This window comes from uncultured Eubacterium sp. (genome assembly GCF_934525195.1).
Lineage (GTDB): Bacteria > Bacillota > Clostridia > Oscillospirales > Acutalibacteraceae > Eubacterium_R.
Genome location: NZ_CAKSZA010000002.1, coordinates 173,015 through 288,357, shown reverse-complemented (window position 1 = coordinate 288,357; position 115,343 = coordinate 173,015). Strand labels below are relative to the sequence as shown.

General features: G+C 39.1%; 103 protein-coding genes, 6 tRNA genes and 1 other annotated feature (2 of these 110 running past the window's edge). Of the genes, 74 read left to right on the top strand and 35 right to left on the bottom strand.

Annotation, left to right across the window (positions count from 1 at the left end):
- The 6 genes from Q0E03_RS03440 to Q0E03_RS03415 form a co-directional block, all read left to right on the top strand.
- A protein-coding gene (locus Q0E03_RS03440; protein ID WP_297129557.1) for an Ig-like domain-containing protein crosses the window boundary here: on the top strand, positions 1–4,790 show its 3' portion. Its footprint begins 133 nt before the window's first position; the window shows 4,790 of its 4,923 coding nt (coding positions 134–4,923); its start codon lies beyond the left edge, outside the window; the stop codon is at positions 4,788–4,790.
- 139 nt (positions 4,791–4,929) lie between these two features.
- Positions 4,930–5,274 (top strand): hydrogenase maturation nickel metallochaperone HypA, encoded by a 345-nt coding sequence (locus Q0E03_RS03435; protein WP_297129555.1) that lies wholly within the window; start codon positions 4,930–4,932, stop codon positions 5,272–5,274.
- Positions 5,275–5,286: 12 nt separating this feature from the next.
- Positions 5,287–6,570, top strand: coding sequence for an amidohydrolase family protein (locus Q0E03_RS03430; RefSeq protein ID WP_297129553.1), 1,284 nt, complete (start codon positions 5,287–5,289; stop codon positions 6,568–6,570).
- Between the two features lie 11 nt (positions 6,571–6,581).
- On the top strand, positions 6,582–7,223 hold the full coding sequence (locus Q0E03_RS03425; protein ID WP_297129551.1) for a GDSL-type esterase/lipase family protein: 642 nt from the start codon (positions 6,582–6,584) through the stop codon (positions 7,221–7,223).
- Positions 7,224–7,407: 184 nt separating this feature from the next.
- A complete protein-coding gene (locus tag Q0E03_RS03420; RefSeq protein ID WP_273338321.1) occupies positions 7,408–8,562 on the top strand; it encodes a sodium ion-translocating decarboxylase subunit beta in 1,155 nt (384 codons plus the stop codon).
- Positions 8,563–8,577: 15 nt separating this feature from the next.
- The gene (locus tag Q0E03_RS03415; protein ID WP_297129549.1) at positions 8,578–8,766 is read left to right on the top strand and encodes a hypothetical protein; all 189 of its coding nucleotides are present in this window, start codon (positions 8,578–8,580) and stop codon (positions 8,764–8,766) included.
- A 64-nt stretch (positions 8,767–8,830) separates the two neighbouring features.
- On the opposite strand, the gene Q0E03_RS03410 is transcribed toward Q0E03_RS03415, so the two are convergent.
- From Q0E03_RS03410 to Q0E03_RS03400, 3 genes are read right to left on the bottom strand one after another with little or no spacing between them, the layout of a single operon-like run.
- The gene (locus Q0E03_RS03410) at positions 8,831–10,315 is read right to left on the bottom strand and encodes an MFS transporter (protein ID WP_297129547.1); all 1,485 of its coding nucleotides are present in this window, start codon (positions 10,313–10,315) and stop codon (positions 8,831–8,833) included.
- Positions 10,316–10,338: 23 nt separating this feature from the next.
- Entirely contained in the window at positions 10,339–11,664 is a 1,326-nt protein-coding gene (locus tag Q0E03_RS03405) for a sulfatase-like hydrolase/transferase (RefSeq protein WP_297129545.1), read from the bottom strand.
- 21 nt (positions 11,665–11,685) lie between these two features.
- On the bottom strand, positions 11,686–12,474 hold the full coding sequence (locus Q0E03_RS03400) for a sulfite exporter TauE/SafE family protein (RefSeq protein ID WP_297129543.1): 789 nt from the start codon (positions 12,472–12,474) through the stop codon (positions 11,686–11,688).
- Positions 12,475–12,555: 81 nt separating this feature from the next.
- Here Q0E03_RS03400 and Q0E03_RS03395 point away from each other — a divergent pair, with 81 nt between their 5' ends.
- The 5 genes from Q0E03_RS03395 to fliB all read left to right on the top strand — a co-directional run bounded on the left by Q0E03_RS03395 (position 12,556) and on the right by fliB (position 18,442).
- Entirely contained in the window at positions 12,556–13,611 is a 1,056-nt protein-coding gene (locus Q0E03_RS03395) for a radical SAM/SPASM domain-containing protein (protein ID WP_297129541.1), read from the top strand.
- 197 nt (positions 13,612–13,808) lie between these two features.
- Positions 13,809–14,183: a hypothetical protein gene (locus Q0E03_RS03390; RefSeq protein ID WP_297129539.1), complete on the top strand. Its 375-nt coding sequence runs from the start codon at positions 13,809–13,811 to the stop codon at positions 14,181–14,183.
- Positions 14,180–16,309, top strand: a complete 2,130-nt coding sequence (locus tag Q0E03_RS03385; RefSeq protein ID WP_297129537.1) for a YhgE/Pip domain-containing protein — start codon at positions 14,180–14,182, stop codon at positions 16,307–16,309. The genes Q0E03_RS03390 and Q0E03_RS03385 overlap by 4 nt, the downstream gene beginning before the upstream one ends.
- Positions 16,310–16,430: 121 nt before the next feature.
- Positions 16,431–17,480 (top strand): AAA family ATPase, encoded by a 1,050-nt coding sequence (locus tag Q0E03_RS03380; protein WP_297129535.1) that lies wholly within the window; start codon positions 16,431–16,433, stop codon positions 17,478–17,480.
- On the top strand, positions 17,477–18,442 hold the full coding sequence (gene fliB, locus Q0E03_RS03375) for a flagellin lysine-N-methylase (protein WP_297129533.1): 966 nt from the start codon (positions 17,477–17,479) through the stop codon (positions 18,440–18,442). The genes Q0E03_RS03380 and fliB overlap by 4 nt, the downstream gene beginning before the upstream one ends.
- Positions 18,443–18,478: 36 nt before the next feature.
- Here the strand turns inward: fliB and Q0E03_RS03370 are convergent, their stop codons facing one another.
- A complete protein-coding gene (locus Q0E03_RS03370) occupies positions 18,479–19,060 on the bottom strand; it encodes a DUF4364 family protein (RefSeq protein ID WP_297129531.1) in 582 nt (193 codons plus the stop codon).
- 132 nt (positions 19,061–19,192) lie between these two features.
- Here Q0E03_RS03370 and Q0E03_RS03365 point away from each other — a divergent pair, with 132 nt between their 5' ends.
- The 12 genes from Q0E03_RS03365 (at position 19,193) to Q0E03_RS03310 (ending at position 29,534) form a co-directional block, all read left to right on the top strand.
- The gene (locus Q0E03_RS03365) at positions 19,193–19,822 is read left to right on the top strand and encodes a class I SAM-dependent methyltransferase (RefSeq protein ID WP_297129530.1); all 630 of its coding nucleotides are present in this window, start codon (positions 19,193–19,195) and stop codon (positions 19,820–19,822) included.
- A complete protein-coding gene (locus Q0E03_RS03360) occupies positions 19,819–20,565 on the top strand; it encodes a Nif3-like dinuclear metal center hexameric protein (RefSeq protein ID WP_297129528.1) in 747 nt (248 codons plus the stop codon). Before Q0E03_RS03365 ends, Q0E03_RS03360 begins: the two co-directional genes overlap by 4 nt.
- Positions 20,566–20,579: 14 nt before the next feature.
- Positions 20,580–22,262 (top strand): NFACT family protein, encoded by a 1,683-nt coding sequence (locus Q0E03_RS03355; RefSeq protein WP_297129526.1) that lies wholly within the window; start codon positions 20,580–20,582, stop codon positions 22,260–22,262.
- Complete coding sequence (gene ispD / locus Q0E03_RS03350; protein ID WP_297129524.1) at positions 22,255–22,929, top strand: 2-C-methyl-D-erythritol 4-phosphate cytidylyltransferase; 675 nt, start codon at positions 22,255–22,257, stop codon at positions 22,927–22,929. Before Q0E03_RS03355 ends, ispD begins: the two co-directional genes overlap by 8 nt.
- A gap of 2 nt (positions 22,930–22,931) precedes the next feature.
- Positions 22,932–23,405 (top strand): 2-C-methyl-D-erythritol 2,4-cyclodiphosphate synthase, encoded by a 474-nt coding sequence (gene ispF / locus Q0E03_RS03345; RefSeq protein WP_297129522.1) that lies wholly within the window; start codon positions 22,932–22,934, stop codon positions 23,403–23,405.
- A gap of 14 nt (positions 23,406–23,419) precedes the next feature.
- Complete coding sequence (locus Q0E03_RS03340) at positions 23,420–23,872, top strand: S24/S26 family peptidase (RefSeq protein WP_297129520.1); 453 nt, start codon at positions 23,420–23,422, stop codon at positions 23,870–23,872.
- A 97-nt stretch (positions 23,873–23,969) separates the two neighbouring features.
- A complete protein-coding gene (locus Q0E03_RS03335) occupies positions 23,970–25,568 on the top strand; it encodes an ABC transporter ATP-binding protein (protein ID WP_297129518.1) in 1,599 nt (532 codons plus the stop codon).
- Positions 25,565–27,262 (top strand): glycoside hydrolase family 2 protein, encoded by a 1,698-nt coding sequence (locus tag Q0E03_RS03330; RefSeq protein WP_297129517.1) that lies wholly within the window; start codon positions 25,565–25,567, stop codon positions 27,260–27,262. The genes Q0E03_RS03335 and Q0E03_RS03330 overlap by 4 nt, the downstream gene beginning before the upstream one ends.
- On the top strand, positions 27,262–27,819 hold the full coding sequence (locus Q0E03_RS03325; protein WP_297129516.1) for a peptidylprolyl isomerase: 558 nt from the start codon (positions 27,262–27,264) through the stop codon (positions 27,817–27,819). Before Q0E03_RS03330 ends, Q0E03_RS03325 begins: the two co-directional genes overlap by 1 nt.
- Positions 27,820–27,826: 7 nt before the next feature.
- The gene (locus tag Q0E03_RS03320) at positions 27,827–28,678 is read left to right on the top strand and encodes a sigma-E processing peptidase SpoIIGA (RefSeq protein WP_297129514.1); all 852 of its coding nucleotides are present in this window, start codon (positions 27,827–27,829) and stop codon (positions 28,676–28,678) included.
- Between the two features lie 9 nt (positions 28,679–28,687).
- Complete coding sequence (locus tag Q0E03_RS03315) at positions 28,688–29,392, top strand: sigma-70 family RNA polymerase sigma factor (protein ID WP_297129512.1); 705 nt, start codon at positions 28,688–28,690, stop codon at positions 29,390–29,392.
- A gap of 57 nt (positions 29,393–29,449) precedes the next feature.
- A tRNA-Leu gene (locus Q0E03_RS03310) sits at positions 29,450–29,534 on the top strand.
- A gap of 65 nt (positions 29,535–29,599) precedes the next feature.
- Here Q0E03_RS03310 and Q0E03_RS03305 read toward each other — a convergent pair.
- Both Q0E03_RS03305 and Q0E03_RS03300 read right to left on the bottom strand, forming a co-directional pair.
- Positions 29,600–30,475, bottom strand: a complete 876-nt coding sequence (locus Q0E03_RS03305) for a TIGR01212 family radical SAM protein (RefSeq protein ID WP_297129510.1) — start codon at positions 30,473–30,475, stop codon at positions 29,600–29,602.
- Positions 30,453–31,220: an inositol monophosphatase family protein gene (locus Q0E03_RS03300; protein ID WP_297129508.1), complete on the bottom strand. Its 768-nt coding sequence runs from the start codon at positions 31,218–31,220 to the stop codon at positions 30,453–30,455. Before Q0E03_RS03300 ends, Q0E03_RS03305 begins: the two co-directional genes overlap by 23 nt.
- A 68-nt stretch (positions 31,221–31,288) precedes the next feature.
- Here Q0E03_RS03300 and Q0E03_RS03295 point away from each other — a divergent pair, with 68 nt between their 5' ends.
- The 8 genes from Q0E03_RS03295 (at position 31,289) to Q0E03_RS03260 (ending at position 40,457) form a co-directional block, all read left to right on the top strand.
- Positions 31,289–32,581, top strand: a complete 1,293-nt coding sequence (locus tag Q0E03_RS03295) for a MurT ligase domain-containing protein (protein WP_297129506.1) — start codon at positions 31,289–31,291, stop codon at positions 32,579–32,581.
- Entirely contained in the window at positions 32,572–33,267 is a 696-nt protein-coding gene (locus tag Q0E03_RS03290) for a type 1 glutamine amidotransferase (protein ID WP_367270221.1), read from the top strand. Before Q0E03_RS03295 ends, Q0E03_RS03290 begins: the two co-directional genes overlap by 10 nt.
- A gap of 43 nt (positions 33,268–33,310) precedes the next feature.
- Positions 33,311–33,522, top strand: a binding site (T-box leader).
- A 37-nt stretch (positions 33,523–33,559) separates the two neighbouring features.
- Positions 33,560–36,265, top strand: coding sequence for a valine--tRNA ligase (locus Q0E03_RS03285; protein WP_297129504.1), 2,706 nt, complete (start codon positions 33,560–33,562; stop codon positions 36,263–36,265).
- Positions 36,262–37,344 carry a folylpolyglutamate synthase/dihydrofolate synthase family protein gene (locus tag Q0E03_RS03280; RefSeq protein ID WP_297129502.1) on the top strand — a complete coding sequence of 361 codons (1,083 nt, stop codon included), beginning with the start codon at positions 36,262–36,264 and terminating at the stop codon, positions 37,342–37,344. The genes Q0E03_RS03285 and Q0E03_RS03280 overlap by 4 nt, the downstream gene beginning before the upstream one ends.
- Before the next feature lie 91 nt (positions 37,345–37,435).
- The gene (locus tag Q0E03_RS03275) at positions 37,436–37,747 is read left to right on the top strand and encodes an anti-sigma factor antagonist (RefSeq protein ID WP_288527784.1); all 312 of its coding nucleotides are present in this window, start codon (positions 37,436–37,438) and stop codon (positions 37,745–37,747) included.
- Between the two features lie 11 nt (positions 37,748–37,758).
- Positions 37,759–38,196 (top strand): anti-sigma F factor, encoded by a 438-nt coding sequence (gene spoIIAB, locus Q0E03_RS03270; RefSeq protein ID WP_297129499.1) that lies wholly within the window; start codon positions 37,759–37,761, stop codon positions 38,194–38,196.
- On the top strand, positions 38,190–38,846 hold the full coding sequence (locus Q0E03_RS03265) for a sigma-70 family RNA polymerase sigma factor (RefSeq protein WP_297129497.1): 657 nt from the start codon (positions 38,190–38,192) through the stop codon (positions 38,844–38,846). The genes spoIIAB and Q0E03_RS03265 overlap by 7 nt, the downstream gene beginning before the upstream one ends.
- A gap of 144 nt (positions 38,847–38,990) precedes the next feature.
- Entirely contained in the window at positions 38,991–40,457 is a 1,467-nt protein-coding gene (locus tag Q0E03_RS03260; protein WP_367270219.1) for an alanine/glycine:cation symporter family protein, read from the top strand.
- A 93-nt stretch (positions 40,458–40,550) separates the two neighbouring features.
- Here the strand turns inward: Q0E03_RS03260 and glmS are convergent, their stop codons facing one another.
- Both glmS and Q0E03_RS03250 read right to left on the bottom strand, forming a co-directional pair.
- Entirely contained in the window at positions 40,551–42,365 is a 1,815-nt protein-coding gene (gene glmS, locus Q0E03_RS03255) for a glutamine--fructose-6-phosphate transaminase (isomerizing) (protein ID WP_297129495.1), read from the bottom strand.
- A 343-nt stretch (positions 42,366–42,708) separates the two neighbouring features.
- The gene (locus tag Q0E03_RS03250; RefSeq protein ID WP_297129493.1) at positions 42,709–43,782 is read right to left on the bottom strand and encodes a Xaa-Pro peptidase family protein; all 1,074 of its coding nucleotides are present in this window, start codon (positions 43,780–43,782) and stop codon (positions 42,709–42,711) included.
- 125 nt (positions 43,783–43,907) lie between these two features.
- Here Q0E03_RS03250 and Q0E03_RS03245 point away from each other — a divergent pair, with 125 nt between their 5' ends.
- From Q0E03_RS03245 to Q0E03_RS03225, 5 genes are all read left to right on the top strand, one after another.
- Positions 43,908–45,395, top strand: a complete 1,488-nt coding sequence (locus Q0E03_RS03245; protein WP_297129491.1) for an alpha-N-arabinofuranosidase — start codon at positions 43,908–43,910, stop codon at positions 45,393–45,395.
- Positions 45,395–45,649 (top strand): DUF6171 family protein, encoded by a 255-nt coding sequence (locus Q0E03_RS03240; protein ID WP_297129489.1) that lies wholly within the window; start codon positions 45,395–45,397, stop codon positions 45,647–45,649. Before Q0E03_RS03245 ends, Q0E03_RS03240 begins: the two co-directional genes overlap by 1 nt.
- 15 nt (positions 45,650–45,664) lie before the next feature.
- Positions 45,665–46,177, top strand: coding sequence for a dUTP diphosphatase (locus Q0E03_RS03235; RefSeq protein WP_297129487.1), 513 nt, complete (start codon positions 45,665–45,667; stop codon positions 46,175–46,177).
- Positions 46,178–46,294: 117 nt separating this feature from the next.
- Entirely contained in the window at positions 46,295–47,686 is a 1,392-nt protein-coding gene (gene trkA, locus Q0E03_RS03230) for a Trk system potassium transporter TrkA (RefSeq protein ID WP_297129485.1), read from the top strand.
- A 12-nt stretch (positions 47,687–47,698) separates the two neighbouring features.
- Positions 47,699–49,174, top strand: coding sequence for a TrkH family potassium uptake protein (locus Q0E03_RS03225; protein WP_297129483.1), 1,476 nt, complete (start codon positions 47,699–47,701; stop codon positions 49,172–49,174).
- Positions 49,175–49,219: 45 nt separating this feature from the next.
- Here Q0E03_RS03225 and Q0E03_RS03220 read toward each other — a convergent pair whose 3' ends face one another.
- A complete protein-coding gene (locus Q0E03_RS03220; protein WP_297129481.1) occupies positions 49,220–49,504 on the bottom strand; it encodes a hypothetical protein in 285 nt (94 codons plus the stop codon).
- A gap of 129 nt (positions 49,505–49,633) precedes the next feature.
- Positions 49,634–50,896, bottom strand: coding sequence for a PLP-dependent aminotransferase family protein (locus tag Q0E03_RS03215; RefSeq protein ID WP_297129479.1), 1,263 nt, complete (start codon positions 50,894–50,896; stop codon positions 49,634–49,636).
- Positions 50,897–51,013: 117 nt separating this feature from the next.
- Here Q0E03_RS03215 and Q0E03_RS03210 point away from each other — a divergent pair, with 117 nt between their 5' ends.
- Positions 51,014–51,628: a TatD family nuclease-associated radical SAM protein gene (locus tag Q0E03_RS03210; protein ID WP_297129477.1), complete on the top strand. Its 615-nt coding sequence runs from the start codon at positions 51,014–51,016 to the stop codon at positions 51,626–51,628.
- Positions 51,629–51,732: 104 nt separating this feature from the next.
- On the opposite strand, the gene Q0E03_RS03205 is transcribed toward Q0E03_RS03210, so the two are convergent.
- From Q0E03_RS03205 to Q0E03_RS03190, 4 genes are all read right to left on the bottom strand, one after another.
- A complete protein-coding gene (locus tag Q0E03_RS03205; RefSeq protein ID WP_297129475.1) occupies positions 51,733–52,455 on the bottom strand; it encodes a hypothetical protein in 723 nt (240 codons plus the stop codon).
- 130 nt (positions 52,456–52,585) lie between these two features.
- Complete coding sequence (locus tag Q0E03_RS03200; RefSeq protein ID WP_288527799.1) at positions 52,586–53,287, bottom strand: hypothetical protein; 702 nt, start codon at positions 53,285–53,287, stop codon at positions 52,586–52,588.
- A gap of 54 nt (positions 53,288–53,341) precedes the next feature.
- Positions 53,342–54,049: a hypothetical protein gene (locus Q0E03_RS03195; protein ID WP_297129473.1), complete on the bottom strand. Its 708-nt coding sequence runs from the start codon at positions 54,047–54,049 to the stop codon at positions 53,342–53,344.
- 65 nt (positions 54,050–54,114) lie between these two features.
- Positions 54,115–54,942, bottom strand: a complete 828-nt coding sequence (locus Q0E03_RS03190; RefSeq protein WP_297129471.1) for a hypothetical protein — start codon at positions 54,940–54,942, stop codon at positions 54,115–54,117.
- A 186-nt stretch (positions 54,943–55,128) separates the two neighbouring features.
- On the opposite strand from Q0E03_RS03190, the gene Q0E03_RS03185 reads away from it, so the two are divergent.
- On the top strand, positions 55,129–57,627 hold the full coding sequence (locus tag Q0E03_RS03185; protein WP_297129469.1) for a glycoside hydrolase family 3 C-terminal domain-containing protein: 2,499 nt from the start codon (positions 55,129–55,131) through the stop codon (positions 57,625–57,627).
- Between the two features lie 54 nt (positions 57,628–57,681).
- Here the strand turns inward: Q0E03_RS03185 and Q0E03_RS03180 are convergent, their stop codons facing one another.
- The gene (locus Q0E03_RS03180) at positions 57,682–58,026 is read right to left on the bottom strand and encodes a hypothetical protein (protein ID WP_297129468.1); all 345 of its coding nucleotides are present in this window, start codon (positions 58,024–58,026) and stop codon (positions 57,682–57,684) included.
- Positions 58,027–58,121: 95 nt separating this feature from the next.
- Here Q0E03_RS03180 and Q0E03_RS03175 point away from each other — a divergent pair.
- Positions 58,122–58,214 (top strand) — tRNA-Ser (locus Q0E03_RS03175).
- Positions 58,215–58,342: 128 nt separating this feature from the next.
- On the opposite strand, the gene Q0E03_RS03170 is transcribed toward Q0E03_RS03175, so the two are convergent.
- From Q0E03_RS03170 to Q0E03_RS03160, 3 genes are read right to left on the bottom strand one after another with little or no spacing between them, the layout of a single operon-like run.
- On the bottom strand, positions 58,343–58,990 hold the full coding sequence (locus tag Q0E03_RS03170) for a TrkA family potassium uptake protein (RefSeq protein ID WP_297129465.1): 648 nt from the start codon (positions 58,988–58,990) through the stop codon (positions 58,343–58,345).
- A gap of 11 nt (positions 58,991–59,001) precedes the next feature.
- Positions 59,002–60,339 (bottom strand): TrkH family potassium uptake protein, encoded by a 1,338-nt coding sequence (locus Q0E03_RS03165; RefSeq protein WP_297129463.1) that lies wholly within the window; start codon positions 60,337–60,339, stop codon positions 59,002–59,004.
- Positions 60,340–60,373: 34 nt separating this feature from the next.
- The gene (locus Q0E03_RS03160; RefSeq protein ID WP_297129461.1) at positions 60,374–61,708 is read right to left on the bottom strand and encodes an exo-alpha-sialidase; all 1,335 of its coding nucleotides are present in this window, start codon (positions 61,706–61,708) and stop codon (positions 60,374–60,376) included.
- A gap of 183 nt (positions 61,709–61,891) precedes the next feature.
- Here Q0E03_RS03160 and uvrB point away from each other — a divergent pair, with 183 nt between their 5' ends.
- From uvrB to Q0E03_RS03140, 4 genes are all read left to right on the top strand, one after another.
- Positions 61,892–63,850 (top strand): excinuclease ABC subunit UvrB, encoded by a 1,959-nt coding sequence (uvrB, locus tag Q0E03_RS03155; RefSeq protein WP_297129459.1) that lies wholly within the window; start codon positions 61,892–61,894, stop codon positions 63,848–63,850.
- Between the two features lie 2 nt (positions 63,851–63,852).
- Positions 63,853–66,672 carry an excinuclease ABC subunit UvrA gene (uvrA, locus tag Q0E03_RS03150; RefSeq protein ID WP_297129457.1) on the top strand — a complete coding sequence of 940 codons (2,820 nt, stop codon included), beginning with the start codon at positions 63,853–63,855 and terminating at the stop codon, positions 66,670–66,672.
- Between the two features lie 107 nt (positions 66,673–66,779).
- The gene (gene upp / locus Q0E03_RS03145; RefSeq protein ID WP_294835492.1) at positions 66,780–67,412 is read left to right on the top strand and encodes a uracil phosphoribosyltransferase; all 633 of its coding nucleotides are present in this window, start codon (positions 66,780–66,782) and stop codon (positions 67,410–67,412) included.
- 36 nt (positions 67,413–67,448) lie between these two features.
- Positions 67,449–68,846 (top strand): uracil-xanthine permease family protein, encoded by a 1,398-nt coding sequence (locus Q0E03_RS03140; RefSeq protein ID WP_297129454.1) that lies wholly within the window; start codon positions 67,449–67,451, stop codon positions 68,844–68,846.
- A 62-nt stretch (positions 68,847–68,908) separates the two neighbouring features.
- On the opposite strand, the gene Q0E03_RS03135 is transcribed toward Q0E03_RS03140, so the two are convergent.
- Together Q0E03_RS03135 and tsaA are read right to left on the bottom strand one after the other, a co-directional pair.
- Positions 68,909–69,643, bottom strand: a complete 735-nt coding sequence (locus Q0E03_RS03135; RefSeq protein ID WP_297129452.1) for a YlmH/Sll1252 family protein — start codon at positions 69,641–69,643, stop codon at positions 68,909–68,911.
- Complete coding sequence (tsaA, locus tag Q0E03_RS03130; RefSeq protein ID WP_297129450.1) at positions 69,633–70,310, bottom strand: tRNA (N6-threonylcarbamoyladenosine(37)-N6)-methyltransferase TrmO; 678 nt, start codon at positions 70,308–70,310, stop codon at positions 69,633–69,635. Before tsaA ends, Q0E03_RS03135 begins: the two co-directional genes overlap by 11 nt.
- A 130-nt stretch (positions 70,311–70,440) precedes the next feature.
- Here tsaA and Q0E03_RS03125 point away from each other — a divergent pair, with 130 nt between their 5' ends.
- Both Q0E03_RS03125 and Q0E03_RS03120 read left to right on the top strand, forming a co-directional pair.
- On the top strand, positions 70,441–71,376 hold the full coding sequence (locus Q0E03_RS03125; protein ID WP_297129448.1) for a hypothetical protein: 936 nt from the start codon (positions 70,441–70,443) through the stop codon (positions 71,374–71,376).
- Positions 71,377–71,429: 53 nt separating this feature from the next.
- Complete coding sequence (locus Q0E03_RS03120) at positions 71,430–72,377, top strand: DMT family transporter (protein ID WP_297129445.1); 948 nt, start codon at positions 71,430–71,432, stop codon at positions 72,375–72,377.
- A gap of 21 nt (positions 72,378–72,398) precedes the next feature.
- On the opposite strand, the gene rnhA is transcribed toward Q0E03_RS03120, so the two are convergent.
- The gene (gene rnhA / locus Q0E03_RS03115) at positions 72,399–72,836 is read right to left on the bottom strand and encodes a ribonuclease HI (RefSeq protein WP_297129442.1); all 438 of its coding nucleotides are present in this window, start codon (positions 72,834–72,836) and stop codon (positions 72,399–72,401) included.
- A gap of 151 nt (positions 72,837–72,987) precedes the next feature.
- On the opposite strand from rnhA, the gene Q0E03_RS03110 reads away from it, so the two are divergent.
- The 6 genes from Q0E03_RS03110 (at position 72,988) to Q0E03_RS03085 (ending at position 80,398) form a co-directional block, all read left to right on the top strand.
- Positions 72,988–74,760 (top strand): ribonuclease J, encoded by a 1,773-nt coding sequence (locus Q0E03_RS03110; protein WP_297129440.1) that lies wholly within the window; start codon positions 72,988–72,990, stop codon positions 74,758–74,760.
- A 12-nt stretch (positions 74,761–74,772) separates the two neighbouring features.
- Positions 74,773–75,216, top strand: coding sequence for a 50S ribosomal protein L9 (gene rplI, locus Q0E03_RS03105; protein WP_297129438.1), 444 nt, complete (start codon positions 74,773–74,775; stop codon positions 75,214–75,216).
- Positions 75,217–75,234: 18 nt separating this feature from the next.
- The gene (gene dnaB, locus Q0E03_RS03100; RefSeq protein ID WP_297129436.1) at positions 75,235–76,602 is read left to right on the top strand and encodes a replicative DNA helicase; all 1,368 of its coding nucleotides are present in this window, start codon (positions 75,235–75,237) and stop codon (positions 76,600–76,602) included.
- Positions 76,577–77,893 (top strand): tRNA lysidine(34) synthetase TilS, encoded by a 1,317-nt coding sequence (tilS, locus tag Q0E03_RS03095; protein ID WP_297129434.1) that lies wholly within the window; start codon positions 76,577–76,579, stop codon positions 77,891–77,893. The genes dnaB and tilS overlap by 26 nt, the downstream gene beginning before the upstream one ends.
- Positions 77,893–79,887: an ATP-dependent zinc metalloprotease FtsH gene (ftsH, locus tag Q0E03_RS03090; protein WP_297129432.1), complete on the top strand. Its 1,995-nt coding sequence runs from the start codon at positions 77,893–77,895 to the stop codon at positions 79,885–79,887. The genes tilS and ftsH overlap by 1 nt, the downstream gene beginning before the upstream one ends.
- An 88-nt stretch (positions 79,888–79,975) precedes the next feature.
- Positions 79,976–80,398 carry a GNAT family N-acetyltransferase gene (locus Q0E03_RS03085; RefSeq protein WP_297129430.1) on the top strand — a complete coding sequence of 141 codons (423 nt, stop codon included), beginning with the start codon at positions 79,976–79,978 and terminating at the stop codon, positions 80,396–80,398.
- A gap of 54 nt (positions 80,399–80,452) precedes the next feature.
- Here the strand turns inward: Q0E03_RS03085 and Q0E03_RS03080 are convergent, their stop codons facing one another.
- Positions 80,453–81,370, bottom strand: coding sequence for a carbohydrate kinase family protein (locus tag Q0E03_RS03080; protein ID WP_297129428.1), 918 nt, complete (start codon positions 81,368–81,370; stop codon positions 80,453–80,455).
- A gap of 160 nt (positions 81,371–81,530) precedes the next feature.
- On the opposite strand from Q0E03_RS03080, the gene Q0E03_RS03075 reads away from it, so the two are divergent.
- The 11 genes from Q0E03_RS03075 (at position 81,531) to Q0E03_RS03025 (ending at position 91,658) form a co-directional block, all read left to right on the top strand.
- Positions 81,531–82,802: a dihydroorotase gene (locus Q0E03_RS03075; RefSeq protein WP_297129425.1), complete on the top strand. Its 1,272-nt coding sequence runs from the start codon at positions 81,531–81,533 to the stop codon at positions 82,800–82,802.
- The gene (gene carA / locus Q0E03_RS03070) at positions 82,789–83,877 is read left to right on the top strand and encodes a glutamine-hydrolyzing carbamoyl-phosphate synthase small subunit (RefSeq protein ID WP_297129423.1); all 1,089 of its coding nucleotides are present in this window, start codon (positions 82,789–82,791) and stop codon (positions 83,875–83,877) included. The genes Q0E03_RS03075 and carA overlap by 14 nt, the downstream gene beginning before the upstream one ends.
- A gap of 1 nt (position 83,878) precedes the next feature.
- A complete protein-coding gene (carB, locus tag Q0E03_RS03065) occupies positions 83,879–87,064 on the top strand; it encodes a carbamoyl-phosphate synthase large subunit (protein ID WP_297129421.1) in 3,186 nt (1,061 codons plus the stop codon).
- Between the two features lie 10 nt (positions 87,065–87,074).
- On the top strand, positions 87,075–87,806 hold the full coding sequence (locus Q0E03_RS03060) for a dihydroorotate dehydrogenase electron transfer subunit (protein WP_297129418.1): 732 nt from the start codon (positions 87,075–87,077) through the stop codon (positions 87,804–87,806).
- A complete protein-coding gene (locus Q0E03_RS03055) occupies positions 87,800–88,711 on the top strand; it encodes a dihydroorotate dehydrogenase (protein WP_297129417.1) in 912 nt (303 codons plus the stop codon). The genes Q0E03_RS03060 and Q0E03_RS03055 overlap by 7 nt, the downstream gene beginning before the upstream one ends.
- A complete protein-coding gene (gene pyrF, locus Q0E03_RS03050) occupies positions 88,711–89,409 on the top strand; it encodes an orotidine-5'-phosphate decarboxylase (protein WP_273430353.1) in 699 nt (232 codons plus the stop codon). The genes Q0E03_RS03055 and pyrF overlap by 1 nt, the downstream gene beginning before the upstream one ends.
- 18 nt (positions 89,410–89,427) lie before the next feature.
- Complete coding sequence (pyrE, locus tag Q0E03_RS03045) at positions 89,428–90,084, top strand: orotate phosphoribosyltransferase (protein ID WP_297129415.1); 657 nt, start codon at positions 89,428–89,430, stop codon at positions 90,082–90,084.
- A 17-nt stretch (positions 90,085–90,101) separates the two neighbouring features.
- Positions 90,102–91,031: an aspartate carbamoyltransferase gene (gene pyrB / locus Q0E03_RS03040; RefSeq protein ID WP_297129414.1), complete on the top strand. Its 930-nt coding sequence runs from the start codon at positions 90,102–90,104 to the stop codon at positions 91,029–91,031.
- A complete protein-coding gene (locus Q0E03_RS03035; RefSeq protein WP_367270223.1) occupies positions 91,018–91,431 on the top strand; it encodes an aspartate carbamoyltransferase regulatory subunit in 414 nt (137 codons plus the stop codon). The genes pyrB and Q0E03_RS03035 overlap by 14 nt, the downstream gene beginning before the upstream one ends.
- Before the next feature lie 69 nt (positions 91,432–91,500).
- A tRNA-Asp gene (locus tag Q0E03_RS03030) sits at positions 91,501–91,577 on the top strand.
- Between the two features lie 5 nt (positions 91,578–91,582).
- A tRNA-Thr gene (locus Q0E03_RS03025) sits at positions 91,583–91,658 on the top strand.
- A gap of 96 nt (positions 91,659–91,754) precedes the next feature.
- Here Q0E03_RS03025 and Q0E03_RS03020 read toward each other — a convergent pair.
- Genes Q0E03_RS03020 through Q0E03_RS03010 form a run of 3 tightly spaced genes read right to left on the bottom strand, consistent with a single transcriptional unit; the run spans position 91,755 to position 94,775 of the window.
- Positions 91,755–93,002 carry an amidohydrolase gene (locus Q0E03_RS03020; protein WP_297129410.1) on the bottom strand — a complete coding sequence of 416 codons (1,248 nt, stop codon included), beginning with the start codon at positions 93,000–93,002 and terminating at the stop codon, positions 91,755–91,757.
- Positions 92,995–93,972 (bottom strand): S-methyl-5-thioribose-1-phosphate isomerase, encoded by a 978-nt coding sequence (gene mtnA / locus Q0E03_RS03015; protein ID WP_297129409.1) that lies wholly within the window; start codon positions 93,970–93,972, stop codon positions 92,995–92,997. The genes Q0E03_RS03020 and mtnA overlap by 8 nt, the downstream gene beginning before the upstream one ends.
- Positions 93,972–94,775: a purine-nucleoside phosphorylase gene (locus Q0E03_RS03010; RefSeq protein WP_297129407.1), complete on the bottom strand. Its 804-nt coding sequence runs from the start codon at positions 94,773–94,775 to the stop codon at positions 93,972–93,974. The genes mtnA and Q0E03_RS03010 overlap by 1 nt, the downstream gene beginning before the upstream one ends.
- 142 nt (positions 94,776–94,917) lie before the next feature.
- Between Q0E03_RS03010 and Q0E03_RS03005 the strand changes: the two genes are divergently transcribed.
- Entirely contained in the window at positions 94,918–96,768 is a 1,851-nt protein-coding gene (locus Q0E03_RS03005; protein ID WP_297129404.1) for a BMP family ABC transporter substrate-binding protein, read from the top strand.
- Positions 96,769–96,823: 55 nt separating this feature from the next.
- Here the strand turns inward: Q0E03_RS03005 and argF are convergent, their stop codons facing one another.
- The 7 genes from argF to Q0E03_RS02970 form a co-directional block, all read right to left on the bottom strand.
- Positions 96,824–97,729: an ornithine carbamoyltransferase gene (gene argF, locus Q0E03_RS03000; RefSeq protein WP_297129401.1), complete on the bottom strand. Its 906-nt coding sequence runs from the start codon at positions 97,727–97,729 to the stop codon at positions 96,824–96,826.
- Complete coding sequence (locus Q0E03_RS02995; RefSeq protein WP_297129398.1) at positions 97,726–98,889, bottom strand: aspartate aminotransferase family protein; 1,164 nt, start codon at positions 98,887–98,889, stop codon at positions 97,726–97,728. The genes argF and Q0E03_RS02995 overlap by 4 nt, the downstream gene beginning before the upstream one ends.
- A gap of 3 nt (positions 98,890–98,892) precedes the next feature.
- Positions 98,893–99,756, bottom strand: a complete 864-nt coding sequence (argB, locus tag Q0E03_RS02990; protein ID WP_297129393.1) for an acetylglutamate kinase — start codon at positions 99,754–99,756, stop codon at positions 98,893–98,895.
- 23 nt (positions 99,757–99,779) lie between these two features.
- Entirely contained in the window at positions 99,780–101,027 is a 1,248-nt protein-coding gene (argJ, locus tag Q0E03_RS02985; RefSeq protein ID WP_297129390.1) for a bifunctional glutamate N-acetyltransferase/amino-acid acetyltransferase ArgJ, read from the bottom strand.
- Positions 101,028–101,029: 2 nt separating this feature from the next.
- Positions 101,030–101,971: an N-acetyl-gamma-glutamyl-phosphate reductase gene (gene argC / locus Q0E03_RS02980; protein WP_297129388.1), complete on the bottom strand. Its 942-nt coding sequence runs from the start codon at positions 101,969–101,971 to the stop codon at positions 101,030–101,032.
- A gap of 182 nt (positions 101,972–102,153) precedes the next feature.
- Complete coding sequence (locus Q0E03_RS02975) at positions 102,154–102,657, bottom strand: DUF6512 family protein (RefSeq protein WP_297129386.1); 504 nt, start codon at positions 102,655–102,657, stop codon at positions 102,154–102,156.
- An 82-nt stretch (positions 102,658–102,739) separates the two neighbouring features.
- Positions 102,740–102,828 (bottom strand) — tRNA-Ser (locus Q0E03_RS02970).
- A 162-nt stretch (positions 102,829–102,990) separates the two neighbouring features.
- On the opposite strand from Q0E03_RS02970, the gene Q0E03_RS02965 reads away from it, so the two are divergent.
- The 4 genes from Q0E03_RS02965 (at position 102,991) to Q0E03_RS02950 (ending at position 107,054) form a co-directional block, all read left to right on the top strand.
- Positions 102,991–103,081, top strand: a tRNA-Ser gene (locus Q0E03_RS02965).
- Positions 103,082–103,296: 215 nt separating this feature from the next.
- Complete coding sequence (locus Q0E03_RS02960; protein ID WP_297129383.1) at positions 103,297–104,004, top strand: ABC transporter ATP-binding protein; 708 nt, start codon at positions 103,297–103,299, stop codon at positions 104,002–104,004.
- Position 104,005: 1 nt separating this feature from the next.
- Positions 104,006–105,721: a COG1361 S-layer family protein gene (locus Q0E03_RS02955; RefSeq protein ID WP_297129380.1), complete on the top strand. Its 1,716-nt coding sequence runs from the start codon at positions 104,006–104,008 to the stop codon at positions 105,719–105,721.
- On the top strand, positions 105,708–107,054 hold the full coding sequence (locus Q0E03_RS02950) for an ABC transporter permease (protein WP_297129377.1): 1,347 nt from the start codon (positions 105,708–105,710) through the stop codon (positions 107,052–107,054). The genes Q0E03_RS02955 and Q0E03_RS02950 overlap by 14 nt, the downstream gene beginning before the upstream one ends.
- A 56-nt stretch (positions 107,055–107,110) precedes the next feature.
- Here the strand turns inward: Q0E03_RS02950 and Q0E03_RS02945 are convergent, their stop codons facing one another.
- From Q0E03_RS02945 to ychF, 3 genes are all read right to left on the bottom strand, one after another.
- The gene (locus tag Q0E03_RS02945; RefSeq protein ID WP_297129375.1) at positions 107,111–107,386 is read right to left on the bottom strand and encodes a zinc-ribbon domain containing protein; all 276 of its coding nucleotides are present in this window, start codon (positions 107,384–107,386) and stop codon (positions 107,111–107,113) included.
- Between the two features lie 40 nt (positions 107,387–107,426).
- Positions 107,427–107,990, bottom strand: coding sequence for a sigma-70 family RNA polymerase sigma factor (locus Q0E03_RS02940; RefSeq protein WP_297129372.1), 564 nt, complete (start codon positions 107,988–107,990; stop codon positions 107,427–107,429).
- A 131-nt stretch (positions 107,991–108,121) separates the two neighbouring features.
- On the bottom strand, positions 108,122–109,216 hold the full coding sequence (ychF, locus tag Q0E03_RS02935; protein WP_297129368.1) for a redox-regulated ATPase YchF: 1,095 nt from the start codon (positions 109,214–109,216) through the stop codon (positions 108,122–108,124).
- 157 nt (positions 109,217–109,373) lie between these two features.
- Here ychF and ilvB point away from each other — a divergent pair, with 157 nt between their 5' ends.
- The 7 genes from ilvB to Q0E03_RS02900 form a co-directional block, all read left to right on the top strand.
- The gene (gene ilvB, locus Q0E03_RS02930; protein WP_297129365.1) at positions 109,374–111,038 is read left to right on the top strand and encodes a biosynthetic-type acetolactate synthase large subunit; all 1,665 of its coding nucleotides are present in this window, start codon (positions 109,374–109,376) and stop codon (positions 111,036–111,038) included.
- Positions 111,039–111,052: 14 nt separating this feature from the next.
- Positions 111,053–111,562 carry an acetolactate synthase small subunit gene (ilvN, locus tag Q0E03_RS02925; RefSeq protein ID WP_078768716.1) on the top strand — a complete coding sequence of 170 codons (510 nt, stop codon included), beginning with the start codon at positions 111,053–111,055 and terminating at the stop codon, positions 111,560–111,562.
- Positions 111,563–111,574: 12 nt separating this feature from the next.
- Complete coding sequence (gene leuC, locus Q0E03_RS02920; protein WP_297129361.1) at positions 111,575–112,834, top strand: 3-isopropylmalate dehydratase large subunit; 1,260 nt, start codon at positions 111,575–111,577, stop codon at positions 112,832–112,834.
- 15 nt (positions 112,835–112,849) lie between these two features.
- Positions 112,850–113,329: a 3-isopropylmalate dehydratase small subunit gene (leuD, locus tag Q0E03_RS02915; RefSeq protein ID WP_297129359.1), complete on the top strand. Its 480-nt coding sequence runs from the start codon at positions 112,850–112,852 to the stop codon at positions 113,327–113,329.
- Positions 113,330–113,339: 10 nt separating this feature from the next.
- Positions 113,340–113,750 carry a hypothetical protein gene (locus Q0E03_RS02910; protein WP_297129357.1) on the top strand — a complete coding sequence of 137 codons (411 nt, stop codon included), beginning with the start codon at positions 113,340–113,342 and terminating at the stop codon, positions 113,748–113,750.
- 118 nt (positions 113,751–113,868) lie between these two features.
- Positions 113,869–114,546 (top strand): response regulator transcription factor, encoded by a 678-nt coding sequence (locus Q0E03_RS02905; protein WP_297129355.1) that lies wholly within the window; start codon positions 113,869–113,871, stop codon positions 114,544–114,546.
- On the top strand, positions 114,539–115,343 hold the 5' portion of the coding sequence (locus Q0E03_RS02900) for a sensor histidine kinase KdpD (protein ID WP_297129352.1). 188 nt of this gene lie beyond the right edge of the window; only the first 805 of its 993 coding nucleotides appear in the window; its start codon is at positions 114,539–114,541; its stop codon lies beyond the right edge, outside the window. The genes Q0E03_RS02905 and Q0E03_RS02900 overlap by 8 nt, the downstream gene beginning before the upstream one ends.

Below are 115,343 nucleotides of genomic sequence, written 5' to 3'. Positions count from 1 at the left end.
TCACCGAATACGATTCTGCACAGTTGGTCGCTCATTCGGAGTCGGAACTTCCGGCAGGCTCGACTGTTGAGTGGGAAAGCAATATGCCTTTGCTTGCGGATGTTGACGAAACAGGCAAGGTAACTGCGTACGATTACTCAAAAGCTGCCGTCATCAAATATTGGCTTGATAATGAGGTTCGCCCAACTCCGCTTATAGGCAATGCAACCGCAGACGCTATTGAAAAGGCTTTTGCAAAGGCGCATATCGACCTTAATGACAGTAACCTCAATACCGACATGGTTGTTGCAATTGTAAAGGGTATTAACCAAACTATGGGCGAAGCTCTTGAAAATATGCTGAATAATATGACAATCACAATTACGGCTCGGCTTGTCAACGAAAGCGGAAAGGTTCTTGCTTCCGACAAGGCAGAGGTTGCGGTTGACCAAAGTTTGGCAGGTAATATATGGCCTACGGGTGTACATATTACAAACAAAAAGACTGTTCCGAAAACTGTTGCTGTCGGCAAGCAGGTGCAAATGTACGGTGCGGTAACTCCTGTTCGACTTAAGCAAAGTGTCAAATGGAGCGTCGGCAAGGCTCTTGATACTGAGTCATGGAAGCATGCAACAATTACCTCCGACGGTCTTGTAACTTTCACTTCTCCGGGTACTGTTTATATTCGTGCAAATCCCGAAAACGCTCTTTATTCTGCGGTTACAGATACTGTTGAGTTCAAAGTCGTATCTCGTGAAGAACTTCCTGTTACCGATTTTGCAATCGGCGGAACTCTTGATATAAAAGAGGGCGAAACCACTCAACTCACTATTGAAAATGTTTCTCCTGCCGGTGCATACACAGGCGATGTAAAATGGGAATGTTCGGATACGTCAGCCGCTGTCATTACTCAAGACGGTGTTGTTACCGCTCTTGATGCTGGTCAAGGCTTGCAGTTATCAAAAACCGTCACAATCACGGCAACAATTGACGGCGTTTCAAAAACAGCGTCGCTAAAAATTAATAGAAATGTTATCGGCGACACAATCAATAGCGTTGAAATCAACGGTTATGAGAACATTGCACTTAACGAAACAAATAAATATACTGCGGATGTAACCCCTGTAAGACTTAACACAAATACAGGCGTTGTGCGTCAGTGGGGATTATATGATTCACAGTCGGGCAAGCTTGTGCTTGCAACGGCAGACACTCCTGCCGATAACGGCTTTGCTTCGATTGATGCAAACGGCAATCTTGTTGCAAGAGAAGTCGGAATAATCAAAATTTATGTTAAGGTTACTTATAATGACACTTCGCTTGAAGCTGAAAAAACGGTATCTTCGGGTGTTCCGATTACAAGCTTTTCTGTTGAAAAGGGCAACGGCTTTACTACAAATTTTTTGGTAGGCAGTAGGGACTCGTTCCTTGAAGAAGGTAAGACAGGTCAGCTTAATATCACAAATATTTTGCCGGCAGATTATGACCCTGATTTGCTCAAAAATGTTGTTTGGAAAAGTTCCGACCCGTCTGTTGCATCCGTTGATGAAAACGGTAAGGTTCTCGGTCTTGATTCAGGCGGACTCACTATTTATAATTCAAAATCAGTTACAATTACTGCGATTATCGGCGGTGTGTCATCTTCTGTGACCTTTAATGTCAGAGGTGCTTCTGTCAATAATCTTGTGAGTGCATCAATTTCGGGTAATGATGTTGTTGTCAAAGACTTTCCGAGAGAGTATTCTGCAATATTTTCTCCGTCAAGAATCAGCACTAAAAATGTTCATTGGGGACTTACATTTGATGACGGAACTCGTCCGTGGAATTCAAGCTGGAGCAGTACATCGGGTAATACCGAAAACAGCGTTGCAACTGTTGATTCAAACGGCAAGGTATACGGAAAATCGGCAGGCACAACAACTCTTTGGGTCTTTGGCAGAGAGGGAACAACTTCATTAAGCGGTTCTTATGTCGAGGCTTCAAAACAAATTCAAGTTGTTGAAATTCAGCCAAAAAATATAGCTGTAACAGCACCTGAAAAATATGATTATATCGAGGGCGAAACGGAACTTGATTTGACCGGATTAAAGGTTTCCGCAACATACGACCGCAATGAATTGGCAAATTATTATTCGGATGCCGAAAGCTATGGCGATTCTATTATCAGCGTTGATGTTGATGATTATGAGATAAGCGGATTTGACCCAACTTTGATTGACAGAGAGCAATATGTACTCGTAACTCTCGTCAGAGCAGGCGAGCAGTTCCGTGCGGTATTTCCTGTTAAGGTGAATTCAAAAGCCGTTGAGTCAATCGATATTACCGCCCCGAAATATGCTTATGTTGAGGGCGTAAAACAGCTTGATTTAAGCGGATTAAAGGTTTATGCGAATTACAGCAACTCGCCTCGTGAAGAAGTTTTTGACTACACGGTTGACGACTCCGCTGTTGATTATTCAAAATTTGATGTAGAGCAAACGGTTAAGGTTGTTTATAATCATTACGGTCGTTCGGTAACAGCAGAATTTCCGATTATCATTTACGGAAAACCTGTCGTTTCGCTTGACACGGCAGATTATGACGGCTCGTGGACAGGCAATGATGTTGTGTTTACTTTGAGCAGTACACACCAATTAGACGGCACAAAATATTACTATAATGTTGACGGTGGCGAATGGAATGAAATTAACGGCGATTCTTTGACTGTTTCTGAAAATACGGACAGCGTATACACATTTAAAGCTATTAACAGTGCGGGAATTGAAAGCGAAATCACACAGCCGTATACGGTTAAAATCGACAAGATTGTTCCGTCATTCACCCTTGCTCAGGATAATACAAACATCACAAATCAGTCGTATTCTGTAAGAATTAATGATTTGAATGTTGGTACTTCAGGTGTCAAAGCGGTTTATCTCAATGGTAGTAAAATTGATAGTCAAGCAGAATTTACCGTTATTGAAAATGGAAATTATACTGTAAAAATCGTGTCAAACAGTTTGCTTGAAAGTGAGCAGAGTATCTCTGTAAACAATATTGATACCCAAAAACCGATTGTTACAGAAATTTCAATTGCTCACAAGGACACAAACGATTTTGCAAGACTGATAAACAAAATTTCCTTTGGTATGTTTTTCAATAAAACTACCGAGTTGACTATCAGCGCCGAGGATGTTGGCGTTGCAGGTGTTGACAGAATTGAATATCGTTTTATTGACGAAAACGGCACGCCACTCAATGATTGGGCAGTATATGATGACAGCAACAAACCGTTGCAGGACAGCGATTTTAAAGGTTATGCTGAGGCAAGAGCGATAGATAGAGCGGGCAATATGTCCGATAGTAAATCGACGGTTGGATATGTCCTTGATGTTGAGCCTCCGACCCAGATTGTTGTCACGGCGGATGCCGACGGTGAAAATTACGAAAGCGACAGTTGGACATCAAAGGACGTCACAATCAAACTTTCATCAACCGCATTTTCGGGCATTTTCAGATATTATTACAGTCTAAACGGTGGAGATTGGGTCGAGATGGACGGCGACACACTTGTTGTAAAAGAACAAGGCGAATGGAATTATAAATTCAAAGCCGTGTCCTATGCTGATAACGAAACGGTGACCGAAAACGATTTTTTTGTAAAAATTGATAAGACCGAGCCTGTTGTTCGTGTTGACTTTGAGGGTACATTTGGCAGATGGACTGCCGACTCCGTCAAGTTCAGTATGAGCATACTCAATCAGGCAATTTCGGGTGTTCATTATTATTTCAGCAAGGACAATGGCAAAAGCTGGATTCCTGCCGAAGAAGGCTCTGTTATAACTATTGATGAAGATGTTGACGCTTCGTATATATTTAAGGCAGTTAACGGTGCAGGTGTTGAGAGTAACTATTCCGACAGCTACCGCATTATGATTGATACCGTTGCTCCGACCCTTGAATATACTCTTGATGAAAACAAGGGTAATGCTTCTTCATATAAGGTTTATTACAAGGTTAACACAGGCCGTTCAGGCTTGAAATCCGTCAGCGTAAACGGCAAGGATGTAACTGCATCCGATTATTTTGAAGTGACAGATAACGGCAGATATGTTGTTGTGATGACTGCAAATAACGGACTCACCACAACCGAGGTTATCAATATTAATAATATTGCGGTTGCCGAAAGACCCGTGCTTTATGTTACACCGTCGGGAACTGTTGGCGGCGAAACTTCACAAATTGTCACATTTACACTTTCTTCACCAAACTGTACTGATGCTGTTTATTACTACAATAATGGTGACGGTTGGATTCAAATTGACGGTGACACATTTGTTGTTGCAAAAGCAGGGGAATACAACTTGACTTTTAAAGCTGTTTGTGCCGGACTTGAAAGTTATCAGAGTCCAACTTATAATGTAAAATTAACAGCTGATTATTATACCGCTGTCTTTAAAACAACGGTTCTTGAAAGTGCGGAAGTTGATAAGGGAACGGCTCCTGTTGGCGGAGTAAATGTGTATGTTGACGATGTGTTTGTTGGAACCACGGATAACGAAGGCAAGCTCAGTTGTTTGATAAAACAGGGCGAACATAACGTTTTCTTTGATAACCAAACATTTAACAGAATGTTGACTGTGGATATGACCGAAGATGTTGAAATTAACATTCCGATGGTGGCACTTGATTTCAACAAGGACGGTTGCATCAATGCAAAAGATTATGCAACGATCAGAGAAATTTCCGATTCTCAGCTTGCTTCACTTTATTATGAAATCTTTATGAATTTCTATAACGAATTTGACAGCACATTTTCTTATAAAAACTAAAAAAACTAACTGAATTATTGCTTCCTCTTTAGATAAGGGGAAGCAATTTTTCTATTATTTGTACATCTATATAAATTTCGGTTGACTTTGTATATCTTTAAAGGTAAAATAATATTAATAAATCTAAGGGAGATAAAATATGCACGAACTCGGAGTAGTATTTTATGTTATTGATGATGTTGAGAGTGTAGCTAAAGAAAATGATGTTGAGCATATTCATTCTGTTACTCTTGAAATCGGCGAGGTTTCAAGCGTCATTCCCGAATATCTTATGGATTGCTGGAAGTGGGCAATAAAAAAACACGATATTCTGATTGATTGCGAATTGATAATTGAAAAGATTGAAGCCGTGACCTATTGCGAAGATTGTCAGACTAATTATCCTACTGTTGAGTTTGGAAAAATTTGTCCTCACTGTGGCAGTGAAAACACTTATTTAATTAAAGGAAACGAATTTAATATCAAAGAAATTGAGGTTTATTAACGGAGGTAAGCTATGAGATATGTATTTAAAAATTGTACGCTTCTTGACGGTACAAAGGATATGAAGCCTCAGCCGAATACTGATGTGGCTGTTGAAAACGGAAAAATTACAGAAATCGGCAAGATTGCCACATGTTCTAATGATGAGGTTATCAACCTTGACGGAAAATATTTGATGCCGGGTCTTATCAATCTGCATGTTCATTTGCCTGCCGGCGGTAAGCCACAAAATAAGCCGATGAATACAACAAAACTCACAAAATTTGCGCTTTCTTCAAGCTTGTCAAAGGCTCTTGTTCTCAAGATGTGCCACGCATATGCAATGCAGGGCTTGATGTCGGGTGTAACAACTGTTCGAGTTGTTGGCGGACTTGATGACCTCGACACAAAGTTGCGTGACAAAATCAATGCCGGCAAACTTGATGGTCCGAGAATGTTTGTTTCAAACTACGCAATCGGTGTGCCTCACGGTCATATGGTTGGTTCTGTCACCCATCCTGCCGCTTCTGTTGAAGAGGCTGTAAAGATGGTTGACGAATTGAAAAGCCAAAATGTTGACTTAATCAAACTTATGATAACAGGCGGTGTTATGGACGCAAAAGTTAAGGGTGAACCTGGCAAACTTATGATGCAGGCTGATATGATTAAAGCTTGTTGTGATGAGGCTCACAAGCTCGGACTCAAGGTTGCTGCCCATGTTCAAAGCCCTGAGGGCGTTCGTTGTGCTGTTGAAAATGGAGTTGATTCCATTGAGCACGGTTCAACTCTCACTCAAAAGGAAATTGACACCTTTAAGAAATACAATGCTGTTTTGGTTTGTACTCTTTCTCCTGCAATGCCTATGGCAAAGTTCAAGCGAGAAACTCTCGGTATCAGCGAGGCTGTTCAGTACAATTCAAATATTGTTTATAACAATATGATTATCGGTTCAAAAACAGCGCTTGAAAACGGTATTACCGTCGGTCTCGGCACAGACACAGGCTGTCCTTATACAACCCACTACAATATGTGGCGTGAACTTCATTATTTTGAAAGAAATGTCGGAGTTTCACCTGAATATGCACTTTACACAGCAACACTCAACAACGCTCAAATTCTCGGTATTGCTGACGAAACAGGTAGTATTGAGGCTGGCAAATGTGCCGATATGCTCATTTCAAATGACAATCCGTTTGATGATTTCAGAGCACTCAGGGAGCCGTATATGGTTGTTTGCCGTGGTAAGATTTTCAAAGAACCAAAAATCAAGAAGTATCCAAAATGTGATGAAGAACTTGATAAATTCTATGATTGTTGAGTTAAATAAATATGATAAAAATTGATAATAACAGCCGAATTCTCTTTTTCGGCGATAGTGTAACCGACATAGATTTTAATCGTCAGTATGACCATTTGCTTCACGGCAAGCAGGTTTATGCACTTAATATCGGCGAGGAAATCAAGAAAAAGTTTCCGAATGCCGAGGTGTTTTATAAGGGAATTGTTGATGACAGAACCTACAACCTTTGCAACAGAATGGACGATGATTGCATTTCGCTAAAACCGAATGTTGTGATTATGCTTGTCGGCGGAAATGATGCGTGGGAGGAGTATTATCCCGAACTGTGCCCACCGCCAAATCAAACTTTGGAATCGAATATGGATGAACTTTTCGGCAGAATGAAAAACGAACTTGATGATGCTCAAATTCTGTATGTTCTTCCGTTTTTGATTGACACGCTCGAGGAGTTTCACCCATTTATCAAAACGCTCAATCGGTTTAGAGAACGACTTAAACTGTCGGCTCTGGCAAATGGAATAGAAATTCTTGATTTGCAACCCGTGCTTGACGAAGCACAAAAAACATTTTCTCCGCAGGAACTTTCAGCCGATTCGTTTCATCCGACAGACCTTTGCCACAAAATTATTTCCGATGAAATATTGAAGCATTTATCTCTTGACACGGAATAGTCTGTGTATTATAATATTTTTCGAAAAAAAGGGAGTAGTTAGCATTTGCAATGCAAGTGTTGCACAGTCCGTCAGTACGGGAAAACCCGGGTTGTGCAGTTCCGTTTTGGTATTAACAAGACTTTTGCCATTTTATGGCAGAAGTCTGTTTTTTTATTTTAATACAACAAAAAAGGAGAATTTTATGGAAGCATTACTATTAAGAACATCTGTTTTGCAGGAATTCGCCAATTTGTTCTCTAATGTCGGAGAAATAAAATGGCAAATGGTTTTGATGTGGGCAGTCGGCGGATTGCTTGTTTATCTTGCAATTGCAAAAGAGATGGAACCAACACTTTTGTTGCCGATGGGCTTCGGCACAATTCTTGTCAATTTGCCGTGGTCGGGTGCAATTACTCAACCCGGTGCAGAGGAAGGACCGATTGACACCCTGTTCAATGCAGGTATTGCCAATGAGCTTTTTCCGCTGTTGCTGTTTATCGGTATCGGTGCAATGATAGATTTCGGTCCGTTGCTTAAAAATCCGTGGCTGATGCTTTTCGGTGCAGCCGCACAGTTTGGTATATTCTTTACATTCTTTGTTGCAAGTTTCTTCTTTGATGTCAACGACGCTGCGTCAATCGCAATTATTGGTGCAGCAGACGGTCCGACATCAATCTTTGTTGCAAATGAGCTTAACTCCAAGTATCTCGGTGCAATTATGGTCGCAGCGTATTCGTATATGGCTCTTGTGCCGATTGTTCAGCCTCCTGTTATCAAGGCTGTCACAACCAAGAAAGAACGCCAAATCCGTATGAAATATTCCGCAGGCGATGTATCAAAAACAACCAAGATTTTGTTCCCGATTGTTGTAACCGTTATTGCGGGTCTTGTTGCTCCAAAGTCGGTTGCCCTTGTCGGCTTCTTGATGTTCGGCAACCTCATCAGAGAATGTGGCGTGCTTAATAATCTTTCGGAAACCGCACAGAATTCATTTGCCAATATCATCACAATTCTTTTGGGCATCACAGTTGCAGGCAGAATGAACTACAAATCTTTCGTTCAGTGGGACACAATCTTGATTCTCGCCCTCGGTTTGGTTGCGTTTGTTTTCGACACAATCGGTGGTGTTATGTTTGCAAAGTTCCTCAATTTGTTCTTGCCAAAGGATAAAAAAATCAACCCTATGATTGGCGCCGCAGGTATTTCCGCTTTCCCAATGAGCGGCAGAGTTGTAAACCAAATGGGACTTAAAGAGGATAATCAAAACTTCTTGCTCATGCAGTCAATCAGCGTAAACGTTTCAGGTCAAATCGCCTCGGTTATCGCAGGTGGCTTAATCCTGACTCTCGTATCTTAATAAGGAGGGAATATAATGCAAAATTTATTTGTTTCTCTTTTAACGGTTTTTACAATGGCAATCCACGCAGATAGCTGGAAAACTTCGCTCCCTGTTGTTTTGTACGGAATGCTCGGTATATTTATTGTTATCGGAGTAATCGTTCTTGTGACTTATTTGCTCAACAAACTAACTTCTAAGAAAAAAGATAACTCTGATGAATAGACTTTATAACATAAAAAAAAACGGAGAGGTTCAATCCTCTCCGTTTTTTTTTATGTAGTTTCTTTTATTGCATCTTAGCTTCACGCTTTGCTTCGAGTTCCTTTTGTGCTTGTTCTTTTACCTTGCCGGTGTAGTCGTTGAAGAACATTGGAATGATTGTAAGCAAGAAGCCAACTGCAGGAACAATCGTTACAAGAGCAACAAGCATTTTTTGTGTGCTCTCTGATTGCTGGAAGAAAATTTGTCTGCCTGCGATGTCAACAAGTGATTTGTCAACAGGCTTAAAGTCTGTACCGTCAAGAATTTGACCGAATACAAATGTTGCAACAGCAGCGTTAACTTTTGAAAGGAATGTTTGGAATGCAAAGCATACACCCTCCTGACGCTCGCCTGTTTTCCATTCAAGATAGTCAACGGCATCTGCGATGAGCGCATATGTAATTACATTGTAAATTCCGAGAGGGAGACCCATAAGGAAGAGGAATATCCACAAAACATAGATGTTAACCTTAGTTACATCCTGTGCCATAACCACATAGCAAAGTGCGTGAACAATCATACCGAAGAGTGCTGAACCGATGTAGATTTGCTTGAGTGAAAGCTTCTTTCTGAGAACAGGGAAGAGAGCCATTGCTGGCACCATACCAACACCGATTGCAACTGTAAGAGTTGTTACGATAGTTCCACGAGGAATCCAAAAATCGTATGCAGCGGCAGCGTCAACATTGTCGATGAGCAACTTCTGTGCACCCGGGAGGAAGTCTTGGAAAATCTGTGTAAAGTCGGTGTAGTTTTGGATGATAATATAGTTGCCGATGTAGTCTGCACATTGGTTAGCAGTAACCATTGTTGAGCCGAGAACAGCAGCAAAAATAACGATGATGAGGAGCTTGTTTTTGCCGAGAACAACGAATGTTTCCTTGAATGACGGAGTGTGATCCATCTTTGGCACTCTTTCTTTTGAAACAAAGAAAATGAGGATAGAAAGTGCACATCCGAGAACGGCAAAGATTACACCCGAAAGGAAGAATCCCTTTGTGTAGCCCATATTGCTCTGATAAAGAATCGGAACAAGAAGTGCCGGCAAAATACCGCCGAATGTTGAACCGAGCCTTGCGGTTGAGATGAATGATGTTCTTTCGCTTTCAAGCGGAGTGATTACAGATGAAAGTCCCCAGAACGGAACATCCTGTACCGTAAATGCCACACCCCAAAGGATGTATGTAACAAGTGCCCATACAAATGCTGCCGTTGAACCTTCTTCAAAAGGTGCGGAGAACAATGCGATTGTTGTCAGTGCAATCGGCACAGGTGAGAACAAAAGATATGGACGCATCTTGCCCCATTTTGACTTTGTTCTGTCAACAATCATACCCATTACAGGGTCGTTGAGTGCGTCAAAAATTCTGCCGATAAGAATAATTGTTGTGCCTTGTTTAAGTGTCAAGCCTGCTCCGTTTTGGAAAAATACGAGAGTAAACATTGACATAAGTGTATATATGCCTGAACGGCCGAACGCACCGACTGTAAAGCAAATGCGCTCTTTCATTGTTAAATATTTTTTCTGCTCCATTAAATCTTCCTCGCTTTAATTGCCGGCATAATAACAGGTTTATCCTCACCGGCATTCATCATTTCGTCAATAAGTTGTTGCTTCAATTCTTCACGAACTTCTGCATAAGCCTTGTTTTTGATAAGATTATGCTTTTCAATCGGGTCTTTTTCCAAATCGTAAAGATAATCTTCAAAATAAACTTTAGCCTTTGCGTGAATATATCCGCAAGGACTTGCATCTCTGATTGAATATTTGTATTTGTCGGTTCTGATGGCTCTTGAGTTTGAAGCCTCGCTGACCTGGATAAATACGTTCTTTCGTGGCGGCTCTTCACCGCTTACTTGCTTTGCAAGGTCGATACCCATATACTGCTTTGGAATATCAATGCCTGCCATAGCCATAAGTGTCGGCGGAATGTCAATGAGTGATGAAAGCCTTGTTTCTCTTTTGCCACCAACAAATTCGCCGCCTTTGATGATGAGCGGGGTATGTGTTGCACTTTCGTGGCAAGAACGCTTGTATTCAAGGTTTCTTGTCTTGAAGTGACTGCCGTGGTCGGAGGTATAAATAATGATTGTGTCATCATAAATGCCCTCGTCCTTGAGCTTTTGCACAAGCCTGCCGACATTGTAGTCAAGTCGGTTGATGGCTGACATATAGTCAGGGTACATTTCTTTGTAGTCGCCCTTCATAAATGTCAAATCATCAGGAAGCGGATAATTTTTGTAGTCGTCTATTGTTTCCTTGAATCCCTCATAGCAATGATGGTCGTTTTGATGATGAGGCTCAAGCTGACTGATGAACATAAAGAAAGGTTTATCTTTATCTCTATTTTCTATGTATTCGGTTGCATAGTTGTTTATGCAGTCTGCTCTGTATCCGGTAAAGTTGATTTTTGTACCGTTTTCATCGAATATAAAACCGTCATATCCGTGTGATGTGAATTCCAAAACATCAGCCCCGCGGAAGTACTGATATTCACCAAGTCGTTCCTTTGGAATAGCAGTTGCTTCACAGTGCATACCAATGCCCGGTAATCTGTCCGATGCCAAATGCCATTTTCCGATGTACGCCGTTTGATAGCCTGCGTTGTTGAAGTAATGTGCAAGGCTCGGAGTACCGTCAGGAAGCGGAATTCCGTTCCAATAACAACCGATTTGAGTTGCATACAAACCTGATTGCAAGCATGCTCTTGCAGGTCCGCAAACAGGCTGACAGGTGAAGTTGTTTTCAAACATAACACCCTCGCTTGCCAACTGCATCAAATTAGGAGTTACCTGGCTGTTAACCGTGTCCCAACGCTGTTGATCGGAAAAATAGAATATAATGTTTTTTTTCTTCATAATTTTCCCCTTTATTTTTGTTTACCGTGCAATAAATCCTGCTATTGCATTGTAGAAGTTCACAAGTGCAACAGCCGATACCATAACGGTAAATATTATTTGTATAACTTTCTCATTAACCTTTTTGTTCATTTTTGCACCTACGATACCGCCGACAGCCGCACACAAAATCGCAACGATAAGTGTAACGACATCAAACTTTGGTATTGTATGTGTAACCCCGAGGGTAACGAGCTTTGAAAGTTGACTGAAAAAGATTGTGCCAACGCTGTAAACGGCAGCCTCTTTTACGGTCATAGAGAAGAACAACACCAAAAATGCAACATTGATAGGGCCTCCGCCTACTCCCAAAAAAGATGCGATAAATCCGAGAGTTAAGCCAACAATAATGATAGGCACAGGCTTTGTGAGTTTGAAACTCTTTGCATTTTTTGTGTTTACATATATAACGGATGCCACGAGCAAAATGCCCAAAGCAAGCCCTTGAATACTTTTTAGGAGCGAGTTGTTGAATAATGTAAGGAAGTAATCAAACAGCTTTGAACCGCAAATACCGCCCACAACAGCACCTATTGAAAGATAAATGATTATACCGAATTCGATTTTTGTCTTTGCTCTGATGTGTTTTATGGTTGAGGTTATGCTCATACTGAACACAGCACAGGCAGAAATGAAGTTGACCACCGCAATTGTGTCGTGACCGATTAAATCAAGTAACGGCTTAATTATTACTCCGCCGCCAAGACCGACGAACGCACCAAAAAATGTGGCGGCAAAAATAACAACCGCATATATTAAACAAAAACCCATTTTATCTCCTTTTCTATTTGCTTTAATTCGTTGACATAAATCCGTCCGATTGATATAATCAAATTAAGGATGGTTGATTTTATGCCAATTTCAGTTATGATAAAGCCGTCATCATCGGCTTGTAATTTAAAATGTGAATACTGCTTTTATACCTCTCTTGCAGAAAAACGAGATGAGGCGTTCAAAGGATATATGAACGAAAAAACAGCAGAAAATGTTATCAAAAGTGCTCTTGAATATGCCGACTCAACAGAAGTGATTTTCACCTTTCAGGGTGGTGAACCTTTGCTTTCGGGCATTGATTTTTTCAATATGTTCGTCAAAAAGGAACAAGAGCTTAACACCAAAGGTTCAAAGATAACAAACTGTATTCAAACCAACGCAACACTCATTGACGAGCAATGGTGCGAATTTTTCAAATCAAACGGTATCTTGGTCGGTGTGTCGCTTGACGGTGACCGTGAGCTCAATTCCTACCGTGTTTATAAGGACGGCAGGGAATCGTTTGATGATGTTATGTCTGCCATCGAATTGCTGAAAAAATACAATGTGCAGTTCAATATTTTGAGCGTGTTGACTTCTCGACTTGCCCAAAATTTCAGAAAATCATATCGCTTTTTCAAAAGTAATGACTTGCACTTTTTGCAGTATATTCCGTGTCTAAAGGAATTTGGCGAGGAAAACAGCGAATACGCAATGTCTGTTGAAGATTATGCAAATTATCTGAAATCGGGATATAAACTATATTTCAACGATATAAGCCGAGGCACGCAGATGTCAATCCGTCAGTTTGATAACTATCGACTTCTTATGCAGGGCAGACCTGCCGAGCAATGCGGAATGAACGGCTTTTGCTCCGAACAATTCGTTGTTGAAGGTGACGGCTCAACTTATCCGTGCGATTTTTATTGCATAAATGAGTGTTACCTCGGTAATATAAATGAGGTTTCGTTCTCAAAAATGCGAGAAAGCGAAATTTTCAAATCTTTTGTAAAATCATCATATGCTGTTGACGAAAAATGCAAAGAATGCCGCTATTTTCGTCTTTGCAGGGGTGGCGGATGCAAGCGAAACAGAGCTTCTTCCGACTACTGCGAGGCATATAAAATGTTTTTTAAAAATATAATCTGTTTTTAAAGCCAATAAATATTATACAGTTTTTTATATATAAAGTCAACGAATATAAAAATTTGTACATAACATTACAATATGTTGATAATTTACAGTTTATTTGTGGCTATACAAGTGTATAATTATCTATTTTGCATATTGACATCGATATTACATATCGTTATAATACATTATACAATTTGTTATTTTGAGGATAATTCATTATGAGCAGAAAGATGAAGCACAGCGAAAAGCTTGCTTATAAATATAAATTCCTGCGTGAAAAGATTATTGAATCGTATCGCAGGGGATGTAAAATTCTTAATATAGTAAAAATCATATTTTCTGTTATATTTGTGATTTTCAGTTTAATTGTGGCATCTGCTATCAGAGATTCAAGCGACAAAACCGTTTGGCTTATTTGGTGGGTTGTTATTATTTTTGTTGCTGTTACGGTGTTCACAATAACCGATTATTGCAAATATCTTGTAAAAGATAAGGTCATACCGTATTTGCTTGACGATGACCAGCTTGAATTTGGCGAATATGACATTTTCAAGGACGATGATGACGAAGAAGAGGAGGACGGCGACGAATGAAAAATATAATCAAAATTTTCAAAAGGGATGTAAAAAAGATATTTACCAATTCAATGGCAATCATTCTTGCTGTCGGTGTTGCTCTTTTGCCAAGCCTTTATGCGTGGTTCAATATTTATGCAAACTGGGACCCTTACGGCAAAACAGGCGCTATGCAAGTTGCTGTTTGTAACGAAGATGAGGGTGCAACATACAAAAAACTTGAAATTGCCATCGGTGACCAAATTTGTGATAACTTAAAGGGTAATGATTCTATTGATTGGCAGTTTGTGTCTAAAAAAGATGCGGTAAAAGGCGTTGAAGCAGGCAAGTATTATGCCGCTATTGAGATTCCGAGCGGATTCAGTAAAAACCTTGCGTCTATTGTTACCGAGGATTACGAACGACCGCAAATCGTTTATTATGCAAACGAAAAGAAAAATGCCATTGCAACTAAAATCACCGATAAGGTTGTTCAAACCGTCCAAACAACGGTAAATGAATCATTTGTAACCACGGTTGTTGATGTGCTCAGCGCCGTTATAGGCTCTGCAATGGAAGCCGACCCTGTGTCGGGCGAAGATAATTTTGACCATCTCAAAAATCAAGTGAATAGTGCAAGAGAAACTATTGGCACAATTTCCGATTCTCTTGTAAGCCTTGAAAAACTTTTGAATATGACCAAAAATATGAATATTGACACCAAGGAGCTTAATTCATTAGTCAACGATACAAACTCAATGATTAATGACACCTCCGACGCCGTAAGGCTCACTCAAGAGGCAATGGGCTCAATGACCGAATCAATCGGCAATATTCTTGACAGCACTTGCGAAACGCTTGATGAAGCGGCAGACACTATTGATAAAATTGCAAACAAGGATTTGTCAAGCGTAACCGCCACAACAAAGCAAGTCGCAGCACAGCTTGACGGCGTAAGAAATGAACTTGACGAAATTTGTAAACTCCTCACAAAGATTAATTCGTCTTTGTCAAAGCCAATCGGCGAGGTTACAGCTCTTATCGCAAGGATCACCAATGTCAGCAAGTCGCTCAAAATTCTTTCTTCAACGCTTGTTAAGGCTTCAAATGTTGACTACGATAAAAATGCTTATAATAATGCTAAAAAGATTCGCAAGGTTTCCGCTTCGCTCAAAAGTGCGGCAAATAACTATGACAAGAATGTTGAACCTGCGTTGACTCAGGCAATTGACAGTCTTATTATAACTCTCGGAGATTTGTCCGATATGCTCGATAATTTCCAAGATAAAGCACCCGAAATCAGCTCTTTTGCCGCAACATTAAAGGATTGTGCGGATACGGGTGACAGCCTTGTAATCTCAATGAATAAGGTGCTCAAAAACACCGATAAAAAGCTTAAAAATCTTGTTAATGTTATTGACAATATCAGGGACAGCGAAATGGTGAATGCCGTTGTAAATCTTACGACTAAAAACGGCGGTGACCTCGGTGAGTTCCTTGCTTGCCCTGTTGAAGTTAAAACCGATAAGGTTTACGGAATTGAAAACTACGGCTCGGCTATGGCACCTTTCTATTCAACTCTTGCAATTTGGGTTGGTGCAATTATGCTTGTTGCCCTTGTAAAAACAAATGTCAAGAAGAAAAAAGAGATTTCACCGTTGCTGAAACCTCACGAGGAATTCTTTGGCAGAAGCCTTTTGTTCCTGTGTATTGCAGTTGTTCAGGGCTTGATTATCTGCCTCGGTGATCTATATTTCTTGAAGATACAGTGCTATCACCCTGTCAAATTCTTGTTTGCAGGTGTGCTCGCCTCGATAGTCTATTCGTTCTTTATATATTCGATTGTGTATACCTTCGGCGATATAGGCAAGGCAATAGGTGTTATTATGCTTGTTGTTCAAATCGGCGGTTCAGGCGGTACATTCCCGATTGATGTAACACCTCGATTCTTCGTGTCAATCAATCCGTACATTCCGTTCACCTTTGTAATTGAAGCTATGCGTGAATGTATCTGCGGAACATACGGCAATAACTATTGGATTTATCTTCTCAAACTTCTTGCTTATGCGGTTGCAGGTCTTATTATCGGTATTCCTGTTAAAGCTATCGTTAAAAAGCCTGTCAAGTTCTTTGAAAAGAAGATTGAAGAAACAGGATTGTTCTAAATTTACAGCTCCTCTTGTATGCACAAGGGGAGTTTTTGTCGTAAATTTTAACTTATTGTGTATATTTTTTCTTTGGGATTGTAAATGTATAAAATTGTGATATAATGTGTTGGGTGATAAAATGGCAAAGATTACAAAAATTGCATTGACCGGAGCGCCTTGTTCGGGCAAAACCTCAATTGTCGAAAGGCTTGCGGCTGATTTTTATACGGAAAACAGAGATGTTCTCATTTGTCCCGAATCGGCATATGAGGTTATAGCAAGCGGTGTCGGTAGGGATGATTACATTGTTTTTGAAACTCTTGTGGCAAAAAAACAGCTTGAAAATGAGGCTGAAATTCTAAAAAAAGCAGAACAAAGCAAAAAAGATGAGGTCGTTGTTATCTATGACCGAGGCGTAACAGATTGCTTCAGTTATGTTGATGATAAGATTGCGCTTGCCGAAAATATTGGTATGAATGTTGTCGATTCTTGGGCAAGATATGATGCGTTGATTGTGTTGGAAATCGCACCCGAAAGTGAGTATTTTTCAACATCTGCACGAATTGAAACTTATAAAGAAGCACTTGAATATCAAAAAAGATTGCTTGATGTGTCTGTCGGACATTCTCATTTGCGCTATGTGAAAAACGAAAGCACATTTGATGAAAAATATTCGGCTTGCAGGGCGGAAATCGAATCGATTTTGAGCGGATATGAAATCGAAAAGAAGTTCCTTATTGAATATCCCGACCTTGCTTCTCTTGAAAAATACAATCCGTTTAAGGCTGAAATTTCGCAGACATACTTGCTTTGTGCAGTCGGTTCACACAGAATAAGAAAAAGAGGCTCAAACGGAACATTCACTTATTTTGAAACTCTCAAAATTCGTGTGACAGGTTCGTGTGCGGAAGAAACCGAAAGCATAATTTCAAAGCAACAGTATGATGAACTTATGAAAAGTGCCGACCCCGATAAAAACACTATAGTCAAGGATAGATATTGCTTTTTGTATGACGGTCAATATTTTGAACTTGATGTTTTCCGCTTTTGGGATGATCGTGCTTTTCTCGAACTTGAACTTAAAAGCGAAAATCAAAGCTTCAAACTTCCGCCTGAAATCAAGGTGATTGAGGATGCTTCGGACGATTTTCACTACAAAAACAGTTATTTGGCAGGATTAAAATTATGAAAATAGTAAAACCGACATTTTATAAGGATTTTAAGTGTATCGCAGGCGCTTGCCCCGATTCCTGTTGTCAGGGATGGGAGGTTGATGCCGATATTGATTCTCTTGAATTTTACAAAACCCTTGATTCTTCACTCGAAATCAAGCAGAGAATAGACCGTGTACTTTCAAAAGACGAATTTGACAACACGATTTTTACTCTTGCACCAAAAAAGCGTTGCCCGTTTTTGAATGACGAAAATCTTTGCGATATGCACATTGCAATCGGTGGGGAACACACTCCGTATACTTGTCGTACTTTTCCGAGATTTATTTATGATTTTGGCGGAACAAGAGAAATCGGCGTTTCGTTTTCTTGCCCTGTCGCTTCCGATATGATGTACGATTTGCCGTCATTTGAGTTTGAGGAAGAAATGACAGACGAACTTCCGTCACTCAATGACATTGACGGTATGCTGTATTATACCCTTGTAAAAGCAAGGAAAGAGGCATATGCAATAACAAAAGATAAGTCAAAACCTATCAATCAACGACTTTCAACTCTCCTTGATTTCGCACAGGATTTGCAGTCGCAACTTGATGATTATCCTGACGGAAATGATGAAAACATCGACTTTTTTGAGGTGTTTGACAATCCCGAATTAATCAATCCCGAGTGGGAAATCAAGGTTGAAAACAGGGAAGTCAAGCCTGTTCCGGACACTCAGGCAAATGAAAATATTGCAATGTACTTTTTGTACAAATATTTCTTGCAAGCCGTTTATGACAGGGATGTTTTGAGCAAGGCAAAAATGGCTGTTGTGGGCGTTCTTGTCAATACATATTTTGGCGAGGACAGTTGGACAATTCACCTTTGGAGCAAGGAGACAGAGCATTCTCAATATAATATGGACAGATACAAAAATCTTTTAAAAACAGCAAAGTGCCTATCCGTAGAAGAATTGAAAAAACATCTTATTAAATAACAAAAAAATCCCGATTTTGTATCGGGATTTTTTATGTTAATTATTAAATATTGCGTCAATGAGTGTTTCGTACACGGCGGCAGGGTCAGAGATGAATTTGTCCTTTATAAGTTCCGCCTGTGTGTCGGTAACTGCAAAAAGTTCAAGATTCATAAAGTCTGTTGTGTTGTCGCTGACTTTGAGATGAAGTTTGTATCCGCCGTCTACTTTTTCGCATATAACTTTGTTTTCACGCTTGTATGATTCTCTTGCAATAACCTTTTGGCAAGCCTTTATGCTTCGTTGCCTTATAGTCAATGGCAAGTCTTTTTCAATAAGGGCTATTTCCTTTACGTCTTGGTCATCCATATAGAGCATTTTATTTTCGTCCTCGTTGATTGTTCCTGCTTTTATGAGTTTGTTGACCGCATCCGAGATTTCAAAATAATTCGCAATCATCGCATCATTGACCGCCTCAATGATGGTAGCGGCACTTACTCTTTTGTTCATATTTGCAACTATGTAGCAAACAAGCATATATATTGAGCTTACACTGCGCAGACCGCCGTCTTTGACATTTGCCATAAAGGCGTCAAATCGCAATTTAGGCTCGATAATTTTTTCTGTGTTTTCGTTCATTTTGTTACCTCTTTTTGTTTTTCTGTTCTATATATTAGCACATATTTTTTCATCTTGCAAACATTACTTGCAAATATGCACAATATATATTATAATATAGAATATTAATATTATGGGGTATTATGGTAATAGATGGTTAAATTGACAAAACGCTTGCAGGCGATAGCCGATATGGTTCAAAAGGGAAGTGTTCCTGTTGATGTGGGCACAGACCACGGCTACATTCCTGTGTATCTTGTTGAAAATCAAATATGCCAAAGTGCAGTTGCTTGTGATATAAACGAAGCACCGCTCAATTCTTGTCGTTTCCTTGTTTCTCAATCGGGACTTGATGACAAAATCAAATGTGTTTTGTCAAACGGGCTGCAGGAGGTTCGAGAAAATTTCGACACCGTTATTATTGCAGGAATGGGCGGAGAGTTGATTGCGGATATTCTTTCAAGAGCAGATGATATTCGGTCAAAGACAATCATTCTCAATCCTATGACTCACCCTGAAATTGCAAGAAAGTGGCTATATGACAACGGCTTTGAAATAACCAAAGACATTATTGTTGCCGACGGCAAACACCACTACAGCATACTTTCAGCCGATTATTCTGGCACAATTGCGGAAAAATCACAGATTGATTATTATTTGGGCGCAATTACCGATTTCAGCGATAAAGAATACTTTGAGCATTTGCTCGTTTATTTAAGAAATAAGCAAAAGTCAGGGCTTTGCTTTGATGATTTGATAAAAGCTATTGAGGAAAAAATATGACTACCGTAAAAAATATTTATGATTATATTAATTCCGTTGCACCTTATGAGTCGCAGGAAGAGTGGGACAATTCGGGTCACCTTGTCGGTGATTTCAGAAAAGAAGTAAAAAAGGTTGTTATGTCTCTTGATTGCACAAAGGCAGTTGTCAACTTTGCAAAGGATGTCAACGCTGATTTGGTGCTAACTCATCATCCGCTGATTTTTGGCGGATTGAAAAATGTTATGAGCGACACGGCTGTGTATAATCTTATAAATTCAAATATTGCATATCTATGTGCTCACACAAATTTTGACAAGGCTGAATGTGGTATAAACACCAATCTTGCAAAATTATTGGGCTTGAATGACACCTGCACAATGTGTGATGATTTTGTTGTTGTCGGCTCGCTTGATTCACCGATGAGTATGGATGATTTTGCGGAATATATTGAGCAACAGCTTGGCACGGCAGGTATCAGATATACCGATACCGACAAACTCATCAAAACTGTTGCAGTCGGCGGCGGTGCGTGCAGTGAATTTATGTTTGACGCACTCCAAAAGGCAGATTGTTTTGTGACGGGTGATTTGAAATATCACGAAATGCTTGACGCTTCGGAAGCAGGTTTTGCGGTTGTATCCGCAGGTCATTTTGAAACGGAGAACTTGCCGTTTCTTATGTTTAAAGAAAATTTAGAGCAGATTTTCACAGATGTTGAATTTGTTGTTGCTCCTCGTGAAAACCCTGTAAAATCAATTTAGAATAGAGATGTATTATGGCATTTGACGGAATATTCCTTCATTTAATAAAAAACGAAATAGCATCTAAAGTTGTCGGTTTCAGAGTTGATAAAATTTATCAACCGTCCAAAGAAGAAATACTTTTCACTTTTAGGACTTATGACGGAAGCGAAAAACTCCTTTTGTCCGCAAAAGCCGACAGTTCAAGAATACAACTTATAAAACAATATATCGAAAATCCAAAGAAACCGCCTATGCTTACAATGCTTCTTCGCAAGCTTCTTTGCGGTGCGATTCTTCGAGAAATCAAACAGGAGGGATTTGAGAGAATACTCACTCTTGTGTTTGATGCACGAAATGATTTGGGCGACCCTGTTGAGTATAGACTCATTATTGAAATAATGGGTAAGTACAGCAACATTATTCTTGTTGATAAGAAATATAAAATTATCGAGTGCGTAAAGCGAATTGACGAAACAAAGTCGTCTGTCAGGGAAATTTTGCCGGGGTTAACTTATAAACTCCCGCCGGCACAGGACAAAATGAATATCTTGACTGATAGTATTCCTGATATTGAAGCGAAAATGAAGTCGCTTGATACCACTCGCGGAAAGGCAGCAGGCAAGGTTATTCAGGGTATATCACCGATTGTTGCAAACGAAATTGAGTTTGACCTTAGCCTTTCGGGATTGAAAGAGCATATCAATCATCCTCAACCGACTGTTGTCATTCTTGATAAGCCAAAAGATTTCACATATTTTATGCCACATCAATTTGGCGATTTGTGCACATATAAAACCTTTGATACCCTTTCGGATTTGGTCGATTATTTCTATTATGAGCAGGTCAGAATTGAGAGAATAAGACAGCGTTCAAATGATTTGTTCCACCGTCTTAACACTCTTAAAGAGCGTGCTGTAAGAAAGTCAATCAATCGTAAGAGAGAACTTGATGAGTGTGCGGATAAAGAAAGATTGAAAATTTGCGGTGACTTGATTAACGCAAATCTTCACCGTCTTGAAAAGGGTGCATTGTTCTACGATTTGGAAAATTATTATGACAATATGGCTCCAATCAGAATCCCTGTTGACCCAACTCTTTCTCCGGCACAGAATGCACAGAAATATTATAAAAATTATCGTAAAAAGCAGATTGCTGAAAACAAACTTCTTGATTTTATAAAAGAAGCTGACGAGGAAGCAAGTTATCTTGATACAGTTATTGATGAACTTTCAAGAGCGGAAACAGATAGCGAAATAACCGCTATCAGAGATGAACTGCGTTCTGTCGGTTTGCTTTCAAGAACAGGCACTAAAAATCAGAAGAAGAAAAAACTTCCGCCAAAGAAATATCTTTCTTCGGAGGGCTACACAATTTTTGTCGGAAGAAACAATGTTCAAAACGATAAGTTGACGCTTAAAACGGCTAAAAACTATGATTTGTGGTTTCATGTCAAGGACACGCCGGGCAGTCATGTTATTGTTGAAGCGATAAAAGAAAAGCCGTTTACCGACAAATTGATTCGTGAAGCGGCAATGCTTGCCTGTGTAAATTCAAAAGCAGGCTCATCATCAAATGTTGCCGTTGATTATACAATAGTGAAAAATGTTCACAAACCAAACGGTGCAAAGCCGGGTATGGTTATTTATGATGACTACAAAACGGAATATGTCACTCCTAACGAGGAGGAACTTTCGGAGGTGAAAGAGATTGAGTAATGTTGCGATTATTCTCGGAGCAGGAAACGGCACAAGAATGAAGTGCGAACAAAGCAAACTTTTACTGAAAATAAAAGGTAAAACCGTGATTGAAAGAAGCGTTGAGGCTTTTCTCGGCATTTCCGATATCGATGAGATTATCGTTGTTGCCCGTGAGCAGGATATAGAAACATTTGTCTCTCTTTTTCCTGACGAAAGGGTATCGTTTGCAATCGGCGGAGATACAAGACAGCAAAGTGTATACAATGCCGTTCAAACCATTGATGAAGCCGAACTTATTGCAATTCACGACGGTGCACGACCTCTTGTTAAGGTTGAAGATATAGAAAACACAATTCGTCAGGCAAAAGAAAATAAAGCTGCGGCTGTCGGCGTCCCTGTTAAGGATACAATAAAGATTATCGACAAGGATTCATTTGTTGTTGAGACTCCTGAGCGTTCATCTCTTTTTGCTGTTCAAACCCCGCAGATATTTGATTTTAAGATGTACAGTGAATTGTTAGAAAAGGCAGTTGCGGATGGCAAAGATTTTACAGACGATTGCCAGCTTGCAGAATATGGCGGTGTGAAAGTCAAAATGGTTGAGGGCAGTTATACCAATATTAAAATTACTACTCCCGATGACATTCCTGTTGCCGAGAGTTTGCTTGAAAAGGAAGAGGTGTGATTATGCGTATCGGTCACGGTTATGATGTTCATAAACTTGTTGAGGGCAGAAAACTTATTGTAGGCGGCGTTGATATTCCGTTTGAACTTGGACTTTTGGGACATAGCGATGCCGATGTTTTGCTTCACGCAATTTCTGATGCAATATTGGGTGCTGCTGCTTTGGGCGATATCGGTGGAATGTTCCCTGATACAGATGAAAAATGGAAAGGCGCAGATTCGCTTAAATTACTTGAAGCTGTTGTAAAAAGAGTAAATGATGAGGGCTATGTTATTGAAAACATTGATTCAACCCTTATCGCGCAGCAACCAAAAATGAAACCGCATATTTTGGCTATGAGAGAAAATATTGCAAGGGCATGCGGAGTTGATGTTTCGCAAGTCAGTGTAAAGGCAACTACTGAGGAACAGCTTGGCTTTACCGGAAGAAAAGAGGGCATTTCAGCTCATGCTGTTGTTCTCTTAAATAACAAATAAAAAGGGTAGAAACTATGGAAGAATTTCATTCGATTAAAGAAATACTTGAAAAAACAGGTAAGTACACAGGACTCACAAGAGGTACGTCGATGATGCCTATTATTCATCAAAATAGGGATAATATCATCGTTGTAAAGCCTACAGGCAGATTGAAAAAATATGATGTTCCTGTTTATCAACTTAAAAGCGGAAAATATGTTATGCACAGAATTGTTGAAGTGTATGATGATCATTACGTTATTATCGGAGATAATCTTAATACAAAGGAATATGTAACAGATGATATGATTTGCGGTGTTCTTGTGGGATATTTTCGCAAAGGCAAAAAATATGTTGATTGCAACAAAACTAAGTGGTATAAGCTTTATTCTCGTGTTTGGGTTGCTTTGTATCCTTTAAGACCTATTTCAATGTTTATCAATCGTTGCATTAGTTTTGTTGAAAGAAGAATTTTAAAGAGGTACTGATAAATTGGAACAAAATCGTAAATTTTCAAAATCGGATTTTGAAACAATAAGATGGATGTGGCATACATTTCATCAAGAGCGTTGGCACGTATTTGTTTTGATTTTTACAAATACTCTAAATGCCATTCTTTCAATTGTTTATGCCGATTTTTCAAAAAACATTGTAAACGCCGCAACAAAGGAACATTCGTTTGACAGAGTTATATATTATGCAGTTTGTTTTTTGATATTGGTTATGGTTCAACTTTTGTTGACTCTTGTTTCACGAAGTTTTACCGAACGATGCAAGGCTCGAATAGAGGTTACACTCAGAAAGCATATTCTTGATGTCGTTATGAGAAAAGATTATCAAGGAGTAACAAAGTATCACACCGGTGAAATTCAAAACAGAATGACAAGTGATGTCACAACAATTTCGGAAGGCTTTACAACAATTTTGCCAAGCTTGGTTAATTTTATTGTAAGATTGGTCTGTGCATTTATTTATCTTGTTGCTTTAGATAAAGTGTTCACTTTTGTGTTCTTGATTGGCGGAATTCTTGTATTTATTTTTAGTTTTTTGTTTAGAAAAATACTGAAAAGGCTTCATAAGAATGTTCAAGAATCAGAAGGCAGAGTTCGTTCGTTTATTCAGGAAATTCTTACTTCATTGCTTGTCGTAAAATCCTTTAATGTTGAAGAAAAGGTGTCGGACGAAGCCGATGAACTTATGGAAGCCAACTATAAAACAAAGATGAAACGACGTATGTTCGGAATTTTTGCAAACGCCGGCATAAATACAACTTTCAACTTGGGTTATGTATTTGCACTTGCTTATGGTTCGTATAGACTTCTTAACGGCTTGGATTACGGTAATCTTGTTGCTATGCTTCAACTTGTAAACCAAATTCAATATCCGTTTTCGTCTCTTTCGGGTATGCTTCCAAAGTATTTTGCACTCCTTGCATCCGCCGAAAGAATTATTGAACTTGATAATGTTAAAGATGAAATTGAAAAGAACAATCAGGATATTGAGGTTACTTCTACATATGACAAACTCAAATGCATTGAGTTTAGCAACATAACCTTTGGCTATGACCGAGATCTAATTCTTGACGACACCTCTTTGAACGTAAACAAAGGCGATTTCGTCGCTATTATGGGCATTTCGGGTATCGGCAAATCAACACTTTTGAAGCTTCTTTTGGGTGTGTTCAATGTTGACAAAGGTTCAATAACCTTGAATGTTGACGGCAAGGAAATTCCTGTTGACTGCCATACGAGAAAGTTGTTTTCATATGTGCCTCAAGGTAACTTTCTCTTGTCCGGTACAATTAAAGATAATATAAAATTCATCAATTCAAATGCAACAGATGAAGAAATCAAAGAAGCAGTAAGAATTTCTTGTTCTGACCAATTTGTATATGATTTGCCGGACGGACTGGATACCGTTATCGGTGAAAGAGGAATAGGACTTTCGGAGGGTCAGCTTCAGCGACTTGCTATTGCCCGTTCCATTCTTTCAAAGTCACCTATTATGCTTCTTGATGAGGCAACTTCTGCACTTGATGAAGAAACGGAACTTCGTTTCTTGAAAAACCTAAAGGATATGCAGGATAAAACCTGTATTATTGTTTCTCATAAAACCGCCGCTCTTAAAATTTGCAATAAGCATATTCAAATTGTCGACGGAAAGGTTGTTGTGGAGGAAAAATGATGTTAATGACAAAATGGGGAGAGGATTTAAACAAAAATTGTCCGCTTTCGGAATATCCTCGTCCACAATTTAAACGTGACAGTTTTTTGAACCTTAATGGTGTTTGGCAATGTGAATTTTGCGAAAGTGAAGAAATTCCGTCTGAATTTTCATATGATATAGTTGTTCCGTTTTCTCCTGAAACTCCGCTTTCGGGAGTTAACAGAAAACTTAAATCAAACGAATATCTTGTTTATAATAGGTCTTTTGATTTACCTGAAAATTTTAACAAAGGCAGGGTTTTCATTCATTTTGGTGCGGTTGACCAAATTGCAAAGGTATATTTGAACGGCAATTTTGTCGGCGTTCATCACGGCGGATATACATCTTTTAGCTTTGACATTTCTCCCTTTGTTCAAGAACACAATATTCTCAACGTTGTTGTTCGTGATTTAACTGAGAAAAACGAGTATTCAAGGGGAAAGCAAAAAACAAAAAGAGGCGGTATTTGGTATTCTGCTCAAAGCGGAATTTGGCAAACGGTTTGGCTTGAAAGTACACCTGATGAATATATCTCGAATATTCGCATTACTCCTGATTTAGATAATCAAACCGTTACTTTTGAAGCAGAAAATGACATCACGGTTCAAAAACTCATTTATGACGGAAATGATTTGATTGCCGACACAACAGATACAGTTGTTAAACTTGAAAATGTGAAAGAATGGTCCCCTGAAAATCCGTTTCTTTATGATGTTGTGTTTAAGTATAAGAATGATGAGGTTCGCTCATATTTTGGTATGCGTAAGTTTTCAGTTGGTGCTGACGACAGCGGTATGCCTCGACTTATGCTTAACAATAAGCCGTATTTTATGAACGGCTTGCTTGACCAGGGTTATTATCCCGACGGATTTCTTACTCCTCCGTCAAACGAAGCAATGGAGTTTGATGTAAAATCAGTAAAAAATCTTGGATTCAATATGCTTCGCAAACATATAAAAATCGAGCCGATGCTTTGGTATCACTACTGTGATGTAAACGGTATTATTGTTTGGCAGGATATGATTAACGGCGGCGGAAATTACGGCCTTGAAGTCAGTGCTGTTCCGTTTGTCGGTATTAATCTTGATGATTCAAATTATAAGACTTTTAAGCGTACAAGCCTTAATGCTCGCAAGTTGTATTATAAAGAACTTGAAGAAATGATTACGGCTCTTTATAATTGTCCTTGTATTGCGATGTGGGTACCGTTTAATGAAGGTTGGGGTCAATTTGACAGTAATTATGCCTATACTCTTGTCAAAGCTATGGACAGCACTCGAATTGTTGATTCTGCGTCAGGTTGGCACGACAGAGGTCAAACCGATGTTATTTCAAAGCATATTTATTTTACCCCGATAAAAGTTCAATCCGCTAATAAACCGTGGTGTTTGACCGAATTTGGTGGGTTGAGCACTAGAGTTAAAGGTCATACTTTTAATGACAAGATGTTTGGCTATAAAATATTTAATTCTAAGCAAGGTCTTACAAAAGCATATAAGAACTTGTTTGAAAAAACAATTATTCCTCAAATCAAAGACGGCTTGTCAGCAACAGTATATACGCAGGTTACCGATGTTGAGGACGAACTCAACGGTCTTTTCACCTATGACAGAAAGGTGCAAAAGATTGATACAGAAGTATTAAAATCAATTAACGAAAGGGTTAAATTATAATGAAAGCAATTATCAAAACAAACAAGGGTGATATGTCCTTTGACCTTATGCCGGAGGCAGCACCAAAGACTGTAGAAAATTTTGCTACTCACGCAAAGAACGGCTATTATGACGGACTTATTTTTCACAGAGTAATCAAGGATTTTATGATTCAGGGCGGCGACCCAACCGGAACAGGTATGGGCGGTGAATCAATCTGGGGCAAGAGCTTTGAAGATGAATTTTCACTTGATGCACGCAATTATTACGGCGCACTTTCAATGGCAAATGCAGGTCCAAACACAAACGGTTCACAATTCTTTATCGTTCAGGCAAAGAATGTTGATTCTCAGCTTCTTGCTCAAATGGAAGATTTGCAGGATAACGGCTTCCCTCGTGAGGTTATCGATACTTATAAGGAAAAGGGCGGTACTCCTTGGCTTGATTTTCACCACACGGTTTTCGGTATGATTACTGACGGTGAGGATGTTCTTGAGGATATTGCAGCAACAAAAACAGGAATGAACGACAAACCTGTGTTTGATGTTGTGATTGATACAATCGAAATTATCGACTAATCATATTTTGACAAAATATACTCTCTTTGCATTTTATAATGTGTGCAAAGGGGGTATTTTTATTGTTGTTTATGTTGACATACTTTTAGCACTCAATTTTTTTGTGTCGTTTTTCCTCTTGCAAATCACTTGTCTGTTTTCAAAACGAAAGCCAAAACTTATTAGAATAATTCTTGCTTCCGCAATCGGTGCGGTTTATTCGCTCAGTATATTTTGCTATGATGTGCCGTCTTTTGTGCTTGCCCTTAGCAAACTTGTTGTGTCGTTTGTTATGGTGTATGTTTCGTTTGGCTTCAAAAATACGGCTTCATTTTTAAAACAAACTGCGGTGTTTTATTTCGGTAATTTTCTGTTGCTCGGCGTAGTGATGTGTGCTTGCTATTTGTTCAAATTAAAGTTCATAGCAGTCAATAATGATGTGTTGTATTTTGATGTTTCATCTGCAACGATTATTGTATGCACAGCATTTGCATATGCAGTTTCGAGTCTGATTATCAGGTTGTATAATCGAACGCTGTCAAAAAAAGAAATCTATTTTTTGACTATAGAAAATAACGGAACATCAACCGATTTGCTCGCTTTTTTAGACACGGGCAACAAACTCCGTGAACCGTTTTCAAACGCTCCCGTAATTATTGTCGATTCTTCAAAAATTTCTGCAGAAGGAAAAAACACAAGGCTTGTTCCTGTCACAACAGTTAACGGAGTCGGTTTTTTGACTGCATTTAAACCTGACAAAATTATTCTCAAATCAACCAAAGGAGAGGAAGTTATTGAAAATGCGTACATAGCTTTGAGCGATGATGTAAAAGATGAGAACTATTCCGCTATTCTGAATTATGATATTCTTTCAATTTGAGGTGCTTTTATGAAAAACATATTGTTGCGAATGCTTTTGAGATTTTTTCCAAAGCAGTTTTGTCATTATATAAACGGACCCGATGTTTTACCGCCTCCGCTAAAAAGGGAAGAAGAACAAAAAATTATGCTTGAACTTGCAGACGGAAATGATGAAAATAAGGATTTGCTTGTCATTCATAATCTTCGGCTTGTGGTTTATATCGCACGCAAGTATGAATGTCCAACAGCCACAACCGAGGATTTGGTTTCAATCGGAACAATCGGTTTGATGAAAGCGGTAAACACTTTTGATTACACAAAAAACATCAAACTTGCAACTTACGCTTCTCGATGTATAGAAAATGAAATTCTTATGTATTTGAGAAAAGCAGGAAATTCAAAAATCGAACTGTCATTTGATGAACCGCTTAGCACAGACTGGGACGGAAACGAAATGACGCTTCGTGATGTGCTCGGCACAGAACCTGACGAAATCAGCCAAAATATTGAGTACGAGGACGAAAAGAAATTGCTTCGCAAAATAGTTTCAAACCTACCCGAAAAAGAAAAGAATATAATGAACAGGCGGTTTGGATTGAACGGATACAAAGCCCTCACTCAAAAACAATTAGCTGATGAACTTTCAATTTCTCAGTCATACATATCTCGCCTTGAAAAACGCATAATTTCAAATCTCCGCAAGGAATTTGATAAGGCACAAAAAATCAGTTGAGCAAACAAATATATCCTTGACTTTTGCCATTTTGCGTGTTATTATATTCGGGCAGTTGCACCTGTGGCGGAACTGGCAGACGCGCTAGATTTAGGATCTAGTATCGAGAGATGTGCAGGTTCGATTCCTGTCAGGTGCACCAAAAAAAGCCCACTCATTCGAGTGGACTTTTTTTAACTTATCATTGGACAAACTCTTTTTATTTTGTTATTCATCTTTTAGTGCTCGATTTATTGTGTTGAGCACTGTTTTTTTATCTGCTGACCAGAGGGGAGCAATCAGGTCTTTTTTTGCTCCGTCACCTGTCAGGCGGTGAATAACCACATTTTCAGGAATGATTTGTACACATTCCTTTATTATCTCTGTGTACTGCTCCAATGTCAGCACCTCAAATTTGCCTTGCTCATAATCTTTTGCAAGGTCTGTGCCTTTTAGAATGTGAAGCAGTTGAAGCTTTATTCCGTCGGTGACCGTGCACGCATATTCAACGCTTTTCAGCATATCTTCCTTGCTTTCATTCGGCAAACCTAAAATGATGTGAGTGACCACATTTATGCCGATTTTGTGCAAGTCTGCAACTGCTTTGTCGTAAACTTCAAGAGTGTAGCCTCTGCGGATATATTTGGCTGTGTTTTCGTTGATTGTTTGCAGTCCGAGTTCAACAAATATCGGCTTGATTTTGTTGAGTTCGTAAAGCAACGCAAGTACATCATCTCCAAGACAATCTGGTCTTGTGCCGATTGAAAGTGCGACAATATCAGGGTGATTGATTGCTTCTTCGTATATCGCCCTCAATCGTTCAACAGGAGCATATGTGTTTGTAAAAGCCTGAAAATATGCAATGTATTTGCCGTTTTTGATTTTCTTTTCAAGTCGCTTTTTGCCGTTTTCAATTTGCTCTGTAATTGTCAGGTCGGGACTTTCTGCAAAATCACCGCTTCCGCCTTTTGAACAAAATATACATCCTCTTGTATCGATTGAACCGTCACGGTTTGGACATGTAAAACCGCCGTTTAGTGCGATTTTGTAGACCTTTTCGCCAAATCTTTCTTTGAGATAATTATTGAGCGTTGTATATTTCATAAAATTCTTTCAAATTCTTTTTGTTTCCGCAAACATAGGATGTAATTTTGTTAAGGCTCAGTTCATCACCGTTAACCTGTGTGCAAATTCCGCCTGCTTCGTGCAAAATCAGAGTTGCGCCTGCCCAATCCCAAGGGCGGAGAATAAGCTCATAGTATATGTCGGCTTTGCCTGATGCAATATAACAGATGTCAAGTGCCGCTGAACCGCCTCTTCTGACTTCAAGTGCTTTATAGAATATATCCTCTGTGAGTGTGAAAGTTTTGTGTGCAAGTTCGTGTTCATATGGGCAAGTGCCGAAAAGTGCAAGGCTTTTTTCCATATCGCAATCGCTGACATGAATTGGCTTGCCGTTGAGGAATGCACCTTTGCCTTTTTCGGCATAGTAAAGATTGTTCAAATCTGGATCAAGCACAACGCCGATGATTAATTCTTTGTCTTTCGCAAGGCCAACGCTGATTGCACTGTGTTGAAAGCCTTTTATAAAGTTTGTTGTGCCGTCAATAGGGTCAATGATGAAGCAGTAACCGTCGGTAAGTTCCTTGTTTCCGTCGCCCTCTTCACCGAAAAGCTGTGCATCGGGAACAACCTTTTTTAGTTCGGTATATAAAAAGTCTTGAATTTTTTTGTCGTATTTTGTAACAAGGTCAACACTTGAACTTTTTTCACAAATGCCAAGGTCATTGCCTGCACTGCGGTATATTTCTCCTGCTTTTTTTACTATTTCAATAATTTTGTTTAACATTTTTTCATCTCCATGCTGATTATAAATTGATTATATCATATTTATTTTTTATTTCAATATAATTTAATATGTTCATTATACTTTTGTTCTCTAAGATTTTGATTAAAATATTGAATATAACAGGCAAGGGTGCAACATCTCTGCCGGGAAAAATAGCACTTAAATTAAAACCGGGTATACTATTTCATCTGTCAAGAGGAGTTTATTGTATTTGCGTCACGGGTACAAACGGAAAAACAACAACCTGTGGAATGATTGAACACGGACTAAAAAGCAATAATATACCATGTTTTATAAACAAAAGCGGTGCTAATATGCTCTGCGGTGTGGCAACTGCTTTTATCAAAAATTCTAATCTTTTCGGCAAACCAAAATGTAAATATGCGGTTTTGGAATGTGATGAAAACAGTCTGCCTTTAATTACAAATTCTATAAACGCCAAGATAATTGTTGTAACAAATATTTTTCGTGACCAACTCGACAGATATGCAGAAGTTAATACAACTTTTAATAAAATCAAGCAAGGAATAGAAAATTCGCCTAATGCAACCATTGTTCTTAATGCCGATTGTCCGCTTACTTTTTCGCTTAAATTTCATTGTAAAAATGATGTTGTTTCTTTTGGAGTCAATGACAATGGCAAAGCTAACGTTCCGTCAGATTCGCCGTTTTGTCCGTTTTGCAATTCGAGATTAAAATATAATAATGTTATGTATGCACAACTTGGTGATTTTTATTGCCCGAATTGTAAGTATAAAAGAGTCACTCCCGATTTGTGTGCAACCGATGTGCACGGCTCTTCGTTTATTCTTGATGGGAAAAGCATAACTCTTGCACTCGGCGGTATATATAATGTATACAATTTTTTGTCCGCTTCGGCTGTGCTTAATTTATTACATCTTAACTATATACCGCTTCAGTCCTTTGGCGGTTCGTTTGGCAGAACGGAAAGCTTTTATTGTGATAACAGAAAAATTACTGTTATGCTTGTGAAAAATCCTGTCGGTTTTTCAAACTGTATTAACTATGCTTTCAGCCGCTTTGGTGAATTTGAAAGCGTCTTTGCACTCAATGACAATGATGCAGACGGCAAGGATGTCAGCTGGATATGGGATGTTGATTTTTCGGCTGTGAAATCAAGAAAAAATTATGCTGTCGGCAAGCGTGCATATGATATGGCGCTTCGCCTAAAATATGACGGAATTGTACCGTGTGTGATTGATGGAGAGGAATATTCAAAACTGATTTCTTTAATCAAAAACAGCAATAGGGATTTTGTGATTTTTTCAACCTACACAGCTATGATGAATTTGAGGCATTTGTTGATAGAAAACTTTGGCGGTGATGAATTTTGGCAGTAAAGATAGTTCACTTGTATCCTGAAGAAATGAATTTGTACGGTGATAGGGGGAATGTGATTTGTCTGAAAAAACGTCTTGAAGCACGCAATTACAAGGTCGATGTTATCAATGTCGGGTTAGGGGAGCGAATACCCGATTTTGATATTTTGTTTATCGGAGGCGGGCAGGATAAAGAAATGTCAATAGTCAGACGAGATGTCCGCAGAAAGGCGGAAGAACTGACTTATTATATTCATTCGGGAAAAACAATTCTTGCAATTTGCGGTGGCTATCAGCTGTTGGGAGAATATTATAAAACCTCTTCATCGCAGGTTATTGAGTTGTCGGGCGCCTTGCCGTTTTTTACTGAGGGTGCAAAGCAAAGAATGATTGGCAATATAGTGTTTGAGTCGCCGTTCGGCAAAATTGTAGGCTTCGAAAATCATAGCGGAAAAACATATGTTGCAAATGAACTTCGCCCGCTCGGTCGTGTGATTTCAGGATATGGGAATAACGGCGAGGACGGTTCGGAAGGTGTGCTCTATAAAAATACTTTTGGCACTTATGCACATGGTGCGGTGCTTCCGAAAAATCCTCTGCTTGCCGATGAAATAATAAAAAGAGCGTTGCAAACAAACGAACTGTCAAAACTTGATGACGAACTCGAAAATTTGTGCCATAATTCTCTTGTTTCAAGATTTACATAGCACTTGACAAAATGCCTCGCTTTTGGTAAGATACTATCGATATTGAAAGGCGACGATTAAGAGGAGTAGCACCCGATTGTTTTTCAGAGAACTGACGGTCGGTGCAAGTCAGCAGGCAGACGGTGTGAAGGTAGCTTATGAGCCGATAGGATGAAGTAGCAGTAGTCCTATCCGTATTTCTGCGTTAAGGAAATGAGTGGCACAGTCGCTATGCTGTGCAATTTGAGTGGTACCACGGATTTATTCGCCTCATATTTTGAGGCGTTTTTTATTTTTTATAGGAGATGAAAAAATGGCAAAAGAACTTGCAAAGCAGTATAATCCTTCCGAAGTTGAGGATCGCACCTATGATTTTTGGTGCAAAAACAAATACTTCCATGCAAAAAGAGAAGAAGGCAAGAAAACTTACACTATCGTAATTCCGCCTCCGAATATCACAGGTCAGCTTCATATGGGACATGCCCTTGATAACACACTTCAAGATATTCTTATTCGCTATCACAGAATGGCAGGCTACGATACCCTCTGGCTTCCGGGCACAGACCATGCTTCAATCGCAACGGAAGCAAAGATTGTTGAAAAAATGCGTGAAGAGGGCATCACCAAAGAGGATTTGGGCAGAGATAAGTTCCTTGAGCGTGCTTGGGATTGGAAAAAGCAATACGGTGGCAGAATCATTGAACAGCTCAAAAAAATGGGTTCTTCTTGCGACTGGGACAGAGAGCGTTTCACCCTTGATGAGGGTTGCTCAAAGGCTGTTCGTGAGGTATTTGTCGGTCTTTATGACAAAGATTTGATTTATCGTGGCAACAGAATGGTAAACTGGTGTCCTCATTGCAACACTTCAATTTCGGATGCCGAGGTTGAATATGAGGAAAAAGAGGGCAATTTCTGGCATCTTCTTTACACCGTTAAGGAAACAGGCGAAAAGCTTGAACTTGCTACCACAAGACCTGAAACTATGCTTGGCGATACGGCTGTTGCTATCAATGGTGACGACCCAAGATATGCACATCTCCACGGTTGCCATGTTATTCTTCCGCTTCTTGATAAGGAAATTCCTATCGTATGCGATGAACATGCCGATATGACAAAGGGAACAGGTGTTGTAAAGATTACTCCTGCACACGACCCTAACGACTTTGAAGTCGGACTTCGTCATAATCTCCCTATCGTTCGTACTTTCACATATGACGGACATATGACAGGTGCAAAGGACAAGGCTGTTGCCGATGAAATCTTTGCTTCGGGCAGAGCAACACAGAATGAACCTGAAGTTCTTGATTGTGGCAAATACGCAGGTATGACAACTCTTGAAGCAAGAAAGGCTATTGTTGCCGATCTTGAAGCAGGCGGTTATATCAAGGAAATCGAGCCACTCAAGCACGATGTCGGCACTTGCTATCGTTGTCATTCAACAATCGAACCTATGGTTTCAAAGCAGTGGTTTGTAAAAATGGATCCTCTTGCAGGTCCTGCTATTGACGCTGTTGAAAACGGCGACATCAAGTTTGTTCCTGAAAGATTTAAGAAAAATTATATGAGTTGGATGCGTGGCACAAGAGATTGGTGCATTTCCCGTCAGCTTTGGTGGGGTCACAGAATTCCTGCGTGGTACTGCGATGATTGCGGTGCTACTATGGTTTCAAAGGACGATATTTGTGAATGTACAAAGTGCGGCAGCAAGAACATTAAACAAGACCCTGACACACTCGACACTTGGTTCTCATCGGCATTGTGGCCGTTCTCAACTCTCGGTTGGCCTGATGAAACAGAGGATTTGAAGCATTATTATCCAACAAACACTCTTGTTACAGGCTACGACATTATCGGCTTCTGGGTTTCAAGAATGATTTTCTCAGGACTTGCATACACCGATAAAGCTCCGTTTGACACAGTTCTCATTCACGGTCTTGTTCGTGATGCACAGGGCAGAAAGATGTCAAAGTCACTCGGCAACGGTATTGACCCGCTTGAGATTATTGACGAATACGGTGCAGATGCGCTCCGCTTCACTCTTGCAACAGGTAACTCACCGGGAAATGATATGCGTTTCTCTGATGACAAAGTTATGGCTTCTCGTAACTTTGCAAATAAGCTTTGGAACGCTGCAAGATTTGTTCTTATGTATCTTGGCGATGATTACAAGTATAACGGACTTCCGCAAAACCTCCTCATTGAGGACAAGTGGATTATTTCAAAGGCTAATTCTCTTGCAAAAGAGGTAACGGAAAATCTTGATAAATACGAGCTTGGTATTGCAGTTCAAAAGCTTTATGACTTTATTTGGGATGTTTTCTGCGATTGGTATATCGAAATTGCAAAGATTAGACTTCAGGGTGATGACGAAGCAGCAAAGGATGACGCAAAGGCTGTATTGGTATTTGTTCTTACCTATATTTTGAAGCTTCTTCATCCGTTTATGCCGTTCATTACAGAAGAAATTTATCAGGCAATTCCACACGATACAGAGTCTATTATGGTTTCGGAGTGGTGCAAGTTTGATGAGTCGCTTGCCTTTGAGGCTGACGAAACAGAAATGGAAAAGATTATGGCTTGCATTCGTGCAATTCGTAACCGTAGAGCAGAGATGAACATTCCTCCTTCAAAGAAGTCAAAGGTGTTTATCGAAACTTCAAATATTGCCACTTTCTCAAACGGTGTTGACTTTGTAAAGCGTCTTGCATATGCAAATGAAGTTGAAGTTAATGAGTCATTCGGTGACCTCGGCAATGTTGTAACTATCATCACCGATGAAGCAAGAGTTTATATTCCTCTCGGCGATTTGGTAGACTTTGAGGCAGAAAAGAAACGCCTTGAAAAAGAACTCGCAACAGCGGAAGATAAACTTGAATTCATCAACAAAAAGCTCAACAATCCTGGATTTGTAAACAAAGCACCTGAAAAGGTAGTTCAGCAAAACAAGGATGACGCTGCAAAACTTGAAGAAAAGATTGCACAGATTAAAAAGTCAATCGAGGAAATCGCACAGCAATGATTTATAATGAAGCTCTGAACTTCATATTGGGTAAACAAAGCCTCGGCATTATGCCGGGGCTTACTCGTATTATGAACCTGCTTGAAACAATGAATAATCCGCAAAACGATATAAAGATTATTCACATTGCCGGTACAAACGGCAAAGGCACTGTTGCCAAAACAATTAACAATGCTTTGATTAATTCAGGTTGCAAAGTAGGTCTTTTTTCATCTCCTTGGATTGATGATTATCGAGAGCAAATCCAAATTAATAATGAGTTTATTTCCGAGGAAGAATTTGCTTCTTATGTTGATAAATACAAGGATAACGATTGCACGGAATTTGAATTTTTGACCGCAATTATGTACAAATATTTTGCCGACAGCAAGGTTGATTATGCTGTTGTTGAGTGCGGAATGGGCGGTAAGGGCGACAGCACTAATGTCGAGCAGTCGAACATTTCTGTTATAACCTCAATTTCGCTCGACCATACTGCGTTTTTGGGTGATACAGTTGAGCAGATTGCAGAAGAAAAAAGCGGAATTCTTCGCAAAAATTCCTCTTGTGTTTTGTATCCTAACCCTGATATTGAACATATTTTTGAGGGCAAATGCAAAAATCTTGTTATAGTAAATGAACATGGCAATTTCAAGAAAAACAACCTTGCAACCGCAAATGCCGTGCTTGAATTGTTGGGTGTTCCGACCGTTGAACAATGTGCCGAGTTGCCTGCAAGGCAGGAATTTATCGGTTCTGTTATGCTTGACGGTGCTCATAATAAAAACGGTGCACAGGCTCTTGAACCGTATCTTCCGAACGGAAAAGTCACCGCCGTTATCGGTATGATGAAAGACAAGGATGTTGACGGATATTTGTCAATCATTGCTCCGCATTTGAACAGAATTATTACCACAACTCCTGACAATCCTCGCTCTATGCCTGCCGAGGAGTTGAAACAACTTGCTCAAAAATACTGCAAAGATGTCGTTGCGGTTGACAGTTCAAACGAAGCTGTGACGCTCGCAAAGCAGGACGAAAATTTCAAACTCGTTTGCGGTTCGTTTTATCTTGTAAGAGAGGTCAGAAATTTAATTTAACCGCTTCTATAATTTTACAAAATACGCTATACCAATCTGTTACTATGTTAACGGATTGGTATTTTTTTATTTTTAGATTTGGGGGATAAATATGAATGTAACAATCGAATCAAGCGGAAATCTTGTAATTGCATATTTGTACGGCGAAATCGACCATCACACCGCTGTTGATATTCGGGACAAGATTGATAACGCATTGAGCTTTATCAAGCCACAGCATCTTATTTTGGATTTTAAGAATGTAACCTTTATGGACTCAAGCGGAATCGGTCTTGTTATGGGCAGATACAGGTTATTGATGAATTTTCACGCAAGCCTCGAAATCCGCAATGTCACAAAGCAAACCAAAAAACTTATGGAACTTGCTGGGCTCGGCTCAATTGCAATAATTAAGGAAATATAAGGAGAAAAACGATGATAATAAAAAACGAATTTAAGTTGACCGTTGACAGTAAAAGTGTAAACGAAAGCTTTTGCAGGGTGGTTGTTACTGCCTTTGCTTCTGCTCTTGACCCAACTATCGAGGAAATTACGGATTTGAAAACCGCTGTGTCAGAAGCTGTTACCAATTCAATAGTTCACGGCTATGCCGAAACTTGCGGAAAGATTTACATAACGGGTCAGCTATTAGAAAATGATGTTATAAAAATCAAAATCAAGGATAAGGGCAGTGGCATTGCCGATGTCGGCGAAGCAATGACACCGCTGTATACAACAGGCGGAAGTGACAGAGCAGGTCTCGGTTTCACTGTTATGCAGTCATTTTGCGACAGAGTCAGCGTCACTTCTTCACTCGGAATCGGCACAACGGTTATTCTAACTAAAAAAATCAGCGGTCGTACAAAATGGTAACAAAAAGCAGAAATAAAATGATTGAGGACAATATCGGTCTTGTTCACTCCATTGCCAAACGATTCAAGGGCAGAGGAGAGGAATATGACGATTTGTATCAGGCAGGCTGTGTCGGTCTTATCAAAGCGGTTGATAATTTTGATGAGTCAAAGGGTTTTCTCTTTTCGACCTATGCAGTACCCGTCATAATGGGCGAAATCCGTCGTCTTTTTCGTGACGGTGGTGCAGTCAAAGTCTCTCGCTCTTTGAAAGAAAAATCCATCAAGGTGCAGGCTGTCAGAGAAAGATTTATCAAAAAAGAACTTCGAGAGCCGACCGTCAGCGAATTGTCCGAACTTTGCGGAATAGAAACAGAAGAATTGTCCGAAGTGCTTAATATAATCAATCCCGTTGTTTCTTTGAGTTGTACAACGGAGGACGGAGACGAAACAATCGACATTCCCGTTGACGACACGGACAAGCTGTTTGACAGATTATCTGTTCATCACGCAATCAGGGATTTGTCAAATGATGAACTTTTGTTGATAAAATATAGGTTTTATGAGGGTAAAACGCAGTGTGAATCAGCCAAACTTTTGGGCATATCACAGGTGCAGGTATCTCGCCGAGAAAAACAACTTCTTGCAAAATTAAGGGCAAAACTTGAATAATTTATGGCATAATAATACAACTAATCTGTTGACTACATTTGGCGTATTTCAGGAACTTTATCGACAGTTTGAATTTTTGTTTGCATTTTTTCTTTGTTTATGGTATGATTTTATATTATATTTTATAAAATAGGGAGAACAGGTATGCAAACTATTGATTTGGCAATTTCCGTTAACGACCTTATTGCAAAGGTTGACGGTTGGGTTTGGGGATGGCCTCTCATCATCCTCATTTTGTGTGCGGGCGTTTGCCTTTCTGTAAAAACGGGTTTCGTTCAAGTGTTTCACCTCGGTAAAGCACTTAAATTTATGGTGAGAAATGAAGAGGGCGGACAGGGTGAAGTAACTTCGTTCGGTGCTCTTTGTACCGCACTTTCGGCTACAATCGGCACAGGTAACATCGTTGGTGTTGCAACTGCTATTTGCCTCGGCGGTCCGGGTGCGATGTTTTGGATGATTGTTGCCGCATTTTTCGGTATGGCAACAAAGTACAGCGAGGGTTTCCTTGCAATTAAGTATCGTCAGGTTCATGCTGACGGTCACTATCTCGGCGGACCTTTCTATTATATCGAAAAAGGTATGGGCGAAAAGTGGAAGTGGCTTGCAAAGTTGTTTGCCGTTTTCGGTGTGTTCGTTGGTCTTTTCGGTATCGGTACTTTCACCCAGGTAACAGGTATTACCAATGCCGTAAAAGGATTTTTCGACCCTAACGAAAATCATATTGCATTTTCTATCGGTGACAATAACTATGTTTGGCCTGTTGTAATTTGCGGTCTTATCGTAACCTTGTGTGTCGGACTTGTTGTTATAGGCGGTATCAAGCGAATTGCAAAGGTTTCGGAAATCATCGTTCCTGCAATGGCTGTTATTTATATCGTTTGCACATTGATTATTGTTATTACTCATATTAAAAATGTTCCGTCAGCCATTGTTTATATCGTAAGAACTGCATTTGTGCCTGATGCCGTAATCGGCGGTGCAACAGGTATCACTATCAAGGTTGCAATGCAAAAAGGTATCGGCAGAGGTATTTTCTCAAATGAAGCAGGTCTCGGTTCTGCACCAATCGCCGCTGCTGCTGCAAAAACAAAAGACGCTGTTCGTCAAGGTCTTGTAACAATGACAGGTACATTCATCGACACAATCGTAATTTGTACTCTCACAGGTCTTTCAATCGTTACCACTCAGGCAAATCTCAAGTTTGAACCTGACAAGTTTGAGGGCGTAAATATCACAACTTATGCTTGGCAAAACGGACTTCCGTGGAACGAAAATCTTTCGGCATTTCTTCTTATGCTTTGCCTCATTTTCTTTGCTTTCACAACAATTCTCGGTTGGGATTATTACAGCGAAAGATGCCTTGAATACTTAACCGATAATAAATATGTGTTGATAGGCTTCAGAGTTATTTATGTTCTTGCCGTATTTATCGGCCCTTATCTCACAGTTTCCGCTGTGTGGAACATTGCCGATATTGTAAACGGTCTTATGGCTTTTCCAAACCTTGTTGCACTCTTTGCACTTTCAGGAATTGTCGGCAAAGAAACCCGTGCTTATTTCAAAAAGAAAAACCACGAGGACATAAAAGACATAGCAAAGCAAAATAAGTAATCGTAACAATTACATAAATGAAAAAGCGACATTGTTCAAAAGAACCGTGTCGCTTTTTTGTGCCTTGTTTAATGCGTGATTTTGCAGATAATTTTATTCTACTGTAACAACTTTTGCCAAGTTTCTCGGTTTGTCAACATCGAGTCCCTTGTCAGCCGAAACATAATATGCAAGCAGTTGCATTGCAACAACAGCCGGTATCGCCATAAAATCGTCATTGAGATTTGGCAAAACAAAATCAGGCTTGATGTCTTTTACTTGAAGTCCGTCTTTTACAAAGCTGATAACTGTTGCTCCTCGTGACTCAACCTCTCTTATGTTTGAGATTTGCTTTGACATCAATTTTTCTTGCGTAAGCAGAGCAATAACCGGAGTTTTCTTGGTTATCAATGCTATTGTGCCGTGCTTCAGTTCGCCCGATGCAAATGCTTCCGAATGAATGTAGCTGATTTCCTTTAGCTTCAATGACGCTTCAAGCAGAGCAGGGTAGTCAAGTCCTCTGCCAATCATAAACGTGTGCTCCGCTGTGAGCAGAGATTGTGACAGATGATGAATTTTGTCTTTGCGTTGAAGTATGTCGTCAACGGCTTGCGGGATTTTTTCAAGTTCGTTTACGAAACTTTTTGCTTCATCATCATTAAAGCAACCACGCAAAAATGCTGCTTTTGCTGTAATCAAATAGAACACGGCAACCTGTGTTGTGTACGCCTTTGTTGATGCAACTGCGATTTCGGGGCCTGCGTTTGTGTAAATGACATTGTCACTTGCCATTGCGATTGACGAACCTTTGACATTGACTATCGAAAGTGTTTTTGCATCCTTTGATTTTGCGTATTTCAATGCTTCAAGGGTGTCGATTGTTTCACCGCTTTGTGAAACGCATATGACAAGTGTCTTGTCGCTGATAATCGGGTCGCAATACATATACTCGCTCGCCATATAAACATTTACGGGAACAGCACAGGTCTTTTCAATCAAATGCTTGCCGATAAGTCCTGCGTGCATAGCCGTGCCACAGGCAATAACCGTGACGTTTTCACATTCCGTAAAAATGCTGTCGTCAACTCCGTCAGCCGAAAAATCAGGCAATCCGTCTTTGATTCTTGAACGGATTGTTTTTTCAATAACATCCGGTTGTTCGCTGATTTCCTTTTCCATATAAAACGGATAGTGCTTCTTGCCCGAATTGTTGATGTCCCAATCAAGTTCAAGCATTTTCACATCAACCTTGTTGTCCTGAAAATCCCTAACTTCAATGCCGTTTTTGCTGATTTCTGCAATGGTCAGTTCAGGTAAAACAAAGTATTCCTTGCTGTATTCGCCAATAGCCGTGATGTCGGAAGCAATGTACGCACCGTCATCATTCACACAGCACACAATAGGGCTGACATTTCTGACAGCGTAAATTACATCGGGAATGTCATCAAACATAATTCCGAGTGCAAATGTGCCCTTGATTTCTTTGACAGCCTTGATAATAGCTTCGCTCGGGTCGCTGCCGATGTGATAGTAGTTGTCAATCAAAGCGGCAACAACTTCGCTGTCCGTCTGACTTTTGAGTTTGCCTGCAATACCGAGTTGGTTTTTTATTGAAGCGTAATTCTCAATAATTCCGTTGTGCACAAGTGTCACATTGCCGAATTTGTGCGGGTGAGAATTCGAGTCACTCACACCGCCGTGCGTTGCCCATCTTGTGTGGCCAATGCCCGTGTTGCCCTTGATGTCCTTTGATTTTTCGTCAAGTCTTTCAACTCTGCCCTCGCATTTTGCAACGATAACTTCGTTGAGCGTGTCGTTGAAAACAGCAATTCCTGCGCTGTCGTAGCCTCTGTATTCCAAGGTTTTAAGCCCTTTGATTAATTTACCTCTTGCGTCTGTATATCCTGTGTATCCGATAATTCCACACATAATCATTCCTCATTTCTTATTATAAATTTATGATTAAACTAAAATTTTATACTTAATTTTGCTTTGTGAAAAAGGATTTGTTGCTTCGTTGCCGAAGTTTTTGCCTTTTTCTTACGCACCAAAGCGTACGAAAGAGCATCCGCCGAATATTTCGATAACTCTTTTCCTCGTCAACCCATAGGGTTCAGGCGCTAACTGTGGCTGAAATCACAGCCGACAGTTTTATATCATTAATAATAATTAAGTGCAAAATTATCACGCATTAAATTTTCAAGGTGCATCCTTGCGGATAAATACTATTTACCACAAAGAAATGTAAATGTCAACCGAATTAACAGTTTGTTTATAGAATTATTAATGATTTGGTAACATTGGAAAGGTTTTCTCTGCCTCTCGGAGCAAGATAGCAAACATCTTCAATTCTTATTCCAAACTTGCCCGGAATGTAAATTCCCGGTTCGATTGATGTAACATTGCCGACTTCATAGGTGTCTTTGCTTTTCGGTGAAGCATTGAATCCCTCGTGAATTTCAATTCCCAAACCGTGACCTAAACCGTGTCTGAAATATTGCGCCATATTCTTTTCGTCAAGAACGTCATACGCTGCCTTGTAAACATCGGCACATTTAACACCTGCGTTGAGCGCTTTTATGCCTGCAAGCTGTGCGTTGAGGACAAGCTCGTACATTTCTTTCATCTCGTCACTTGCATTGCCGACTGCAACGGTTCTTGTCATATCGCTGTGGTAGCCTTGATAGGTGGCACCAAAGTCAAACAGTACAAACTCACCGCTTTTGATTGTGTTTTCACTCGGAACACCGTGAGGCATAGAAGTTCTTTCACCTGCAAGCAAAATTGTGTCAAAACTTACTCCGTGTGAACCCTCTTTTGCCATAAGATATTCAAAATATGCGGCAAGTTCTTTTTCAGTCTTGCCCGGCTTAACATGGTTGAGAAGCTCTGTAAATGCCTTTTCTGCGATTTGATTTGCCTTTTTCATCATAACGATTTCATCGGCATCTTTTCTGTTTCGTTCTCTCATAAGCAAGTCGCCGAGTTCGATCATCTGAGCGTTTTTGCAATGCTTCTTGATGTTTTCAAATGCTTTGAGCGAAATTGTGTCGCTTTCGTACACAATGCTCTCCGACTTGCTGTCGTTTATAATTTTTGCAAGTTCTTCATAATAGCTTGATTTGAACTCAATAACTTTAAGTCCTGTTTCCTTTGCGTGATTTTCGGCAGTTTCGGTGTATCTTGAATCAACAAGATGAAATGCGTCACCGCTCTTGAGCACAACAACCATACCCTCACTTGGAGAAAAGCTGCACAAATAGTGCATATTAGCCTCGTTCAGCAAAACAAGTGCATCGGCATTTTTATGTTCAAGTATTTTCACACATTTTTGAATGTTCATCATAATTTCTCACCTCATATGTAATACAATGTCACTATTATAAATCTTTAAAGATTTTATGTCAATTTGTTGACTTTATATTTTTAATATGATAACTTAAAGATATATGAATTTAAGGAGTGCGGTTTATGGAAAAATATCTTATTAACCCAAATCAAAAAATTGCAAAAATCAATAAAGATTTGTACGGCCATTTTTCCGAACATCTCGGCAGATGTATTTATGAGGGAATTTTTGTCGGTGAAAATTCAAAAATACCTAATGTAAATGGTATGAGATGCGATGTTGTAAATGCTCTTAAAGAAATGGGAATACCTGTTCTTCGTTGGCCAGGTGGTTGTTTTGCGGATGAATATCATTGGAAAGACGGCATCGGTGATAAGTCACAGAGAAAGAAAATGATTAACACTCATTGGGGCGGTGTTGTTGAGGACAACTCTTTTGGTACTCACGAATATTTTGAACTTTGCCGTCAGCTTGGCTGTGATACATATGTCAACGGTAATGTCGGCTCGGGATCTGTTCAGGAGATGAGCGAGTGGGTAGAATATATGACCTTTGACGGTGTTTCTCCAATGGCAGAACTTCGCAGAAAGAATGGAAGCGATAAGCCGTTCAATCTCAAATATTTTGGTGTTGGCAACGAATCGTGGGGCTGTGGCGGAAATATGGACCCTGAATATTACGGTTGCCTTTTTAAGCGTTATAATACCTATTGCCGTGATTATGATTCAAATAAGCATATTAACCGAATTGCGTGCGGACCAAACTCTTGCGATTATAAATGGACAAGAGAGGTTATGGATAAAGTTAAGCACCACGCAAACGGTATTGCACTTCATTATTATACCGTTCCGACAGGCAATTGGGCTCACAAAGGCTCTGCTACCGTTTTTGATAAAAACGAATATGATTCAACTATTTGCAAGGCGTACAAGATGGAAGAACTTATCACAAACCACCTTGCTGTTATGGATAGCGTAAATCCTGAAAAATGGGTTAAGCTCATCGTTGATGAATGGGGCACTTGGTATGATGTTGAGGAGGGAACAAATCCGGGATTCCTTTATCAGCAAAGCACTATGCGTGATGCTATTGTTGCAGGTCTTACTCTTAATATTTTCAATAAGCACGCAGACAGAATTATGATGGCAAATATTGCCCAGGCGGTAAATGTTCTTCAAGCAGTTATTTTGACTGATGGCGAAAAGATGATTAAAACGCCAACCTATTATGTGTTTAAAATGTATAAAGAACATCAGGAAAACACTTTAGTTGGTTCATATATAACAACGCCTATGGTTAATTCGGTTAATGATAATAAGGAATTTCCGCAGCTTTGCGAGTCTGCTTCTGTTGATGAAAACGGAACTGTTTATTCAACAATCACAAACAACTCATCAACTAAGGCTGCAAAGATTAAATGTCAGGTTGCCGATACAAAAGTTGAAAGCATAACTGCCGAAATTCTTACAGGCGAATGTCACGAAAAGAATGATTTTGACGATACGGATAATGTAAAAACCGTGCCGTTTACCGATTTCAGAAAGCTTAAAGACGGTTTCACGGCAACAATTCCTGCTTGCAGCGTTGTTAAATTTGTTATTAATAAATAATGGATAATAACTGCAAAAGATGTTTGCTTTTCGAAGCAGGTCAAAATGTGACATATAATCAAATTCAGGATTATATCAAAACAATAGACGCTTCGGAAAAGGTGAACGATGAGGTATATAATCATCGCTTGTCAATGTGTAAAAAATGCGACAGCTTGATTTCGGGTATGTGCCTGAAATGCGGCTGTTATGTAGAAGTTCGTGCAATTCTGAAAAACAAGGATTGCCCGAATTTTGATGATAAAAAATGGTGAAAAGAGGAAACAACTATGCAGAGAATTGCAGAATTCGAAAAAGTAAGCTTTGAACAATTTGAAAAGGATTGGCTCAAGGTATATCCCGAAACCGAGGATGTGCAATCAATCTATGACAGCATCAAACTTCCTGTTCGTGCAACAGTCGGCTCGGCAGGTTACGATTTTTTTGCTCCTGCCGATATAACAATCAAAACAGGCGAATCAACCCTTATTCCGACAGGAATCCGTGCAAAAATCAATGACGGATGGGTGCTTAGCGTTTTCCCGCGTTCGGGTCTTGGATTTAAGCACAGAATCGGTCTTGACAATACAGTAGGCATAATTGATGCGGATTACTACGGCTCATCAAATGAGGGGCATATTATGGTGAAACTCTCGTGTACCGCTCACGATGACGGACACAGCGTCACGGTAAATGCTGGTGACGGTTTTGCTCAGGGTATATTCACTCAGTTCGGCATAACAATGTCCGATTCCGTAGACGAAATTCGTGACGGCGGATTCGGCTCAACAACAAAGAAATAAACAAATTCAGTAATTTATCTGTTTTTTCGGTTGAGTTGAAATATTGCACTTGTATTTATTTTGCGTTAGTGGTATATTACCATTTGAATTTATTATTTGTAAATTAAAGGTGAAGTAATGGGATTTTTAGGAAAAAGATTTAAGGAAGCAACGGGACTTAATATTATTATTGTTGGTTGCGGAGTTGTCGGAACAGCTCTTGTAGAACAACTTGTTGTTGAAAATCATGATATCACCGTTGTTGACACGTCGCCTCAAAAGGTGCAAAAGATTACCGATGCATACGATGTTATGGGCGTTGTCGGCAACGGTGCTTCGTTTAGCGTTCAAAAAGAAGCAGGTATTGTTGATGCCGACCTTATCATTGCCGTAACCGATTCGGACGAACTCAACTTGCTTTGCTGCACGGTTGCATCTCGTGTCGGTCATTGTTCAACTATTGCAAAAGTCCGTAATCCCGAATATTCACACGAACTCAATCATATTAAGGACAAACTCGGTCTTGCAATGATTGTTAATCCCGAGTATGAAGCATCTCGAGAAATATACAAAATTCTTTGCTTGCCTACCGCACTTGAAGTCACTTCTTTTGCTCACGGCAAAGCTGACCTTGTAAAAATCAGAATTCCTCACGGTAACATCCTTGACGGTATGACTATCGCCCAACTAGGTAAAAGTACAAATGATGTGCTTGTTTGCGGAGTTGAAAGAAACAATCAAATCTACATCCCGACAGGTGATTTTGAACTTAAAGCAGGTGATATGCTTTCGTTTGTTGCACCCGCAAAAAAGGTTTCTGATTTCCTAAAACATATTGGATTTAAAACAAATAAGGTTAAAAACACCATGATTATCGGTGGCGGTGACGCAGGATATTATCTTGCAAAACGCTTGTCTGATAACGGAATTGATGTCACCCTTATTGAAAAGGACAAGGAGCGTTGTGAGGAACTTGCAACCTTGCTTCCGAGAGTTATTGTCATCAACGGAAACGGCGTTGATGAGGATTTGCTCAACGAGGAGGGAATTCAAAGCGCCGAATCGTTTGTCACTCTAACAGGTTCCGATGAGGAAAATATACTTCTCACTGTTCATGCAAAACAGTTTTCTAACGCAAAACTTGTTACAAAGATTAATAAAATAAGATTTAAGGATGCAATCAACACTCTTGACATCGGCTCGGTTATTTATCCTCGCTATATCACAAGTGAGGCGATTATCGCTTATGTAAGAGCAAAGAGCGCTTCCAAAGGCTCAAATGTTGAAACCTTGTATCATTTGTTCGATCATAGAGTTGAGGCTGTTGAGTTCAAGATTGACAAGGAATCAAAGGTTACCAATGTTCCTATTATGAAACTTAAACTCAAGGATAATCTCCTGATTTGCTTCATTTTCAGAAGAGGCAAGGTTATTATCCCGTCAGGTCAGGACTGCATTTTGCCGGGTGACAGCGTTATGATTGTCACAACTCACTCCGGTTTTAATGATATTAGCAATATTCTTGCATAAGGATAGTTATTTATGAACGGTTCTATTATAAGAAAAATTCTTGGCTATGTGCTTGTTTTAGAGGGCTTGCTGTTGCTTATGCCGGGACTTGTGGGTTTGTATTATCACGAGGAAGAATATAAGACATATCTTATTTGTGCAGGCGTAACCTTTGCAATAGGTGCAGTTGTTGCCATTAAAAAAACTAAAAACAATGTATTTTATCTCAAAGAGGGATGCACGGCTACGGCACTCAGTTGGATTGTGCTTTCCGTGTTCGGTGCCGTTCCTCTTGTTTTGACAGGCGAAATACCGCATTTTGTTGACGCTTTGTTCGAAACTGTTTCGGGTTTCACTACCACAGGTGCAAGTATTCTCACAGATGTTGAGGCGCTTTCGCACGCTTCTTTGTTTTGGCGAAGCTTCACTCACTGGATAGGCGGTATGGGTGTTCTTGTTTTCTTGCTTGCCGTTGTTCAAATGACAGGCGGTTCAAATATGAACCTTATGCGTGCGGAAAGTCCCGGCCCTTCGGTTGGCAAACTTGTTCCGAAAATGCGCTATACTGCAAGAATTTTGTATGCTTTGTACTTTATTCTTACTATTGTGGAAATTGTGTTTCTTGTTTGCGGTGATATGCCTGTTTTTGATGCGATTACCGCTTCGCTTGGCACAGCAGGTACGGGTGGATTCGGTATCAAAAATGATTCTATGGCAAGCTATTCTCCGTATATCCAATGGGTCATCACTATTTTTATGGCACTGTTTGGTGTCAATTTCAATTTTTATTATTTTCTCGTGCTTCGTCAACTTGGCAAGGCACTCAAAATGGAAGAAGTCAGAGCATATTTTGGTGTAATCATCGCTTCTGTAGTTTTGATTTGCGTAAACACAGCCGACCTATATACAAATGTTGCGGATAATATTCGCACATCGGCATTTCAGGTTTCTTCAATCATCACAACAACAGGTTATTCAACAATAGACTTTGATGCTTGGCCGTCATTTTCAAAGGCGATTTTGGTGCTTTTGATGTTTGTAGGCGCTTGTGCGGGAAGCACAGGCGGCGGTATCAAGGTTTCAAGATTTATCGTTGTGATTAAAACAATCAGCAAGGAAATCCAATCTTATCTTCACCCGAAGAATATAAAGAAGATTACTCTTGACGGCAAAACCGTTGAACACGAAACCTTGCGGTCAACAAATGTTTACATAATCACATATTTTATTATTTTTGTTGGAAGTATGCTTTGCGTTTCACTTGAAGATTACGACTTGGTAACTAACTTCACGGCGATTGCTGCAACGCTTAACAATATCGGTCCGGGTCTTGAACTTGTCGGACCTGCACAAAACTTTTCGCAGTTTTCCGACTTGTCAAAGATTGTGCTTGTTTTCGATATGCTTGCAGGCAGATTGGAACTGTTCCCGATTCTTCTTTTGTTCAGCCCTCGTCTTTGGCTCGACACATTTAAAAGAAAAACCGCTCGCAAAATCAGAAATAAATAAAAATATTAAAAATCGCAGAAGCATCGAATCTTCTGCGATTTCGTTTTATGCTGCAACATCATACCAATTTTGTTGCACATCTTTTATTTTTCTTGCTCGTTCTTCGTGGCGTGCTTTTTCTTTTTTTGCCTGATTTTCCTTCTTTTCTTGTATGAGCATAAATACGCAACCTACTGTAAGGTATACGCAAAGTTCAATGATGAAAAATATTCTTTGTCCGTCCTTTGAAATTGATAAAAACAAATTGAACGGCACAATCATCGCCACATATCCCACAACAAGTGTGATTATTGAAATTGCAACGCCTTTTAATATATCTTTTTTGTTCATAATAAAATCTCCTTTTTCGTTTTGCAATGTTTGTTTTTTGTCTACATTTGCATTGTAAAACAAAGGAGATTTAATTACAATAGGGTAGGGATTACAAGTCCTTAAAACTGTACTTATAATACAAAAGTTCTATAAAATTATTGACTTTATTTTTTCAACTGCTGACGGAATATCGGAGATTTTTACCGCTGACGGTACAAACACAATCCTTAACATTCCGTTTTCGTATGAAACGATGTTTGCGCTTATTCCGTTTTGTTCAAATATAGCCGTTTCTTTTTCAAACGGTATTTCTGCCTTGACTTGCAATCCGTTTTCGCTCAATTCAATTTTTGAATCGGGCAAAACCTTTTGAAGTTCATCACAAAAATATTTTGCTTTTGCCGTGTATAACCTGCGGACTTTTCGTGCTTGCGAATTGATGTGTCCGTCACGGATGTATTGGCACAACGCAATTTGCTCGGTTTTGCTTGCAGTTTGAGAAAACTTGTTCTTGCATTTTTGAAATTCCTTTGCAAGTTCTTCGGTCAGCACCATAAAACTGATTCTGATACCCGGTATAAGCACATTTGAAAAACTGCCCATATAGATTATGTTCTGTGCATTCGACAAGGCAAAAAGGGAGGGGATAGGCTTTGTTTGATACAAAAAGTCGCTGTCAAAATCGTCCTCAATTACAAGACTGCCACGCTCCTTGCTGTATTCAACAAGTTCAAGCCGTCTTTTGATTGGCATAACATTTCCGTACGATGTCATATGTGACGGTGAAACATAAATGATGTCGGCGTCTTTGTTCCTTGTTTTAACTTCAAATCCGTAATCTGCAAATAAATTCATACCCTGCACAAAACTTTTATCGGGAAAAGATACCGTGCCTTTGTTCTTGATAAGCGAACACAGAATATACAAAAGCGATTGAACGCCTGCACCGACAACAATTCTGTCAGGGGATGCCGAAACATTCCTCTTTGCTCGGATGTAGTCGGACAAAACTTCTCTCAAATCGGTTTCGCCCTGAACATCACCGTATGATAACAATCGTTCTTCCTGTCGGAGTGCACTTTTTATGTATCGTTGCCATAGCTTAATATCAAAACTTTCCTCGTCTGCATCACCGCTTTTGAGGTCGTATAATATCTTGCTGTTTTCCTCGGTGTGTGTTGTTGCTTTTGGAACAATGTTTTTTTGCTCGGTGACATAATATCCGCTTTTTGGGGAAGCGATAACATATCCGTCAGCCTGTAATTCAAAATAAGCATTTTGGATTGTCGTTTTGCTCACGGGCAAAAGCTGTGTGGCAGCTCGAACAGATGGGAGTTTGTCACCCGCTTTGAGTTGATTTGTCAGTATGAGGTTTTTGTAATAATTATAAATCTCTATGTATTTTTTCATATCTGTACCTTAAATTATTTGCACATTTGCCTATATGATTAATGCCAAAAATATTATATAATATATAGAATAAAATTTCAATAAGGAGATAGTGTTTATTGCACTTTGTGTATAATTATGGCAGATATTATTTATTCACTTTGTGGCGGAACATACATTAATATAACAAACAAATGCCCTTGCAGATGCACTTTTTGCATCCGTTCACAGGGCAATGCGGTCGGCGATGCGGAAAATCTTTGGTTCTACGGCAACGAACCAAGCCTTGACGAAATCAAAAAAGCTGTTGATGCTTACGGATTTGAAAAGATTGATTCCGTTTGTTTCTGCGGATATGGCGAACCTACCGAACGCCTTGATGTTTTGATTGCAACTGCAAATTATTTGAGAACAATCAATCCGTCAATCAAAATCCGTATCAACACTAACGGTCTTTCGGATTTGATTAACGGCAGAAGTACAGCCAAGGAAATCGGCGAAGCGTTCGACATTGTTTCTGTTTCTCTCAATGACCCCGATTCCGACAGCTACGATGCCGTTACAAGAAATATTTATCCGACAAAGGCTTTTCCTGCACTTCTCGAATTCACCAAGGAATGTGCAAAGTATTGCCCTGAGGTTCATATGAGTGTTGTTGATGTAATCGGCAAGGAAAATATCGAAAAATCAAGAAAACTCGCCGAATCTCTCGGCGCAACATTCATTTGCCGTTCATTTGATGAGGGCAGATAAATCACAAAACATAAGACTGCAATCTTTTCAGTAGGATTGCAGTCTGTTTTTGTTTATGTATAAAATATTTGTTTGATTTAAGTAATCAAAATAATATTTTCCGATTATTTTTGTAAATAAAATGTATCCAAAACGCTATATACATATTTATTTCGGTTATGTTTTAGATTTTTGTATAAATAGAACGAAGATAACCTATCGTTTTTTATACCGATTATTTTTAATTCTTTTCTGATAGAATTATCAATCTTATTGCATTCGTCATCTTGCTTGGAATAGTCATTTCTTTTTATAGATTCATCATAAAACAACGCAAAGTTATTTATTCCTAAATTACCTGAAAAATAATCATATAGAAATGTTTTGATTTCATTTTTTGTCAAAACATTATTCTTGTATGATTTTTGAAAACTTATTAATTCATAGCTATCTAATGGAATCCCTACTATTCTTTCATCAACATTTTCTTTGAGCCATTCTGTGCACCAATTTTCAATATCCTCTAATTGATAATCATCATAGAACCTGCCCTTGTCCCTGTTGACAAAAAAGAGCCTGTCGTTATATTTGTATTCGAATGAAAAATCAACCCATTTCGGTTTCATAAAAAATACTTCATACTCTTCACTTCTCACATGTGATTGATTGTGGTCAACAAGCTCAAACTTTGTAGGCGACTCTTTGTATTTTAAAGATAAATATATTTTTGCCTGCGCAGCGACAACAGGATAAGCAAACAGATTTGCAAGAGTCAGCAAAATTATCGATAAAAAAATGATTTTTATTGATTTTCTTTTTTTATTGTTTTTGATAGTTTCTTCAGCCATGCAATCACTCCTTGCAATTTGTTATCGTTACAATAACTGTAATGATTTTCCTTTTTATGTTTTTGTTTATGTATATAAAATTTGTTTGATTTAAATAATCAAAATAATATTTTCCGATTATTTTTCTAAATTAGAAAAAATAGTAAGAAGTCCATATTGAATAACCTGGTTTAGATTTTTCAAATTTATAATTAGGATTAATTAAGAATTTAATATGATTTTTATTATTCGTCCCTATCAGATTAAGCTTATTATATATTATTTTACTTATAAAACCATCATTATCGTTACTCGATTGATGTTCGTTATAAAGACAAACAAAATATAAATCGCCTAAAGTTCCTGAAAAGTATTCGTGTAAAAAAGTTTTAATTTCATTTTGATTGATTTTGCTATTTTTTAATTTTTTTTGATATTTGAAAATATGGTTGCTGTTCAATTCAATTCCAACAATTCTTTCATCAACATTTTCTTTGAGCCATTCTGTGCACCAATTTTCAATATCTTCTAATTGATAGTCATCATAGAACCTACCCTTGTCCCTGTTGACAAAAAAGAGCCTGTCGTTATATTTGTATTCGAATGAAAAATCAACCCATTTCGGTTTCATAAAAAATACTTCATACTCTTCACTTCTCACATGCGATTGATTGTGGTCAACAAGCTCAAATTTTGTGGGCGACTCTTTGTATTTTAAAGATAAATATATTTTTGCCTGTGCAGCGACAACAGGATAAGCAAAGAGATTTGCAAGAGTCAGCAAAATTATCGCTAAAAAAATGATTTTTATTGATTTTCTTTTTTTATTGTTTTTGATAGTTTCTTCAGCCATGCAATCACTCCTTGCGATTTGTTATCGTTACAATAATTGTAATGATTTTCATTTTTATTCTCCTATACTATTTAATACCTTGTACCAGCTCATCCAAGAATAATTGCTGCTTTTATCAATTTTCTTTATTGCTGATTCTTTTGAAAATTGGGCGGAACATTTTGCTATACTTCCGATTTTTAATTTGATTTGTTTACCAAGATTTTCGTCGACACCGTAAAATGTTGATCCGTTTATGTCATAATAATAGAAAACTTTTGTTTCGTTTTCTCTATAATTAATTAAAAAATCGTATGTTTCATTTTTGGAAATCACATGATTGTAACCGGTTTTTGTTGCAGACAAATAATTCAAAATATCGTGTGTGCTTATTTCAACTCCTGTAATGCGATTATCAACATTTTCTTGCAGCCATTCGGTGCACCATTTTTCAATGTCATCAAGCTGATAATCGTCATAAATTGCACCTTTATTTCTGCAAGCTATAAATCGTCTGCTTTTATATTCAAATTCAAATGAAAAGTCCAACCATTTCGGCGTTTGAGTAAAAACTCCGGTATCATACCATTCAAGATGTGCTTGGTTGTAATCTTTCATCTTAAATTCATTAGGCTTTGCGTTATATTTTTCGCAAAGATATGAAACTATTTGTGCTTTCGCAATGGGATAAAATATTTTGTCGGCAATTTTGAATCCAATTGCGCCTACACCAAAGAATACAATAAATATCAGTAAAATCAACGCTTTATTTGGTTTGTTCACAAAATCACCATCCTTGTACTTATTTTTTATTCCTAACTTTTCAATATCATAAAATATGCCCTATGTCAGTTCGAAATACCAAAATTCAACATTTTTTGTAGGCATTCGGTACTCAAATTTTCAATATCCTCTAAATACCAACTGCTCCAATTAATAAATCGACTTTTATCAATCTCTCTTGTAATAATTTTTTCAGAATAATCCGCTGAACAATCTACGCCATTACCGATTTTAAAAGTAATTTTCTGATTTAATTCTTCATCAATACCATGATTGACCGGTCCGTTTATATCATAATAATTAAAAATCTTTACATCATTAATACTTTTATAGTTCTTTAAAAAATTTTCTGTTTCAGCTTTGGTTATTACATACGTATAACCTTTTTTTGTTGTTGATGAATAATACAAAATATCTCTCGTATCAAGTATCACTCCTGTAATGCGATCATCAACATTTTCTTGCAACCATTCGGTGCACCATTTTTCAATGTCATCAAGCTGATAATCGTCATAAATCGCACCTTTATTTCTGCAAGCTACAAATCGTCTGCCTTTATATTCAAATTCAAATGAAAAGTCCAACCATTTCGGCGTTTGAGTAAAAACTCCGGTATCATACCATTCAAGATGTGCTTGGTTGTAATCTTTCATCTTAAATTCATTAGGCTTTGCATTATATTTTTCGCAAAGATATGAAACTGTTTGTGCTTTCGCAATAGGATAAAATACTTTGTCGGCAATTTTGAATCCAATTGCGCTTACACCAAAGAACACAATAAATATCAGTAAAATCAACGCTTTGTTTGGTTTGTTCACAAAATCACCATCCTTTTGAATTTTTATATATTTTATCTCTAATTTCTTAATATCATAAACTGTTCTTTGTGTCAATCCAAAACACCAAAAGTTAACATTCTGTTTATTATCTGTGCAGTTTTATATATAAATTTATACATACATATAATTAAATATTTTTAAATTAAAATATTATAAAAAATATTACCAAAAGTTAGTGACAAACGGTGTTATTTATTGTATAATAATTCAGTAAATTTATAAATTTGAAAGGAGTTTTTTATGAAACACTCTGAAATCGTCGGAAAAATGAGCCTTGAGCAAAAGGCAACATTTGTTTCCGGTTATGACTATTGGCATCTTGAGGAAGCTCCGGAACTCGGACTCCCTAAGATTTGCATTACAGACGGCCCTCACGGTTTGCGTAAGGCAAAGGGTAAGGACTATGTACCTGAAGAAGGCGAGGCTAAGTCATCTGGCGGTATCGGTCTTGGCAACTCTGTGCCTACAACTTGCTTCCCGCCTGCCGCAACTTCATCATGCTCTTGGGACGATGATTTGCTCTTTGAAGAGGGCGTAGCTATGGCAGAAGAATGCCTTAAAGAAAAGGTATCTGTTATTCTCGGTCCGGGTACAAACATCAAGCGTGCTCCAACATGCGGCAGAAACTTTGAGTATTTTTCAGAAGATCCGCTTCTTGCAGGTAAGTGCTCAGCCGCCATCATCAACGGCGTTCAGTCAAAGGGCGTAGGTACATCGCTTAAGCACTTTGCTTGTAATTCACAGGAAGCATTCCGTATGGTTCTCAACGAAGTTATTGATGAGCGTACAATGCGTGAGATTTATTTCCCGGCATTTGAAATTGCAGTTAAAGAGGCTCAGCCTTGGACAATTATGAACTCGTACAACCGTATTAACGGTGTTTATGCTTCACAAAATGAATGGATGCAACAGCAGGTTCTCCGTAAGGAATGGGGCTTTAAGGGCCTTATCGTAACAGACTGGGGTGCATCTGTTGACCGTGTTGACGGCGTTAAAGCAGGCACAGACCTCGAAATGCCGTCATCAGGCAATCTCAATGCAAAGAAAATCGTTGCTGCCGTAAAGGACGGAACTCTAGACGAAGCTGTCCTTGATGAAAGAGTAGACGCTGTTGTTGACCTCATCTTGAAGTCAAAGCCGGCTCTTGAAAAGACACATACATATGACAAAAAGGCTCACCATAAGATTGCTCAAAAGATTGCAGAAGGCTCAATGGTTCTTCTTAAGAACGATGACAGCATTCTTCCTCTTCAGGCAGGTCAAAAGGTAGCTGTTATCGGTGAGATGGCAAAAGCTCCTCGCTTCCAGGGCGCAGGTTCTTCTGTTATCAATCCTACAATGCTTTCAAACGCTTATGATGAACTTGTAGAACTCGGCGTAGATGTTACTTATGCACAGGGCTATTACAAGTCGGCAGGCACTAAGAAAGAGCAAAAGACAAGAATGACTGAGGCACAGCTTACAGAAGAAGCAGTAAATGTTGCAAAGAACGCTGATGTTGCTATCGTGTTCGCAGGTCTTACAGAGGACTTCGAGGGCGAGGGCTACGACAGAGAAACAATCAATATGCCTCCAAATCATAACAAGCTTATCTCTGATGTTGCTGCTGCAAATCCAAACACAATCGTTGTTCTTGCAGGCGGTTCTGTTGTTCTTATGCCGTGGCTTTCAGAGGTTAAGGGCCTTCTTAATTCAGGTCTTGGCGGACAGGCAGCAGGCGCAGCCGTTGCAAATATTCTTACAGGTAAGGTTAACCCATCGGGTAAAACATCAGAAACTTATCCTGTTTCGTTTGAAGCAAATCCGACATTCGGCAATTATCCGGGTGGTCCTGTTACTTCAGAGCATAAGGAAAGCGTTTACATCGGTTACAGATATTATGATTCGGCAAATGAGGATGTTGTGTTCCCATTCGGCTTCGGTCTTTCATATACAACATTTGAGTACAGCGATATTAAACTTTCCGCTGATTCAATCAAAGATACAGACACTCTCACAGTATCATTCAAGGTTAAGAACACAGGCGAAGTAGCAGGTGCAGAAATCGCACAGGTTTATGTTGCTGATAAGGAATCAACTATCTTCCGTCCTACAAAGGAACTCAAGGGATATAAAAAGGTATTTCTCAATGCCGGTGAAGAAAAAGAGGTTTCTGTTGAGCTTTCAAAGAGAGCTTTCGCTTTCTATAATGTAAACATCAACGATTGGTGCGTTGAGTCGGGCGACTTCGACATTATGGTTTGTGCTTCATCAAGAGATGTCAAGCTCACAGCTACTGTAAATGTAGAAGCTCCTGCTTGCGAAATTCCTGATTACCGTGCAACAGCTCCTGCTTACTACAATGATGTTAAAAACATCACTCGTGATGATTTTGCCGCAGTTTACGGTGAACTTCCAAATCCTCAAATTGATACTTCAAAGAAAATTGATAAGTACTCATGCCTTAACGATGCAAGACATACAAAGTGGGGCGGCAGACTTTGCAGACTCATTTCAAAGGTTATGTCGGGTATGGGCTCTGCCGAAAATGGTGATGGCAAGATGCTTGCCGCAATGGCAACACAGATTCCTATCCGTAACTTTGTTCAGATGTCTATGGGTGCTTTCAGCGAATATCAAGCAGCGGGACTCCTTATGATGCTCAACGATGACCAATCATCATTCATTGGATTTAGCAGAATTTTCTGGACTCTCGGCGGAACTCTCGCAAGACTTCCAAAACTTCTTTCAGCTATCTAATCGAATAATAAATAAAAGGAGGTGCATTGCATCTCCTTTTTTATGATATATTGTTTATTCTTGCTTTTTTGTTTCGTTCTCGATTTCATTTGCTTTGACCACATTGAGATATAGTAAAACGAGCATTACAATAAGTGCAACATAAAGCAAAATCGAAATTGCGAAGAATTTTTTGAAGTTGTTTTTGTGTTCGTCTGCTTGCTTTTTAGCCGAATCTGTTTGAGCCGACAAACTTACTCCGCCAAGATTGAATTCTGATTTCTGGTATAGTTTGTATGCTGCAACCGTTCCTTTGTATTCATTGCCCGACTTGATTGCAACGCCTGTTGTTATTCCTGCAATGACAAAAAGAATGATTGCAAAAACAGCAAAAAGCACTGTCGATTTTTTGTTTTTCATAATGATTACCTCCTAAATATATTTTTATTATAACATATAATATTTTTACTTGCAATTTTTATTTTAATAGGTTATAATATGCAAGTAATTTATTTGGAGAGTTGTCCGAGCTGGCCGAAGGAGCACGATTGGAAATCGTGTAACGGGCTATAACCTGTTCGAGGGTTCGAATCCCTTGCTCTCCGCCAAAAATAAAAAGTCCGTCATCAGACGGACTTTTTATTTTTAGGTGTAACAGAGGGATTCGAACAAGGAGGGAGCGAATATCCTCAACAAAAAACGGACTCGTCTTTGTGGGCGAATCCGTTTTGTTTTATTATAGCTTAAAGCATTTTTGGAGTGATTTGTAATCACCGAGGACAAGCATGGTGATGCTGCTTGAAAGCACGGTGTCAGGCGTTATTGCCATATTCAGCTTGCCGTATTCTTTAAGAGCCAAAATGTTGATGTTGTACTTTTTACGAATGTCAATTCTACCGATTGATTTGCCAATCCAATTGTCCGGCACTTGCACTTCAAAAATCGCATATGAATCGTCAACTTCAATGTAGTCAAGTATGTGGTCGGAGGTGTATCTGATTGCAGTCCATTTTGCCATTTGTTTTTCCGGATAAACAACCTTGTCGGCACCGTTGCGAAGTAAGAATTTTTCCTGGACATCTCTTTTGGCTGCCGAAACAACAAATTCTGCACCCAATTCTTTGAGCAATGATGTTGTTTCAAGTGAATTTTGGAAATTGCCCGACATTGTTACAATGCAAACATCAAAATTTCTGATTCCGAGCGATTCCAAAAAGTCGGAATCTGTGCTGTCGCCGATTTGAGCGCTTGTAACATATGGCAAAACATCATTGACTTTTTCTTCGTTTTCATCAACTGCCATAATCTCGTGACCCAATTGGTTAAGTTCCATTGCAATGTGCTTGCCAAAGTGTCCAAGGCCGATAAGTAATATATTTTTCATTTTGTGCTCCTTTAACCTACTGTGATTTTATCAAGTGGCATTTTTGCATTGATATGTTTTTTGACCGATAATGTTGCGTAAATGAGGGTTAAGCCTCCGACTCTGCCGAGATACATCAGTATTATGAGTATAATTTGTGACGCTAAACTCAATTTTGGTGTAATTCCCAAAGTCAATCCTACTGTGCCGATTGCAGAAGCGGTTTCAAACAGGCTTGCAACCAACGGCAATTTTTCGATAGTGCAAATTGAAACACCGCCGATGAAGAAAAGTGTGATGTACATCATAACAATTGTTGCCGCACTTTTTATAACGCTGTCGTCAATTCTTCTGCCAAATGCACAAACATGTTCCTTTTGCCTAAAACAAGTAAAGGCGTTGAGAATAAGTACAGCAATTGTTGTGGTTTTAAGACCACCTGCCGTTGAACCCGGTGAACCGCCGACAAGCATAAGAAAAATCATAATTGCCTGTGACGGTCGAGTCAGCTTTGTCAAATCGGTTGTGTTAAAACCAGCCGTTCTTGTTGTGACCGATTGGAACAGGGAAGCAAGCAATCTGTTGCCGATGCTGAAATCCTTATAGTCAAAAATGAAGAAATATATAGCCGGCAGTAAAATTAAAACAAGTGATGTAACAAGAATAATCTTGCTTTGCATACGATATTTCTTAATCTTAAACTTGTTGTTATATATGTCGTCCCAAGTCAAAAATCCGATGCCGCCGATTACAATAAGAAGCATAACGGTTATGTTGATAACCGGATTTGATGTGTATGAGGTTAGCGAGCAGAATTGATTGCCCTCTGTGCCCAAAATGTCAAAACCTGCGTTGCAAAATGCGGAAATGGAATGAAAAACAGACATCCAAATTCCTTTTGCACCAAAGTTCTTGCAGAAAACAGGCATCATAGAAACAGCACCGACTGCTTCTATAATAAATGTGCCTGTGATGATGAACTTTGTCAGCCTGACAATTCCGCCAACCTTTGGAGCGGAAATTGCGTCTTGCATTGTGCTTCGTTGCATAAGCGAAATTCTTCTGCCTGCAAGCATAGAAAATGATGCGGCAATTGTGACAACTCCAAGACCGCCGATTTGAATAAGCGTAATGATTATCGCTTGACCGAAAGCAGACCAATAACTGCCTGTGTCTTTAACTACAAGTCCGGTTACACAAACGGCGGAAGTTGATGTAAACAATGCTTCGTTGAACGGAGTGACAATTCTTTCTGCCGATGAAATAGGCAGCATCAAAAGCAGAGCGCCGAGCAATATCACTCCTGCGAAGCCAAGTAATATAATCTGAAAGGTTGAAAGTCGTTTTTTTATGTTTGATTTTTTCGGCATAATAAATGTAAACTCCTTTGCCGATTTTAATTAATTATAGTTTGATTGTTTCAAAAACAATGTGTGAGCTTGGTTGATCTTCATAGAGAATACCGATTGTGTTGTTGTCAATCTTTGTCATACAGCTGTATGCAAAGAAACCTTCGTTAATCTTGATGTCCTCTTTTGACCATTTGACGCCCTTGCACTTGCCTTTTTTGTCGTATTCAAAAGTACCTGTTGAGATAACACCGTCATTTCTGCCTTTCTTTGATGGGTGAGAAACATATACTTTTTCGCCGTCAATAAAGCAGTTCTTCTGGCATTTTGGTGCTTTGAATTTAGCATTTTTTGTTTTAGCCCAGCTTATGCCGTTGTCGTATGAAATTGCGGCAGGCGTTGTCTTGTAGCCTCTTGCTCTTGAGAAAGAGTAAAGATTTCCGTCAGGACCTTCTGCAAGTGTCCATTCGTCAATGTTTGGAGTGAATGGCACAGCCTCGTTTCTTCTCCAAGTGTTGCCGTTGTCATCAGAATAAATACAAACAGAACCTTTGAGTGTGTAAAGAGGGAATACCAATCTGCCACTCTTTGTTGTGATTGCGTTACCCGGAGCAATTCCAAGGAAGAAGCCGTCTCTGTTTTGATTGAGAATGTCACCGGTGATGTCAACAGGCTTTGACCATGTCGTACCCTTATCGGATGAACGAAGCATAAACACGTAGCTTCTCTTAACAGCTTTGAGCGGTGCACCGTATGTTGTGCTCTCTGCTGCATTGTCCTTGCTCTTTGCACCGTTGAGGAAGATGTTGCCAATGTATTTGTCATTTTCGTAAAGCTCACCGTCAGTAAAGTTAACCTTGTACGCTGTGGCTTTCTTTGATTTGTCAAGAACTTTTCCGCTTTCAAGAACATAGTAGAAATTGCCCTCTCTGTCATAAATGAGCGGAACGGTTTTTCCGTCAAAACTTGCATAAGCAACTTTGTTCTTGTCCATCATCTTTTTGTTGAAAAGACCTTTTGATTCGGGATAATATGTAACAAGAAGCACGATGTCACCGTTTGGTGCAACAGCCATACAAGGGTCAATGTAAAATGCGGTTGCGGTATTTTCTTTGTCGGAATTGATAACTCTTGCAGGCGGTGTGGCGATAGTTTTTATGTCGCTCCAGTTTTTGCCGCCGTCTGTGCTTGTTCTGACAGCGATTTCAATAAAGCCCCAATCCGTAGGCACATGAGCCTTGTCGATTGCGGCAACAAGTGTGCCGTCAACATTCACCAAACTCGGAATACGGAAAGCAACACCGCTATTGGATTCATTTGCTTCTTTTGTAAGTTCTGCGGACAAAAATTCTGTGTTGGTTCCGCAAAACAATGTTTGTTTGTTAGCCATCATAATCACCCTTAATATATAAATTTATAACCTATATTATAGCAAACTCTTATCTGCACTTCAATACACAAAATATTAAATATAGATGAACTTAATACCAAATACTTGCTATTGAATAATTGAAACATTTGTTGTATAATATAGTGATTATAGATTTTTAGCAAAAAATAGTGAGTTGATGATATGGACAAATTTAAATTAGTCAGCAAATTTAAGCCGACAGGTGACCAGCCACAAGCGATCGAAAAACTTGCAGAGGGCGTTTTACGAGGCGACAAAGAGCAAACTCTTATGGGTGTTACGGGTTCGGGTAAAACTTTTACAATGGCAAATATCATTGAAAAAGTAAACAGACCTACACTTGTTTTGGCTCATAACAAAACACTTGCGGCACAGCTTTGCTCTGAGTTTAAGGAGTTTTTTCCTGAAAATGCAGTTGAGTATTTCGTTTCTTATTATGACTACTATCAACCGGAGGCTTATGTGCCGACGACCGATACTTATATCGAAAAAGACAGTGCTATAAATGACGAAATCGACAAACTCCGTCATAGTGCAACTGCGGCTTTGTCGGAGCGTAGAGATGTTATTATCGTTGCATCCGTTTCGTGCATTTATTCAATCGGTGACCCGCTTGATTATAAAAAAATGGTAATCTCGTTGCGACCGGGTATGGAAAAAGAACGTGACGAGCTTATTCATAAACTTGTTGAAATTCAGTATGAGCGAAATGATATTAATTTTGTTCGTAATAAGTTTCGTGTTCGTGGCGATACAGTTGAGATTTATCCTGCGGGAAGTTCGGGAAATGCGGTCAGGGTTGAATTTTTTGGTGACGAAATCGACCGAATTTGCGAGATTAATCCTCTTACGGGTAAAGTTGAGGGCGTGTTGAGTTCTTGCGTTATTTATCCTGCATCGCACTATGTTGTCAGTCAGGAAAAACTCAAAAAAGCACTTAATGAGATTTACAATGAAATGGTTGACCGAGTTGCGTATTTTGAGGCTAACGGCAAGCTCCTTGAAGCACAGCGCATCAAGGAACGCACAATGAATGATATTGAAATGCTCGAAGAAACAGGATTTTGCAAAGGCATTGAAAATTATTCGAGAATTATGAGTGACAGAAAACCTGGCGAAGCACCGTTTACACTCATTGATTATTTTCCCGATGATTTTCTTATGTTTGTTGATGAAAGCCATGTTATGCTTCCGCAGGTGCGTGGAATGTACGGCGGTGACCGTTCAAGAAAGGGAAGTCTTATTGATTACGGCTTTAGACTTCCGTCTGCTTTTGACAATCGTCCGTTGACTTTCGATGAATTCTACGGCAAAATCAATCAGGTTATCTTCACTTCTGCAACTCCGGGAGAGTTTGAAAAAGAAAATTCTACGCAGATTGTTGAACAGGTAATCAGACCGACAGGATTGCTTGACCCAATCATCACAGTTAAACCGACAGATGACCAAATGGACGACTTATTGTCCGAAATCAATATCAGAATTGAACGCAAAGAAAGAGTGCTTGTAACTACTCTTACAAAGAAAATGGCGGAGGATTTAACGGCTTATCTTGAGGGCTTTGACATCAAGGTTAGATATATGCACCATGATGTTGACACCATTGAAAGAATGGAAATTATCCGAGATTTACGACTTGGAAAGTTTGATGTTTTAGTCGGTATTAATCTGCTTCGTGAGGGCCTTGATATTCCCGAAGTGTCACTTGTTGCAATTCTTGATGCCGATAAAGAGGGATTTTTGCGTTCCGAAACTTCGCTTGTCCAGACAATCGGCAGAGCGGCGAGAAACGAAAACGGCGAAGTTATTATGTATGCCGACAGCGTTACGCCTTCTATGGAACGAGCAATTACCGAAACCGTGCGACGCAGAAAAATACAGGAAGAATACAATAAAGAGCATAATATCACTCCGAAAACAATTAAAAAAGATGTTCGTGATGTTATTGAAATCACTACTAAAGAAGCGTTTGACGAGCATAATAAACGAATGACGGCAAAGGAACGCAGGGTAATGATTGAAAAACTTACACGAGAAATGAAAGAAGCGGCTAAAATGCTTGAATTTGAGCATGCTGCATTTCTTCGTGATAAGATTAAAGAACTTAGTGACGAGGACTGAATATGATTAAAAACATTGTTGTTAAAGGTGCAAGAGAGCACAATTTGAAAAATATTGATATAGAAATACCGAGAGATAAACTTGTTGTGTTTACGGGTCTTTCGGGTTCGGGCAAATCCTCATTAGCATTCGATACTATTTATGCCGAGGGTCAAAGACGATATGTTGAATCTTTGTCGTCATATGCAAGAATGTTTCTCGGTCAAATGGACAAGCCTGATGTTGACTATATTGAGGGACTGTCTCCCGCAATTTCCATTGACCAAAAAACAACTTCAAAAAATCCGCGTTCAACAGTCGGAACTGTAACGGAGATTTACGATTATCTTCGACTTTTGTGGGCGAGAATAGGTATACCGCATTGCCCTGTGTGCGGAAGAGAAATCACTCAGCAGACCGTTGACCAAATTGTTGATAAACTTCTCGAATTGCCTGAACGCACAAAAATTCAGGTGTTAGCACCCATCGCAAGAGGTAAAAAAGGTGAGTTTGTAAAGGAAATCAATGATATTCGCAAGCAGGGATTTGTTCGTTGCAGAATTGACGGAGAAATTGTTGATTTGCAGGACGAAATAAAACTGTCCAAAACAAAAAAACATAATATAGAAGTTGTTGTTGACCGAATTGTAATCAAAGTTGGTATTCAATCACGACTTACCGACAGCGTAGAAACTGCTACTAAAATCGGCAACGGCTTGCTGATTGTTGATATAAACGGTGAAAATGAGGAAGTGTTCTCGCTCAATTATGCTTGTCCAGAACACGGAGTGTCAATTGAGGAAATGAGTCCGAGAATGTTCTCGTTTAACAATCCTTTTGGTGCTTGTAAAAAATGTGACGGACTCGGAACATTCAAAGAAATTGATCCCGATTTGATTATCCCCGACAAAAAAATGTCGATTAATCAAGGAGCAATCAAGGCAAGCGGTTGGAATGTTGCAGAGGGCAGTTCTATTGCAAGAATGTATATGGACGCTCTTGCAAAGGAATATAACTTTTCTCTTGATATGCCCGTTGAAATGATTAATGATGAGGGCTTACACGCTATCCTTTATGGAACAGACGGCAAAAAATTGAAAATGAAGCGTGTTACTTCTTACGGTAGCGGAACATATTTGAGTGAATTTGAGGGTATTGTAAATAATCTTAAACGAAGATATGCCGAAACTACTTCCGATTATGCAAGAACTGCTATTGAAGAAGTTATGCAGGAATGTACTTGCGGCGAGTGCAAAGGTTCAAGATTAAAACCCGAGGCTATGGCTGTTACTGTCGGCGGTAAAAATATATATGAATTTTGCTCAATGTCTGTATCGGAAGAACTTGATTTTGTCAATAATCTTGAATTGACAGAAAAGGAGCAAATGATCGGAAATCTTGTTCTTAAAGAGATTAAAGAACGACTTACTTTTCTTAATTCTGTTGGATTGGACTATCTTTCACTTGCAAGAGAATCGGGCACTTTGTCGGGCGGTGAGGCTCAAAGAATCAGACTTGCAACTCAAATCGGCTCATCTCTTATGGGTGTGCTGTATATTCTTGATGAACCGTCAATCGGACTTCATCAAAGAGATAACGAAAAATTGCTTGAAACTCTCCGACATCTCCGTGATTTGGGCAATACATTGATTGTCGTTGAACACGATGAGGACACTATGCGTGCGGCAGATTTCCTTGTTGATATCGGTCCGGGTGCAGGCATACACGGCGGTGAATTGATTGCAGCAGGCACTCCGGAAGAAGTTATGGCTTGCGAAAACAGCATAACGGGTCAATATTTGAGCGGTAAGAGAAGCATTCCCGTGCCGACAAAAAGGCGAGAGGGCAACGGTAAAAAACTAACTGTTTTCGGTGCAAAGGAAAATAATCTTAAAAATATTGATGTTGAGATTCCGCTCGGCAAATTTGTTGCTGTAACAGGCGTTTCAGGTTCGGGTAAATCTTCTTTTGTTAATGAGATTCTATACAAGTATCTTTGCAATGTCCTCAACCACGCAAAAAAACACACAGGTAAGTTTTCGTCATTTAAAGGCGTTGACGCCCTTGACAAGGTTATTGATATTGACCAATCACCTATTGGCAGAACCCCTCGTTCAAATCCTGCAACATATACGGGTGTGTTTAATGATATCAGAGATTTATACGCTTCAACAAATGATGCAAAAGCAAAGGGCTACGGTCCAAATAGATTTTCGTTCAATATCAAGGGTGGCAGATGCGAGGCTTGTCAGGGCGACGGTATTGTAAAAATTGAAATGCACTTCCTTGCGGATGTTTATGTTCCGTGCGAGGTTTGCGGCGGAAAACGATATAATAGAGAAACCCTTGATGTAAAGTTTAAAGGCAAGAGTATTTATGATGTGCTCGAAATGACTGTTGATGAAGCACTTGAATTTTTCTCAACCCACGCAAAGATTGCAAGAAAACTTCAAACCTTGTCGGATGTCGGTCTCGGTTATGTCAAATTAGGACAGCCTGCCACAACTCTTTCGGGTGGCGAAGCACAGAGAGTTAAGCTTGCAACGGAACTTGCAAAGCGTTCAACAGGCAAGACGATTTATATCCTTGATGAACCGACAACAGGGCTTCATACAGCCGATGTTTCCAAGCTTCTCGATGTTCTTAATAAACTTGTTGATACGGGCAATACGGTCCTTGTTATCGAGCATAATCTTGATGTAATCAAGTGTGCCGACCATATTATCGACCTTGGACCCGAGGGAGGAAAAGGCGGCGGTAAAATCGTTGCACAGGGAACACCTGAACAGGTTTCCAAGGTGAAAAAATCTTATACGGGACAGTATCTCAAAAAGCTTCTGTAATTATTACAATCGTGTAACTATCCTTGATAACTAAAGTGCCTTTTGATATTATAGTAAGGATAAAAATATGTCATTTTATGTCATAACTGTTTAAAAGGAGTAACTTTATGGAAAGAAAAGTTGTCATTTTCGATCATCCGCTTATTCAACATAAGCTAAGTATTCTTCGAAATGTAGAAACAAGCACAAAGGATTTTAGAGAACTTGTTAATGAGATTTCTATGCTTATGATGTTTGAAGCCACAAGAGATTTGCCTATGGAAACCGTTGAGGTTGAAACACCTTGCGGAATTGCAAAGTGCAATCAGCTTGCAGGTCGTAAGCTTGCATTTGTTCCGATTTTGCGTGCAGGTCTCGGTATGGTAGACGGTTGCCTTAAGATGGTTCCGAGTGCAAGAGTAGGTCATATCGGTCTTTATCGTGACGAAACCACACACACACCTGTTGAGTATTATTGCAAATTGCCAAAGGATATTGACAAGAGAGATGTTTATGTTGTTGACCCAATGCTTGCAACAGGCGGTTCGGCAGTAGATGCTATTTCTCAAATTAAACTCAGAAACCCTCGCAAGATTTGCTTTATGTGTATGATTGCCGCTCCGGAAGGACTTGAGGTACTCAAAAAAACACATCCTGATGTTGACATCTATTGTGCGGCTCTTGATGAAAAGTTAAACGAAGATTGCTACATCATTCCGGGTCTCGGTGATGCAGGCGACAGAATTTTCGGTACTAAATAATTATTAAGTTTAACTTATCAAACGGAGGAAAAAACAATGGCTAAAACAAAATCAAAAATTAAAATAGGTAAGGATGGCATTTATGATGCCCGTCAACTCGGCACGCCGAAAATGCTTCTCCTCGGCTTCCAGCATATGTTCGCTATGTTTGGAGCAACGGTAACAGTTCCGCTCTTAACAGGACTTTCAATTTCTACAACACTTTTGTTTGCAGGCCTCGGAACACTTTTGTTCCACTGCCTCACAAAGTTTAAAGTTCCTGCATTTCTCGGTTCATCATTTGCATTTATCGGTGGTTATCTTGCAGTAGCACCGCTCAATGAAGACGGAAGCGGAAACAAAGAAATGCTCCCTTATGCGTGCCTCGGTGTTGCGTGCGCAGGACTTGTTTATCTCATCGTTGCAGCATTAATTAAGGCTGTCGGCGTAAACAAAGTTATGAAACTTTTTCCGCCTGTTGTAACAGGTCCAATCATTATGGCAATCGGTCTCGGTCTTGCTCCTTCAGCTGTTACAAACTGCAGCAAAAACTGGTGGCTTGCAATCGTTGCGCTTGCACTTGTTATCATTTTCAACATCTTCGGTAAGGGTATGATTAAGATTATCCCAATCCTTTTGGGTATTGTCGGTGCATATCTTGTCGCTGTGTTAGTCGGCAATGTCGGCGGTGTTGAAAACTTTGCTATCAACTTTTCGGCAGTAAAGGCTGCTCCTTGGATCGGCAACCCTATTGAATGGTCATCAACCGTATTCGGCGGTGTTTCGGATAAGTCAAAGGCTATTTCTGCAATCATTGCTATTGTTCCAATCGCAATTGCTACTATGATGGAGCACATCGGTGATATTTCAGCTATTTCAGCTACTTGCAACAAGAACTTCATCAATGACCCGGGTCTTAACAGAACACTTCTCGGTGACGGTCTTGCAACAACTCTTGCATCTCTTTTCGGTGCACCTGCAAACACAACATACGGCGAAAACACAGGCGTTCTTGCTCTTTCAAAGGTTTATGACCCAAGAGTAATCAGAATTGCTGCTTACTTCGCAGTATTCTTCAGCCTTTCACCAAAGTTTGCCGCTCTTATCGAGTCAATTCCTCCCGCTGTTGTCGGAGGTATTTCATTCGTTCTTTACGGTATGATTTCTGCTATCGGTGTTCGCAATGTTGTTGAAGCGAAAGTTGATTTCTCAAAGGCTCGTAACACAATCATTGCTGCTGTAATCCTTGTTGTGGCTCTTGGCTTGTCAGGTGGTATCACATTCACAGTCGGTTCAGCTACAATCACTCTTTCATCACTTGCTTGTGCATCAATCGCAGGTATTGTCTTGAATATCATTTTCCCTGAAAAGGACTTTGACCCTGACAAGGCTTTTCAGTCTGACACAGTGTCTGCTCAGGTTAATATTAAGTCTGATTACGGTAAAAACAAATAATAATTTGTTGACTAAAATAATTAAGCACGAAGTTTTGCGCTTCGTGCTTTTCTTATGCTTTCTTATTTGTATAATCTTATTGCAACAACCATTTTGTGCTTGCGAGTTTCGTTGACAGTTTGAGAATATATGAATTTTCCATAGCCTCGAACCGATACCACATCGCCCTCTTTGAGCTGTACAGAGTCTTTATAGACCGTTTTTGAATTTATGAATATCTTTTCTTGATTGATTAGTTGCGAAGCTGAATTCCGTGACATTTTGAACACGGCAGAAACTACGGTGTCGATTCTCAATGACGAAACAATGTATTCTTCCTCGTCAGGGAGTTGATTGAACAATTCGGGAATGTCATCAATGATTTTGCACTTCACGGAGGTGTGCTTGATTGATGAAAGATTGTCAACAATGTATTGGCTGATTTTGTCAAGGCAAAACAAATACCCCTCGTTGTTGAGAATTTTTATGTCACCGAGCATTTCTCGTTCAATTCCCAAATTCATAAGTGCACCGAGAAAATCTCTGTGGGTGAATTTGTCGGAAAACTTTTGTTGTAAAGGCTCAATTTTAATACAAACAATAGGGTAGGAGTATACTTCATCATTGCTGAATGATGCAACGCACCTGTCGGCATTTTCGTATCCGCCGAATAAATTGTACTTGCTGTCTAATTTCAGTGCTTTTAATATGCTGATTTCCTGCAAATTCAAAAAAGTTGAATAGGTTGTATAACCTCTTTCAAATGCTCTGTGCGATAACTCTGCAAGCCTCTTTTTGAGCAATGTTTCATTCTCCATCTGAAATCTCCGTTACGGTCAAAATATCATTGTTGACCCTGAATTTTATTTCTTTGCCTGCAAATTTAAAACCGTATTGTCGTCCGTCCTCGTGGTATGCAGGTCGTGGGTCGTCTGCTAAAATTTCTTTTAATGTGTGTTGCTTGTCTGCTTCAATATTATGTAATAATTCATCATCAATTTCAACCTTTAGTTTTGCACCGTTCTTTTCCTCTGCAAATCCGCTGATTGCATCCGGATGGCAGTCGCTGAAAGTAATATACGGCTTTATATCATATATTGGTGTGCCTGAAACCAAATCGGCACCGCTGACAATAAGAATTGTTTTTCCGCTTTCATCTTTTTCTACCGCTTCAAGTTTAACACTTGACAGTCCGAGGGGGTTAGGCCTGAAAGGGGAACGTGTTGCAAAAACGCCGACCTTTTCGTTTCCGCCAAGTCGAGGAGGCCTGACAGTTAATGAATTTGATGGGTGAGAATTAAGACTAAATCCCCAAATTAACCATAAATGGCTAAATTCTTCAATTCTTTTAAAAGCTGATTCGTCAGCATATTCTTTTTCAAAAATAATAGTGGATTTTATATCGTTAACAAGCCCGCTTTGCCGTGGTACAGCGAATTTGCTGTCATAGTCATTGATGATTTTTGCAATAGGTTTTATTTCCATTTTGACCTCCGATTTAGTTATTTTTAACAGTATTATAACACATATTTTTGAAAATTTAAAAAAATATGTTGAATTTGTGATTGTTTTAATGTATTATATAGTAGAAATATCTTGTAAGGAGAAAATTTAAATGGCTAAAGTAAAAGATAAGTCAGTACTTGCAAAGTTCAACAGATTCCTTTCTGTTGTCCTAATTCTATTGGTAATAGCAACTGCTATAATTGTAATCGTGTCACCTGCTAAGGTTGCACAGCAACAGGAAACAGGCTCAACCGAGTTTGTAGATGAACCTGTAATTGATGAATTCAAAGCAGGTACATACGGCGGAGTAAAGCTTGATACAGCTGAAGATGCAGTTAACTATTATGTTGAATGTTACAATAACACAAAGACTATGACAGTTGACGGTACATATGACGGAAGCCCTATCAAAGCATATAAGCTTCTCGGTGATGAAAATCTTGAAGTTAAAAATCTTCTTGTTGACGGTAAGTCAAACGATACCATTAATAAGCTCGTTCCTGGTATTGTTGGTCCTCTTTTCAAAGGTGGTGTAAAGAGTTTGTCACCTAGTAACTCTCTTGAGCCAAAGAATGACTGGCAGGAAACAAGCAGCGGAAAGGTTGACAGAACTGTATCTCATCTTACTCCTGATGACATTCTTGCAGTAAATGTTACTGATAATGGCGACGGCACAATTACAATGGTATTGCAGCCAAAAGCTCAGCTTCTTGCTATGCCTGGGGAGGACTCACAGGGTCGTTTCTTCAATGTTCTTGGTGACATTTCAGGCGTTGTAGAAAGTATTACAGTTCTTTCGTTCTCTGAAGGTACTATTGATGAGAATTTCGTTGTTAACTATGCCGGCGGTACAGGTACTATTAAGATAAATGTTGCTAACAAGGAAATTGTAGAAGCTGATTATGACATGCACGTTCATATTGATGTAAAGCACGCTAATGTTGCAATCATCAAGAATAAGAATGCATCACTTGATGTCAAGTACACAAACCACTTCCCGGCTTCTGACCAATATCTCAAGGATCACCTTGTAACAATTAAATAAAATTTTATAAAGATTTAAAGGTAGCTTAGTGCTACCTTTATTTTTGCGAAAATATGAAAGATTCAAGTAAAAAACTTCAAAATATTTTTATTGTTTGGGGAATGGCGGCGATTTGTTGTTGCCTTTGGGGCAGTGCGTTTCCCGTAATTAAAATTGGATATAACCTTTTTAACATCGATTCATTAGATACTGCGTCGATAATTCTGTTTGCAGGTATTCGTTTTATTCTTGCGGGTGTTTTGACAGTTGCTATATTTAGCGCAGTTAATAAAAAATTCGTTAAGCCTAAAAAGACATCAGTCGGCAAAGTTTGCGTTTTGGCATTGTTCCAAACAGTCTTGCAATATTTGTTTTTCTATATAGGACTTGCACACACAACAGGAGTGAAATCAAGCATTATTGATGGCTCAAGCACATTTTTTGCAATAATCATTTCTGTTTTTATTTTCAAGCAGGAAAAGTTTACCGTGTCAAAAATCATTGGCAGTTTGCTTGGCTTTTCAGGTGTTGTGCTTGCAGGACTTTCGGGAAGCAGACAAGGATTTTCGTTTCAGTTTGGCGACATTATGCTCTTGATTTCGGCAATTTCATATGCTTGCTCATCTGTTTTTATGAAGAAATACAGCAATGACGATGAACCTGCCGTCCTTTCAGGATATCAATTTATGCTTGGCGGTGCAGTAATGACAGTTGTCGGCTTGGCTATGGGCGGAAAAGTTGCAACCGATAATATAAAAGGCGTTCTTATTCTTTTGTATCTCGGCTTTATTTCAGCAATAGCATACTCGCTTTGGGGAGTTTTGCTAAAATATAACGATGTTTCAAGAGTTACAGTTTGCGGCACGATGACGCCGATTTTCGGCTTTGCTCTTTCTTATCTTCTCCTTGGTGAAGATAACGGCAAGTTAGTTTATAAGCTTATCGGTTTGCTTTGCGTTGTTGGCGGAATGGTTATCGTTAATCTAAAATTTAATAAAAATAAAAAAGAAAAATCGTTGTAAATCACAGCGATTTTCTTTATGTTATAAGTATTTTTGATATTCTTCAACAGCCAATTTGTCGCATATTTCGTTGTATTTGTGCCCGTTATGACCCTTGACCCATACAAATTCGACTTCGTGAATGTCAAGCTGTTTTAGCATTTCTTCCCACAAATCCACATTGAGTGCAGGTTTTTTGTCGGATTTTTTCCAATTATTCTTTTTCCATGAATAAACCCAACCTTTGTTTATTGCATCGCAAACATATTTGCTGTCTGTTGTGAGGATAACCTTGCATGGCTCTTTGAGTGCTTTTAGTGCTTCAATTACCGCAGTCATTTCCATACGGTTGTTGGTTGTGTTTTTATCACTGCCTGAAAGTTGTTTCTCTGTTTGTTTATATACCAATACTGCACCCCAGCCTCCCGGTCCGGGATTTCCGCTGCACGCACCGTCTGTATAAATGTTTATTTCTTTCATTTTTATCACCGAGGTATATTTTATCATTAATTTTGATAATAATCAATATGGATTATATTTTAATATTCCTTGACAACAGCGTTATAATAATTTAAAATATATTTAATTGTTTATGCACGGAAAAAATATTTTTAAGGAGGATTTTTAATTAATGACAAATCAAAAAAAGGTGCCTACAGGTGACGAAAGAAAACGGAATTCTAAGCGTCGCTATTACACGAAAAAGAGAGCACCGAAGAAAGCGGTATCTCTCCCGCCTATTGAGCAGGAGAAAGTACGCATTTCTTTTTTAGGCGGTATGAATGAAATCGGAAAGAATATGACGCTTTACGAATACAAAAGCGATATGTTCATTGTTGACTGCGGTCTTGCGTTTCCAACAGCAGAACTTCCGGGTGTTGACCTTGTTATTCCTGATTTTACTCATGTAATCAATAATCAAGAAAGAATCAGAGGCATAATTGTAACTCACGGACATGAGGACCACATCGGCGGTCTTGCATATCTTTTGAAGCAGGTTAATATTCCTGTTTATGCAACAAAGCTCACAATCGGTCTTATTAAGGGTAAACTTGAGGAACACGGACTTCTCAATAAGGTAAAACTTGTTGAGATTAAGCCGAGAGATAACATCACACTCGGCTCGTTTAATATTGAATTAATCCATGTAAACCACTCAATCCCTGACGCAGTCGGTCTTGCAATCAGATGTCCTGCCGGAATTATTATTCAAACAGGCGACTTTAAGATTGACACAACACCTGTTGACGGTGATATGATTGACCTACCTCGTTTTGCAGAATATGGCAAAAAGGGTGTTCTTGCGCTTCTTTCCGATTCAACCAACGCAGAGCGTCCGGGTTGTACTATGAGCGAAAAGAATGTCGGTGAAAGTTTTGAACTTCTTTTCCGCAAAGCAAAGAACAAGAGAATTATCGTTGCAACCTTTGCTTCAAACATTCACAGAGTTCAGCAGATTATTGATGTTGCAAACGCAAGAGGCAGAAAGGTTGCCGTTATCGGCAGAAGCCTTGAAAATCTTGTGAAGGTCGGCGAGGAATTAGGTTATCTTAATGTGCCAAAGAATATTCTTATCCCGATTGACACCATCAAAAATTATCCTGATGATAAACTTGTTATTATCACAACAGGTTCACAGGGTGAGCCTATGTCCGCTTTGACAAAAATGGCTTTCGGTGAGCATAGGAAGGTCACAATTACTCCCAACGACTATGTTATTATTTCTGCAACTCCAATTCCGGGCAACGAAAAAATGGTCGGCGGTGTTGTAAATGCTCTTATGAAGCGTGGTGTAGAGGTTATCTATGAAAAGATGTATGAAGTTCACGCATCTGGTCACGCTTGTCAAGAAGATTTGAAATTGATGATAGGACTTGTAAAGCCTAAATATTTCATCCCTGTCCATGGTGAGCAAAAGCATTTGATGAAGCATGCACAGCTTGCAAGAGCAATGGGTATTGACGAAAAGAATATTTATATTGCGGAAATCGGCGAAACTATAGAGTTGACAGATTCGTATATTAAAAAAGTCGGCACTGTTCCGTCAGGTGATGTTTATGTTGATGGACTCGGCGTCGGCGATGTCGGAAATGTTGTTCTCAACGACCGTAAACGACTTTCGCAGGACGGCTTGATTATCGTTGTTGCAACCATTGATGCGCACGGCGGTTATGTTGTTTCGGGTCCTGATATTGTTTCTCGTGGATTTGTTTATGTAAAAGATAACGAGGAACTTATGAATGCTGCCCGTGACCTCGCTTGCAGAGTTATTGATGAGCAGTACGACAGCAAGTATCACGACTGGAATTCGGTTAAAACAAAGGTGCGTGACGAAATTTCTCGTCTTATGTATGAAAAAACAAAGCGCTCACCTATGATACTTCCAATTTTTATGGAAATATAAAGGAGAATTGATATGAAAGTAATTTTAAAGGCAGATGTAAAATCACTCGGTAAAAAGGGCGATTTGGTAAATGCAAGTGACGGATACGCAAGAAACTTCCTTTTTCCAAAGGGTCTTGCTGTTGAAGCAAACGCAACTGCAATGAACGAATTTAATAATAAAGAGCAGTCAAAGAAGTTCCACAAGGCAGAGGAAATCAAGGCTGCCGAAGAAGTTAAGGCTCAAATTGACGGCAAAACTTTTGCTCTCAAAGCAAAGGCAGGAGTTAACGGCAAACTTTTCGGTTCTGTAACCGCAAAGGATGTTGCCGCTAAAATCAAAGAAGAAATGAACATCGATATTGATAAGAGAAAAATATCAATGACAGACATCAAGGCTTTTGGCACAGTTAAAGCCGAAGTTAAGGTTTATCAGGGCGTTGTTGCAACAATCAGCGTTCAAGTTACGGAATTATAATTTATAGGGTAATTTAAAATGGCAGAATTAAATGTTACATTACCATATAATCTTGAAGCGGAGCAGAGTGTCCTCGGCAGTATTCTGATTGATAATAAGTGTATGGCTGATGCAAACCTTTATTTGCGTGCGGATTATTTTTATCTTCCTCAGCATAAGGCTATATACAGCGCAATGGACTATCAGTTTATGAATAACGGCGGTGCTATTGACCCTGTTATCATTGCCGATGCTCTTACAAAAGATGGAAAGTACGATTTGGCAGGCGGTAAGGATTATCTTATGCAACTTGCAAATGTCGTTCCGTCAACCGCTAATATAGAAAAATACGCCAAAATTGTTCAAGAACAGTACTATTTGCGTAATCTCATTCAAGTTTCGCAGAGTATTATTGAAGATGCAACAACTGGTGTTGGCACTGCAAACAATATTCTTGACAGTGCTGAACAAAGAATTTATGACATTCGTGAAGGCAAAACAGGTAAAGGTCCTGAAAAAATTGCCGATGTCATTATGAACAAGGTTTATCCCGAATTAAAAAACAGAACGGGTGAGAATAAAGAGGACTATCTCGGAATTTCAACAGGTTTCGGTCTTCTTGATAAGTATATTACAGGTCTTAATAAATCCGACTTTATTCTTATCGGTGCTCGTCCTGCTATGGGTAAAACTTCGTTTGCTCTTAACCTTGCACAGAACATCACTATGGGTGCAAGAAAGCGCTGTGTTTTCTTCTCACTTGAAATGACAAAGGAACAGCTTGCAGAAAGATTGCTTGCTTCTCAAGCCGGTATTGAATCGCAAAAATTCAGAACAGGTGAACTTTCAAACGATGAGTGGATTAGACTCGGTAACGCACTTTCGGCATTCCACGATGTTGAACTTTATCTTGATGATACAGCGGCGATTACTGTTCCTGAAATTAAATCAATAGTTCGTCGTTTGAAGAATGTTGATTGTATTTTGATTGACTACCTCGGACTTATTCAGTCTGCCGTACATAAGGAGAACCGTGTACAAGAGGTGTCCGAAATCACAAGAAACCTCAAAATGATGGCAAAGGATTTGAATATTCCTGTTATTTGCTGTGCACAGCTTTCCCGTGGTACAGAGGGCAGAGGCAAAACACATACTCCGCAGTTATCTGACCTTCGTGAATCGGGTTCTATCGAGCAGGATGCTGATATTGTAATGTTCCTGTATCGTCCCGATTATTACAGAAACGAACTTTCCGAAGAAGAGCGTGATGAGGTTGATGAAAATCTCACAGAACTTATCGTGGCTAAAAACCGTCACGGCGGCGTTGGAACAATTCAGTTGACCTTTGATAAGGAATTCACAAGATTTAGAAGTATAGACAATGTTAGAGATTACAGCCAAAGCTGATTTGCTTGTTAAAAAATATAATATGCTGTTACACGGCGATTTTGTTGTTGTCGGTGTTTCTGGCGGCGCAGATTCTATGGCACTTTTGTGTTATCTTCTTTCAAAAAGAGAAGAACTTGATTTGCGTATTTTGGTTGCAAATGTAGAGCACGGCATAAGGGGTAAGGAATCTGTTGCAGACACAGAGTTTGTAAAGCAGTTTTGCAAAAGCAAAGGTGTTGAATTTACAACAATATCTATAAATGCTGTTGATGAAGCAAAGCAAAACTCATTGGGTGTTGAGGAATATTCAAGGATTAAAAGATATGAATTTTTCAATTCATTCAATCCCGATAAAATCGCAACTGCGCATAATCTTTCCGATAATGTCGAAACGGTTTTGTTTCGTATGTCGAGGGGCACTTCGGCAAAGGGCTTGTGCGGTATTCCGCCTGTGAGAGATAATATTATCCGACCACTTCTTACTTGTACAGGTGAAGAAATCAGACAGGCTTGCAAAAATAACAGTATTCCTTTTAGGACTGACAGCACAAATTTTGACGATGCTTACAGTCGTAATCATATCAGACAAAACATCGTTCCTCTTTTCAAGAGGCTCAATCCGTCTTTTGAAACAACGGTTTCAAGAATGATTGAAAGTATAAACGAGGACGAAAGTTTTATTAATTCAGTAGTTAATGATTGCTATAAACAGTGTTTTGATAACGAGGCTTTGGATGTTTTGTTACTCAATTCTTATAATGTTGCTGTTTCAAAGCGAGTTATCATCAAGTATTTGTCTGCATACGGCGTGGCTGTTGATGATTGTCATCTTGGCGGAATTATTGAATTAATCAAGTCAAACGGCAAGTTCCAAATTGCAAATGACAATTTTGTTGTTTGCGAAAAGGGTAAATTGCGATATGCAAAAATGAATCAAACCGTTGATTTCGGTAACCTATTTGTGAATAAACAAATAATAACTAACGACGAATTTTTAACTAACTGTAAATTATGGCTTGAAAAATTTGACTTCTTTTGCGACTGTGATAAAATAAGTGGTAATATTTGTGTCAGAGGCAGAATGGAAAACGACAAAATTTCGCCTGCCGGCAGAGGGTGCACAAAGACACTTAAAAAGCTTTTTAACGAGCTTGGCATAAATATTGAAAAAAGAGCCTGCGTTCCGATTATATGCGATGATAAAGGCGTTATCGGAGTTTACGGCTATTGTGTTGACGAAAGGGTTAAGCCCGATTCTTCAACAAAAAATATTCTTCTATTAAAGATTCTTTTGGAGGACAAAATTTAATGCGAAAAAATCTTTCTCAAAATTGGAAATCAATAATATTTTATATTTTGATTCCGATTATGCTCATCGGTGCAATATTTTTGTTTTCTGGTCAAAACAGAAATGCTGTCACAACAAATTACAGCGAGATTGTAAATTTGTTCCGCACCGATAAGGTAAGTGAGTACGAACTTGATTTGAGTTCGGGTCAGTTGACCTATAAACTCACTACCGACAAAAAGGGAACTATCAACAAATATACAGTTCCGAGTGTATCATATTTTCTTGATGATATCAGCGATTATGTTAAAGATTACAATGATGCTCATCCTGATAAGCCTATAACCTATAACTACAAAAAAGGCTCAACCAATACTTGGTGGATGAGTATGTTGCCGACATTTATCTTTACTATCATTATCGTGCTGATGTTTGTATGGCTGATGAGAAAAATGACAGGCTCAATTTCGAGTGAAACCAATCGAACCTTGGGCTTTGGCAAGATAAAATCAAAAACTCAATCGGGTGAGGAATCCGACAAAAAGTTTGAAGATGTTGCGGGCTGTGAAGAAGAAAAAGCAGAACTTGAAGAACTTGTTGACTTCCTTAAAAACAGCGAAAAATACACCGAACTCGGTGCAAGAATTCCAAAGGGTGTTCTTCTTGTCGGCCCTCCGGGTACAGGTAAAACCTTGCTTGCAAAGGCTGTTGCAGGCGAAGCAGGTGCGCCTTTCTTGAGCATTTCAGGTTCAGACTTTGTTGAAATGTATGTCGGTGTCGGTGCGTCCCGTGTTCGTGACTTGTTTGAACAAGCAAAGAAAAAAGCACCTTGCATTGTATTTATTGATGAAATTGATGCAGTAGGCCGTCATCGTGGTACAGGTATGGGCGGCGGTAACGATGAAAGAGAGCAAACTCTCAATCAGCTTCTTGTTGAGATGGATGGTTTCGGCTCAAATTCAGGCGTTATTGTCATTGCGGCTACAAACAGACCTGATGTTCTTGACCCTGCTCTTCTTCGTCCGGGAAGATTTGACAGACAGATTACTGTTAACCGTCCTGATGCACAAGGCAGAGAGGATATACTCAAAGTTCATTCAAAGGGCAAGCCTCTTGCTCCTGATGTTGATTTGCACGAAATTGCTAAGGACACAATCGGATTTACAGGTGCAGACCTTGAAAATCTTATGAACGAAGCTGCACTTCTTGCTGTCAGAAGAAAGAAAAAGGCTATCACGCTTCAAGATATTATTGATGCCACATCAAGAGTTGAACTTGGTACAGAAAAGAAATCTCATAAGTTTTCGGATAAAGCAAAGAAACTCACCGCTTTCCACGAAGCAGGTCACGCTGTTGCATCTTTCTACATCGAGGGTCACGACCCTGTAAGAGAAATCTCGATTGTTCCTCGTGGACTTGGTGCAGGTGGATACACTTGGTATACTCCACAGGAGGAAAACTATAATTCTCGCAAAGAAATGCTCGACAATCTTGTTTCGATGTTTGGCGGTCGTGTTGCGGAAGCACTTGCACTTGATGACATTTCAACAGGTGCATCAAACGACCTTCAGCGTGCAACCGAGATTGTTCGTGATATGGTAATCAAGTACGGTATGAGCGATAATATCGGTCCTGTTGTATATGACAGCGGCAACGGTGAAGTTTTCCTCGGCAAGGACTACGGTCATGTAAACAATTATTCCGAGGCTACTTCGGCTCGTATTGATGCAGAAGTTGAAAAGATTATGCGTGAAGCATATGAAAAAACCGTTGCAATCCTTAAAGAGCATTATGACAAGCTCGAACTTGTTGCAAACACTCTTCTTGAAAAAGAAAAGATTTCAGGCGAAGTATTTGAGTCTTTGATGAAGTTCGGCACACTCCCGACTTCAGAAGAAACATCTTCAACCGATGATGCTCCTGCAGAAATTGAAACCGTTGCAGAAGCACAAAGTGAAGTAATTGAAACAGCACAAGCAACTCAAACCGAAAACACGGAAAATACGGAAGAATAAACAAAACGGCGTAGCATCGGTTACGCCGTTTAATTTATGTACTTGTTTATGTAAAAAGTGTATGTTATATTAGTCTTGAGGTGATTTTATGCTCAGAGAAGCTAAAGTAAATGATTATTTGGGAATATGCAAAGTAGCAACTGACGATTTGGGTTATAAATGTGAACCGGAGCTTGTAAAATACAGGCTTGAAAATATTGACACAAACCGTGAAAAGGTTTATGTGGCAGAAACAGAAGGTAAAATTGTCGGTTTTGTCCACGCTGAAATGTATAATACTCTATATTATAAAAGTATGGTCAATATTCAAGGGTTAGCCGTGAATAGTGAGTTCAGACATAAAGGCTATGGTAGAGCACTTCTCGGTGAAGTTGAAACTTGGGCAAAAAATAAAGGTGTTGATTTAATTAGGGTTAATTCCGGTTTTTCACGAAAAGAGGCTCACGCATTTTACCGTAACTTAGGCTATGATAATGAAAAAGAACAAATCCGCTTTCTGAAGCAATTATAAAAGCATATATCAAATATAAAAAGTGCGCATAGTTAAAATGCACACTTTAATTATTTATTCTATAAATGATTTGTACTTTTCAAAATAATTGAGCAATTCTTGCTCAGTATTGTATGCAGAAAGAGCGCCGACTTTTGTTACAGCCTTTCCGCCTGTAATGTTGCCGAGGAGTACACATTCTTTGAGCGGCTTGTCATAGAAAAGTCCGTACATAAACCCTGAAAGAAAAGCGTCACCGGCACCTGTTGAATCAACATTTTTGAATTCGTCAATACTCGGTACAAAGAAACTGCCGTTTTCGTCAATTCCGATACAACCGTCTTTGTCAACTTTTACAACAACATTATCAAAATATTTTGTAAGTGCTTGTGCGGCTTCTTCGGAAGTTGATGTGTTGCTTATCTTTTTTGCTTCCTTTTGGTTTGGTGTGTAATAATCGGCAATTTCAAGATAGTCTGCGTATTTTTCAAAGCTCATATCGTCATCCCATCCTGTATCAAGTACAAGCTTTGTTCCGCCTTCATGAAGTTTTTTGTACACATCCAAAAATCCGCCAAGTTGCATCATTGTGATTTTGCTGCCTTTGGCTATTTGAAAAAACTTTTCTTTTGCATTATCGTCAGCTTCAATAGAACCTTTGCCGTATGTAAAAAATGTTCTGTCCTTAGGTAATATAATTGCCGATGTGATGTTGAGCGGAATTTTATCGCCCTCATAAAGATTTGTCGGTTCAACGCCGTTTTGTAAAAATTTGTCTTTGGCAAATTCCGAAAAGATGTCATTTCCGAGTTCCGTAGCGATTTTGGTTTCAATTCCTAGTCTGCCGAGGTTAATAAGTGTAGCCGGAAAACCGCCGCCGAGTTGTAAGTCAAAATCCTTGCAGTAAAGTTCTTCGCCTACATCCGGTATTCTTTCCATTCCCTGATAGAGCAGGTCAACATTTGTTGCACCAGCACCTGCTATAAAAGCCATAGCGTATCTCCTTTATATGAATAAATTATAATTTAATTATATTGCTTCAAACTTTTTATGTCAATAAATCCGGTGTATAAAAATATTTATTTAATTTCTTAATTTTCGGTTGACTATTTTGCTGATTTATTATATAATTAAATTCCGAAAGAGGTGCGATATGACAACACTAATTAAGGGCGCTTTCGTATATGCGGGAGCGGGATTTTCAAAACTTGATGTTCTAATTAAAGACGGTAAAATCAATACCCTTGGTACCTCCATTTCTTCAAATGGAGTTGACGCTGTTTTTTTTGCACAGGATAAGTATTTAATTCCGGGTTTCGTGGATGTTCATGTACATCTCAGAGAGCCCGGTTTTTCTTATAAAGAGACGATTAGGACAGGCACTCTTGCAGCTGCCAAGGGCGGATACACGGCTGTTTGCCCAATGCCTAATATCAATCCTGTTCCTGACAGTGTCGAGAATATCGGTATTGAACTTGATTTAATCAAAAAAGATGCGGTAATCAACACCTACCCGTTTGCTTCAATTACAAAGGGAAGAAAAGGCAGAGGAGAGCTTGTTGATTTTGATGCGTTAAAGGAACTTGCCGTTGGCTTTAGTGACGACGGAACAGGCGTTCAGGACGAGCAGGATATGAGACTTGCTATGGAGCAATGTGCAAAAATCGGCAAGGTTATTTCAGCTCATTGCGAGGTTAACGATTTGCTTCACGGCGGATATATTCACGATGGTGAATATTGCAAGGCTCACGGACATAAGGGCATTTGCTCCGCTTCTGAATATGAGCAGATTGAACGAGATTGCAAACTTGCAGAAGAAACAGGCGTTCGGTATCATGTTTGCCATATTTCAACCAAGGAAAGCGTTGATATAATTCGTAAAGCAAAAGCACGAGGAGTTAATGTCACCTGCGAAACAGGACCGCATTATCTCACGATGTGCGACAAGGATTTGCAAGAGGACGGAAGATTTAAGATGAATCCTCCTCTTCGCAGCGAAGAAGATAAACAAGCGTTGCTTCAAGGAATACTTGACGGCACAATTGATGTGATTGCAACTGACCATGCACCGCATTCGGCTGAAGAAAAGTCAAAAGGACTTGCCGGTTCTGCAATGGGCGTTGTCGGTCTTGAAACTTCTTTTGCGGTACTGTATACAAAACTTGTAAAATCCGGTTTTATCACTCTTGAAAAACTCATTGAGCTTATGAGTGTTAATCCGAGAAAAATATTTGATTTGCCGGGTGGCGAAATCAAGGAGGGCGAAGTTGCCGATTTGGCATTGCTCGACCTTGAATCAAAATGGATTGTTGACCCTGATGACTTTTTGTCTATGGGCAGAGCAACTCCGTTTGAAGGTTGGCAACTTCAAGGCAAAAATATATTGACAATGTGTGGAGGGAAAATAGTTTATGAAGCCTTATGATAAAAAAATAATTCTTGAAAACGGTATGGAATTTTATGGCTATGGCTTTGGCTCAAACAAGCAAGCTATAAACGAAATTGTTTTCAATACTTCTATGGTCGGTTATCAGGAAATTATTTCCGACCCGTCATACACTGATCAAATGGTTTGTATGACATATCCTCTTATTGGTAACTATGGTATGACCGATGATGACTACGAAACAAGAATCCCAACTATGGGCGGTTTGATTGTCAGAGAGTATAACGATTTACCGTCAAACTTCAGATATACCAAAACCCTTTCGGAAGTTCTTGACGAATACGATATTCCGGGTATCAGCGGTGTTGATACAAGAATGATTACCCGTATTATTCGCAACGAGGGTAGCCAAAAGGTTATGATTTGCGATGCAGACAAGCCGTATGATGAGGCGTATGCAGAACTTAAAGCATATGTTATTCCAACTGATATGGTTTCAAGAGTTTCTTGCAAAAAGCGTTGGTATTCACGTACACCAAATCATAAATATGATGTTGTTGCAATCGACTGCGGTATCAAACTTAATATCGTCAGAAAACTTAATGAAAAGGGTTGCAATGTAACAGTTGTTCCGTTTGACACTCCTGCAGAGGAAATTCTCAAACTTCGTCCGGATGGATTGTTCCTTTCAAACGGTCCCGGTGACCCTGAATATGTACAACCTGTCATCAACCTTGTAAGAGAACTTCACGGCAAACTTCCAATCTTTGGTATTTGCCTTGGACACCAAATGATTTCTCTTGCACTAGGAGCAAAGACTTTCAAAATGAAATTTGGTCACAGAGGCGGAAATCATCCTGTTGTTAATCTTGAAACAGGCAAGATTGAAATTACATCACAAAATCATTCATACGCTGTTGATGTTGACAGTCTTGAAAACACACCACTCACATTGACACACAAAAACTTGCTTGATAATACAGCAGAGGGTGTTGAATCAAAGGAAAATAAGTTGTTCTCTGTTCAGTATCACCCTGAATCTGCACCGGGTCCGCAGGACAGTGCATATTTGTTTGATAAATTTATTGATTTAATGGCAAAGGAGGCTGAATAATATGCCAAAGCGTACAGATATACATAAGGTATTGGTAATAGGTTCAGGTCCTATTGTTATCGGACAAGCTGCCGAATTCGACTATTCGGGCACACAGGCTTGCCTTGCACTTCGTGAAGAGGGTTACGAGGTTGTTCTCATCAACTCAAACCCTGCAACAATTATGACCGACACCGATATTGCCGACAAGGTTTATATGGAGCCTCTCAATCTTGAATATGTTGCAAGAATTATCCGTCACGAAAGACCTGATGCAATTCTTCCGTCACTCGGCGGTCAAACAGGTCTTAACCTTGCTGTTCAGCTTGCCAAAAAAGGCGTTCTTCAAGAATGTGATGTTGAAATTCTCGGCACAAGTTTTAAGGCTATTGAAAGAGCAGAGGACAGAGAATTGTTCAAGGACTTGTGCGAAAGCCTTGGAGAACCTGTTCTTCCGTCAGAAATCGCAAACACTCTTGAGGAGGGCTTGCAGGCGGCTCGTGACATCGGCTATCCTGTTGTTCTTCGTCCTGCTTTCACCCTTGGTGGTACAGGCGGCGGCTTTGCCGATGACGAGGAAGAATGTGAATTAATGCTCAAAAACGCACTTGCACTTTCTCCTGTGCATCAGGTTCTTGTTGAGAAATCAATCAAGGGCTACAAAGAAATTGAGTATGAAGTAATGCGTGATGCAAACGACACTGCTATCACAATTTGTAATATGGAAAACATTGACCCTGTCGGTATTCACACAGGCGACAGTGTTGTAGTTGCTCCATCACAAACACTCACCAACAAAGAGTATCATATGCTTCGTGACAGTGCTCTCAAGATTATCAGAGAACTTAAAATTGAGGGTGGTTGTAATGTTCAGTTTGCACTTGACCCACTTTCATTCCAGTATTATTTGATTGAGGTTAACCCAAGAGTTTCTCGTTCTTCGGCACTTGCGTCAAAGGCTTCGGGTTATCCTATTGCAAGAGTTTCCGCAAAGATTTCTGTTGGAATGCACCTTGATGAAATTCAAATCGCAAACACTCCTGCATCATTTGAACCGACTCTCGACTATGTTGTAACAAAGATTGCTCGCTTCCCGTTTGATAAATTTGCCGATGCAAATAACTCGCTCAACACTCAAATGAAGGCAACCGGTGAAGTAATGGCCATCGGCAGAACAATGGAGGAATCACTCCTCAAGGCTATTCGTTCACTCGAAACCGGTGTTTGCCATCTTTACAACAAGAAGTTTGACTCATATTCAACTGACGAACTTTTGGAATATATCAAAATCGGCACAGATGACAGACTTTTTGCAATTGCTCAACTTATCCGTCTTGGCGTTGACCTTAATATGATTTATAACGACACCAAGATTGATATGTTCTTCCTTGATAAGTTCAAGAACATTACCGATTTTGAACAGACCCTTAAAACTAATGTCGGAGATATTGAAACGCTTAAAGATGCAAAGAAGATGGGCGTTTCCGATAAATACATCGGTCAGGTTTGGGGTATGACAGAAGCCGAAGTGTTTAATCTTCGTAAAGAAAACAAGATTTTCCCTGTGTACAAAATGATTGATACCTGTGCTTCGGAGTTTGACAGTTATGTTCCGTATTTCTACTCAACTTATGAGCAGGAAAATGAGTCAATTGTCAGCGACAAAAAGAAGATTGTTGTTCTCGGTTCAGGCCCTATCCGTATCGGTCAGGGCGTAGAATTTGACTACTCAACCGTTCACGCAATCTGGTCAATCAGAGATGCAGGATATGAGGCTATTATTATCAATAACAATCCTGAAACTGTTTCAACCGACTACACAACATCAGACAAGCTCTATTTTGAGCCTCTCACTGTTGAAGATGTTATGAATGTTATCGAACTTGAAAAGCCACTCGGAATTGTTGTATCTCTCGGCGGACAGACAGCAATTAACCTTGCTCCGCCACTTGACGCTCTTGGTGTTCCGATTATCGGCACAGATGTTGAAGCAATCGACAGAGCAGAAAACAGAGATTCGTTCGAAAAGGTTATGAACGACCTCGGTATTCCTCAACCAAAGGGCGAGGCTGTAACAGATATTGAAGAGGGCGTAAGAGTTGCCGAAAAGATTGGCTATCCTGTTCTCGTTCGTCCGTCATTCGTTCTTGGCGGTCGTGCAATGCAAATCGTTGCAAATGAGGAGTCACTTCGTCATTATCTCCAAACCGCAGTAGAAATCAATACAGAACAGCCTGTACTTGTTGACAAGTACATTATGGGCAGAGAACTTGAAATTGATGCTATCTGTGATGGCGAGGATGTATTTATCCCCGGCATTATGGAACATGTTGAGAGAACAGGCGTTCATTCGGGCGACAGTATTTCCGTTTACCCAACATTCACGGCAAGCCAAAAGGTTAAGGACACAATCATTGATTATACCGTTAAACTCGGTAAGGCAATTGGCATTGTCGGTCTTTATAACATTCAATTTATCGCTGATGAAAACGATGATGTATTTGTAATCGAGGTTAACCCTCGTTCATCTCGTACGGTTCCGTTCCTTTCAAAGGCAACAAGCGTTCCTATGGCTCACATTGCAACACAGGTTATTCTTGGCCACAGCCTCAAGGAGCAGGGATATACAAACGTATATCAGCCTGAAAAGAAGCGCTGGTATGTTAAAGCACCTGCTTTCTCATTCAGCAAGCTTAAGGGTATGGATACATATCTTTCACCTGAAATGAAGTCAACAGGTGAAGCAATCGGTTATGATAAGTCGCTCACTCGGGCTCTTTACAAGGCTATTCAGGCTTCCGGAATGAATGTTGCAAACTACGGTACAGTTTTGGTAACTATTGCTGACCAGGACAAGCCGACAGCTTTGCCTCTTATCAAGAGATTTTACGACCTCGGCTTCAACATTGAAGCAACAGAAGGTACTGCAAAGTATCTTAAAGAGCACGGTATCAGAACAAGAGTTCGTCAAAAGCTCACGGCTGACGAAAGTGACGAAATCCTTAAGGCTCTCCGTCAGGGACATATTGCTTATGTTATCAACACAATTGATATCAATGCAGGCGACAGCCACTCGGATGGCTCTGAAATCAGAAGAGCGGCAGTAGACAACAATGTAACAATGTTTACTTCTCTTGATACTGTAAAGGTTCTTCTTGATGTACTTGAAGAAATTACACTCGGCGTATCAACTATTGACGCAGAATAAAGGATAATTTATGTATAAGCAGAATAAATATAAAATTTTATCAAATGATGCTTTGACAGAGGATGTTTACAAAATGGTTCTCGGCGGTGATACTCAGTATATCACCGCTCCGGGACAGTTCATCAACATTCAGCTTGACGGCAAATTCTTGCGCAGACCTATTTCTGTTTGTGATTACAGCGATGACACAATCACAATCATCTACAAGGTCGTAGGCGAGGGAACAGAGCAAATGAAATGCCTTGCTGTCGGTGAAGTGCTTGATGTCCTCACGGGTCTTGGCAACGGATACGATATTTCAAAATCAACAAAACCGCTTCTTATCGGTGGCGGAGTAGGTGTTCCGCCTATGTACAATCTTGCAAAAGCATTGATTAATGACGGTCAAAAAGTTTCTGTTGTTTTGGGTTTTAATACTGCAAAAGAGATTTTTTATGAGGACGAATTCAAGGCTCTCGGCTGTGATGTTTTTGTTACAACTGTTGACGGCTCATATGGTATTAAAGGCTTTGTTACAGACGCAATGAAAGATATAGATTACGATTATTTCTATACTTGCGGTCCGCTTCCGATGTTCAAGGCGATTTACAATGAAACCGATACTTCGGGTCAGTTCAGCTTTGAAGAGCGTATGGGTTGTGGCTTTGGTGCTTGTATGGGTTGCTCATGCAAAACAAAGTATGGCAATAAGAGAATTTGTAAGGATGGTCCTGTTCTTGTTAAGGAGGAGATTATATGGTAGATTTATCGGTTAACCTTGCCGGAATGGAAATGGATAATCCTATTGTTCCGGCATCGGGTACTTTTGGTTTCGGCAACGAATTCAAAGATTTTTACGATATTAATATCCTCGGTTCATTCTCGTTTAAGGGAACAACAAAGGACGCTCGATTCGGCAATCCTACTCCAAGAATTGCAGAATGTAAAAACGGAATGATTAACGCTGTAGGACTTCAAAATCCAGGCGTTCATCATGTTATTGAACACGAACTTCCTGAAATGAAAAAATACTTCCACAAGCCTGTTATCGCAAATGTTTCGGGTTTCAGCGTGGATGATTATGCATATACCTGTGAACTTCTTGACAAAGAAGAACAAGTTGGTATTTTAGAGGTCAATGTTTCTTGCCCTAATGTTCACGGCGGAGGAATGTCATTCGGCACATCTCCCGATGCTGCAGTAGAGGTTACAAAGGCGGTTAAGGCAGTTACAACAAAGCCTGTTTTTATTAAACTTTCACCAAATGTAACTGATATTGTTTCGATTGCTAAGGCTTGTGAGGACGCAGGTGCAGACGGCATTTGCCTTATCAACACTATGCTTGGTATGAGAGTTGATATTAAACGCAGACAACCTGTTATTGCCAATACAATGGGCGGTTTCAGCGGTGACGCAATATTTCCTGTTGCTGTCAGAATGGTTTATCAGGTTTCAAAAGCTTGCAATATTCCTGTTATGGGATGTGGCGGTGTCAGCACTGCAAAAGATGTAATCGAAATGATGATGGCAGGTGCAACTGCTGTTCAAGTAGGTGCTGCAAATCTTGTCAATCCATATGTATGCAAAGATATTATCGAAGCATTGCCGATTGAATGTAAAAAATTAGGAATTAATAAATTAAGTGATATTATAGGAGTGGTTGAATAATGGGAAAAGATGTTATTATAGCATGTGACTTTGCAAGTGCAAAAGATACCTTTGATTTTCTTGACAAATTCACAGAGGAAAAGCCTTTTGTAAAAATCGGTATGGAACTTTTTTATGCCGAAGGTCCTGAAATTGTCAGAGAAATTAAGCGTAGAGGCCACAAGATTTTTCTTGATTTAAAGCTTCACGATATTCCAAACACAGTTAAAAAATCTATGGCTGTTTTGTCGCAACTTGATGTTGATATGACAAATCTTCACGCCGCAGGCACAATTGATATGATGAAAGCTGCTCTTGAGGGTCTTACTCGTGAGGACGGCACTCGTCCTATTTTGATTGCCGTAACACAGCTTACTTCAACAAGCGAGGAGCGTATGCAAAACGAACTTCTCATTAATGCGTCAATCAACGACACAATTGTAAAATATGCACAAAATGCCAAGGAAGCAGGTCTTGACGGTGTTGTTTGCTCACCGCTTGAAGCAGGAATGGTTAAGGATGCTTGCTCATCCGATTTCATCACCGTAACTCCGGGCGTTAGATTTGCAGACGGTGAGGTAGGCGACCAAGTTCGTGTTACAACACCTGAAAAGGCAAAGGAGATCGGTTCTGACTATATCGTTGTGGGCAGACCTATTACTCAGGCAGATGACCCTGTTTCAGCATACAGAAGATGCTGTGCAGAATTCATTGGTTAATATATTTAGGAGGGCATTATGGAAAGCTACAAAAGAGAGTTTATTCAGTTTTTGGAAAGTGCCGGCGTGTTGAAATTCGGTGATTTCACCGCAAAAAGCGGAAGAAAGATTCCTTATTTTATCAATGCAGGCGAAATTAAAACAGGAGAGCAGATTTCAAAACTCGGCGAGTTTTATGCAAAGGCTTATTTTGACAAGGTGGGCAACAAAAAGGCTGTTCTTTACGGTCCTGCATACAAGGGTATTCCGATTGCGGTTTCGGCTGCCGTTGCTCTTGCAAAGCAAGGTCTTGATGTTCCGTTCTTCTTCAACAGAAAAGAAGAAAAGGATCACGGCGAGGGTGGTGTGTTTGTTGGCTACAAGCCACAAGCAGGTGAAGAAATCGTTATCGTTGAGGATGTTGTAACCGCAGGTACAGCTATCAGAGAAAGTATGGCTATTCTCTCAAAGATTGAGGGCACAAAGGTTGCTGCAACATTCGTTATGGTTGACCGCAAGGAAAAGGGTCAAACCGACAAATCCGCAATCGCAGAGGTTGGCGAGGAATACGGTTTTCCTGTATACAGCGTTGTTGATGTTTACGACATTATCGAATATCTTGAAGAAGATGAAAAGAATGCCGAGAATGTTGCGAGAATCAAGGCGTATCTTGAAATCAACGGTGCAAAGGCATAATAACGGAGGTACAATAAATGCGTCATTTATTAGATACAACCGATTTAACACTTGAAGAAATTGATGATATGATTGCTCTTGCAACCGATATTATCGAAAATAAGCAAAAATACGCTCATGTGTGCGACGGCAAAAAGCTTGCAACTTTGTTTTTTGAGCCGAGCACCCGTACCCGCCTTTCGTTTGAAGCGGCTATGTATGAGCTTGGCGGAAATGTTATTGGATTTTCTTCTGCGGATTCTACCTCTGCTTCAAAAGGTGAAACGGTTGAAGATACTGTTCGTATAGTGTCAAATTATGCGGATATTATTGCTATGCGTCATCCTCTTGAGGGTGCTCCGAGAGTTGCAACAAAAAGAACCCTTGTTCCGATTATCAACGCAGGTGACGGCGGTCACGCACATCCGACTCAAACGCTTGCCGACCTTTTAACTATTTACAGAGAAAAAGGCAAATTCGGTGATATTACAATTGGTCTTTGCGGTGACTTAAAGTTTGGCAGAACCGTTCACTCGCTCATTAAGGCTATGTGCAGATATAAGAATGTAAAGTTTGTGCTTATTGCACCTAAGGAATTGCAAGTTCCGGATTATATTATCTCCGATGTGCTTATTCCGAGCGGTGCCGAATATGTTCAGGTAGAATCTCTTGAAGATGTTATGCCTACTCTTGATGTTCTATATATGACAAGAATTCAAAGAGAACGCTTTTTCTCCGAAGAAGAATACTTGAAACACAAGGACGCTTATATTCTTGATTTGAAAAAGCTTGACAATGCTAAAAAGGATTTGACTATAATGCATCCGCTTCCGAGAGTCAACGAGATTTCTACCGATATAGATGATGACCCGAGAGCAAAGTATTTTGAACAAGCACTCAACGGCAAATACATCCGTATGGCGCTTATTATGACTTTATTGAAATGGGGTGGCAATCTTGAATATTGATTCTATCGAAAACGGTTATGTAATCGACCATATCCCGGCAGGTAAGGGTATGCAGATTTATAATATCCTTTCTCTTGACAAGCTTTCTTGTCAGGTTGCTATTATTACAAACGCAAAGTCAAAGAAAAATGATGTAAAGGATATTATTAAGATTAATGAGCTTGTGGACTTGGATTTGGATGTTATTGCATACATTGCTCCGAATGCAACCGTTAATGTTATAAAAAGCAGTGAGAGAATCGACAAAAAGGATCTTTCTCTTCCAAAAGAAATCAAGAATGTTGTTAAGTGCCCAAATCCTCGTTGCATCTCAAACAATGAAGATATAGATCATATTTTCAAGTTAACCGATGAGAAGGGAACTTATCGTTGCATTTATTGCGAAACTATGGCACTTTAATTTAAAAAAAGTAAAAATAATTCTTGACATTGCCTGCCTATTCTGTTATTATCTATAGGCAGGATAAATGGCCCGGTAGTTCAGTTGGTTAGAACGCCAGCCTGTCACGCTGGAGGTCGACGGTTCGAGCCCGTTCCGGGTCGCCATTTTTGCTGATATAGCTCAGTCGGTAGAGTGCATCCTTGGTAAGGATGAGGTCACCGGTTCAAATCCGGTTATCAGCTCCACCGAAGCCTTAGAAAACCTTGAAATTTTTGTTTTCAAGGCTTTTTTTATTTTATAAAAAAACACCTTCTCAATTTTGAGGAGGTGTTTTGTGTTTATTATCTTATTCTGTCTATAACAGCTTGTGCGTTTGCGTAAATTTTTTCAATGTCAATGTTTTTGAATTCGCCGTTGTCATATAAAATTTTGCCGTTTATCATTGTCATTTTGACAATATCCTTGCCGCCGCTGTAAACAAGATTTTTTGTTATGTTGTTGATTGGTTGCATACTCGGTCTGTGCATATCAATTACAATCAAATCTGCCTTTTTGCCGACATCAATAACATCGCAATCGTTCAGTCCCATACATCTTGCCGAACCGATTGTTGATGCTTTGAGAATATCGTTTGCATCTGTTGATGAAGCGTCTTTGTCGTTGAGTTTTTGAGTTGCACAAATTGTATACATTTCTCTGAAGATATCAAGTGCATTGTTACTGCTTGCTCCGTCAGTACCTACGGCGACTTTGACACCGCTTTTAAGAAGCTTTGATATAGGAGCGATACCTGATGCCAATTTTGCATTTGAACAAGCGTTTATAACCGCCCAAATGCCTTTTTCTTTGTAAATTTTGATATCTTCATCGTCAATCCAAACGCTGTGATAAGCTCCGCCACCGTAATTGAATATTCCAAGAGAATTAAGATATTTAGTAGGGGACATACCGTTTCTGTTTATGCAGTCCTCAACCTCTGATTTTGTTTCGCTTGCGTGAGTGAAAACGGGAGCTTGATACTTTTCGGCAAGTTTTGCAAGCCCTTTGATGAGTTCCTTGTTTGTTGTGTATTCAGCGTGAAAACCGAGCTTGTAACTTACAAGACTGTCGTAATTGTTGAATTCGTTGTAATACCTTTCAACTGCTTCAAGACTTTCTTTGAAGTTGTTAAGACCGCTTGTCATAACTGTCCTGAATCCAAAATCAACGCTTGCCTTTGCCATCATTTCAGGGAAGTAATACATATCAAAGCAGGCGGTTGTTCCGCTTGTGAGATATTCCAAAAAAGCAAGAGTTGACAAATCATAAATATCTTGCGGAGTCAATTTTGCTTCAAGAGGAAAAATTTTATCAAAAAGCCACGGCTGAAGCGGTAAATCATCTGCAAAAGAACGACCGAATGTCATCGCTGAGTGGGTGTGAGCGTTTTTGAATGACGGCATAAGCAGATTTCCGTTTAAATTATATACCGTATCGGCATTTTTTTCACATTTTCCGATTGCAATAATGCTGTCGCCATCAACAAATACAGCTTCTTTAATAATGTTAAAATCCTTGTTTAATACTAAACCGTTTGTAAATTTAATCATTATCTTTAATCCTTTGCAAATTTTCCTTAAACGGAGCACGAATAATGCCCCTGTCGGTTATAATCGCCGTGATAAGTTCGTGGTCTGTAACATCGAAAGCCGGATTATAGCATTTTGTTTCTTTTAATGCCATAGGTTCTCTGTACCACATTTCTTTGATTTCGTTCGGCTCTCGTTCTTCAATAACAATGTCGTCACCTGTCGGGCAGTTGTAATCTATTGTAGAATACGGACCGAGAACATAAAACGGAATGTTGTAGTGCTTAGAAAGAATTGCAACACCGCTTGTGCCGATTTTGTTTGCAATATCACCGTTTGCGGCAATTCTGTCCGTACCAACCAAAACAGCGTCAATCTTGCCTTGCTTCATAACAAGACTTGCCATATTGTCACAGATTAATGTAACATCAATTCCTGCTTTTTCAAGTTCAAAAGAAGTGAGTCTTGCACCTTGCAAAAGCGGTCTTGTTTCGTCTGTATATGCGTGGAATGTGTATCCTTTTTCTTTGCCTAAAAGCAATGGACCGAGTCCTGTGCCGTATTCACTTGTTGCAAGAGCACCTGCGTTGCAATGTGTAAGAATTCCGTCACCGTCATTGAGCAATGACAAGCCATATTCGCTGATTTTTTTGCACATCTCAATATCTTCGTTATGTATCACAATAGCTTCGCTTATAAGATCTTTGCCGTCCTCATACGCTTTAATCATTCGGGAAGTTGCCCAGGAAAGATTAACTGCGGTAGGTCGTGCCGAATCAAGATATTTTTTCAATTCGTATTTATCCTCGTCAAGCAATGCCATTGCATAACCCGCAAAAATTCCGATTGCGGGAGCACCTCTCACTTGAAGCGTTTTGATGGCATAATAGTAATCTTCCTTTGTTCGCGGATGTATGTATTCAATTCTGTTAGGTAAAACTGTTTGGTCAAGAAAAAACAGCTTTCCGTTTTTATAGTCTATGTTTTTCATTATAAAGCCTTTACTGTTTCTTTTAGTAATTTTCTAAATTGCGGACCTGATTTTTCTGCCGCTTCGGTAACATCTTCTCCCGAAAGCGGTTTGTCAAATATTCCGCATGCCATATTTGAAATCATACTTATTGCGCCTACTTTTAAACCGCAATGAACTCCTGCGATTGTTTCAACCGATGTGCTCATTCCAACTGCATCAGCACCTAAGATTGACATCATTTTGATTTCACTCGGTGTTTCAAATTGAGGCCCTTTCAGTTGAACATATGTTCCTTCCTTGAGGTCAATTTTATTTTCATATGCAACTCTTTTTATTAATTGTTGTAAATCTTTATCATAAGCGTTGCTCATATCGGGAAAACGTGTTCCGTAGCTGTCGTCATTTTTTCCGATAAGCGGACTGTCTATAAAACAAGAAATATGGTCTTTAATGAGCATAAAGTCACCAACATTAAATTCTTTGTTTATTCCTCCCGCAGCATTTGTTAAAAGAAGTGTTTTAATGCCTAAATCCTTTAGTAATCTGATAACGCTTGCAATTTGATTTGATGTGTAGCCTTCATACAAATGAACTCTGCCTTGCATTAATACAACTTTTTTTCCTTCAAGAATTCCAAATACAAATTGTCCCTTGTGTGATGGTGCGGTAGATATCGGCATATCGGGTATATCCTTATATTGAATTTTTGCAATCGCAGTTGTTTCGTTTGCAAGTTCGCCAAGTCCCGAACCTAAGATTATAGCAATTTCAGGTTTAAAATCAGTGATGTTTCTTATGTATTCAAGTTGTTTGTTTTGCATTTTTTCACCTCGTTCATTTTGACATTATAATTATATCCTATAACATATTATAAATCAAATTATTTTTTATCAGCGTCTTGTAAAAAATGTCCTATGTGTGATATTATAATTTTAGATATTTTTAAAGAGGCGATTGTACATTATGAAAAGGTTTTTTTCTGTAATTCTTTCTTTTTCGGTTTTATTATCTTGTTGCTTTGTTCTTGCAGGATGTTCTAAAAATTCAAAAAATGTTTTTGATTTGGTGTTTATAACCGATGGCGGAACAATCAACGACGGCGCTTATAATCAAAGTGCCTGGAATGGCGTGCGGGATTTTGCCGATAGTTCAGATATGAGCTGCAGATATTATCAACCGAGCCTTGATAAAAATAAACAGCTTGATGATAATACTGTTGAGAATTATATCAAACTTGCCGTCAATGATGAAGCAAAATACATTATTATGCAAGGCGAAAAAATGTCAACTTTTGTTGAAAAATTTGCTCCGCAATATGGTGATGTTAAATTTCTTCTTGTAGATGCTTATCCTCATAAAGAGGGAAGTGACGTTGCCGAAAAAATTGATAATGTTATGACTGTTTCTTTTGACACACTTCAAGCAGGCTATCTTGCCGGATACGCTTCTGTTATAAAAGGAAATGATAAGGTTGGGTATTTTGGCTCGGTTTCGGACAGTAATTCAGCTTACTATGGTGCGGGATTTGTTCAAGGTGCTGCAAAGGCTGCAGAAGATTCTGCAACTAACGTAATTTGTGATTATGCAAATTATGATGCTGATAATTTGGATTATGACTATTCATTCAATATTCAACCTGTTTATAAAAAAATTTCAGAATGTGAAGAAAAAACGTTTAAGGTAAATGTTGTCGGCGGTATTGGTTCCGGAGTTTATGCTGACGGCGAAAATGTCACAATAATTGCTGATAAACCTTATAAAGACAAAGCTTTTGACCATTGGGAAGTTAAAAGTAACACAAAAGGTGTTAAAGATAAAAAAGTAAATATCAGTTCGGATAAAAAATCAACAATGAATCTTTTGGTGGGTGATTGTGATTGCACGATTACAGCAGTTTGGAATGATACAGAAACCGTTCAAATCATCGTTGCAAAAAAATCTGTTGTATCTTTATCTTCTTTGTGTGATGAGTATACGGTAGAAAAGAATTCAACCACTTTGGTTACTGCTCCTCCGGCCGACAAAGGTATGGTATTTGACCATTGGGAATGTGATGACAAAGACGCGATTGAGGATATTAATTCTTCCTCGACAAATGTAACAGTTAAAGATGATACGGTTTCAATCGTTCCTGTTTATGTTAAATCCGACGCTCCTACTTTTGATGTAATCGTTAAAAACGGCACAGGTTCAGGTTCATACAAAACCGGTGATAAAGTCACTGTTGTTGCAAACCCGCCAAAAGACGGATATATGTTCTACAAGTGGGAGAATGTTGACAATCAGGGTAATTCTACAGGTATAGCAATGACGAACGAATACTGCTATATTACGGATTTTGAAATGACAGACCGATATTCTTCAATAGCCGAGATGATGTACAATGACGGTTCACAAGTTATTTTCGGCGGAGGCAATTCAAGGGCTGAATCTATTTTTACAGCCACATGGAAAATCGACCGTCAAGTATACGGTTTTGGTTATGGATACGACCAAAGTTCTATGGGTAATTGTCTTTCAAGCGTTGTAACGGATTACAGAACGGCTGTTATGAATGCTTTAAAAGAATATAACGGTGGTACTTCGTATGAAGGTAATTGCGCCAACAACTGCCTTTATGTTGTCAATATGAGCACACAAAAAACTTATAAAGATAAAAAAGACAATAAGATTAAGGACAAAAATTATAATGAAAAATATGCAGCTGTTTATAATGCCCTTGCAGACGGTACAATAAAACCGAATCAGCCTGCCGATGATGTTAGAACAGTTGTGAATTCAAAAAATATAACGCTCAATTATTGGGTAAAATAGTGTTTTATTACAAGAAAACATCGTAAGTCAAGAATGCTTACGATGTTTCTTTTTGTTAATCTTGCAGAAGTTTAACAAGAACAGCCTTTTGAGCGTGAAGTCTGTTTTCTGCTTGGTCAAATATTTCGTTTGCGTGTGCTTCAAAAACTTCTGTTGTGATTTCTTCTTCTCTGTGAGCAGGGAGACAGTGAAGAACTATTACATCACTTTTGGCAAAAGCAACAACTTTGTCGTTGATTTGATAATTCTTGAACACTTTTTCTCTTTCTGCCTTTTCTTCCTCTTGCCCCATAGAAGCCCATACATCCGTATAAAGAATATCTGCGTCTTTTGCACATTCATAAATGTTTGGAGAACACGTGAATTTGCCGTTTTCGTTTGCCCATTTGATTAGCGCTTCATCAGGTCTGTGAGAGTCGGGACAAGCAATGGCACATTCCATACCCATTGTGATTGCTCCGACAATAAGGCTGTTTGCCATATTGTTTCCGTCACCGATAAAGCAAAACTTTAATCCTTCAAAACTTTTTTTGTATTCTCTGACAGTCATAAGGTCCGCAAGTACCTGACACGGATGACAGTAATCTGTAAGACCGTTTATAATAGGAATAGAGCCGTATTCAGCAAGAGCTTCAACCTCTTTTTGCTCAAAAGTTCTTATCATAATACCGTCAAGGTAACGAGATAAAACTCTTGCGGTGTCCTGTACGGGTTCACCTCTGCCAATTTGTAAATCACGGTTTGAAAGAAACATAGCTTGTCCTCCAAGCTGATACATTCCCGTTTCAAAGCTGACTCTTGTTCGTGTGGAACTCTTTTGGAATATCATTCCAAGTGTTTTACCTTTTAGGAGAGGATGCTCGATTTTGTTGTGATTTTCATATTTAAGTTGGTCTGCTAAGTTAAGAATATCAATAATTTCTTCTTTATTTAAATCTTGTAATTTGAGTAAATGTTTCATTTTTCAATAACCTCCTTTAGAATGTTTAATCCTTCGTTTAATTCGGAAAAAGAAATGTTAAGAGCAGGCAACAATCTTATTTTATTCTTGTGAGCTGTTAAAACAAGAAGCCCTTTTTTTAAGCATTCGTTTGCAATTTCTACTGCGTTTTTGTTTGTCGAAATTCCAAGCATTAGACCTATTCCAGATATACTTTCAACATTTTTCCATTTTGAAATTTCATTCTTTATGTATTTACTTTTCTCATTTACGGCAATCAAAAAATCGTCATTGATTCGTTCGACAATACTGATTGCACCCGCTGTTGCAATCGGATTTCCGCCAAAGGTTGAACCGTGGCTTCCCGGAGTGACAGTGCTTTTCAGTTTTTTGCCAAACAGTACTGCACCGATTGGCAAACCTCCGCCAAGACCTTTTGCGGTTGTTACTATGTCCGGCTCGATTCCAAAATGTTCATATGCAAAATATTTTCCTGTTCTGCCGTTTCCCGTTTGTACTTCGTCGATAATCATCAAGATGTCTTTATCTTTTGAAATTCTTTCTATTTCTTTTACAAATTCATAGGACAAATCGTTAACGCCGCCTTCTCCTTGAACACATTCAAACATTATCGCACAGACATCGTTTGTAATCATTTTATTCAACGCTTTTGTATCGTTTGTCGGACAATATTTAAATCCCGGAGTGAATGGCGAAAACATTGTGTGAAAGCAATCTTGACCGGTTGCGGAAAGAGTTGTTATTGTTCTTCCGTGGAACGAATCAATAAGTGTAATTATAGTTGAACGTCCCTCCCCATATTTATCAAAACTGTATTTTCTTGCAAATTTTATTGCACCTTCATTTGCTTCTGCTCCTGAATTGCAAAAGAATACTTTACTCATATTTGACTTTTCACAAAGTAATTGTGCCAGTTTTGCACTTGGCTCGGTATAATACAAATTACTTGTGTGAGCAACCTTTGATAATTGTTCGGTAATGGCTTTGTTCCATTCGTCATCACATATGCCAAAAGCTGTTACGCCTATCCCCGAACCAAAATCTATGTATTTGTTTCCGCTTTCGTCATACAAAGTTGAGCCTTTGCCATTGATAAGGCAGATGTCAAATCGAGAATAACTGTTTGCTATATATTTGTTGTCAAGTTCTTTAATGTTCATAATTTACCTGCCTTTAAACATAGTTCCCATACCTTCATCTGTTAGCAATTCCATCAATATCGAGTGGGGAACTCTTCCGTCTATTATGAATGCTTTTGTGCATCCGTTTCTGATGGCTTGCGTCATAGAATCAATTTTTGGAATCATTCCGCCTTTTATAATTCCGTCGGCAATCAGAGCAGGAATATCAGAAATAAAGACTTTTTGAATTATTGAGGTCTCGTCATTGATGTCACGCAAAAGTCCTGAAATATCTGTCATAGAAATAAGTGCTTCAGCTTTTAAATCTCCCGCAATTTGTGCTGCGACAGTGTCGGCGTTTATGTTATAGCAGTTGTTTTTTTCGTCGTATCCTATTGTTGCAATAACAGGAATAAAGTTGTTTGCCAAAACTTCATTTATAACCGACATATCGGTTTCGATTATTTTTCCTACAAATCCGTGCTTATCATCAAGAGGCTTGCATTTTATCATGTTTCCGTCCATTCCGCATAGCCCTATGGCATGTCCGCCAAGATTGCCTATTTGACAAACTAAATCCTTGTTCACTTTGCCGGCAAGCACCATTTGAACAACATCAACTGTATCTTTGTCTGTTACTCTTAATCCGTCGGCAAACTTGCTTTCAATTTCCATTTTGTTAAGCGTTTGATTGATTGACGGCCCGCCACCGTGAACCAAAACTACATTTATTCCAACCGTTGTCAACAAAACAAGGTCGTGCATAACAGCTTTTTTCAGTTCGTCGTTTATCATGGCATTTCCGCCATATTTTACAACGATAGTCTTTTTTCTGTATTTTTGAATGTGAGGCAAAGCTTCCGCAATTATTTTTGCTTTGCTTTCATTATCAATTTTTGTGTTCATAACCTGTGTCCTCCTGCTCAGTATCAGGTGCGGTAGTCGCCGTTGATTTTTACATAATCATATGTCAAATCACAGCCCCAAGCCGTTGCACTTTCCTTGCCATCATTTAAGTTGACAAGCACATAAATTTCGTCCGCAGATAAGATTTTTGATGCTTTTTCTTCACTGAAATCAATTCCTGTGCCGTTTTTGCAAACAGAAATGATGCCGTTTATGCTTTTTAAATCAACGTCAACCTTGTCAATGTCAAATTCGGCATCCGCATAGCCTATAGCACATAAAATTCTGCCCCAATTTGCATCTTCTCCAAAAATCGCCGCTTTAAATAGAGAAGAACATACAACGCTTTTTGAAACTGTAATCGCCGTGTCTTTGTTTTTTGCACCGGATGTGATACATTCAATAAGCTTTGTGGCACCTTCACCGTCTTTTGCAAGCATTCTTGTGAGGTTAGCCATAACTTCATACAGAACGGATTTAAACGTGTCAAATTCAGCTCCGTGTGTGGTAATCTCTCTGTTGTTTGCCATTCCGTTCGCCATAAGAGATACCATATCGTTTGTTGATGTGTCACCGTCTATTGATAGGCAGTTGTACGTAACCTTAACGATTTCCGATAGTGCTTCTTGCAAAAGTTTTGTTGAAATTGCACAGTCTGTCGTTATAAAGTTTAGCGTTGTTGCCATATTCGGGTGAATCATTCCCGAACCTTTAGCCATTCCGCCAAGGTGACATTTTACTCCGTCAATTTCAAATTCGATTGCGTATTCTTTTTTGACAGTATCTGTTGTCATGATGGCTGTGGCTGCCTCAATGTTTTTGTTATAGTCAAGTCCGTCAACTAATTTGGGTATACCTGTCTTTATTGGCTCAATCGGCAAGATTTGTCCGATTACGCCTGTTGATGCAACGATAACCTGTTCTTTTGGAATTTTTAATTCATTTGATAAAAGTTCACACATTGTTTCTGCTTTTTCAATTCCGTCTGCATTGCAGGTGTTTGCATTTTTTGAATTGGCAATTACGGCAATGGCTTTGTTTCCGCTTTTTTCAAGGTTTGCCTTTGTAACAATAATCGGCGCGCCCTTAACCTTGTTTTGTGTGTAAACAGCCGCAGTGTTGCACACAACATCAGATTTATAAATGCAAATGTCATTTTTGTGTTTTGCTTCGGGAGTGTCGTTGGCAGGTCTTTTAATTCCGCAATAAATACCGTTTGCCTTAAATCCCTTAGCAGCACAAATACCACCGTCAATTACTTTAAAATTCATTTTTATTCTCCTATGTTTAGTCCTGTAGTTTCGTCAATTCCGAGTATGATATTGAGGCATTGAATTGCCGCACCGCTTGCCCCTTTACCCAGATTATCAAAACGAGAGGTAATTAATATTCTGTCGTCGTTTCCGTTGATTTCAATTTCCATATCATCTCGGTTTGCAAAATTGTTTGCTCCAAGCATTCCTTGTGTATAACCAATATCTCTGACTTTTATAAATTTTTCACCATTATAATGCTTTTTGAATATTTCGCAAATTTCATTTGGGGTGAATTTTTTTGTCATTAAATCGGTGAAAAGCGGAATGCTCACAATCATCCCTTGAGGATAAGAGCAAATATGTGGAGCAAAAAACGGAGCTTGCTTTAATCCGCTGATTAATTGCATTTCTTTCAGATGCTTATGCTCCTGACCAATAGCATATTGCCGAGGAGAATTTAATTCCTCATCTCTGTCGGCATTTTTGTATTGATTTATTCCGCTTTTTCCTGCACCTGTGTAGCCGCTCATCGCGTAACAAGTGATAGGATAGTCTTTTGGAATTATCCCCTCAGAAACAAGAGGGTATACTATGCTGTTGAATCCGCTTGCATAACAACCCGGTACCGCAATTCTTTTTGATGTTTTAATTTTGTTTCTGAAGGATTTGTCAAGTTCAGGAAAACCATAAGCCCAATCAGGATTTGTTCTGTGTGCCGTTGATGTATCTATAATTACAACGTCATCATTTTCAACAAGATTAATAGCTTCAATGCTTGCTTTATCAGGCAAACATAAAAATGTTATGTCGGAAGCATTAATCATTTTTGCTATCTCAGCTGTATTTTTTCTTTTGCTTTCGTCAATATGCAAAAGTTCTATGTCTTTTCTGTTTTCAAATCTTTTGTATATTTTTAACCCTGTTGTGCCTTGACTTCCATCAATAAAAATTTTCTTCATATCTCACCGTTCCTTTGTTTTCAACTGTTTTTATTATACTCCTTCATTTTCGTATGTCAATAGAAAATGAATAAAAATATTATAAATATTCATAAATAAAGTATAAACATACAAACACTAAAATAAAAAAAGCAACATAAAGTTGCTTTTGTAAAATTGTTTTTAGTGATGCTTATTTAGTTTTAAATTTTAAAAAAAGGAATATTGGCAGGGAAGCGTGTGAAAAACATAAAGCATACCGCTATAATAATTAATGTTGCAAGAGATAGTCCGTTGATTAAACCTTTGCCTTTTGAATTATCTATTATATTATAACTGATTATATATGCCAAAAGTACACCGATAAAAAAGCTTGCAATATTTATAAATTCAAAAGATTTTCCAAACATACCAACAGAAGTATAAAATATTGCAAGAGTAGAAAACATACCCGATGTTATTCCTGCCAATTTTGCTGTGTATACATTAAATTTATCTTTTGATAGATTTATAACTTCTACAAAACTCCATATTAAATAAGGAAAAAATAATAGTTTCAAATGTTCAAAAACACTTTCATTGACAGGGCAGAATAATCCGATTACAGAGTTTTTATTTGTCCAATCATAAAAAAAGTGGCTAAGTGTACCGAAAATGCTTGTAAAAATAAAACCTAAAATCTCAAATTTTAATACTTTTTTATTCATCATATCACCGATAATATAATATGATATAAATATATAAATTATTATATAAAAGAAAAACAGACTGCCATTTGACAGTCTGCTATGGCGCAGAGGGTGGGATTCGAACCCACGTGGGCGTGAACCCAAACGGTTTTCAAGACCGCCTCGTTATGACCACTTCGATACCTCTGCGTAACTCGAATGCTTTGCTATATTATCATAACAGGAGTGAAAAGTCAAGCGTTTTTTAAATTTTTTTTATTTTCTATTTTTACTTGACATTTTGCCGTTTATATGATAAAGTAATTCCTGCACTAAGGTGCAACAACTTGACAGGTAAAAACCAAGTTACACGCAGAAGTACTCAAGCTGGTGACGAGGCGCCCCTGCTAAGGGCGTAGGCCGGGAAACCGACGCGAGAGTTCGAATCTCTCCTTCTGCGCCAAGAAAGAAGTCTTAAGTTTTAGGACTTCTTTTTTTATTTTTTATATTATATTTTTCAAAATATTGTCTGTACATCTTTTTTTGATTGTATAGGCTTTTATTTTACATTTTTGTATATGAGTATAAAAATAAAGTTTTTGTTAAGATTTGCAAAACTTATTGACATAAAGGTGCTTTATGCTATTATTATGGTAGAAAAACAAAGTGAGGCAAATTATGGAAAAGGATATTCTTATCAGAACAAAAAATTTGTCAAAATACTATGCTGTCGGAGATGAAACCATCAAGGCTCTTGATGATGTAAATCTTGAGATTGAGCGAGGGCAAATAGTTGCCATTCTCGGTACATCAGGTTCGGGTAAATCAACGCTTTTGAATATGCTTGCAGGACTTGAACGACCTACTAAGGGCGAGGTTCAAATCGGCAAATTCAGAATTGATGAATTGACCGAGGCACAGCTTACAAAATTTAGACAAAGATACACAGGATTTATCTTTCAGGCGTATAATCTTTTGCCAACGCTTACGGCACTTGAAAATGTGGCTTTTCCGCTGTGTTTTAGGGGCGTTGATAAGCAGGTTAGAGAAAAGAAAGCTTTTGAAATGTTAAAGCTTGTTGGAATAGAAAAGAGATATAAGCACAAACCTGCCGAAATGAGTGGCGGTCAACAGCAGAGAGTCGGTATTGCAAGGGCACTTGTAACAGACCCAAGCATTATTTTTGCCGATGAGCCGACCGGTAACCTCGACAGCCACACCACACAAGAGGTTATGGAACTTATCAGAAATATTGTTGACACTCGACATAATACAGTTATTATGGTAACCCATGATAAAAGTGTTGCGGAATATGCCGATATTATAGTTAACATCAGCGACGGTAAAGTCGTTTCAAAAGAATATAGAAGAAATATGGAGAACTGATATGAAAAGATTAAAAAGTATTTTATCAATTTTTATTGTAATGATTATGACATTGAGCGTTTCAATGCCTGTTTATGCGGCTCCTGCCGTTGAACAAACAACAATCCCTCCTAAAGTTATATTTTCAGATTTTAAAGTTGATAAGCAAAATATTAAACCGGGTGATGTTTTCACTCTCACGGTTACAGCTTCAAATTCAAGAGGTCAATATATTGATGATGCTTCGTTCAAGTTTTCGGGCGGTGATGCGTTTTCAATATATAAAGGTTCGGACACAGAATATGTTTCGCATTTCTTTTCTTCCGTAACAGTTAGCAAGACCTTTATTTGCAACAACGGTACCGCTTCGGGTTCACACCCTATTTCTGTCACCTGTAATTATTCTTATTCGGGAAATGACGGCTCCGCCGATGCAAATTACAGCATAATGACAACTTCGGGTTCGGGGGGTGTAAGCGGAAATTCTCCTGTGCTTGTTATGTCGTTCGACAAGAACAAAGATATAAAAGCAGGCGAGAAATTCGATTTTGATTTTTATATTACAAACAAAAGCACAGCTTATGATGTAAAAAATGTAAATGTAAAAATCAATGGCGGTGACACTTTCACAATCGTTAACAGCAGCGACACTATTTATAAAAGCAGTATTGGCAAAAATCAAACAGCACAACTTTCTAAAAAGCTTATGTGCAACAAATCGGCATCATCGGGCTATCATCCGATTTCATTGAATGTTACATATGAATACAGCAAAAACGGCGGTACAGAACAGGGAACAGCAGAAGCAACATTTACCGTAAAAACTGCTGCAAAGAAGCACGATTCATCTGTTTCTCTCACTCCAAGACTTGTTGTAGGCACTTTTAATTACGGCAACAAGTCAATCAGAGGCGGTAAAAAGTTCACTCTTAACTTTACCATTAAGAATAATTCAAAGAGCATTAAAGCTAAGAATGTAATCATCAAGCTTTCGGGCGGTGATGTGTTTGTTGTTGCTGACGGAACCGACACAATTTCTGTTAACAACATCAATCCGAATTCATCGGTTACCGTTTCAAAGAAGTTCAATTGCCTTAACACAGCACAATCAGGCGTTCATCCAATCACTGCGTCTATTTCGTATGAATACATCGAGGGCGGTCAAAAGCAATCTGGAACTGATGATTTGACAATGAGCGTTCCTGTTGTTCAGCCTGACAAGGTTATGTTCACAAGCATTGACCTTGCCGACAAAACAATTAATACAGGTGATGAAACCGACTGTGCTTTCAGTATTGTAAATACAGGTAAAACCGTGCTTAATAACGGCAGTATCAAGGTTGTTGATGAATCGGGCACAGAGCTTAATTCGTCATATATCGGCACAATCGAAGCAGGTGCACAATATTCAAGTAACTATAATTTGCCGATTACTTTGAATGAAGCAGGTGATTATAAACTTACATTGGTGTTTGAATATGAAAATGATAATGCCGATAAGAAAAGAATTAAGCAAACTTTTAAAGTTCATGTAGAAGATTATACCGATCCGTTCCCAACAGACCCGGCAGATACACCTGATGAGAAAGGCGATGATGATTCATCAAGCAGTAAAACAAAGGTAATTATCGGTGTTGTTGCAGGTGTTGTCGGTGCAGCCGTTATTGTGACAATTATTGTTAAGAAAAAGAAAAAGCACAATAAGAAAGGTAAGGTAGATTTTAATGAAGAAATCTGATCTTATTGCGATTGCTTGGCAGAACCTTAAAAACAGAAAGACAAGAACTATCCTTACAATTTGCGGTGTTGTTGTCGGTGCTTGTGCTATTATTATTATGCTTTCAATCGGTCTTGGTATCGACAAAATGATTACCGACCAATACAAGAGTGATTCTAAACTTACAAAAATTTCCGTGTATTCATCAGATGACGAAAACGGAAAACCACTTCCGTTTGATGATTCGGCTGTTAAATACTTTGAGAAAATAGACGGCGTAAAAACTGTTGTACCAATGTTTATGGTTGACAGTAATGCATCAATTACTTGCGGTAAATACAGATACACCGGAACTATTTACGGCATTGACCTTTCTCAAATAGAAGCCCTCGGTTATAAACTTAAAAGCGGTGACTTTTCAGGTGTTAATAATCCTAACTGTGCTTTCTTCGGTAAAGATTCCGTAACAAATTTTCAAGATGCACAGGGAAATCAGGTAAACTATTCTTACGATAAAAACTATGAGGTTTCCTCTTGTGATATTGATGCTATGGAGGATTCGTTCCTTATTTCTTCAAAATCGGGTGATGACGGATTTGGCACAGATTCAACCGCAAAGTATGGCAACAAGCAAAAACTTGAAGTTTCGGGTGTTCTCAAACCAAGTTCATCATCGGATTATGATTCACAATATTCTGTATTTATTAGTATGGACTTAGCAAAAAGACTTTTTGAAGAAAGTCAAATGATGTCATCTTCTGCAAGAAAAGATAAGTTGACATACAGCAGCATTTCTGTATATGTTAATGATTCAAGCAAGGTTAAGGATGTAAAAACGACCCTCCAAAACGCAGGTTATTCGTGCTCAACTGATGACGAGGCTCTCGAAAGCTCCAAAAAGGTTATGAAAGTTGTTCAGCTCGTTTTGGGTGCAATCGGTGCGGTTTCGATGTTCGTTGCATCATTTGGTATCAGTAACACAATGGTTATGTCTGTTTTTGAACGCCAAAAGGAAATCGGTATTCTTAAGGTTATCGGTTGCGAAATCAAAGATATTAAGGCGATGTTCCTTTATGAAGCTGCCATTATCGGCGGTATCGGCGGTGCAATTGCAGTTGTAATCAGTTATATTGTATCTATATCGGCGAACCTAATCGGACGAGCGGTTATGAGCAATATGGGCGGTGGTTCATTCTTAGGAATGGGTGCGGATGTAAAGGTTACTTTGTCTTATATTCCACCATGGCTTGCTGTCTGCGGTGTTGTAATTTCAGCGGGAATCGGTATTCTTGCAGGTCTTTCACCGGCTAAAAAATCTGTTAAGGTTAGTGCCTTGACTGCAATTCAAAACTAAACATAAATAATAAAAAGTCCACCGTTTGGTGGACTTTTTTTGATGTGTGTAATGAATTATTCTTCTGCTTTTTTAGCAAAGCATTCGCTGCAATATACCGGTCTGCCATCAGTTGGCTTAAAAGGAACTTTGCAGCTTTTTCCACATTCTGCACAAGTTGCATCGTGCATTTCTCTTGGAGCTTTAGACGCTTGTTTTTTTGCGTCACGGCAAGCTTTGCAACGCTGCGGTTCATTTACAAAACCTTTCTCAGCATAAAATTCTTGCTCTCCAGCGGTGAAAATAAATTCATTGTGGCAATCCTTGCACACTAATGTTTTGTCTTCGTACATGTTTCATCCTACCTCTCTAAAAATTTGCCTGGGCTATTATTCAAAAAGTAACTCCTTCGAGTTTCTTACGAATACGTTGTATGGCGTTGTCGATAGCTTTTGTGTTTTTGTCGAGCTTTTCAGCAATTTCGCTGTATGAGCATCCGACAATGTAAAGCCTCAAGACTTCATTTTCAAAGCTTGACAATTCTTCATAAAGCACCGTGCTTAAGGTTGATACGCTTTCTTTTGCGAGATATTCATCCTCTGCGCTGAGGTGCACAACATCGTTGAAATAATCCTCTTCAAGCGACACAATGTTTGACTGAGGTATGTCTTTTAGGCGAGATACCTTTTTGAGTGCCGACTGAATGGAATTATTTATGCAATGTCCTGCATAGGTGCTGAATGATGCGCCTTTTTCTTCTCTGTAAGAGTTAATTGCCGCCAACAAACCTATCATACCTTCCTGAACAAGATCGTCTTTTTCAAGAGGAGAGTTGATGTACTTCGTTGCGATTGCTTCAACAATCGGCTTATATCTTTTAATCAGCTCATTAGTAACATTTTCATTTTTGCGTAAAGTGAGGAGTTCTTTGTCCGACTTCTTGTTTATATCAGCCATTGGTCCTCCTGTATCACTCTATAATTAACACTTAATATATTATCATAATAAACCAAATATTTGAACCTGTCAACAACTTTTGTTAAAAAGTAATTTAGATATTAAAACAATTAAATATTTGTTGTCGAATTTTAGACATTAAATCTAAATAATACAATGTCGCCGTCGTTCATTACATATTCCTTGCCTTCACTTCTGACAAGTCCTTTTTCCTTTGCAACGGCCATTGAACCGCAAGCCATAAGGTCATCAAATGAAACAACTTCCGCTCTGATGAAACCACGCTCAAAGTCGGTGTGGATTTTGCCGGCTGCCTGTGGTGCTTTTGTACCTTTTTTGATTGTCCAAGCTCTGACTTCAGGCTTGCCTGCGGTCAAATAACTGATAAGGCCCAAAAGGGAATAGCTCTTTTTAATCAAACGGTCAAGACCTGATTTTTCAAGACCCATATCTTCAAGAAACATTTCCTTTTCGTCAGCGTCAAGCTCTGCAATTTGTGCTTCCATTTCAGCACAAATCGGGAATGTTTCAGCACCTTCTTGTGCCGCAATTTCCTTAACAATGTTGTAGAATTTGTTGTTGTCAATTCCGTCAACAAAATCATTTTCGCCCATATTGCACGCATAAATTACAGGCTTGATTGTAAGAAGTGCAACATCTTTGAGGTATTCCTTTTCTTCGTCTGAAATTTCGCATGCTCTTGCTGTTTTACCTTTTTCCATTTCTTTAACAAGTCTTTCGAGAAATTCAACCTCGCCTGCAAGCTTTTTATCGCCTTTCATAGCTTTTCTTCTGTTGTCAAGTCGTCTTGAAAGAATATCAAGGTCAGAAAGAACTAACTCAAGATTGATTGTTTCAATATCTCTTGCAGGGTCAATGCTGCCGTCAACATGGGTGATGTCGTCATTTTCAAAGCATCTTACAACATGGATAATTGCGTCAACCTCTCTGATGTGCGAAAGAAACTTGTTGCCGAGTCCCTCGCCCTGGCTTGCACCTTTTACAAGACCTGCGATGTCAACAAATTCAATTGTTGCAGGTGTAAACTTGTCAGGCTTGTACATTTCTGCAAGTTTGTCAAGTCTTTCATCAGGCACACTTACCATACCGACATTTGGCTCAATTGTGCAGAAAGGATAGTTTGCACTTTGCGCACCTGCATTTGTGATTGCGTTAAAAAGTGTACTTTTTCCTACATTAGGCAATCCAACCATTCCTAATTTCATATTATAAACTCCCTCTTATCTAATTTTATTCTGCAATATTATATAACAAATAAATTATTTTTACAAGTATTAATATAATTCTTGACATTACATTATATATGGAATAAAATATTAACTAATATTTTTAAACAAATATAAAGTTTTAAGGGAGGATATTATGGAACTTAACGGCTCACAAATCGTACTTGAAGTTCTTAAAGAGCAGGGCGTAGACACCATCTTCGGTTATCCGGGTGGTACTATCCTTAACATCTTTGATGAACTTTACAAGTACGGTGACACATTTAATCATATTTTAACTGCTCACGAGCAGGCTGCCGCACACGCTGCTGACGGCTATGCAAGAGCAACGGGCAAGGTAGGCGTCTGCTTTGCAACATCCGGTCCGGGCTGTACAAACCTTGTAACAGGTATTGCAACAGCTTATATGGACAGCGTGCCTGTTGTTGCCATAACATGCAATTATGCTACATCGGGACTTGGCAGAGATTCGTTCCAAGAGGTTGATATTTGCGGTATCACTATGCCGATTACAAAGCATAATTTCCAGGTTGAAAAGGTTGAGGATTTGGCAGACATTATTCGCCGTGCATTCAAAATTGCACAGACAGGTCGTAAAGGTCCTGTGTTGATTGACATTCCAAAGGATATTACTGCGGCATCTTGCGAATATACAAAACAAGACAAGGTTGTTCCTGAAAAGGCAAAAACTCCAAAGGAGTCTTGCTTTAACAGAGCGGTTGAACTTCTTAACGGTGCAAAAAAGCCTCTTATTTATTGCGGCGGCGGTTCTGTATCGTCAAATATCGGTCAAAAACTTATCAAATTTGCAGAAAAAATTGATTGCCCTGTTGTTTCATCACTTATGGGACTCGGTGCTTTTCCGTATAATCATCCGCTTCACCTCGGCTTGATTGGTATGCACGGACACTTTGAGTGCAACAAAGCGGCTCACGACTGTGATGTTCTTATTGTTTGCGGTGCAAGATTCAGCGACCGTGTTGCAGGCAACAGAGCAAAGTTTGCACCAAATGCAGAGATTTTACATATTGACATTGATGCGGCAGAAATGGACAAGAATGTTATGTCAAACTATCATCTCCGTGGTGACCTTGCCGACATTATTCCGATGCTTACAGAAGCTGTTGAAAAGCAAGACCATGCTGAGTGGCGAGCTGAAATCAAGAGCTTTTCAAGACCGTTCAAGCAACTTCAAATCGGTGATTATGTAAATCCGCAGACCTTGATTGAAAAGATTGATGCAAAAACTGCTGATGATACAATTGTTGTAACCGATGTCGGTCAGCATCAACTTTGGGCTGCTCAATTCTATAAGTACAATTTGCCTCGTACACTTCTTTCTTCAGGCGGTTTGGGCACAATGGGTTATTCTATGGGCGCTGCAATCGGCGGTCAGGTAGGTTGTCCTGACAAAACTGTTGTTATGTTTGCGGGTGACGGCGGTTTCCATATGAACTTGTCAGAACTTTGCACTATGAGGTCATACAATATACCTGTTAAGATGTTCATTATGAACAACACAGTTTTAGGTATGGTTCGTCAATGGCAAAAACTTTTCTATGGAAATAGATTTTCCGATACAGACCCTAACAGAGCAACTGATTTTGTAAAGGTTGCAGAGGCATTCGGTGTTAAAGGACTTCGTATTAACACAAATGACGAAATTGACGGCGTTCTTGATGAGGCTTTCTCATACAATGGACCTGTACTTGTTGATTGCAGAATCAGCAAAGATTCAAATGTACTTCCTATGATTCCTCCGGGAGGAGCTCATACGGATATTATTGAAGAATTTAATTAAGGAGGACTTCGGCTGTGAAAGAAAAGTTGGTTTTATCGGTTCTTGTAGATAACGAAAGCGGTGTTCTTCAAAGAGTTGCAAGCCTTTTTTCACGAAGAGCTTACAACATTTCTTCTCTTACCGTTAGTGAAACTGAGGACGAGAAGTTCTCTCGTATGACTATCGAAACTTACACAGAACCTGAAAATTTCAGACAAATTAAGCGTCAACTTATGAAACTTGAAATTGTTGAAAAGGTATCGGAACTTACCGCTGAAAATTCGGTATCTTCAGAACTTCTTTTGGTAAAGGTTTACGCAAAGGGCATTGAGCAAAAAAATGCTCTTTTGGAGCTCAATGCAACCTACGGTTCAAGAGCTCGTGATATTTCACCTGAAACTATCACTCTTGAGTATACCGGTCAGGGCGAAACCATTGACAGATTCATCAAAGAACTTGAAGAAAAATTCGGTATTGTCGAGCTTGCTCGAACAGGTGTCACCTCACTTCAAAGAGGTGCAGGTTCATTTACCGAAGATATATAAGGAGGTAATGTTATGGGAATGACAATGACTCAAAAGATTTTGGCTTCTCACGCAGGTCTTGACAGCGTTGTTGCAGGACAGCTCATTGAGGCTAATCTCGATATGGTTCTCGGCAATGATGTTACTTCTCCTGTTGCTATTAATGAGATGAATAAATTTGGCAAGAAGTCTGTTTTTGACAAGACAAGAATTTCTCTTGTTATGGACCACTTCACACCGAACAAGGATATTCAATCTGCCGAAAACTGCAAGCAGGTACGCACATTTGCAAAAGAATTTGGAATCACTCATTATTTTGATGTCGGAAATATGGGCATTGAACACGCACTTTTGCCTGAACAGGGAATTGTAACTTGCGGTGATTGTATTATCGGTGCGGATTCACACACTTGTACATATGGTGCACTTGGTGCATTTTCAACAGGCGTTGGTTCAACAGATATGGCTGCCGGTATGGTTACAGGCAAGGCTTGGTTCAAAGTTCCGTCTGCTATTAAAGTTGTTATCACAGGCAAAAAACACGGCTATATTTCAGGCAAGGATGTTATTCTTCACCTTATCGGTGAAATCGGTGTTGATGGAGCTCTCTATAAGTCACTTGAATTTACGGGTGACGGCATTAAAGAGCTTTCTATGGATGACCGACTTTGCATTTCTAATATGGCAATTGAATGCGGTGCGAAGAACGGAATTTTCCCTGTTGATGACATCACTCTTGAATATGTCAAAGGCAGAAGCGAAAGAGAATATAAGGTTTTTGAGGCTGACGCAGATGCAGAATATGAAAGAACAATCACAATTGACCTTTCAACTCTAAAGTCAACTGTTGCATTTCCTCATCTTCCTGAAAATACAAAAACATTTGACGAGATTGACAGAATTGATATTGACCAGGTTGTTATCGGTTCTTGCACAAACGGCAGAATGGAAGATATGCGTGTTGCCGCCGAAATTCTCAAGGGCAAAAAGGTTGCCGACGGAGTTCGTGTAATCGTTATTCCTGCAACTCAAACAATTTACCTTAATTGTGTTAAGGAAGGCCTTGTAGAGACATTTATCGAAGCAGGCGCTATTGTTTCAACTCCGACTTGCGGACCTTGTCTTGGCGGTCATATGGGTATTTTGGCTGCCGGTGAGCGAGCAGTTTCAACTTCAAACAGAAATTTTGTCGGAAGAATGGGTCACACAAAGTCAGAAATTTACCTTGCTTCTCCTGCTGTTGCGGCAGCTTCTGCAATCAAGGGATATATCGCTGACCCTGAAACATTATAAGGAGGTACAGATATTATGAATGCTAAAGGCAGAGTACATAAATTCGGAGATAATGTTGATACCGATGTTATCATCCCTGCAAGATACCTCAATCGTTCAGATGAAGAATGGCTTGCTTCACATTGTATGGAGGATATTGATGCCGATTTTGCAAAGAATGTAAAAGCAGGCGACATTATGGTTGCCGAAGCTAATTTTGGTTGTGGTTCTTCAAGAGAGCACGCTCCGATTGCCATCAAGGCCTCAGGCATTTCTTGTGTAATCGCATCAACCTTTGCAAGAATTTTTTATCGTAACGCAATCAATATCGGCCTTGCAATCCTTGAATGTGATGAGGCTGCAAAGGATATTAAGGACGGCGATGAAGTCGAGGTTGATTTTGACAGCGGTGTTATTTCAAACATTACAACAGGCAAAATCTACCGGGCACAGCCTTTCCCACCGTTTATTCAAAATATTATTAAAAACGGCGGATTAATGAATTCAATTAAGTAAGGATATTTTTATGGATATTTTTGAAATAACTGATGAATCTGTTAATAAAGCGTGGGCAGGCTCAGACGGTTACTGTTTTTCGATGAAGGATTATACGCTTAAAAATGTTAGTGAATTGTCGGATAATGACATTCCTGACAATGTTTCAAAATCTCAAATTATGGTTACTCTCGGCTATGTTCCGTATGTAACAGTGAATGATATTGAAATTATGCGTGCCTTTATTGACACCATAAACAATAAAAAACTCAAGGATAATTTTGAAAAGGTTGATGACAAGGACTATGTTGAAACCTTTTGGAAATATTGCAATATTTATCCTGAAATCAGCAATGATTACGGCGATTTTGAACATAAGTATGTAAAAGACAAAATTGTTGATTGGTGCAAGGAAAACGGCATTAATTATGCTGTAAAATAAGATTTTGAGGCTGGATTATGTTCAGCCTCTTTTTTATGCTGTGGTTTATTACAATTTTGTAATGGAACAACTCATTATAATATGATATTATATTTATATAATAATTAGGAGGTGCTGTATGGATATATTTTTGTTAGAAGATGACGATGCAATTGCAATGGGTTTGTCCTATTCTCTTGAAAACGAGGGGTACACCGTTACCGTTGCAAAAAGCGTTTCTCAAGCACTTAAAATTATAAATCAAAAGAATTTTTCAATGTATTTGCTTGATTTAACCTTGCCTGACGGAAGCGGATATTCCGTATGTAAAAGGATTAAGGAAATCGGCGACTTTCCCGTTATATTTCTAACCGCTTATGATGACGAGGTTAATGTTGTTATGGGTTTTGAACTTGGTGCCGACGATTACATCACAAAGCCGTTCAGACTTAAAGAACTGCTTGTTAGAATTAAGAGTGTGTTCAGACGATACAACAACGATAATGGTGACGGCAAAATCAAGGTTAAAGATTTGGTTGTTAATACAAACGAAGCAAAGGTTTACAAAAACGGCAACGAAATCGTCTTGACCGCAATGGAATACAGATTGCTTCTTATTCTGCTTAATAACAGAGGTTGCGTCCTTTCCCGCACACAGCTTTTGGAGAATATTTGGGATGTTGCGGGTGACTTTGTCGAGGATAACACCTTGACCGTGTACATCAAACGGCTTCGTGATAAAATTGAGGAGAATCCAACCGAACCTGAATATATAAAAACAATCAGGGGTCTTGGATATATTATTGAAAATGAATGATAAGGAAATAAAAATAGTATTAATTGCGTCATCGGTTTTGACCGCCGTGCTTTCTGTTATATGCGCTTTTTTCAGCAAGATATGTGCTGTTTTGTGCTTGGCACTTGGCGTAATTTTGATAATAATTTTTACTGTTGTCACAAAACGAAGATATAAAAATCTAAATGAACTTAACGATTATCTTTCGCTTGTCTGCAAAGGTATATATGATATGAATATTGACGACAATATCGAGGGTGAATTGTCAATACTAAAGAATAATTTATATAAGGTCATCACACTTTTGCAGAGCCAAAATGAGTATTTGAAAAATGACAAATTGTATCTTGCAGATTCAATTGCGGATATATCGCACCAACTCAAAACTCCGCTTACATCAATGATGGTGATGTGTGAACTGCTCGAAAATGAAGAAAATCCCGAAAAAAGACAGGAATTTGTTTCTGTTATCAATAATCAACTTTCAAAAATGAAGTGGCTGATTACAAATATTCTCAAAATTTCTAAGCTCGATGCGGACGCAACCGAATTCAAAAGAGATGAAGTCAGCATATCAGAAGTTCTTGATGACAGCTTGAAACCGTTTGTTTTGACCGCAGAACTAAAGAATATCACAATTCAAAATAATACAAATGATTTTGTTTTTAACGGTGATGAAAGCTGGACGGTTGAAGCAGTTTCAAACATTGTGAAAAACTGCCTTGAACACACAAATGACGGCGGAAAAATCACTATAGCAAGCGAATCGACCAATCTTTATAACAAGTTGACAATATCCGACAACGGTTGCGGTATTG

Bases quoted from the DNA above. Each gene is read 5' to 3' on its own strand.
- Q0E03_RS03435 (WP_297129555.1), top strand. From the start codon at position 4,930: ATGCACGAACTCGGAGTAGTATTTTATGTTATTGATGATGTTGAGAGT.
- Q0E03_RS03430 (WP_297129553.1), top strand. From the start codon at position 5,287: ATGAGATATGTATTTAAAAATTGTACGCTTCTTGACGGTACAAAGGAT.
- Q0E03_RS03425 (WP_297129551.1), top strand. From the start codon at position 6,582: ATGATAAAAATTGATAATAACAGCCGAATTCTCTTTTTCGGCGATAGT.
- Q0E03_RS03420 (WP_273338321.1), top strand. From the start codon at position 7,408: ATGGAAGCATTACTATTAAGAACATCTGTTTTGCAGGAATTCGCCAAT.
- Q0E03_RS03415 (WP_297129549.1), top strand. From the start codon at position 8,578: ATGCAAAATTTATTTGTTTCTCTTTTAACGGTTTTTACAATGGCAATC.
- Q0E03_RS03410 (WP_297129547.1), bottom strand. From the start codon at position 10,315: ATGAAAGAGCGCATTTGCTTTACAGTCGGTGCGTTCGGCCGTTCAGGC.
- Q0E03_RS03405 (WP_297129545.1), bottom strand. From the start codon at position 11,664: ATGAAGAAAAAAAACATTATATTCTATTTTTCCGATCAACAGCGTTGG.
- Q0E03_RS03400 (WP_297129543.1), bottom strand. From the start codon at position 12,474: ATGGGTTTTTGTTTAATATATGCGGTTGTTATTTTTGCCGCCACATTT.
- Q0E03_RS03395 (WP_297129541.1), top strand. From the start codon at position 12,556: ATGCCAATTTCAGTTATGATAAAGCCGTCATCATCGGCTTGTAATTTA.
- Q0E03_RS03390 (WP_297129539.1), top strand. From the start codon at position 13,809: ATGAGCAGAAAGATGAAGCACAGCGAAAAGCTTGCTTATAAATATAAA.
- Q0E03_RS03385 (WP_297129537.1), top strand. From the start codon at position 14,180: ATGAAAAATATAATCAAAATTTTCAAAAGGGATGTAAAAAAGATATTT.
- Q0E03_RS03380 (WP_297129535.1), top strand. From the start codon at position 16,431: ATGGCAAAGATTACAAAAATTGCATTGACCGGAGCGCCTTGTTCGGGC.
- fliB (WP_297129533.1), top strand. From the start codon at position 17,477: ATGAAAATAGTAAAACCGACATTTTATAAGGATTTTAAGTGTATCGCA.
- Q0E03_RS03370 (WP_297129531.1), bottom strand. From the start codon at position 19,060: ATGAACGAAAACACAGAAAAAATTATCGAGCCTAAATTGCGATTTGAC.
- Q0E03_RS03365 (WP_297129530.1), top strand. From the start codon at position 19,193: ATGGTTAAATTGACAAAACGCTTGCAGGCGATAGCCGATATGGTTCAA.
- Q0E03_RS03360 (WP_297129528.1), top strand. From the start codon at position 19,819: ATGACTACCGTAAAAAATATTTATGATTATATTAATTCCGTTGCACCT.
- Q0E03_RS03355 (WP_297129526.1), top strand. From the start codon at position 20,580: ATGGCATTTGACGGAATATTCCTTCATTTAATAAAAAACGAAATAGCA.
- ispF (WP_297129522.1), top strand. From the start codon at position 22,932: ATGCGTATCGGTCACGGTTATGATGTTCATAAACTTGTTGAGGGCAGA.
- Q0E03_RS03340 (WP_297129520.1), top strand. From the start codon at position 23,420: ATGGAAGAATTTCATTCGATTAAAGAAATACTTGAAAAAACAGGTAAG.
- Q0E03_RS03330 (WP_297129517.1), top strand. From the start codon at position 25,565: ATGATGTTAATGACAAAATGGGGAGAGGATTTAAACAAAAATTGTCCG.
- Q0E03_RS03325 (WP_297129516.1), top strand. From the start codon at position 27,262: ATGAAAGCAATTATCAAAACAAACAAGGGTGATATGTCCTTTGACCTT.
- Q0E03_RS03315 (WP_297129512.1), top strand. From the start codon at position 28,688: ATGAAAAACATATTGTTGCGAATGCTTTTGAGATTTTTTCCAAAGCAG.
- Q0E03_RS03305 (WP_297129510.1), bottom strand. From the start codon at position 30,475: ATGAAATATACAACGCTCAATAATTATCTCAAAGAAAGATTTGGCGAA.
- Q0E03_RS03300 (WP_297129508.1), bottom strand. From the start codon at position 31,220: ATGTTAAACAAAATTATTGAAATAGTAAAAAAAGCAGGAGAAATATAC.
- Q0E03_RS03295 (WP_297129506.1), top strand. From the start codon at position 31,289: ATGTTCATTATACTTTTGTTCTCTAAGATTTTGATTAAAATATTGAAT.
- Q0E03_RS03285 (WP_297129504.1), top strand. From the start codon at position 33,560: ATGGCAAAAGAACTTGCAAAGCAGTATAATCCTTCCGAAGTTGAGGAT.
- Q0E03_RS03280 (WP_297129502.1), top strand. From the start codon at position 36,262: ATGATTTATAATGAAGCTCTGAACTTCATATTGGGTAAACAAAGCCTC.
- Q0E03_RS03275 (WP_288527784.1), top strand. From the start codon at position 37,436: ATGAATGTAACAATCGAATCAAGCGGAAATCTTGTAATTGCATATTTG.
- spoIIAB (WP_297129499.1), top strand. From the start codon at position 37,759: ATGATAATAAAAAACGAATTTAAGTTGACCGTTGACAGTAAAAGTGTA.
- Q0E03_RS03265 (WP_297129497.1), top strand. From the start codon at position 38,190: ATGGTAACAAAAAGCAGAAATAAAATGATTGAGGACAATATCGGTCTT.
- Q0E03_RS03260 (WP_367270219.1), top strand. From the start codon at position 38,991: ATGCAAACTATTGATTTGGCAATTTCCGTTAACGACCTTATTGCAAAG.
- glmS (WP_297129495.1), bottom strand. From the start codon at position 42,365: ATGTGTGGAATTATCGGATACACAGGATATACAGACGCAAGAGGTAAA.
- Q0E03_RS03250 (WP_297129493.1), bottom strand. From the start codon at position 43,782: ATGATGAACATTCAAAAATGTGTGAAAATACTTGAACATAAAAATGCC.
- Q0E03_RS03245 (WP_297129491.1), top strand. From the start codon at position 43,908: ATGGAAAAATATCTTATTAACCCAAATCAAAAAATTGCAAAAATCAAT.
- Q0E03_RS03240 (WP_297129489.1), top strand. From the start codon at position 45,395: ATGGATAATAACTGCAAAAGATGTTTGCTTTTCGAAGCAGGTCAAAAT.
- Q0E03_RS03235 (WP_297129487.1), top strand. From the start codon at position 45,665: ATGCAGAGAATTGCAGAATTCGAAAAAGTAAGCTTTGAACAATTTGAA.
- trkA (WP_297129485.1), top strand. From the start codon at position 46,295: ATGGGATTTTTAGGAAAAAGATTTAAGGAAGCAACGGGACTTAATATT.
- Q0E03_RS03225 (WP_297129483.1), top strand. From the start codon at position 47,699: ATGAACGGTTCTATTATAAGAAAAATTCTTGGCTATGTGCTTGTTTTA.
- Q0E03_RS03220 (WP_297129481.1), bottom strand. From the start codon at position 49,504: ATGAACAAAAAAGATATATTAAAAGGCGTTGCAATTTCAATAATCACA.
- Q0E03_RS03215 (WP_297129479.1), bottom strand. From the start codon at position 50,896: ATGAAAAAATACATAGAGATTTATAATTATTACAAAAACCTCATACTG.
- Q0E03_RS03210 (WP_297129477.1), top strand. From the start codon at position 51,014: ATGGCAGATATTATTTATTCACTTTGTGGCGGAACATACATTAATATA.
- Q0E03_RS03205 (WP_297129475.1), bottom strand. From the start codon at position 52,455: ATGGCTGAAGAAACTATCAAAAACAATAAAAAAAGAAAATCAATAAAA.
- Q0E03_RS03200 (WP_288527799.1), bottom strand. From the start codon at position 53,287: ATGGCTGAAGAAACTATCAAAAACAATAAAAAAAGAAAATCAATAAAA.
- Q0E03_RS03185 (WP_297129469.1), top strand. From the start codon at position 55,129: ATGAAACACTCTGAAATCGTCGGAAAAATGAGCCTTGAGCAAAAGGCA.
- Q0E03_RS03180 (WP_297129468.1), bottom strand. From the start codon at position 58,026: ATGAAAAACAAAAAATCGACAGTGCTTTTTGCTGTTTTTGCAATCATT.
- Q0E03_RS03170 (WP_297129465.1), bottom strand. From the start codon at position 58,990: ATGAAAAATATATTACTTATCGGCCTTGGACACTTTGGCAAGCACATT.
- Q0E03_RS03165 (WP_297129463.1), bottom strand. From the start codon at position 60,339: ATGCCGAAAAAATCAAACATAAAAAAACGACTTTCAACCTTTCAGATT.
- Q0E03_RS03160 (WP_297129461.1), bottom strand. From the start codon at position 61,708: ATGGCTAACAAACAAACATTGTTTTGCGGAACCAACACAGAATTTTTG.
- uvrB (WP_297129459.1), top strand. From the start codon at position 61,892: ATGGACAAATTTAAATTAGTCAGCAAATTTAAGCCGACAGGTGACCAG.
- uvrA (WP_297129457.1), top strand. From the start codon at position 63,853: ATGATTAAAAACATTGTTGTTAAAGGTGCAAGAGAGCACAATTTGAAA.
- upp (WP_294835492.1), top strand. From the start codon at position 66,780: ATGGAAAGAAAAGTTGTCATTTTCGATCATCCGCTTATTCAACATAAG.
- Q0E03_RS03140 (WP_297129454.1), top strand. From the start codon at position 67,449: ATGGCTAAAACAAAATCAAAAATTAAAATAGGTAAGGATGGCATTTAT.
- Q0E03_RS03135 (WP_297129452.1), bottom strand. From the start codon at position 69,643: ATGGAGAATGAAACATTGCTCAAAAAGAGGCTTGCAGAGTTATCGCAC.
- tsaA (WP_297129450.1), bottom strand. From the start codon at position 70,310: ATGGAAATAAAACCTATTGCAAAAATCATCAATGACTATGACAGCAAA.
- Q0E03_RS03125 (WP_297129448.1), top strand. From the start codon at position 70,441: ATGGCTAAAGTAAAAGATAAGTCAGTACTTGCAAAGTTCAACAGATTC.
- Q0E03_RS03120 (WP_297129445.1), top strand. From the start codon at position 71,430: ATGAAAGATTCAAGTAAAAAACTTCAAAATATTTTTATTGTTTGGGGA.
- rnhA (WP_297129442.1), bottom strand. From the start codon at position 72,836: ATGAAAGAAATAAACATTTATACAGACGGTGCGTGCAGCGGAAATCCC.
- Q0E03_RS03110 (WP_297129440.1), top strand. From the start codon at position 72,988: ATGACAAATCAAAAAAAGGTGCCTACAGGTGACGAAAGAAAACGGAAT.
- rplI (WP_297129438.1), top strand. From the start codon at position 74,773: ATGAAAGTAATTTTAAAGGCAGATGTAAAATCACTCGGTAAAAAGGGC.
- dnaB (WP_297129436.1), top strand. From the start codon at position 75,235: ATGGCAGAATTAAATGTTACATTACCATATAATCTTGAAGCGGAGCAG.
- tilS (WP_297129434.1), top strand. From the start codon at position 76,577: ATGTTAGAGATTACAGCCAAAGCTGATTTGCTTGTTAAAAAATATAAT.
- ftsH (WP_297129432.1), top strand. From the start codon at position 77,893: ATGCGAAAAAATCTTTCTCAAAATTGGAAATCAATAATATTTTATATT.
- Q0E03_RS03085 (WP_297129430.1), top strand. From the start codon at position 79,976: ATGCTCAGAGAAGCTAAAGTAAATGATTATTTGGGAATATGCAAAGTA.
- Q0E03_RS03080 (WP_297129428.1), bottom strand. From the start codon at position 81,370: ATGGCTTTTATAGCAGGTGCTGGTGCAACAAATGTTGACCTGCTCTAT.
- Q0E03_RS03075 (WP_297129425.1), top strand. From the start codon at position 81,531: ATGACAACACTAATTAAGGGCGCTTTCGTATATGCGGGAGCGGGATTT.
- carA (WP_297129423.1), top strand. From the start codon at position 82,789: ATGAAGCCTTATGATAAAAAAATAATTCTTGAAAACGGTATGGAATTT.
- carB (WP_297129421.1), top strand. From the start codon at position 83,879: ATGCCAAAGCGTACAGATATACATAAGGTATTGGTAATAGGTTCAGGT.
- Q0E03_RS03060 (WP_297129418.1), top strand. From the start codon at position 87,075: ATGTATAAGCAGAATAAATATAAAATTTTATCAAATGATGCTTTGACA.
- Q0E03_RS03055 (WP_297129417.1), top strand. From the start codon at position 87,800: ATGGTAGATTTATCGGTTAACCTTGCCGGAATGGAAATGGATAATCCT.
- pyrF (WP_273430353.1), top strand. From the start codon at position 88,711: ATGGGAAAAGATGTTATTATAGCATGTGACTTTGCAAGTGCAAAAGAT.
- pyrE (WP_297129415.1), top strand. From the start codon at position 89,428: ATGGAAAGCTACAAAAGAGAGTTTATTCAGTTTTTGGAAAGTGCCGGC.
- pyrB (WP_297129414.1), top strand. From the start codon at position 90,102: ATGCGTCATTTATTAGATACAACCGATTTAACACTTGAAGAAATTGAT.
- Q0E03_RS03020 (WP_297129410.1), bottom strand. From the start codon at position 93,002: ATGATTAAATTTACAAACGGTTTAGTATTAAACAAGGATTTTAACATT.
- mtnA (WP_297129409.1), bottom strand. From the start codon at position 93,972: ATGAAAAACATAGACTATAAAAACGGAAAGCTGTTTTTTCTTGACCAA.
- Q0E03_RS03010 (WP_297129407.1), bottom strand. From the start codon at position 94,775: ATGCAAAACAAACAACTTGAATACATAAGAAACATCACTGATTTTAAA.
- Q0E03_RS03005 (WP_297129404.1), top strand. From the start codon at position 94,918: ATGAAAAGGTTTTTTTCTGTAATTCTTTCTTTTTCGGTTTTATTATCT.
- argF (WP_297129401.1), bottom strand. From the start codon at position 97,729: ATGAAACATTTACTCAAATTACAAGATTTAAATAAAGAAGAAATTATT.
- Q0E03_RS02995 (WP_297129398.1), bottom strand. From the start codon at position 98,889: ATGAACATTAAAGAACTTGACAACAAATATATAGCAAACAGTTATTCT.
- argB (WP_297129393.1), bottom strand. From the start codon at position 99,756: ATGAACACAAAAATTGATAATGAAAGCAAAGCAAAAATAATTGCGGAA.
- argJ (WP_297129390.1), bottom strand. From the start codon at position 101,027: ATGAATTTTAAAGTAATTGACGGTGGTATTTGTGCTGCTAAGGGATTT.
- argC (WP_297129388.1), bottom strand. From the start codon at position 101,971: ATGAAGAAAATTTTTATTGATGGAAGTCAAGGCACAACAGGGTTAAAA.
- Q0E03_RS02975 (WP_297129386.1), bottom strand. From the start codon at position 102,657: ATGAATAAAAAAGTATTAAAATTTGAGATTTTAGGTTTTATTTTTACA.
- Q0E03_RS02960 (WP_297129383.1), top strand. From the start codon at position 103,297: ATGGAAAAGGATATTCTTATCAGAACAAAAAATTTGTCAAAATACTAT.
- Q0E03_RS02955 (WP_297129380.1), top strand. From the start codon at position 104,006: ATGAAAAGATTAAAAAGTATTTTATCAATTTTTATTGTAATGATTATG.
- Q0E03_RS02950 (WP_297129377.1), top strand. From the start codon at position 105,708: ATGAAGAAATCTGATCTTATTGCGATTGCTTGGCAGAACCTTAAAAAC.
- Q0E03_RS02945 (WP_297129375.1), bottom strand. From the start codon at position 107,386: ATGTACGAAGACAAAACATTAGTGTGCAAGGATTGCCACAATGAATTT.
- Q0E03_RS02940 (WP_297129372.1), bottom strand. From the start codon at position 107,990: ATGGCTGATATAAACAAGAAGTCGGACAAAGAACTCCTCACTTTACGC.
- ychF (WP_297129368.1), bottom strand. From the start codon at position 109,216: ATGAAATTAGGAATGGTTGGATTGCCTAATGTAGGAAAAAGTACACTT.
- ilvB (WP_297129365.1), top strand. From the start codon at position 109,374: ATGGAACTTAACGGCTCACAAATCGTACTTGAAGTTCTTAAAGAGCAG.
- leuC (WP_297129361.1), top strand. From the start codon at position 111,575: ATGGGAATGACAATGACTCAAAAGATTTTGGCTTCTCACGCAGGTCTT.
- leuD (WP_297129359.1), top strand. From the start codon at position 112,850: ATGAATGCTAAAGGCAGAGTACATAAATTCGGAGATAATGTTGATACC.
- Q0E03_RS02910 (WP_297129357.1), top strand. From the start codon at position 113,340: ATGGATATTTTTGAAATAACTGATGAATCTGTTAATAAAGCGTGGGCA.
- Q0E03_RS02905 (WP_297129355.1), top strand. From the start codon at position 113,869: ATGGATATATTTTTGTTAGAAGATGACGATGCAATTGCAATGGGTTTG.